This is a genomic window from Streptomyces sp. NPDC001514 (genome assembly GCF_053597075.1).
This window is the reverse complement of the sequence record NZ_JBSFHO010000022.1, coordinates 56,136-141,248: the sequence shown is the minus strand read 5'-3', so window position 1 is coordinate 141,248 and position 85,113 is coordinate 56,136. Positions and strand designations below refer to the sequence as shown.

At 70.1% G+C, this 85,113-nt stretch carries 77 protein-coding genes and 1 pseudogene (1 of these 78 cut by a window edge); 38 read left to right on the top strand and 40 right to left on the bottom strand.

The genetic code is table 11. From position 1 onward, the window contains the following. Window positions 1-350: 350 nt before the first annotated feature. Window positions 351-893, bottom strand: coding sequence for a tetratricopeptide repeat protein (locus tag ACWCXB_RS23370; protein ID WP_450725408.1), 543 nt, complete (start codon window positions 891-893; stop codon window positions 351-353). 922 nt (window positions 894-1,815) lie between these two features. On the opposite strand from ACWCXB_RS23370, the gene ACWCXB_RS23365 reads away from it, so the two are divergent. After that, the gene (locus tag ACWCXB_RS23365) at window positions 1,816-2,022 is read left to right on the top strand and encodes a hypothetical protein (protein WP_450725407.1); all 207 of its coding nucleotides are present in this window, start codon (window positions 1,816-1,818) and stop codon (window positions 2,020-2,022) included. Window positions 2,023-2,680: 658 nt separating this feature from the next. Further along, on the top strand, window positions 2,681-4,900 hold the full coding sequence (locus ACWCXB_RS23360) for an FG-GAP repeat domain-containing protein (protein ID WP_450725406.1): 2,220 nt from the start codon (window positions 2,681-2,683) through the stop codon (window positions 4,898-4,900). Window positions 4,901-5,948: 1,048 nt separating this feature from the next. On the opposite strand, the gene ACWCXB_RS23355 is transcribed toward ACWCXB_RS23360, so the two are convergent. From ACWCXB_RS23355 to ACWCXB_RS23345, 3 genes are all read right to left on the bottom strand, one after another. Then, complete coding sequence (locus ACWCXB_RS23355; protein WP_450725405.1) at window positions 5,949-6,407, bottom strand: aminoglycoside phosphotransferase family protein; 459 nt, start codon at window positions 6,405-6,407, stop codon at window positions 5,949-5,951. A gap of 248 nt (window positions 6,408-6,655) precedes the next feature. Further along, a complete protein-coding gene (locus ACWCXB_RS23350) occupies window positions 6,656-7,318 on the bottom strand; it encodes a response regulator (RefSeq protein ID WP_450725404.1) in 663 nt (220 codons plus the stop codon). After that, window positions 7,315-8,442 carry a sensor histidine kinase gene (locus ACWCXB_RS23345; protein WP_450725403.1) on the bottom strand — a complete coding sequence of 376 codons (1,128 nt, stop codon included), beginning with the start codon at window positions 8,440-8,442 and terminating at the stop codon, window positions 7,315-7,317. The genes ACWCXB_RS23350 and ACWCXB_RS23345 overlap by 4 nt, the downstream gene beginning before the upstream one ends. A gap of 229 nt (window positions 8,443-8,671) precedes the next feature. On the opposite strand from ACWCXB_RS23345, the gene ACWCXB_RS23340 reads away from it, so the two are divergent. Further along, complete coding sequence (locus ACWCXB_RS23340; protein WP_450725402.1) at window positions 8,672-9,124, top strand: DUF6223 family protein; 453 nt, start codon at window positions 8,672-8,674, stop codon at window positions 9,122-9,124. Window positions 9,125-9,309: 185 nt separating this feature from the next. On the opposite strand, the gene ACWCXB_RS23335 is transcribed toward ACWCXB_RS23340, so the two are convergent. Together ACWCXB_RS23335 and ACWCXB_RS23330 are read right to left on the bottom strand one after the other, a co-directional pair. Further along, a complete protein-coding gene (locus ACWCXB_RS23335) occupies window positions 9,310-10,407 on the bottom strand; it encodes a CU044_5270 family protein (protein WP_450725401.1) in 1,098 nt (365 codons plus the stop codon). Continuing rightward, window positions 10,404-11,102 (bottom strand): RNA polymerase sigma factor, encoded by a 699-nt coding sequence (locus ACWCXB_RS23330; protein WP_450725400.1) that lies wholly within the window; start codon window positions 11,100-11,102, stop codon window positions 10,404-10,406. Before ACWCXB_RS23330 ends, ACWCXB_RS23335 begins: the two co-directional genes overlap by 4 nt. A 280-nt stretch (window positions 11,103-11,382) precedes the next feature. On the opposite strand from ACWCXB_RS23330, the gene ACWCXB_RS23325 reads away from it, so the two are divergent. The 13 genes from ACWCXB_RS23325 (at window position 11,383) to ACWCXB_RS23265 (ending at window position 24,977) form a co-directional block, all read left to right on the top strand. Next, window positions 11,383-12,552, top strand: coding sequence for a hypothetical protein (locus ACWCXB_RS23325; protein WP_450725399.1), 1,170 nt, complete (start codon window positions 11,383-11,385; stop codon window positions 12,550-12,552). Between the two features lie 976 nt (window positions 12,553-13,528). Continuing rightward, entirely contained in the window at window positions 13,529-14,428 is a 900-nt protein-coding gene (locus tag ACWCXB_RS23320; protein WP_450725398.1) for a LysR family transcriptional regulator, read from the top strand. 176 nt (window positions 14,429-14,604) lie between these two features. After that, the gene (locus ACWCXB_RS23315) at window positions 14,605-15,069 is read left to right on the top strand and encodes a cobalamin B12-binding domain-containing protein (RefSeq protein WP_450725397.1); all 465 of its coding nucleotides are present in this window, start codon (window positions 14,605-14,607) and stop codon (window positions 15,067-15,069) included. Window positions 15,070-15,071: 2 nt separating this feature from the next. Continuing rightward, complete coding sequence (locus ACWCXB_RS23310) at window positions 15,072-16,412, top strand: methylaspartate mutase (RefSeq protein WP_450725414.1); 1,341 nt, start codon at window positions 15,072-15,074, stop codon at window positions 16,410-16,412. Next, the gene (locus tag ACWCXB_RS23305; protein ID WP_450725396.1) at window positions 16,409-16,567 is read left to right on the top strand and encodes a hypothetical protein; all 159 of its coding nucleotides are present in this window, start codon (window positions 16,409-16,411) and stop codon (window positions 16,565-16,567) included. Before ACWCXB_RS23310 ends, ACWCXB_RS23305 begins: the two co-directional genes overlap by 4 nt. Further along, window positions 16,564-17,499 (top strand): transporter substrate-binding domain-containing protein, encoded by a 936-nt coding sequence (locus ACWCXB_RS23300; protein WP_450725395.1) that lies wholly within the window; start codon window positions 16,564-16,566, stop codon window positions 17,497-17,499. The genes ACWCXB_RS23305 and ACWCXB_RS23300 overlap by 4 nt, the downstream gene beginning before the upstream one ends. Before the next feature lie 39 nt (window positions 17,500-17,538). Next, entirely contained in the window at window positions 17,539-18,537 is a 999-nt protein-coding gene (locus tag ACWCXB_RS23295) for a DMT family transporter (protein ID WP_450725394.1), read from the top strand. Next, window positions 18,534-19,577, top strand: a complete 1,044-nt coding sequence (locus ACWCXB_RS23290; RefSeq protein WP_450725393.1) for an aspartate-semialdehyde dehydrogenase — start codon at window positions 18,534-18,536, stop codon at window positions 19,575-19,577. Before ACWCXB_RS23295 ends, ACWCXB_RS23290 begins: the two co-directional genes overlap by 4 nt. Beyond that, window positions 19,574-20,713 (top strand): amino acid kinase family protein, encoded by a 1,140-nt coding sequence (locus ACWCXB_RS23285; RefSeq protein ID WP_450725392.1) that lies wholly within the window; start codon window positions 19,574-19,576, stop codon window positions 20,711-20,713. The genes ACWCXB_RS23290 and ACWCXB_RS23285 overlap by 4 nt, the downstream gene beginning before the upstream one ends. Before the next feature lie 4 nt (window positions 20,714-20,717). Then, window positions 20,718-21,758 (top strand): TauD/TfdA family dioxygenase, encoded by a 1,041-nt coding sequence (locus tag ACWCXB_RS23280; RefSeq protein ID WP_450725391.1) that lies wholly within the window; start codon window positions 20,718-20,720, stop codon window positions 21,756-21,758. Between the two features lie 293 nt (window positions 21,759-22,051). Next, complete coding sequence (gene leuC / locus ACWCXB_RS23275; RefSeq protein ID WP_450725390.1) at window positions 22,052-23,452, top strand: 3-isopropylmalate dehydratase large subunit; 1,401 nt, start codon at window positions 22,052-22,054, stop codon at window positions 23,450-23,452. Window positions 23,453-23,469: 17 nt separating this feature from the next. Then, entirely contained in the window at window positions 23,470-24,084 is a 615-nt protein-coding gene (gene leuD, locus ACWCXB_RS23270) for a 3-isopropylmalate dehydratase small subunit (protein ID WP_450725389.1), read from the top strand. Continuing rightward, entirely contained in the window at window positions 24,081-24,977 is an 897-nt protein-coding gene (locus ACWCXB_RS23265; RefSeq protein WP_450725388.1) for a LysR family transcriptional regulator, read from the top strand. The genes leuD and ACWCXB_RS23265 overlap by 4 nt, the downstream gene beginning before the upstream one ends. A gap of 22 nt (window positions 24,978-24,999) precedes the next feature. Here ACWCXB_RS23265 and ACWCXB_RS23260 read toward each other — a convergent pair whose 3' ends face one another. Continuing rightward, window positions 25,000-25,407, bottom strand: coding sequence for a cupin domain-containing protein (locus ACWCXB_RS23260; RefSeq protein WP_450725387.1), 408 nt, complete (start codon window positions 25,405-25,407; stop codon window positions 25,000-25,002). Window positions 25,408-25,461: 54 nt separating this feature from the next. Then, window positions 25,462-27,327: an FAD/NAD(P)-binding protein gene (locus ACWCXB_RS23255; protein WP_450725386.1), complete on the bottom strand. Its 1,866-nt coding sequence runs from the start codon at window positions 27,325-27,327 to the stop codon at window positions 25,462-25,464. A 153-nt stretch (window positions 27,328-27,480) separates the two neighbouring features. On the opposite strand from ACWCXB_RS23255, the gene ACWCXB_RS23250 reads away from it, so the two are divergent. Next, on the top strand, window positions 27,481-28,134 hold the full coding sequence (locus ACWCXB_RS23250) for a cysteine hydrolase family protein (protein WP_450725385.1): 654 nt from the start codon (window positions 27,481-27,483) through the stop codon (window positions 28,132-28,134). A 24-nt stretch (window positions 28,135-28,158) separates the two neighbouring features. Then, entirely contained in the window at window positions 28,159-29,337 is a 1,179-nt protein-coding gene (locus tag ACWCXB_RS23245) for a pyridoxal phosphate-dependent aminotransferase (protein WP_450725384.1), read from the top strand. A gap of 102 nt (window positions 29,338-29,439) precedes the next feature. On the opposite strand, the gene ACWCXB_RS23240 is transcribed toward ACWCXB_RS23245, so the two are convergent. Both ACWCXB_RS23240 and ACWCXB_RS23235 read right to left on the bottom strand, forming a co-directional pair. Beyond that, window positions 29,440-30,006: a TetR/AcrR family transcriptional regulator gene (locus tag ACWCXB_RS23240; RefSeq protein ID WP_450725383.1), complete on the bottom strand. Its 567-nt coding sequence runs from the start codon at window positions 30,004-30,006 to the stop codon at window positions 29,440-29,442. Window positions 30,007-30,063: 57 nt separating this feature from the next. Beyond that, window positions 30,064-31,533: a DHA2 family efflux MFS transporter permease subunit gene (locus ACWCXB_RS23235; protein ID WP_450725382.1), complete on the bottom strand. Its 1,470-nt coding sequence runs from the start codon at window positions 31,531-31,533 to the stop codon at window positions 30,064-30,066. A 64-nt stretch (window positions 31,534-31,597) separates the two neighbouring features. On the opposite strand from ACWCXB_RS23235, the gene ACWCXB_RS23230 reads away from it, so the two are divergent. Then, the gene (locus tag ACWCXB_RS23230) at window positions 31,598-32,425 is read left to right on the top strand and encodes an ArsR/SmtB family transcription factor (protein ID WP_450725381.1); all 828 of its coding nucleotides are present in this window, start codon (window positions 31,598-31,600) and stop codon (window positions 32,423-32,425) included. Between the two features lie 49 nt (window positions 32,426-32,474). After that, complete coding sequence (locus ACWCXB_RS23225; RefSeq protein ID WP_450725413.1) at window positions 32,475-33,548, top strand: TauD/TfdA family dioxygenase; 1,074 nt, start codon at window positions 32,475-32,477, stop codon at window positions 33,546-33,548. A gap of 82 nt (window positions 33,549-33,630) precedes the next feature. Here the strand turns inward: ACWCXB_RS23225 and ACWCXB_RS23220 are convergent, their stop codons facing one another. From ACWCXB_RS23220 to ACWCXB_RS23185, 8 genes are all read right to left on the bottom strand, one after another. After that, entirely contained in the window at window positions 33,631-34,368 is a 738-nt protein-coding gene (locus ACWCXB_RS23220; RefSeq protein WP_450725380.1) for a LuxR C-terminal-related transcriptional regulator, read from the bottom strand. Window positions 34,369-34,458: 90 nt separating this feature from the next. Further along, window positions 34,459-35,640 carry a LeuA family protein gene (locus ACWCXB_RS23215; protein WP_450725379.1) on the bottom strand — a complete coding sequence of 394 codons (1,182 nt, stop codon included), beginning with the start codon at window positions 35,638-35,640 and terminating at the stop codon, window positions 34,459-34,461. A gap of 460 nt (window positions 35,641-36,100) precedes the next feature. Then, window positions 36,101-37,126: an enolase C-terminal domain-like protein gene (locus ACWCXB_RS23210; protein WP_450725378.1), complete on the bottom strand. Its 1,026-nt coding sequence runs from the start codon at window positions 37,124-37,126 to the stop codon at window positions 36,101-36,103. A gap of 150 nt (window positions 37,127-37,276) precedes the next feature. After that, window positions 37,277-38,278, bottom strand: coding sequence for a LuxR C-terminal-related transcriptional regulator (locus ACWCXB_RS23205; protein ID WP_450725377.1), 1,002 nt, complete (start codon window positions 38,276-38,278; stop codon window positions 37,277-37,279). A 19-nt stretch (window positions 38,279-38,297) separates the two neighbouring features. After that, a complete protein-coding gene (locus ACWCXB_RS23200; protein ID WP_450725376.1) occupies window positions 38,298-38,897 on the bottom strand; it encodes a TetR family transcriptional regulator in 600 nt (199 codons plus the stop codon). A gap of 152 nt (window positions 38,898-39,049) precedes the next feature. Then, on the bottom strand, window positions 39,050-39,733 hold the full coding sequence (locus ACWCXB_RS23195; protein ID WP_450725375.1) for an HAD family hydrolase: 684 nt from the start codon (window positions 39,731-39,733) through the stop codon (window positions 39,050-39,052). Next, entirely contained in the window at window positions 39,730-40,872 is a 1,143-nt protein-coding gene (locus ACWCXB_RS23190; protein WP_450725374.1) for an acyl-CoA dehydrogenase family protein, read from the bottom strand. Before ACWCXB_RS23190 ends, ACWCXB_RS23195 begins: the two co-directional genes overlap by 4 nt. Then, a complete protein-coding gene (locus tag ACWCXB_RS23185) occupies window positions 40,866-41,849 on the bottom strand; it encodes a ScbA/BarX family gamma-butyrolactone biosynthesis protein (RefSeq protein ID WP_450725373.1) in 984 nt (327 codons plus the stop codon). Before ACWCXB_RS23185 ends, ACWCXB_RS23190 begins: the two co-directional genes overlap by 7 nt. Window positions 41,850-42,029: 180 nt before the next feature. Between ACWCXB_RS23185 and ACWCXB_RS23180 the strand changes: the two genes are divergently transcribed. Continuing rightward, the gene (locus ACWCXB_RS23180) at window positions 42,030-42,695 is read left to right on the top strand and encodes a ScbR family autoregulator-binding transcription factor (RefSeq protein WP_450725372.1); all 666 of its coding nucleotides are present in this window, start codon (window positions 42,030-42,032) and stop codon (window positions 42,693-42,695) included. A gap of 148 nt (window positions 42,696-42,843) precedes the next feature. Here the strand turns inward: ACWCXB_RS23180 and ACWCXB_RS23175 are convergent, their stop codons facing one another. The 4 genes and pseudogenes from ACWCXB_RS23175 to ACWCXB_RS23160 form a co-directional block, all read right to left on the bottom strand. Beyond that, window positions 42,844-45,621, bottom strand: a complete 2,778-nt coding sequence (locus ACWCXB_RS23175) for a phosphotransferase family protein (RefSeq protein ID WP_450725371.1) — start codon at window positions 45,619-45,621, stop codon at window positions 42,844-42,846. Between the two features lie 169 nt (window positions 45,622-45,790). Next, window positions 45,791-46,552, bottom strand: coding sequence for an SMODS-associated NUDIX domain-containing protein (locus tag ACWCXB_RS23170; RefSeq protein ID WP_450725370.1), 762 nt, complete (start codon window positions 46,550-46,552; stop codon window positions 45,791-45,793). 164 nt (window positions 46,553-46,716) lie between these two features. Beyond that, complete coding sequence (locus ACWCXB_RS23165; protein WP_450725369.1) at window positions 46,717-47,418, bottom strand: alpha/beta fold hydrolase; 702 nt, start codon at window positions 47,416-47,418, stop codon at window positions 46,717-46,719. Window positions 47,419-47,527: 109 nt separating this feature from the next. Beyond that, window positions 47,528-47,608 (bottom strand): annotated as a pseudogene (locus ACWCXB_RS23160) (SAM-dependent methyltransferase); the annotation flags it as partial. Window positions 47,609-47,793: 185 nt separating this feature from the next. On the opposite strand from ACWCXB_RS23160, the gene ACWCXB_RS23155 reads away from it, so the two are divergent. Both ACWCXB_RS23155 and ACWCXB_RS23150 read left to right on the top strand, forming a co-directional pair. Beyond that, on the top strand, window positions 47,794-49,647 hold the full coding sequence (locus tag ACWCXB_RS23155) for a prolyl oligopeptidase family serine peptidase (RefSeq protein WP_450725368.1): 1,854 nt from the start codon (window positions 47,794-47,796) through the stop codon (window positions 49,645-49,647). Window positions 49,648-49,673: 26 nt separating this feature from the next. After that, window positions 49,674-50,423 (top strand): SURF1 family protein, encoded by a 750-nt coding sequence (locus tag ACWCXB_RS23150; RefSeq protein WP_450725367.1) that lies wholly within the window; start codon window positions 49,674-49,676, stop codon window positions 50,421-50,423. Between the two features lie 192 nt (window positions 50,424-50,615). On the opposite strand, the gene ACWCXB_RS23145 is transcribed toward ACWCXB_RS23150, so the two are convergent. The 8 genes from ACWCXB_RS23145 to ACWCXB_RS23110 form a co-directional block, all read right to left on the bottom strand. Next, complete coding sequence (locus tag ACWCXB_RS23145) at window positions 50,616-51,803, bottom strand: hypothetical protein (RefSeq protein ID WP_450725366.1); 1,188 nt, start codon at window positions 51,801-51,803, stop codon at window positions 50,616-50,618. Between the two features lie 119 nt (window positions 51,804-51,922). Further along, a complete protein-coding gene (locus ACWCXB_RS23140) occupies window positions 51,923-52,636 on the bottom strand; it encodes a SigE family RNA polymerase sigma factor (protein WP_450725365.1) in 714 nt (237 codons plus the stop codon). A 278-nt stretch (window positions 52,637-52,914) separates the two neighbouring features. Beyond that, window positions 52,915-53,985, bottom strand: coding sequence for an aspartate-semialdehyde dehydrogenase (locus ACWCXB_RS23135; protein WP_450725364.1), 1,071 nt, complete (start codon window positions 53,983-53,985; stop codon window positions 52,915-52,917). Between the two features lie 31 nt (window positions 53,986-54,016). Then, complete coding sequence (locus ACWCXB_RS23130; RefSeq protein WP_450725363.1) at window positions 54,017-55,288, bottom strand: aspartate kinase; 1,272 nt, start codon at window positions 55,286-55,288, stop codon at window positions 54,017-54,019. A 264-nt stretch (window positions 55,289-55,552) separates the two neighbouring features. Further along, entirely contained in the window at window positions 55,553-56,287 is a 735-nt protein-coding gene (locus ACWCXB_RS23125; protein ID WP_450725362.1) for a hypothetical protein, read from the bottom strand. A 216-nt stretch (window positions 56,288-56,503) separates the two neighbouring features. After that, window positions 56,504-57,172: a DUF5063 domain-containing protein gene (locus ACWCXB_RS23120; RefSeq protein ID WP_450725361.1), complete on the bottom strand. Its 669-nt coding sequence runs from the start codon at window positions 57,170-57,172 to the stop codon at window positions 56,504-56,506. After that, window positions 57,165-57,764 (bottom strand): recombination mediator RecR, encoded by a 600-nt coding sequence (gene recR, locus ACWCXB_RS23115; RefSeq protein WP_450725360.1) that lies wholly within the window; start codon window positions 57,762-57,764, stop codon window positions 57,165-57,167. The genes ACWCXB_RS23120 and recR overlap by 8 nt, the downstream gene beginning before the upstream one ends. Window positions 57,765-57,868: 104 nt before the next feature. Beyond that, window positions 57,869-58,219, bottom strand: a complete 351-nt coding sequence (locus ACWCXB_RS23110; RefSeq protein WP_450725359.1) for a YbaB/EbfC family nucleoid-associated protein — start codon at window positions 58,217-58,219, stop codon at window positions 57,869-57,871. A 312-nt stretch (window positions 58,220-58,531) separates the two neighbouring features. Here ACWCXB_RS23110 and ACWCXB_RS23105 point away from each other — a divergent pair, with 312 nt between their 5' ends. After that, a complete protein-coding gene (locus ACWCXB_RS23105) occupies window positions 58,532-59,293 on the top strand; it encodes an SLATT domain-containing protein (RefSeq protein ID WP_450725358.1) in 762 nt (253 codons plus the stop codon). Between the two features lie 83 nt (window positions 59,294-59,376). Here ACWCXB_RS23105 and ACWCXB_RS23100 read toward each other — a convergent pair whose 3' ends face one another. The 3 genes from ACWCXB_RS23100 to ACWCXB_RS23090 all read right to left on the bottom strand — a co-directional run bounded on the left by ACWCXB_RS23100 (window position 59,377) and on the right by ACWCXB_RS23090 (window position 62,395). Next, window positions 59,377-60,027 (bottom strand): hypothetical protein, encoded by a 651-nt coding sequence (locus ACWCXB_RS23100; RefSeq protein WP_450725357.1) that lies wholly within the window; start codon window positions 60,025-60,027, stop codon window positions 59,377-59,379. Window positions 60,028-60,140: 113 nt separating this feature from the next. Beyond that, the gene (locus tag ACWCXB_RS23095) at window positions 60,141-60,821 is read right to left on the bottom strand and encodes a GntR family transcriptional regulator (RefSeq protein ID WP_450725356.1); all 681 of its coding nucleotides are present in this window, start codon (window positions 60,819-60,821) and stop codon (window positions 60,141-60,143) included. 212 nt (window positions 60,822-61,033) lie between these two features. Further along, window positions 61,034-62,395, bottom strand: a complete 1,362-nt coding sequence (locus tag ACWCXB_RS23090; protein ID WP_450725355.1) for an aminotransferase class III-fold pyridoxal phosphate-dependent enzyme — start codon at window positions 62,393-62,395, stop codon at window positions 61,034-61,036. 197 nt (window positions 62,396-62,592) lie between these two features. Here ACWCXB_RS23090 and ACWCXB_RS23085 point away from each other — a divergent pair, with 197 nt between their 5' ends. Further along, the gene (locus tag ACWCXB_RS23085; RefSeq protein ID WP_450725354.1) at window positions 62,593-63,231 is read left to right on the top strand and encodes a DJ-1/PfpI family protein; all 639 of its coding nucleotides are present in this window, start codon (window positions 62,593-62,595) and stop codon (window positions 63,229-63,231) included. Further along, complete coding sequence (locus ACWCXB_RS23080; protein WP_450725353.1) at window positions 63,228-63,686, top strand: MarR family winged helix-turn-helix transcriptional regulator; 459 nt, start codon at window positions 63,228-63,230, stop codon at window positions 63,684-63,686. Before ACWCXB_RS23085 ends, ACWCXB_RS23080 begins: the two co-directional genes overlap by 4 nt. A 32-nt stretch (window positions 63,687-63,718) precedes the next feature. Here the strand turns inward: ACWCXB_RS23080 and ACWCXB_RS23075 are convergent, their stop codons facing one another. The 3 genes from ACWCXB_RS23075 to ACWCXB_RS23065 form a co-directional block, all read right to left on the bottom strand. Next, window positions 63,719-64,849 carry a CapA family protein gene (locus ACWCXB_RS23075; RefSeq protein ID WP_450725352.1) on the bottom strand — a complete coding sequence of 377 codons (1,131 nt, stop codon included), beginning with the start codon at window positions 64,847-64,849 and terminating at the stop codon, window positions 63,719-63,721. A gap of 232 nt (window positions 64,850-65,081) precedes the next feature. After that, entirely contained in the window at window positions 65,082-65,348 is a 267-nt protein-coding gene (locus tag ACWCXB_RS23070; RefSeq protein WP_450725351.1) for a hypothetical protein, read from the bottom strand. A gap of 194 nt (window positions 65,349-65,542) precedes the next feature. Further along, window positions 65,543-65,953, bottom strand: coding sequence for a hypothetical protein (locus tag ACWCXB_RS23065; RefSeq protein WP_450725350.1), 411 nt, complete (start codon window positions 65,951-65,953; stop codon window positions 65,543-65,545). Window positions 65,954-66,108: 155 nt separating this feature from the next. Between ACWCXB_RS23065 and ACWCXB_RS23060 the strand changes: the two genes are divergently transcribed. The 8 genes from ACWCXB_RS23060 to sigJ all read left to right on the top strand — a co-directional run bounded on the left by ACWCXB_RS23060 (window position 66,109) and on the right by sigJ (window position 77,789). Further along, the gene (locus ACWCXB_RS23060; protein ID WP_450725349.1) at window positions 66,109-66,945 is read left to right on the top strand and encodes a helix-turn-helix domain-containing protein; all 837 of its coding nucleotides are present in this window, start codon (window positions 66,109-66,111) and stop codon (window positions 66,943-66,945) included. Beyond that, entirely contained in the window at window positions 66,942-67,178 is a 237-nt protein-coding gene (locus ACWCXB_RS23055) for a DUF397 domain-containing protein (protein ID WP_450725348.1), read from the top strand. Before ACWCXB_RS23060 ends, ACWCXB_RS23055 begins: the two co-directional genes overlap by 4 nt. Window positions 67,179-67,529: 351 nt before the next feature. Then, window positions 67,530-69,179: a hypothetical protein gene (locus tag ACWCXB_RS23050; RefSeq protein ID WP_450725347.1), complete on the top strand. Its 1,650-nt coding sequence runs from the start codon at window positions 67,530-67,532 to the stop codon at window positions 69,177-69,179. A 289-nt stretch (window positions 69,180-69,468) separates the two neighbouring features. Beyond that, window positions 69,469-70,992 (top strand): hypothetical protein, encoded by a 1,524-nt coding sequence (locus tag ACWCXB_RS23045; RefSeq protein WP_450725346.1) that lies wholly within the window; start codon window positions 69,469-69,471, stop codon window positions 70,990-70,992. Window positions 70,993-71,461: 469 nt separating this feature from the next. Continuing rightward, a complete protein-coding gene (locus tag ACWCXB_RS23040; RefSeq protein ID WP_450725345.1) occupies window positions 71,462-73,072 on the top strand; it encodes a hypothetical protein in 1,611 nt (536 codons plus the stop codon). Window positions 73,073-73,331: 259 nt separating this feature from the next. Further along, window positions 73,332-74,858, top strand: coding sequence for a hypothetical protein (locus ACWCXB_RS23035; protein ID WP_450725344.1), 1,527 nt, complete (start codon window positions 73,332-73,334; stop codon window positions 74,856-74,858). A 262-nt stretch (window positions 74,859-75,120) separates the two neighbouring features. Then, window positions 75,121-76,692, top strand: coding sequence for a hypothetical protein (locus ACWCXB_RS23030; protein WP_450725343.1), 1,572 nt, complete (start codon window positions 75,121-75,123; stop codon window positions 76,690-76,692). Window positions 76,693-76,895: 203 nt separating this feature from the next. Next, on the top strand, window positions 76,896-77,789 hold the full coding sequence (gene sigJ / locus ACWCXB_RS23025) for an RNA polymerase sigma factor SigJ (RefSeq protein ID WP_450725342.1): 894 nt from the start codon (window positions 76,896-76,898) through the stop codon (window positions 77,787-77,789). 77 nt (window positions 77,790-77,866) lie between these two features. On the opposite strand, the gene ACWCXB_RS23020 is transcribed toward sigJ, so the two are convergent. The 3 genes from ACWCXB_RS23020 to ACWCXB_RS23010 form a co-directional block, all read right to left on the bottom strand. Next, window positions 77,867-78,277, bottom strand: a complete 411-nt coding sequence (locus ACWCXB_RS23020) for a hypothetical protein (protein WP_450725341.1) — start codon at window positions 78,275-78,277, stop codon at window positions 77,867-77,869. After that, the gene (locus tag ACWCXB_RS23015) at window positions 78,274-78,540 is read right to left on the bottom strand and encodes a hypothetical protein (protein WP_450725340.1); all 267 of its coding nucleotides are present in this window, start codon (window positions 78,538-78,540) and stop codon (window positions 78,274-78,276) included. Before ACWCXB_RS23015 ends, ACWCXB_RS23020 begins: the two co-directional genes overlap by 4 nt. 246 nt (window positions 78,541-78,786) lie before the next feature. After that, on the bottom strand, window positions 78,787-79,239 hold the full coding sequence (locus ACWCXB_RS23010; protein WP_450725339.1) for a hypothetical protein: 453 nt from the start codon (window positions 79,237-79,239) through the stop codon (window positions 78,787-78,789). A gap of 411 nt (window positions 79,240-79,650) precedes the next feature. Between ACWCXB_RS23010 and ACWCXB_RS23005 the strand changes: the two genes are divergently transcribed. From ACWCXB_RS23005 to ACWCXB_RS22995, 3 genes are all read left to right on the top strand, one after another. After that, window positions 79,651-80,382, top strand: a complete 732-nt coding sequence (locus ACWCXB_RS23005; protein WP_450725338.1) for a DUF4097 family beta strand repeat-containing protein — start codon at window positions 79,651-79,653, stop codon at window positions 80,380-80,382. Window positions 80,383-80,462: 80 nt separating this feature from the next. After that, the gene (locus ACWCXB_RS23000; protein ID WP_450725337.1) at window positions 80,463-81,113 is read left to right on the top strand and encodes an HAD family hydrolase; all 651 of its coding nucleotides are present in this window, start codon (window positions 80,463-80,465) and stop codon (window positions 81,111-81,113) included. Between the two features lie 429 nt (window positions 81,114-81,542). Continuing rightward, the gene (locus tag ACWCXB_RS22995; RefSeq protein ID WP_450725336.1) at window positions 81,543-82,637 is read left to right on the top strand and encodes a Kelch repeat-containing protein; all 1,095 of its coding nucleotides are present in this window, start codon (window positions 81,543-81,545) and stop codon (window positions 82,635-82,637) included. Between the two features lie 75 nt (window positions 82,638-82,712). Here the strand turns inward: ACWCXB_RS22995 and ACWCXB_RS22990 are convergent, their stop codons facing one another. Continuing rightward, complete coding sequence (locus ACWCXB_RS22990; protein WP_450725335.1) at window positions 82,713-83,615, bottom strand: glycoside hydrolase family 19 protein; 903 nt, start codon at window positions 83,613-83,615, stop codon at window positions 82,713-82,715. Between the two features lie 197 nt (window positions 83,616-83,812). On the opposite strand from ACWCXB_RS22990, the gene ACWCXB_RS22985 reads away from it, so the two are divergent. Further along, window positions 83,813-85,113, top strand: partial view of a serine/threonine-protein kinase gene (locus ACWCXB_RS22985; RefSeq protein WP_450725412.1) — the 5' portion only. The gene runs 607 nt beyond the window's last position; the window shows 1,301 of its 1,908 coding nt (coding positions 1-1,301); the start codon lies at window positions 83,813-83,815; the stop codon falls past the right edge of the window.

The following is an 85,113-nucleotide window of genomic DNA, read 5'->3' as shown; positions in this document are numbered from 1 at the left end:
GTTGCCCGCCCGGCAGCCACTAGATGTCACGATCCGGCACTCGAACATCCCGAGGAACAACCGCTCTCTCGGAACGCCCTTAGCAAGGGATTAGGCAGCCACCATGGGGCGAGCCTCGAAGATCACGGCCCCGATCGGGCTATTGCGGGCAGGCGAGGAGCCAGCCCGATTCGCGGCCAGCGTAAGGGGCCATGATCTCTCGCCCCATGGTGGCTCCCGCCCAAAGCCGCTACACCGCCCGTTGCGCCCGCGTCGCCGTCCCGACTGCTATCCGCCGAAGCCTCGCCCGTTGTTCGTGGACGTTGCGGACCAAGCAGCATCGGCGGCAAGAGGGCCCGTGACCACCTCCATCACCCTGACGCAGCGTCCCTATCTGCCTGGGCTTTCCGGCGAGCCTCCGCAATATGCGTAGGTCTGAAGGCTGCTGCTTTCCTCCTCGCTGCCTGCGCCTCGGCCGGGCGGTCCAACCCCTCCCACACAAGACCGAGGGTGCCCAGGGAGTCCGCGAAGCCGGGAAGGTAGCGGTGGGCGTCGGCCCTTTGCAACCCACGGAAGAGGTCAACGGCTTCCTGGGCGAGCGGCAGCGCCTCGGCCGGGCGATCGAGCTCCGCCAGCGCAAGGCCAAGGGTGTCCAGGGAGTCGGCGAGCTCCGGGCGGTAGCGGTCGGGGTCGGTCTCGGCCAGGCCACGGTAGAGGCCAACGGCTTCCTGGACAGGTGATAGCGCCTTGGCCCAGCCATCCAGGTCCGCTAGCACAAGACCGAGGGTGTTCAGGGAGTCGGCGAGCTCCGGGCGGTAGCGGTCGGGGTCGGTCTCGGCCAGGCCACGGTGGTGGGCAACGGCTTTCCTGGCCGCCCGCACCCTCCTCGCCGCCACCAGCTCACCGACGATCACCGCACCTCCGGCCCCGACAGCGCCCCAGGGCCACGAGGCCCATCCGCCGGACCCAACTGCGATGCTCGTCCCCACCACCCCTCCTTGGACGGCATCCACGCCCCAGCGACGCCAACGTCTCCGCGCCATGACTTCACCGTTCCCAGTCCTGGCCGGCCAGTGGCCGCACTCCGTCCCCCGTGTGCACGTAGTGACCGGCGGTTCGGTGCTGCAGAGCGGAGCCCGTGCCCGCGGCTGAGCTGCCTTCCAGCAGCGGAGTACACCACCTTGGCCGCTGGCCACCGGCGTCGCCCCTGTGACCAGTGTTGAACAGTGCGGCAGTCCTCAGCAAACCGCCATGCGGGTAGTTCGCCGGAGGGGGTCGATGTGTGCCACAGGCGTGCCATGGCGGGCGTAGCGGGCGACCCCGCCTGGGTGGACGCAGCACTCCGCACGGTGCTCCTTGCTTCACCTGACCTGCTCTTCAGCGATCCAGAGGCGGCGTGGCTCCCGTGATGCCGGCGCGGTCGCGGACCGGAGGCGACTCCAGCCGGACTGTCTGGTGACATCAGTGGCTGACACCAACGGTGGCGAATCGGAGCGTTCTCCGGCGATCACTTCACTGCGGCGATCCGCAGGCACCCGCTGCATCCCTTGGCGTAACAGGGGTCTCGGACCGACCTGATAAGGATGAGGCTCCAATCCCAAGCCCCAACAAGAAGGGGCAGTATGCAGACGGTCGTTCTGGGCCCCTGGGCCGGCCAAAGTCGCTACGCAGACCGCGTGGCCTGGTAAACAGGCTCACGCAGTGCACTGGCCCCGCATGGCGCTCCGGCCGAGCTCAGAAGCTCCTCAAGCTTTTCAGCCCTGGGTACCGCGAGCCCGAAGAGCATGTCATGGTCACCCCACGCTGAATGAACCGAGCAGCCACAGAGGGGGATCCGTGATCGAGCTTGGCGTCATGTTCGGACTCATGGGTGTGACGGCGTTTGCCTTGATCGTCAAGCTGTTGCGGCGCAACCGCACGGAGAACGTCGACGGACTCCTCATCGAGCAAGCGAGCCGGGTACAGGCGCACAACGACCGAGTTACCTACAGCTCCACCGCAGTGCATAACTCTTCACCGACTCGCGACCACTACCGCCCCTAGCTCCGAGACCGTCGGCGTGTCGGTAGGGAACGGCCGATCCGTGCCTCTTCGTGCCCGATCAGCCCGGCGGTGAATCAGGCAGTACAGCAGCTCCGTACCGCAACCTCAGCAACCGTTCCCGGCCGCTACCGTCTCTCCGGTGCCTCGTAGCGGCCGGAGTGGCCATTGCTGCCCGACCCGGCTAGAGCTACGGATCAGAAGGTCGCACCATGGGGCGGCACGGTACCGGTCTCTGGCGGGGCCTTCTCAGTCCAGGTCGTCTTCCGGCCCCACGTGGCGCAGCGTCGTGCGGACTGCTGCAGCGGAATCGCCCGTGATTCCCAAGCTCAGAGCGCGGGTTCGACTCCCGTCACCCGCTCCACGCGAAAGCCCCAGGCCGTCGACCCGGGGCTTCTTTGCTGTCTAGACCGGATCAGGCTTCGCGTGCCCTTCTCCCGCTCGGCGCGGACGCGGGCGTCGATCCCGTCGGCCACCTCAGGCCGGCGCTCCAAGTTCGAGTGCTGCTAGCCCAGCACGGCCCGCTCGGAGACTGCCCGGCGCCCGGCGCGAACCATCGTGTCCTTGCGGTTCACCGAAGTTCCCGTACAACTAAGCGATCCGATCACGGGTCTGATCGGGCACGGCACTTCCGTGTCCGATCTTCTAGTGGGGGTTCACCTTGCAGTTCCGCTCCACCAGCACTCGCCTCGCCACGGCCGTCCTCGTCGTCACGGCCCTCGGCGCCGGCACGCTGGCCACCGCCCCGGCCGCCTTCGCCGCCGCCGCGGGCTCCGACGCGGGCTCGGCAGCCTCGGACTATCAGCCCGCCTCCCTTCCCGTCTTCCCGGGGGACGCCCAGCTCGGGGGCGCGGGCGCCACCGGTTTCCTCACCTACTCCTTCACCCACGACGGGACCCGAGAGCTGCACTGGAGGCCGTACGGGGGCGGGGCCCCTACCCTGCTCGACTACCCCGCCGACGGCGGGTGGGCCACGTCGGGCAGCGACGTGGTCGTCCTCGGCGACGACAACTGGGTCTCCCAGATGCGTTCCCTCACCCTGCGGAACATGGCCGACCCGTCCGCCCCGGGCGTCGACATCGACCTCGGCGCGCTCGGTGCGAACTACGTGGCCGTGCTGAGCCCGACGAGCGTGCTCGCGCAGGTGTCGAAGGACGACGGCACGGCGGAGCTGCACGTCGTGAGCAAGGACGGCGCCACGACGACCAGCCGCAAGGTCTCGGGGCTGCCCGCGGACGCCACCGACTTCATCGGCTCGAAGGTTCAGGACGGCGTCGTCCTCGTCGGGTACGAGACGGGTCCGGCGGAGGCGCGGACCGGCGGCCGGGCCCTGATCGACGTGGCGGAAGGGACGGTGTCCGAGACGTACTCCTCCATCGAGTCGGGGTATGGGTTCAGCGGCCTGCTGTTCTCCGGTTCGCACGTGGCCTGGCTCGACTGGAAGTCCGGCACCGGACTGTTCGTCACGTCCGTCGACCGCAAGACGCGCGAGGAGAAGCGGACTGTCCTGGGCGCCCGCGACGGCGAGTGGTACTACGAGCTCGTGGGCGGCTGGCTGGTGTACGGCGACCCCGAGACGCCCGTCCGGGCCGTCTCCCTGACCAGCGGCGAGACCCGCGAACTCGCCGACAGCGCGTCCGGCTCGGCGGCCGCAGGCGACGGCAGCGTGATGGTGAGGGGCACGCGGGCCGCCGACGGCGACGGGCTGTTCCGGATCGAGGCCGCGGAGGACGGCACCCCGACGGTCACCAAGGTGGCGGAAGCGGGCCAGCCGGTCGGTGTGGAGATCGAGCAGGTCCACATCCCGGAGGTGGCGTACCTCGACCAGACCGGCGGCAAGGTGACGCTGGGCTGGACGCTGTCCCGTCCCAACGCCCGCCTGGACGTCACGCTCACGCACCTCGCCACGGGCAAGGAGTTCCGGACGAGCGTGAACGCCCCGGCCTCCGGCTCCCTCTTCAGCTACACCTGGGACGGCACCATCGGCGGGGTGGACGCGCCGAACGGCAAGTACGGGGTGATGGTCGACGCGACGCCGCTCGACGGCATCGGTGAGCCCGGCTACCAGAATTCCCTCATGACGGTCGCCCGGACGAGCAACCCGCACGACTACACCGACAACGGCTCCACCGACGTCCTTGCCCGGGACGCGTCCGGCGTGCTGTGGCGCGACGACCTGCGGGACCGGCCGGTGAACGGGCAGGTCAAGCCCGCCCAGCGCACCCGGGTCGGCGCGGGCTGGCAGACGTACAAGCAGATCGAGGCCGTCGGCAACCTCGCGGGCAACCAGGCCGGCGACCTGGTCGCCCTCGACGGCTCCGGCGTGCTCTGGCACTACCTCGGCAAGGGCGACGGCACCTTCACGCCCCGCGCCCGCGTCGGCGCCGGCTGGCAGATCTACAACAAGCTCACCGGCGGCTCGGACCTCGACGGCGACGGCCGCACCGACCTCCTCGCCACGGACACCGCTGGCGTGCTGTGGTTCTACAAGGGCACGGGCTCCGCCACCGCCCCCTTCGCCACCCGCGTGCGAGTCGGCGGCGGCTGGGGCATCTACAACCAGCTCACCGCCGTCGGGAACATCGCCGGTACGGCCGCCGGCGACCTGGTCGCCCGCGACAAGGACGGCGTCCTCTGGCTGTACCAGGGCAACGGCCGCCGCAGCTTCTCCACCCGCGTGCGGATCGGCGGCGGCTGGGGAGCCTTCACCCAGCTCGTCGGCGCCGGTGACGTCGACAACGACGGGCGCCCGGACCTGATCGCGTACGGGGCGGGCGGCACATACGTCTACCGCTCGACGGGCTCCACCACCGCCCCCTTGAGCCGTCAGTCGACGTCGCTGTACGCGGGGGAGGGCTCCAAGTTCAACAACATCGCATAAGAAGCAGCACCACCGTGCACCACACCAACCGGCACCACCCCCGGCTCGCCAGCGCCGTCGCGGTCACCCTCGCGGTGACCGCAGGCGCCGGGGCGGAGGAGCCGGGCCCCGCCGTCGTCAGTCCCGTCTCCCTGTTGCTGGGCGGGGGCCGTCCGGCTTTCTGTCGAGGATCTTGAGCTGTTCTTCTACGACGACTGACAGCCCTCTTTCTGCTGGGTCAACGTCGCGTCCAGATGACGAGGTGTCACCACTGACGCAGGGCCGTTGGGCCGTCTCAGTTTCCGTCTCATTCACCGACGTTCGGCACCGTTCAGTTATGGCCGGACGCGTAGTGTCGACGGCCCTCTGGTTCCAGATGAACACAGCTGAACGGCCCCGGACAGGTCTCTGACCAGCGCCAACAGACTTGGAAAGCGTGCGCCCCCAAGCCAACCGCCTTGGCCCGGGACGTGCACCGGTTCGCGCAGAGCACCCCGCTTGGTAGTCGGGCTGTACCTGCGTGTCTAACTGCGTGACAACGCCGACGAACAGCGGCGGACAACCGCGCACACCTGCGGACCATCACAGCAGGTCAGAGGTACACCAGCCCCAGGTCGAGCGCCCGCCCAAGTTGCTTCGGGACGAAGAGGTCGTGGGTTCAAATCCCGCCACCCCGACACAGGTCAGAGGCCCATTCGCGTGATCGCGAATGGACCTCTGTCGTGCTCTGGGGGCCAAACGAAATTGATCAGGCCACCGCGTCGCCCTCGATACTCGGGGGCTCGCGGTCGGGGTCCTTGTGCCGGCCGCCGCGTTCGGCCCACTGCCTTCCGGGGTGGGGCCACGGGCATGCCCTGGGCGGACAGGTCACCACCGCGCCGGTGCCCCGGCGGATGATCCGCAGCAGCCGTCGGCCCTCATAGTCATCGATCTCGCGAACCCACACACCCTCAACCACGGACCAGCAGCCTGGCCGATGCACCCGGCCCGCGCCAGGTCCTCCGTGGGCAAGTCATCGCGTCAGCGCCGGACACGGCGACCTCGTCCACTGCCCGTGTCCGCGTCGGTTTCAGGTACCGGCAGAGACAGCAGCACGGTTCCGCAACCACGCTGCCTCTGTGGTTGTGAGATTCGGGTCGGCCAGCTTGGCGTTGACCGCCTCCTGAACCCGCGGGGTGGGATCAGTGCCGCAGCCGCCCTGGATAGCTCGCAGAAGCAGGCCCCGTCCCAGACGTGCGGCGAGCCCGGGGACATCGGCGCTGCCGACGGTCACCATGGTCATCGCCACATCGGCAGCGGGATCACCAGCGCCCGCATTGCTCCAGTCGATCACCACGGGGCCGCGCCCGGTCAGAATGACGTTGCCCGGATGCAAGTCCAAGTGCAGCACCCGGTCATCACCTGCTTTGCCGAACCGCTTGGGCAGCCATGCCGGTGCCGGCAGCCCATGGAGTCGATCGTGGAGGCCGCCCAGCATTCGACCGAGGTCACGCACCCGCCACGGGCGCTGGGTCAACGCCTCCAGCATCGTCGGTCCGGTCAGCCGCTCAAGTCCATGCCGGGCACTCCGTCTTGGCGACCCGTCGCCTGCCAACAGGGCGAACGTTGCCTGCTCGCGCGCCTTTGTTTCCAAGGTGAGGTCACAGAGCCGGCATCAATGCCGCGGTACCCACCTCCTCGGTCACGGCCGTCCCTGAGCGACCGACCACGCGTGAGATCTCCTCCAGCGGGACTCCACTGTCGAACGGCAGCGACACGAACTGTGGGCCGTCGCTGTCAGCGGTTGCGTGGGACTACCAGGCCGGATTCGTAGGCGAGGACCACGAGTTGAGCACGGTCGCGGGCGTGGAGCTTGGCCATGGCCCGGTTGATGTGGGTCTTTGCGGTCAGTGGGCTGATCACCATGCGGTCGGCGATCTGGTCGTTGGACAGGCCTTGCGCGACCAGGGCGACGGCCTCGCGTTCGCGGTTGGTCAGTTCTTCCAGCCCCGTGTCGGCGCCTGTGCGGAGCGGCTGGGTGACGTACCGGTTGATCAGCTTGCGGGTGATCGACGGTGCGAGCAGGGCGTCACCGCGCGCGGCGACGCGTATGGCGTGGAGGAAGTCTTCCGGCACGATGTCTTTGACGAGGAATCCGGCTGCGCCGGCGCGCAGCGCGTCGAAGACGTATTCGTCGAAGCCGTAGTTGGTCAGGATGACGACGTGCACCCCGGTCAGGGCCGGGTCCGCGGCGATGCGCCGGGTCGCCTCGATGCCGTCGACGACCGGCATCTGGATGTCGATGAGCGCAATGTCGGGCACGTGTTCCTTGGCCAGAGCCAGGCCCTCCTCCCCGTCGGCCGCCTCGGCGACCACCTCGACGTCGTCTTCGAGGTCGAGGAGTGCGCGGAATCCGCTGCGGATCAGCGGCTGGTCGTCGACCAGCAGGACGCGGATCATGAAGTTCGGTCCACGGGGAGTTCGGCTTGGACGGTGAAGCCTCCCTCGCCGCGGGGTTCCGCGCGTAGGCGACCGCCGAGGGCGGTGACTCGTTCGCGCATCCCGAGCAGCCCGACGCCGGGCACCGGGGCGGTGTCCGGTGTGGCCTTGCCGTCGTCATCGATGCGTATGGCGAGGGCGTCCGGGCGGTAGTCGATCCGGACCGATGCCGTGCCGGCGGCGGCATGGCGGGCGATGTTGGTGAGCGATTCCTGAACGATGCGGTAGACGGTCCGGTCCACCGCGGTCGGCACGTCGTGTCGTTGTCCCGCGATTGTCAGCGTCGCGTCCAGGCCGATGGCCCGGGCCCGTTCCACCAGTTCCGGGACGTGGTCGAGCCCATGCGGCGGGGTCGTGTCGTCGTCGCGCAGCGCCTCCAGGGTCGCGCGCAGTTCCCGGGTCGCCTCACGGCCGGCCTGCTGGATCGCCAGCAGGGCCTCCGGCACCTGTTCGCCGCGTCTGCGGGCCACGTGGACGGCGACTTCGGCCTGCACCTTGATGATCGAGATCTGGTGGGTGAGCGAATCGTGCAGCTCCCGCGCGATGCGCAGCCGCTCCTCGTCGGCGCGGCGCCGCGCGGTCTCCTCCCGGGTGCGCTCGGCTTCGTCCGCCCGCCGCTCGGCCTGCCGCAGCGCTTCACCCGCGGCGCCGGCCGCGATCAGCCAGGCCAGCTCGAGGGCGCCTCGGGCCTGCGCGAACGCCTCGCCCGTGTCGTGCAGGCCCGAGGCCAGGGCCGCGAGAGGGAGAGCGGCCAGCATGGCCACGCTCACCGCCACCGTGATGATGCGGTGTCCCGCCCGTACGGCTGCGTACACCGCGAACAGGTACGCGACGGCAGGCACGTCGAAACCGGCCGCCTGGTAACCCACCGCACACAGCCCGGTGACGGCCAGGACGGGAACCGGAGCCCGGCGGCGCGCGGCCGGCGCCAGGCCGCCGGCCGTCAGCAGCACGTATCCGAGCAGGTCGAGGTTCGTGGCGGAGTGCTGCCCGGACAGCCCGGTGACCAGCAGCGTCGCCGCCACGCCGACGGCGATCGCCCAGTCTCCGACACCGGCCCGGACACCGGACCGTCCTGTACTCATGCGCGCACCTTAGCCAGATGCTGCCGCGGGCGAATCCGGCTCGTGGACGAGCGGCTGCCTACCGCGCACGCAGTACCTCCGCGGCGCCTGCGGCATCCGCGGCAGCCGGGTGCGCCATCGGCGGCAGCGCCAAGTGCATCCGTCTGCAGGACGACCGGCGGTGCGCCCGGCGACATGATCAGGCGACATCCGAACCTCGGAAACGAGACGCACGAAAGAGGAGAGGGACATGAGCTCATCAGGAGCCCTGACGTCAGTCCGACGTGTGCTTGCCGTGGCCGGAGCCGCCCTGCTCGGGGTGTTCCTGCTTGCCGCACCGGCGGTCGCGCACGTCTCGGTCCAGCCGGCCGCCGCCAGTGTTTACACCATGAGCGCCGGGCGACTCGGCGCCAGCGTGGCCGCCGTGCTGGGGCTGATCGGCGTGGTCATCGGTGGGCTGGCTCTGGCCCGCCCCGCCGGTCGTTTCGGCACCGACTCCGGGCGACTCGGAGCCATCGTCGCCCTGGCGGCAGGGCTGATCGGCATGGTCATCGGTGGGCTGGTTGTGGCCACCTCCGACGGTGGTATCGGCACCGGCAACGGGCTGGGCGGGGCCATCGTGGCCCTGGTGGTGGGGCTGATCGCCATGGTCCTCGGTGGGCTGGCTCTGGCCCGCTTCCGCCGCACGGTGCTGACCGGCTGACCCGGCTGACCCGGCTGACCCGGCTGACCCGGCCATGGTGCCGGGTAGTGCCCGTGTTGTGGTTCCTGCCCCTCCTGGGCGTGTTCCGGCGGGCGCAAGGGCCGTACGCCTCCAGGGCGGCAAGGCGCTGCGGACCCTGAAAGGGGCCCCGCCCCGCCCCGCCCGGGCGCGGAGCAGGGCCTGCGTCAGCCGGCTTGCGACGGCGTCTGCTTGATGCTGCCGACGACGGCCCGGTTCATGATGGCGCTGGTGTAGGTCACCGTGCCGGGCTTGATCAGGGCGTCCGTTCCGCTGTTCTTCCGCACCTGGACGTTGCGCGCGCCGAGGAAGACATGGGTCTTCCTGTCGAAGATCCACTCCTCGCGCTGACCGCTGGTCTCGTCGAGCCGGGCCACCGCCACCCCTTGCCTGCCCACCGCGTCCACCGCGTCCTGTACGACGACGACACCGGGGATCTTCGCGGCAGCCTTGAACAGAGCCGAGTAGAGCTCCGCAGGCGGGTAGCTCTCGACGAGCAGGTCCCCGATGGTGGTGAACGCCTCCTGGTCGGGGGAGTTGCCGTGGCCCTCGGTCTCCTTGTAGATCTTGGCCAGCAGGGCGTCGGGGTCGGTGGTCAGCTTGGCCAGGTAGTCGTACGACGGACCGTTCAGGTACGCCTCCGGGGTGTTGCCCTGCTCATCGGGGAGGCTCAGGGTCTCGCCCTCGGGGCTGTCGTTGACTGCGGGGTCGATCAGCCAGCCCTTGGTGCCGTCCGGGGACTTCCACATCTGGCGGCGGTGCAGATCGTGACTGGCCAGGGTGGACTTGCCGTCGACGGTCTTCACGAAGGTGTCGGCCGTCCTGGACTCGATGTAGATGTACTGGCCGGGCTTGACGGCCGATTGGGACCCGTCGGCGGCCGCCAGCGAGATCTGGTCGAGCAGCTGGGGCACGCCCTTGGTTGTCGCGGCGCCGATCTGTGTGGTCAGGGCCGGTCCGGTGGCGACGCCGCCGTCCCTGACTCCGCCGCCGCCGGACATCGCAATCCCGGCGACGACCGCTCCCGCCACGGCCGCCGCCATCGCGGGCAGCACGATCGCCGGACGCGGCAGCCGGAACCGCCGTGCCTTCGCGGGGGCTGCCGTCGCCGTGCGCTCTTCCCGCTGCATGTCGTGAATCCGGGCCATCAGACGCTCCTTGTGGAACTGGTGGCGGCCCGTCGGCAGGTCACGCGCCGTCCGGGACAGGAGCTGTGCGCTCTCATCCCACTCGGCCGGGTTCTGCCGGGACGTGTTCGCGTTCATCGGTTTCCTTCCTGCGCGGGCCGGATCGCGTTTGTGTGATCGCCTCTTATCTGTCGGCCGAGGTGGCCGCCTTCCCGTTTCATGCGTACTTTCTTGCCCGCCACTTCGGTTGCGGAGCGAGACAGTTCGGTTGCCGGGCGGACTGTTGCGGCAAAGGGGCGCGCCAATTCGGCCTCGGCCAGCGCACGCAGCTTCTTGCGGGCCCTGGAAAGCCGGGAGGCCACCGTTCCGACCGGAATCCCGAGCGCTTCTGCCGCGGCCTCATAGTCGAGGCCCTCCCCCAGGCAGAGCGCGATTACCTCGCGCTCCGGTCTGCGCAGCGCGGCCAGCGCGGTGAGGGCCGTCGCGAGTCGCCGCCGGTCGTCGACCCGGTCGGCCACCTCGTCGGCGTGGTCGGGCACGGACAGCTCCGCCGCTGCGGCGGCGTTGGCCGCCGCCCGGTACCGTCGGTTGCTCCGGTACTGGTTACGCGCCGTGTTGGTGGCGATGCCCAGCAGCCAGGGCCGCAGGGAGCCGCCCTCGGGGTCGACCTTGTCGCGAAGCCGCCATGCCTCCATGAAGGTCGCGGCCATCACGTCCTCGGCCGTCGACCAGTCGGCGGTCAGCCGGAAGGCATGGTTGTAGACCGCGCGGGCGTAGCTGTCGAAGAGTTCAGCGAACGCGCTCGGTTCCCCGGCCCGTACCCGGGTACGCATATGAGTGCTCACCTCAATGAGCTGTCCGGCACCCCACACCGGCTTCCCGTGACCTGCGTCACAATCGGCCTTGATGCCCCTTCCCCCCGCGGCGTCCACTCCGGCCACCTGTCCACCCGACGAGTTGCGTCGGCCTCTACTCCGCTCCGAACGGCTCCTGACAGATCTGTTTTAATGATCGCCGTTTGAAGACACACCACCAACAGCGGTGGGTGCGCTCCGTGTTCAGTGCCGAGCCCGGGCCGGCCCGGCCTGCTGTGGCATGCACGGGGGAGCCGCTGTGACACGACGAATCGTCAAGGCCGGACTTGTGGCCGGCGCCGCAATGCTGCTGACGGCCTGCGGTGGCGGCGCGGACCCGGCCGCAGGGACCTCCGGGGCCGCCGGAACTGGTGGCGGCAAGGCCGCGTCGGGAGGCGACGCCAAGAAGGCGCCACTGGCCCAATCCGGCTCCCTGACGGTGGCCTTCTGCCACCCGATACCCGAGGGGAGCGGCGACGGACTGGTCCACGGACTCACGCTCCGCTCCTTCTCCGCCAAGGACGGCGCCCTGGTCGCCGAACGTAGCGCCGTCCTGCCGAGCGGCGCGGAGCCGACGGCCGGGTGCGAGGAGGACGGGCCCGGACGTGGGGTCGGGCTGGCCTTCAACAAGGACCTCACCATGGTCGCGGGCATCTCCAGCGCCGGCGCCACGGACCGGGCCGCCGCCTATGACCTGACCACCGGCAAGGAGGTCGCCCCGCCCGACCCGGACGCCTTCGCCAAGCGCCCGAAGAACACCGGGGCCGCCTTCCATCCGGTCACGGGCCGGCTCTGGTACGACGAGCGGCCCAACGACTTCGAGTCGAACGACCCCGTCGCCTCGCGCGACCCGAAGGGCGGCGTGGCGACGGAGGAGCACGTTCCCTTCGACAAGATCCCGGACCTCCTCAACCAGGACGGCCCCACGGCGACCACCGTCCTGGCGACGAGCGGCATCAACGGGCCCGCCACTTCCTCCGGCGGGGTCGTGGCCGTCGGCACGATGGGCGAGGGCGGCCATCTGGCACGGGTCAACCGGGTCAAGGATGAAGGCCGCATCGGCGCGGTGTCCTTCCTCAGCGACATCGGGACGGCGGGCCTGGACGACGCACCGCTCAACTGTGACCCGTCGTTCTGGCGTGACGCCACCACCCTGATCTGCGAGTTCAAGCAGATCACCTTTACCGCCGACTACCGGAAGGTCGTGAAGACCGAGGACCTGATCCCGGAGAACGACCGGGTCAACCTGCCCCCGGTGCCCTCCCCCGACGGCAAGGGATTCGCCTTCCTCTCCCGGGGAGAAGGCGGGCAGTGGGCTCTGTTCCGCGGGCAATTCACCCCCGGCGCCCAGCCGGTGAAGATCGCCGACGTGGACGAGCCCATCGACGGCTCCGACAAGCACCGTACGTCCCTGCTCCGGTGGAACTGACGGGCCCCGCTCGGCGAACACACAAGCGGATCGCCCTTGGCTGAGAACGCTGCAGGACGTTTTCAAGACTCTGGCCCAGATCCGTGATCCTGCTGCGCGGTGCGTGTACGTCCATCGCCCGCGAGCACGCTGGGCTGCTGGTGGACAATCACCATGGCGTACTACGCCGATTGTCCACGGGGCAGCGCGGAGATACGCGTCATGGGCAACGGCGTCGCCTAGGCCGCTCCTGAGCTGATCGCCCGCTAGGTCGAAGCCCACGGCTATGTGCCTCCGGTCGGCTTCGTACATGCGGTGGTGCCGCCGGATGCTTCCCCCTGAACTCGGGACTCAAGGCTGCGTGAGGATCCGGGTTCGGAGAAGCTCGAACGAGGCCCGACCGGACGTGGCCCGTTCGAGCGTTTTCACTCGGTTCACGATCCGGGACCGCCGGTGCCTGCAGCAGTCCGAGCAGCCGGGTCCGGCCTGCGGCCGACCGTAGCCTCCGGCACAGCCGCGCGGCCGGACGGCCGCCCAGTTCGACCGCGACCGGCCGCAGCACCCCGTCAGCCCCCGGACCACGACCCGCTGGTCGCCAACTGCCGCTCGTCCAGGGTCCGCTGGTACAAGCCGTGAACCCGTCCGGCCTGCTTCCGGCAGTCCGGGCACCAGCCCGGCCGGTCGAAGGACACCGCCTCCACCACCACGGCGTCCGCAAGGCGCTCACGCGCACGACTCGGCTCCCTTCCCCGCGCCCGGGCCCGGGCCCGGGCCCGGGCCCAGCATGCCCGCGCGCGGCGCAGCCCTCCCCTGGTGCCGCCCGCAGCGCCGCCGCCGCGCGTGGTGACGTCCGTGCCCGGCGGGCCGGCCCCCGGCACATACCTGTCGTGGGCACTCTGTGCCACCCCGATCCGCTACCCCGCGCCGAAGACGCTCGGCAGGCTCGGTGTCTCGACCACTGAGGATCACCCCCACCGAACCCCACCGGGAGAGACCAATGGACATTCGGCAACTTCGAACCTTCCACCGTGTAGCCGTGCTAGGGAGCTTCACCCGGGCCGCGACCGAGCTCAACTATGCGCAGTCCAGCGTGACCGCCCAGGTCAAAAGCCTGGAAGTCTCCCTCGGCACCGAGCTGTTCGAGCGGGTCGGCGGGAAGGTCAAGCTCACTCCGGCCGGCAGCCGGCTGCTGCCGTACGCCGGGCAGCTGCTGTCCCTCGCGGACGAGGCGCGCGGGGCGGCCTCGCCGGACGGGCAGCCGGAGGGACTGCTGACGATCGGGACCATGGAGAGCATCACCTCCTACCGGATGCCGCCGGTCCTGGAGTACTTCCACCACCGCTACCCGCGCCTCCAGCTCGCCCTGCGGCCCAGCCTGTGCGCGGAGACGCTGCACTCGCTGCGGCAGGGCGTGTTCGACGCAGGCTTCCTGATGGAGGCCGAGACACAGCACTCCGGTGTGCACAGCGAAGTGCTCGGCATCGAACGGCTCGTGGTCGTCGCCCCGCCCGGCCACCGGCTCGCCGACGACTCCAAGGTGCCCACCGACGAACTGCGCCAGGAGTCCGTGCTCGCGCCCGAAGCGGGCTGCGCCTACCGGGAGTTGCTGGAGGCGGAGCTGAACGACGGCTCGGGCGAACCGGTGCCGTTCCTGGAGTTCGGCAACATCGAGGCGATCAAGCGCGGCGTCGGCGCGGGCCTCGGGATCAGCCTGCTGCCACGCATGACGGTCACCGACGAGCTGGCCGCGGGCTCCCTCGTCCCGCTCGCGTGGGAGCCGCCGTTCGAGCTCTACACGCAGCTCGCCTGGCGCAAGGGCACCCAACTCTCGCGGGAGCGCCAGGTGTTCGTGGAGCAGGTCATCGAGTTCCTGAGCCACGAGTACGAGGAGTCCTGAGCCATGGGATTCTCTGCAACTCATGAGCAGGGTGAATCCCGCGTATGAAGAAATTGACCTCATCGATCGGGAAAGCCGATAACGGCCATCGGGAATGCCGAACGATGCTCCTGGACTCCTCCACACGTCGGCACGGAGACTTTTGGAGTCACAGTTACACGACAAGGAGAGTCCTCATGTCCCAGGTCATGCTCCCGGCAAAACGCTTTGTCGTATCGAGCGTGTCTTCCGATGCCCATATGTGGAATCTCGTCTTTCTTCAGCTGCTGCTCGAAGAGCGCGGCGCCCAAGTCACCAATCTGGGAGCCTGCGTGCCCGACGAGCTCATCATCGAAGAGTGCCGCCGCTCGCGGCCCGACGCCCTGGTCATCAGCACTGTCAACGGGCACGGGCACCTCGACGGCCTGCGGCTCATCCGCAGGATCCGCAGCGAGCCGGACCTGGCGGACCTGCGTGTCGTCATAGGCGGAAAGCTCGGCGTGCGCGGTGCCGAAAATATCGTGTTCGCCGAGGAATTGGCGCTCAGCGGGTTCGACGCGGTATTCGAGGCGGACGGCGGGCTCGACAGTTTCCAGCAATTCCTGGGAACTCTGGACAGTGCGGCATGGCCCGCACTCGAAACTGCGGAGGCGGCAGCGTGAACATGCCGGCCCGACGAATACCGGAAGGCGCCGTGGCCGAAGTCGCGCCGCGGGGGCGGTTCTCGCGCTTCGTGCAGCAGTCCCACGCGGGCGGGCGGCTCGTGGTGCAGCCCCGGATGGGCTTCGCCGACCTCGCCACGATGCGGGAGGGGCTGCTCGGGGTGCGGAACGCCAACGCCACCGCGATCGGAACGATCACTCTCGACAGCTACACCCGTGTCAACGACCACGACTCGGCACGGGCCGCGCTGCGCACGGGCGCCGAGCTGAACGGCTTCCCGCTGGTGGCCCACGGACCCGACATCACACGAGAGTTGCTGGACTCGGTCTCCGGACCGGACTTTCCCGTGCAGGTGCGGCACGGCTCCGCCCTGCCCTACCCGCTCTTCGAGGCGATGGTCGCCGCCGGTGTCGACGCCACCGAGGGCGGCCCCATCTCGTACTGCCTGCCCTACAGCAGGGCGCCGATCAGCGAGGCGGTCAAGGCCTGGGCCGAGTGCTGCGAGCTGATCGCGGCGCAGCCCGAGCCGATGCATCTGGAGAGCTTCGGCGGCTGCATGCTCGGGCAGCTGTGCCCGCCGAGCCTGCTGGTGGCGCTGAGCGTGCTCGAGGCGCTGTTCTTCCGCGAGCACGGACTGAGCGACATCTCTCTGAGCTACGCCCAGCAGACCCACCCGGGGCAGGACCTGGAGGCGGTCGCAGCGCTGCGCCGGCTCGCCGGTGAGCGCCTTCCGCAGGCCGACTGGCATGTCGTGCTCTACACCTTCATGGGGGTGTTCCCGCGCACGCCCGTCGGGTCCTTCCGCATCCTCGAGGAGAGCGTGCGGCTCGCGGTGCGCAGCGGCAGCGAGCGGCTGATCGTGAAGACCCCGGCCGAGGCGCACCGCATTCCGACGATCGCCGAGAACGTGGACGCCCTGGAGTTCGCGGCTTCCATCGCGCACGACGAGGCGGGCCGCGTGCCGGACGTCGGGCCGACCGACTCGGGGATCTACGAGGAGGCACGGCTCCTGGTCGACAGCACCCTGGAGCTTGCGCCGACGGTCGGCGAGGCGCTGATCCGCGCCTTCTCGCGCGGCCACCTGGACGTGCCGTACTGCCTGCACCAGGACAACGCCAACAAGTCGCGGGCGTACGTCGACCCGCGCGGCATGCTGCGCTGGGCGGAGCCGGGGCGGATGCCGCTGAGCGTGGACCGGGGCGCCTCGCGCCGTCCGGTCAGCGCGCAAGGGCTGCTCACGATGCTCGGATTCAACGAGCGGCGGTTCGACCGGGAGCAGTTGACCCGCGGTCACCTCAGGAGCCTGCAGTACGCCCCGTCCCGCCCGAGGAGCCTGTCGTGACGGCGCGCGCCATGGCCACGGCGTTCCGATGGCGCCCCGGACACCCTCGGGGCAGCCTGCCCGCCCTGACCGTACGACGCGTCCGCCTGCTGCGGCTTCGCACCCTCAACACCCTGGCCCAGACGGTCCGCCACTACGCGAGGAGCACCCCGTGAACCACCCCACCCTCGATGCCGTACGCGACCGCGGCGCCCTGCGCGCCGTCGTCAGCCGCGGGATCCGTGGGCTGTCGCTGCGGGCCGACGACGGCCGGTGGACCGGGCTCGACACCGACGTCGCCCGGGCCGTGGCCGCCGCCGCCCTCGGGGACGGCGAAGCCGTCGAATGGCTTCCCTCCGACCCCGCCGAGCGGCTGACCCGCCTCGCCTCCGGCGACGCCGAGCTGACCGTCTGCAATCTCAGCTGGACCCTCGGCCGCGAAGCCACGCTTCCCGTGCTGTTCGCGGGGGTCACCTGCTACGACGGCGAGGGCTTCCTCGTCCGCGCGGACAGCGGGATCGCCCGTCCCGAGCAGCTCGACGGGCTGCGCGTCGCCGTGCAGGCGGGCACGACCAGCGCCGGCAACCTCGCTTCCTGGTACGGGAGCCGGGGCCTCGCCGTCGAGCCCGTCGCGTATCCGACGCCGGGCGAGACCCTCGCCGCGTACGCCGCCGGCGAGTGCGTGGCCTACGTCCTCGACCGGGTCGCCCTCGCCGGGGAACGGGCCGCCCTCGCGGACCCCGCGGCCCACCGGATCCTCGACACCGCCATCTCGCGCGAGCCGATGGCCGCTGCCGTGCGCGACGGCGACCCGGCGTGGTTCCGGCTGTGCCGGTGGGTGCTGCAGCTGCTCGTGTCCGCCGAGCACCAGGCCGACGAGGCCGGCGACCGGGAGAAGGCGCTCGCCCAGGCCGCCGAGGCGGCCGGCGCGCACGGGCCCGCCATCGGCCTCGACCACGGCTGGGCCGACCGCGTGCTCGACGCCGTCGGCACCTACGCCGATGTCTACGAGCGCAACCTCGGCCCCGCCACCGGCCTCGCCGTCCCCCGCGGCCTCAACGAGCTGTGGACCCGCGGCGGCCTCCACTACGCCGTGCCGCTCCACTGATCCCTTCCCACACCTCCCCTGCAGAAAGGCACATTCACCATGAGTACCGACACACGAGGACCGGGCCAGGAGAGGAGGGGAGCGATCGAGCTGACCCTCGCGATGGTGCTCTCCGGCACTCTCGGCGTCTTCGTCATCGAGTCCGGCGCTTCGCCCTTCAACGTGGTCTTCTTCCGCTGTCTGTTCGGCGCCGTCACACTCGGCCTCTACTGCCTGGTGCGCGGCCTCTTCAAGAACCACGGCTTCACCGCGAAGAAGCTGGGCCTGGCCGCCCTCGGCGGCGCGTTCATCGTCTTCAACTGGGCGTTCCTCTTCGAGTCGTACGAGGGCACGTCCATCTCCGTGGCCACGGTCGTGTACCACACGCAGCCGTTCTACGTGGTGCTGCTCGGCGCCCTGCTGTTCCGCGACAAGCTCACCGCGACCAAGTTCGGCTGGCTCGGCGTCGCCTTCGTCGGTCTGATCCTGGTCGCCGGGGTCTCCGCGTCCGACGTGACGGGCGGCGGGAACAGCGAGTACCTCACGGGACTCGGCTACGCGCTGCTCGCCGCCGTCTTCTACGCCGTGTCGACCGTGATCACCAAGCGTGTCACGGGAGTCAAGCCGCATCTGGTGGCCCTGGTGCAGCTGGTGCTCGGCGTCTTCCTGCTGCTGCCGTTCACCTCGCTGAGCGAGACGACGAGCCTCGGCGCGGACTGGGGCTGGCTGGTCGGCCTCGGTGTGATTCACACCTGCGTGATGTACGTCCTCATGTACTCCTCGTACCAGAAGCTGCCCACCCCGAAGATCGCGGTGCTCGCCTTCGTGTACCCGGCCGTCGCGATGCTCATGGACTGGGCCGTGTACGGACACAGCGTGACCCTGCTGCAGGCGCTCGGCATTCCGCTGATCGTGGCCGCGAGCCTGGGGGTCAACCTGGGCTGGTCCTTCACCGGGCGGGCCGCCAAGGCCACCGCCGAGACCTCGGCCGCCGGTGGGACCGGGAGGACCGGGGCAGTCGAGTCCAAGATCGAGATCAAGGCCGGAGGCACCCGATGACCCTCGTGACCGACCCCACCGCCCCCCGTATCGCCATCGTCGGCGCCACCGGCGCCGTCGGCAACACCCTCATCGACCTGATCGAGCAGCGCGGACTGCGCTACCGCGACATCAAGCTGGTCGCCTCGGCCCGCTCGGCAGGGACCGAGCTCACCGTCGACGGCGTGTCCTACCCGGTGCACGCCGTGGACGAGTTCGACTTCGGCACCGTCGACCTGGCGTTCTTCTCGGCGGGCACGGAGGCCAGCCAGACGTGGGTGCCAAAGGCCACCGCGGCCGGCGCCGTCGTCATCGACAACACCATCGCGTACCGCATGGACCCGGACACACCGCTGGTCGTTCCGCAGGTCAATGCGCACGAGCTGGACCAGCGCCCGAAGTCCGGCGTGATCGCCAACCCGAACTGCTCGACCATTCCGCTGGTCCGGCTCCTGAAGGGCGTCGAGCAGCGGTGGGGCGTACGGCAGGCCGTCGTCAGCACCTACCAGGCGGCCTCGGGGCTCGGCCACCCCGGCGTCGACGAGCTGAGGGACGCCACGCGGGCGGCCCTCGACCATCCCGAAGAGACGTATCCGAGCAAGGAGTTCACGCCCTCGCTCGCCTTCAACGTGATTCCGAAGATCGACCGGTTCCTGGACACCGGCTTCACGCTCGAAGAGCAGAAGATGCTCCAGGAGTCCCGCAAGATCCTCGGCATCCCGCACCTGGACGTCACCACCACCTGCGTCCGTGTGCCCGTGGTCACCGGTCACTCGGAGGCCGTGTGGATCGAGACCCAGGGCGTCGTCGACCGTGCCGAGCTCGTCGAGGTGCTCGCCTCGCTGCCCGAGGTGACGGTGCACGACCGGGAGTCGCCGCGCGAGTTCCCGACCCCCGCCACGATCGACGACCCCAACCGGGTGCACGTCGGCCGGGTCCGCGTGAACCCGAACAATCCGCGCGCCTTCTGGCTCTGGCTGGTCGCCGACAACCTCACCATCGGCGCCGCGCTCAACGCGATCCAGATCGCCGAGGAGCTCATAGCCCGGGAGACGCTGTGACGGCCTCGCCGCCGGCAGCGCTTCACCGGCCGCCCGCGGTCCTGAAGTTCGGGGGCTCCAGCTTCCGGACGCTGGCCGCGTACGGGCAGCTGGCCGAGGCGCTCTCGCGGCGGATCGAGGAGGAGGACACCCGCCTGGTGGTCGTGGTGAGCGGCCAGCCGGGCGAGACCGAGCAGTTCCGGGAGCGCCTGAGCCAGGTCAACCCGCACCCGGAGGACGAGACCGTCGCGGGCCTGCTGACCCTCGCCGACACGGTGGGCGCGCAGCTGCTCGTCACCGCCCTGCACCGGGCGGGCCGCAGCGCAACCGTGCTCGCCGGGCACCAGCTGGGCCTGACCACGGACTCGGCGTTCATGTGGGCGCGCTTGGAGCACACCGACCCGGAGCCGCTGCGCACCGCGGCACGCGACCACGACGTCGTGGTCGTCCCCGGCGGTCAGGCGGCGGACAAGCAGGGCCGCCCGACCTGGCTCGGCAAGAACAGCTCGGACCTGTCGGCGGTGGCCGTCGCGGCCGCCGTGGGCGCCTCGCGCTGCGAGATCCACTCGGACGTCGACGGCATCTACAGCTCGGATCCACATCTGATCGCGGGGGCGCGCCTGCTCCCCGAGGTGTCGTACAACACCGCCGCGCTGATGTCCCTGTACGGCGCGAAGGTGCTGCACCGAAGGGCGGTCCGGCTCGCCCAGCGCAACAGGATCGAGATCGTGTGCCGCTACAACAGGGCGCCGTTCCCGGCCGGATCGGTGATCGGAACGGCCGGTTCGTCGGTGGCCGCGGTGGTGCTCAACCAGCGCTCGGCGGCCCTGCGGTACGAGACGGACGAGCTCGCCGACCAGGCGTACACCGTCTTCCACGGCGCCAACATCGATGTCGTGCGCCTGACCTCCGGCCCCCTCGTGGCGGTCACCGGAGGCTTCGTGGACCTGCCGGAGTTCCAGCGGCGCAACGGCATCACGCCCGGCGAGTACGCGGGTGTCCCGGTGACCGCCGTGCGCGGCAGCCAGGTGGCGACCCAGCTCGCCGTCGACGAGGAGGACGCGCTGCACCTGACGCAGCGCCTGCACGACTACGTGAACCGTCCCGGCGCGGACGCGGACCCGAACGCGCCACTGCTAGAGATGCAAGGAGTATGAACGCATGACCGCGACCACCGACCACGGCGTCCCGGCCACCGCACCTGTCACCCCGCAGACCTTCAGCGAGATCGCCCTGCCCGACGAGGTACGCGATGCGCTCGGTGAAGAGCTTTCACGTCTGCCCGACCCGAACACCGACATCGACCGCTCGATGACCCGGCTGCTCCAGGTCTTCGCGGCGCTGCCGACCGACCTGCTCCAGCAGATCCTGGACTTCGGCCGCCACATCGACACGCCGGGCGTCAGCCTCGTCAGCAACCTGCCGGTGGACGCCGTCCTGCCGGACACCCCGTCGGACGGCGGGCCGAGCACCGCCAAGACGTCGTTCGTGGCCGAGGGCGTACTGCTCGGACTGAGCGGCCTCCTCGGCGAGCCCATGGGCGTACTCACCGAGAAGGCCGGGCAGCTGGTGCACGACGTCATCCCCGTGGCGGGAGGCTCCAAGACCCAGACGAACCAGGGCTCGGAGGTCTTCCTCAACTTCCACAGCGACATCATGCACGACGTGATCGGCCGCTATGACGTCGCCAACCCCGACTTCCTGGTGCTCAGCTGCCTGCGCGCCGACCACGAGGGCGTCGCCGGCACCCACTACGCCGACGCCCGCGACATCTCGGCCGCGCTCGCCCCGGAGGCCCTGGAGACCCTGCGCAGCCCGCTGTTCCGGCTCAACGCGCCGGGCAGCTACATCCGTGACGTCGCGGGCGGCCAGGAGGTCCTGTCCGAGCCGGTTCCGATGATCAGCGGGCACACCGACTACCCCGAGATCGCCATCTCCGCCAATGGCGTGCGCCCGCTCACCAGCGGGGCGCGCGAGGCCCTGGACACCCTCCAGAAGGTCTGCGGCGAGGTCGCACACAGCGTGCTCCTCCGGCCGGGACAGGCCCTGCTGATCAACAACCGCAAGGGCGTGCACGCCCGCTCCACGTTCACCGCGCGCTATGACGGGCGCGACCGCTGGCTCCAGCGCACCTATGTCCGGCGGAGCCTGTGGAACGTGCGGTACCGCGTGACGGAGGAGAACCGGCGGGTCCACTTCTGACGCCTCCGGCACCTCCGGCACCTCAGCCACCTGTGGTGCCGCCGGCCCTCGTGTCCGGCCCCGGTCGCGTGTGCCGCTGACGGATCCAGCGGCACACGTACGCCCCCGAGCCCCGCGCCCCACCGAGTGACCCTCGGTGCGGCGCGGGGCTTCGCGTCGCACCCCGGCGCGTCGCACCCCGCTCTGGCCTCGACCGGTCATTCCCCTCGCGGCCACGAATCACCCGGTGCCGGCGCCCCTCGTACGCCGGATGATCGTCATCGCAGTGCTACGGGAGCGATTCGAGGGAGACCATGGGTACGACACTGGCGCAGAAGGCATGGGACGCCCATGTCGTGCGGCGCGACAGCGGCGGCGACGATCTGCTGTACGTGGATCTGCAGCTGCTCCACGAGGTGAACACCCCGCAGGCCTTCGACCGGCTGCGCGCGGCGGGGCGCACCGTCCGCAGGCCCGACCTGACCATCGGCACCGAGGACCACAACACCCCGACCCTCGCCCTCGACCGCGTCATCAAGGACCGCGAGGGCCGCAGGCAGGCCGAGCTGATGCGGGCCAACTGCGCTGAATTCGGAATCCCGCTGCACCGGTTCGGCGACCCGGACCAGGGCATCGTGCACGTCATCGCTCCCGAACTCGGCCTCGTACGACCCGGAATGACCGTGGTGTGCTGCGACTCGCACACCACGACCCTCGGCGCGTTCGGCGCCCTCGCGTTCGGCATCGGGGCCAGCCAGGTCGAGCATGTGCTCGCCACCCAGACCCTTCCCTTGCGGCCGATGAAGACCATGGCCGTGAACGTCGAGGGGACCCTGCCGAAGGGCGTCAGCGCCAAGGACCTCGTGCTCGCGCTGATCGCCCGGATCGGCACCGCCGGCGGGCAGGGACACATCATCGAATACCGCGGCGAGGGGGTCCGTGCGCTGTCGATGGAGGCACGCATGACCCTGTGCAACATGTCCGTGGAGGCCGGGTCGCGGGCCGGCATGGTCGCCCCCGACGAGACGACCTTCGCCTATCTCGCCCAGTGCCCGGGCATGCCGGAAGGTGCGGATCGGGACGCCGAGGTCGCGTACTGGCGGAGCCTCGTCAGCGATCCCGACGCCCGCTTCGACAGGGAAGTCACCATCAACGCAAAGGAGTTGAGCCCCTACGTCTCCTGGGGCACCAACCCCGCGCAGAGCGTCCCGCTCGACGGCCGGGTCCCGGCGCCCGCCGACTTCGCGGCGCCCGAGGAGCGCGCCGCGGTCGAACGCGCCCTGGAATACATGGACCTGAAGCCCGGCACCGCCCTGCGGGACGTGTCCGTCGACACCGTGTTCCTCGGGTCCTGCACCAACAGCCGCATCGAGGACCTGCGGGCCGCCGCCGACGTGCTGCGCGGCCGGAAGGTCGCCGACGGTCTGCACATGATGATCGTGCCCGGCTCCGCGCGGGTGCGGCTGCAGGCCGTCGCGGAAGGGCTCGACCGCGTCTTCGCCGACGCGGGAGCCGACTTCCGGGTCGGCGCCGGGTGTTCGATGTGTGCCGCGCTCAACGAGGACCGCCTCCTGCCGGGCCAGCGCGCCGCCTCCACCAACAACCGCAACTTCGAGGGGCGCCAGGGCAAGGGGTCTCGCACCCACATCGTCTCGCCCGCCGTCGCCGCCGCCACGGCGGTCACCGGACGCCTCTCCTCGCCCGCCGATCTGTGAGACGGAGCCCGACCACCATGGACACGTTCACCTTCACCGTGCACACCGGGACCGCCGTCCCGCTGCGGCGCACCGACGTCGACACCGACCAGATCATCCCGGTCCGCTTCTGCGCCAGCACGAGCCGCACCGGCCATGCGGACTCGCTCTTCGCCGACTGGCGCGCCGAGCCCGGCTTCGTCCTCGACCGGCCCGAGCGCAAGGGCGCCAGCGTCCTGATCGCCGGGAACGACTTCGGCACCGGCTCCTCGCGTGAGTACGCCGTGTGGGCGCTGCAGGACTACGGCTTCCGCGTGGTCATCGCGCCCCGCTACGGCGATATCTTCCGCGGCAATTCCCTGATGAACGGCCTGCTCACGGTCGTCGCCCCGGTGGCGGCGGTGGAGCGCCTGTGGGAGCTGACGGAGGCCGACCCGGCTGTCGGGGTCACCGTCGACCTGGAGCGTCAGGAGGTGCGGTGCGCCGACCTCGTACAGCCCTTCACGATCGACGAGGGTGTGCGGCGCCGGCTTCTCGGCGGCCTGGACGTCATCGCCGACACGCTGCGGTTCGAGCGGCAGATCGCGGCGTACGAGGCCACGCGGCGGCCCGCACTGCCGGTGACACGCACCGCCGTACCGGTCGCCCGATGAAGCTCTCCCAGTGCGTCGCCTTCGTCGCCATCGCGGACACCGGCAGCTTCACCAACGCCGCCCGCTCCCTGGGCATCAGCCAGTCCGCGGTCAGCCACGCCATTGCGGGTCTGGAGACGGAGCTCGGGGTGACGCTGATGGTGCGCGACCGCTCCGGCGTCGAGCTGACCGACGCGGGGCGCCGCGCCCTGGAGCACGCGCGCGGCGTGGTGCTGCAGGCCGAGCGCGTCCGGCAGGCGGTGCGCGGGGAGTGCGCGGGGCCCGAGGGCACCTTGCGTATCGGCACCAGCCAGAGCTTCGCGGCGCGGCTGCTGCCTGTGCTGATGTCCGAGCTGCACAAGCGCTACCCGCTGTTGGAGATCGTGCTGCGCGAGGGCAGTGATGCCCAGATCGCCCAGTGGCTGCGCGGCCGTGGCATCGACATCGGCATCGTGATGCTGCCCAAGCGGGGACTCGAAACGGTGCCGCTGCTGCAGGACGAGATGTTCGCCGTCCTGCCGCTCGACCACGAACTGGCCTCCTCGCCGGAACTCCGCGTCGACCAGCTGGCCGCGGTGCCCTTCCTGATGCCGGTCGGCGGCGTCGAGGGGGTGGTGCGCGCCGCCTTTCGCACGGCGGGCCTGGAACCCTCGGTCAGCCACCAGGTGCGGGACATCAACGCCCTCCTCGCGATGGTCGCCGCCGGCCTCGGCGGCACGGTCCTGCCGCGGCTCGCGCTGCCGGTCGCGCTGCCCGACGTACGCGTCGTGCCGCTGTCCCCGGCGATCACGCGTCATCTGGCGATCGGCACCCGCCTGGGCTCCCAGGACTCCCCCGCCGTCACGGCCTTCGTCGACGTGGCGCAGTCACTCGCCCGGCGGAGTGACCTGAAGAGGCTTCCCGTTGCTGTGTGACGAGACCTCGGCGGTCATGGGGTCAGGCCACCGGCCGTGTCGGCGCGTGCCGGACGCCGAGCACGGTGCAGCCGCTCTCGGTGCTGACCTGGTGGATGCTGCCGGGCTCCTCTATGACGAGGTCGCCGGGCAGGTACCGGTCGCCGTTGTCGTTCCTGAGCTCCCCTTCGAGTACCAGGATCAGCTCGTACCCGAGGTGTTCGTGCAGGTCGCCGTGGGCGCCCGGAGCCATGCGCGTGATCATCGCGGCGCCCGACCCGTCGTCGGTGACGTAGAGGCGGTGCAGGTCGACCCCGGCACGCCCGGGCTCCACCCAGCGCTCCCAGTCCAGGGCGTCGAGTCCGGCGGAGCCGAGGATGTCGCGCAGGACGGTGACGTTGCGGACCTGGGGCTCGGTGGTGGTGGCGGCGTTCTGTGCGGCGACGGACATGAGGATTCTCGCTTTCAGGGGTCGAGAGGAAGGGAAGAGGGTCAACGCGGCGGTCTATACCGCCGGTTCGGCCACGAGTGTCTGCACGGGGGCGACCACGTCGGCCGCGATCGCGTCCGCGTTCTGCACGAAGTCCGTCCAGAAGCCGGGCCTGCTGCTGCCGCCCTGCATGAACCAGCGGGTGTGCTCGGTCGGAATGCCGAGGACGTACAGGCCCTCGTCCGCCCGGCCCGCGCGGTCCACCGGATGGAAGGGCGCCTCGGTCACGGCGACGCCGCCGGTGTCGAAGCGGTCCCCGTCGCGGCCGTGGTTGACGTACGACGTCCAGATGCCCTGCTCCCGCAGGCTGTGGGTGAGCGGATGCGGGTCCAGGCGCACATCGGGCGTCGGGATGCGGGCATCGACGATGGTGTCGACGAGGGTCCTGGAGCCGGCCACGTACGGCGAGTGCACGGCGAAGCGGCCCGTCTCGGGGTCCGGGCTGAAGCGGGTGTCGGGCCCGGCGATGCGCAGCAGCCCGCACGAGATCAGCGCGGCGACCTGCTGCAGGCGCACCCGCGGCGGCCCGGCGGCGAGGAAGGAGCTGCGGGGCACGTACCAGCCGAGGAATTCCTCGCGGTGCGAGGTCGGGGTGAGGCCCGCGAAGTCGACGAGGGAGCGGATCACCGCGCGGGAGTCACGGATGACGTCGAGCGCGGCCTTGAGCGGATCGTCGACGTTGCCGGCCTCGGCGTGCGCCAGATCGTCCGCGAGCGCCGCCATGAGCGCCTGCTCGAAGTCCTCCGGGCTGTCGAAGTGCAGCCCCGCGAACGGGCGGGCCTGCCCGTCCAGGTCGACAGGGGGTACGTCATCGAGCCCGTACCCGGCGGCGATGGCGACGACGTCGGGCACCCCGCTCTCCGCAGCGGCGACCACTTCGGCCTCGAAGGCGGTGGAGTGCCCGGGGCCGTACCGGGCCGTCAGCGTCGTGGCGTAATAGACGAGTTCGACCTCGGCCAGCAGCCACGGCAGGGCGTCCTCGGCGAAGGAGATCTCGCCGTGGCGGCTCCGGGACAGGACGCGCTCCGTAGTGAACAGCACATGGTCGTAGCGGTAGTCGTGATGCTTCTGGTTACGGCCGCGGGCCGGCAGTGGCATCGCGCTGCGCGAGCCCGCGACGATGACCGGCTCGGCTCCGCTCGGCCGGTAGACGAGCCCGCCGCCGCCGTCCTGCTCGTAGCGTCCTCCGCGCCCTTCGGTGAGTGCGGCCATCACGTCGTAGAAGGACAGACCGAGCCCGAGTACGCCGACCGGAGAGCCCGCCGGGATCTCGCTCAGCGGCATGTCGGCGGCGGAGTCGCCCGCGACGTAGCGGACGCCTGGGCGCTGGTCGGCGAATGCGGCGAGATGGCGCTGGTTGCCGGTGAGTTCCGGGGTGGCGTGTCCGGTGGTCAGAATGACGCGGTCGGCCGTGAGGTGGGCACCTTCCCTGAGGGTGAGGCGATATCCGTCGCCCGTTCGCTCGAGTTCGTCGACCGTCGCCTTGACGGGTATCAGGCGGACATTTTCGGGGAGGTTTTCTTCGATCGTCCTGAGAATGAACTGCATATAGCGGCCGTGCAGGGCCCGCGGCGCATAGCTGTTGGGTCCCGGGTAATGCGGGTCGACGGAACGCCACCACTGGGCGAGGGACGGGCCCGCGCCGGGTCTGGCCGGGCCTCCGTCCGGCTGCCCCGAGAAGGCGGAGACCTCGTCGGCCACCGTGTTCATCAGGAACCATTCCGGCTGGTCGGTGCGCCAGATACGGCCGCTGCCGATCTGGTGGGAGTCAATGAGGTAGATCTCCGTGTCCTCGTGGACCGGGTGTTCGGCGTAACGCGCTGCCATCCGCTCCAGGATCGAAAGTCCACGGGGGCCACTGCCGATAATTGCCACCTTCATTTACTGCACCTTCCGGGGAACGGGCTTCCGTCTTGCGGCACCTTGAAGATAGGAGCGGCTGTATCTACAGATCAAGACGGGTTCATTGATGCATCACATGAGAGTTACTCATGCAATTCGGCCGACTCGGCCACAGCGAAGGGAAGAAGAGAAATGGGTCAGCTTCAGGGGCGGGATCAGGGGCGGGATCAGGGGCGGGATCAGGGGCAGAGCCGGCGCCCGGCGCTTCTCGTGCTCGACCTCATCAACGAGATCGTGCACCCGGACGGCAAGTACGCGGCGGACGGCTACTACGCGCAGGCACAGGAGCGGCGCGTCATCGAGCGCGCCGCCGACGCGATCGCGCGGGCCCGCGCGGCGGACATCCCCGTGATCTACGTCGTCGTCGGCTTCACGCCCGACTACCCGGAGTGGCCCGCGACGTCACCGGTCTTCGAGAAGGCGAAGGACGACGAGCGGCTGATCCTGGGGACCTGGGCGACGCAGGTGCACGACGCGCTCAAGCCGGAGCCCGGCGAGCCGGTGGTCGCCAAGCACCGCATCAGCCCCTTCCACGGCACGAACCTCGAACTCCTCCTGCGCACCCAGGGAATCGACACCCTCCTGCTGACCGGCGTCTCCACCGAGCTGGTCGTCCTCACCACGGCGCAGGCGGCCCACGACCTGGACTACCGCGTCCAGGTCCTCGAGGACGCGACGCTCGCCGGTGACCAGGAGGTTCACGAGGCGGCACTCAAGGTCCTGTCCCGCATCGCCACGGTCACCACCGTCGCCGGGGCACTGCCCGCCGCGCGGCAAGCCGCCTGACGACGAGGAAGGGAGTTCAAGGCAATGGGCAACCGAGTCGCGTCCCGCTTCACGAGGGTCGAGAAGTCGGCGACGTATGCGGTCTTCGACATGGTGGCGGAGCTGCGCGCACAAGGCGTGGAGGTGCTCGACCTGGGCGGCGGCGAGCCCGACTTCGACACGGCGGAGCACGTCGTGGACGAGGCGGTGAGCGCGCTGCGCACCGGCTTCACCCACTACACGCCGAGTCGAGGCCTCTCCGGCCTGCTTGAGGCGATCGCCGGGAAGCTCGCCAAGGACAACGGCATCGAGGCCGACCCGGCCACCGACATCATCGTCACTCCGTCGGCCAAACACGCCCTGTTCGCCACCCTGTTGACGGTGCTCGACCCCGGCGACGAACTCCTGGTGCCGACGCCGAGCTGGGTCAGCTACTCGTCGATGGCGCGCCTGATCGGCGCACACCCGGTGCAGATCGCCCTGGACGGCGCGGACGGCTTCCGCATCACCAGGGAGCTGCTCGAACGGCATGTGTCACCGCGCACGAAAGCCCTGCTCGTCAACTCGCCGAACAACCCCACCGGACGGGCCCTGTCCACCGATGAGGCTCGCGCGATAAGCCGGTTCGCGACGGAGCACGACGTGCTCCTGATCGCGGACGAGATCTACGAGAAGATCCTCTACGACGGCAACGATCACCTCAGCCTCGGCGCGCTCTCCTGCTGCGCCGACCGCACGATCACGGTGAACGGCTTCTCCAAGGGCTACGCGATGACGGGCTGGCGCCTGGGCTACGCGGCCGGGCCCACCGACATCATGACGCAGATGCTCAAGGTCCAGCAGCACACGGTGGGCTGCACGGGTTCGTTCGTCCAGCGGGGCGGAATCGCCGCGCTCACCGGTCCGCAGGAGCCGGTCGACCGGATGGTCGCGGAGTACGCGGCACGCCGCGCTCTCCTGGTGGACGGCCTCAACACGCTGCCAGGAGTGTCCTGTGCACCCCCGGAAGGGGCGTTCTACGCCTTCGCGGACATCCGCGGCACCGGCTTCGCGGACTCGGCGTCCTTCACCCAGTGGCTCCTGAAGGAGACAGGGGTGGCCATGATGCCGGGCTCGGCGTTCGGTCCGGGCGGCGAAGGCTACGTACGGCTGTCGTTCGCCACGTCGCCTCAGGTGCTCCAGGCCGCTCTTGAGCGGATGGGGCGGGCACTGGCGCGGGGCTGACGGCCTCTCGGCGCGTACGCCGCGTTGCCGCGCGGCCGCTCCAGGGCTCCCGGGACCGCCCGGGGGCCCTGGGCCTGTCCGGTCGATCAGGCCGGGCTCGACCTAAGCGTCGTATTCGTGCCCCAGCAGCTGCAGCGCCCCTCGCACCGCAGCGTCGAACGGCTCCGGCGACTCCGCGGCCCTGGCGATGACGTACCCGCCCTGCACCACCGCCGCGATCATCGCGCCCACGCACTGCGCGTCGAGCCCTGCGTCGATCTCACCCGCCGCCTGGCCCTCGGCGACCAGCTCCGCGAGGCGGCCGCGCAGCCAGGCGAAGAGCTCGTCCAGTGGGGCGCGCAGACGGTCGTCGGAGATGACGTCGGCGTCCATCGACAGGCGCCCGATGGGACAGCCGCGGAGCACGTCGCGCTCCCGCAGCAGATACGCCGCGATGCGCTGGGACGCCGAGCCCGGGCCCGAGAAGTGGGCCTCGGCCGTTTCCCTCAGCTCCTGGGCGCTACGTTCCATCGCCGCGAGGGCGAGGCCCGCCTTGCCCTCGAAGTGGTGGTACATGCTGCCCACTCCGGCGCCGGAGCGCTGCTGTATCGCCTTGGGGCTGGTGCCGACGTAGCCCCGCTCCCAGAGCAGTTCCCGGGTGCTTTCGATCAGACGTTCTGCGGTCCCCATGGCGGCACTCTATCCACTCGTCCTGGGACTTGATCAAGGATTCCGTCCGGTACCTGATCAGGCGTTCCGCCGGGTGCGGCGCCGCACCGACAGGGCCAGGAGGGTGCCGGTGGCGAAGGCCGCCGCCGCGATCCCCGCCGACAGGCGCAGGCCCGAGGTGAAATCGGCCACCGAGGCGACGAAGGTGCCGAACAGGGCCACGCCGACGGCGCTGCCGACCTGCCGGGAGACGTTGAAGACGGCCGAGGCGATGCCCGCGCCCGAGGCGGGGGCGGCCTCGATGATGGCGGCGGTGGCGGCGAGAGCCGTCATGGTCTGGCCGAGGCCGGTGGCGATCAGGGCGAACAGCAGGACCGGGTACGGGGTGTCGGGCCCGGCGAGCAGCCAGCCGAGGAAGCCCGCGGTGCCGAGGGCGAGACCGGCGGCCATCGGGACGTACGGGCCGGTGCGGGCGGCGACACGGCTGAACAGGGGGGCGGCGATCAGACCCATGCAGACGGAGGGCAGCAGCGCGAGACCGGTGGCCAGGACGGTGTAGCCGCGCTCCTGCTGGAAGTAGAGCGTGGTCAGGAAGAGCATGCCGTAGTAGCCGAGGCTGATCAGTAGGCCGATCGCGGCGGTCGAGGTGAAGGCGCCGGAGCGGAAGAGGGACGGTGGCAGCAGCGGCGCGCGCTCGGTGCGGCCGGTGGCCTCCCTGGCTTCGAGGGTGCGCTCCACCAGGGCGAAGGCGGCCAGGGCGGCGACGCCGATGCCGAATGCCGAGAGGACGAGCGGGGACGTCCAGCCGTGCGAGCCCGCCTCGTTGAGACCGCCGGCGAGGGCGACGAGGCCGACGATGCCGAGGACCTGGCCGACCGGGTCCATCTTGCGGGCGGCGGGCTTCCGCGCGGAGGCCGGGATGTGCCGGAGCGTGAGGAGGACGGCGAGCGCGCCGACCGGCAGGTTCAGCCAGAACACGGAGCGCCAGTCGAGCCCGGAGACGAGCAGTCCGCCCACCGCGGGCCCGGCGCCGAAGGCGACCGAGGCGACGGCGCCCCAGATGGCGATCGCCCTGGCCCGCACCGCGCGGTCCGGGTAGGTCGCCTGGAGCAGCGCGAGCGAGGCGGGCACGAGGAACGCGGCGCCCGCGCCCTGCGCGAGCCGTCCCGCCACCAGCATCCCGGAGGTCCCGGCGAAACCGCAGGCCAGCGAGGCGGCGGTGAAGACGCCGAGCCCGGCCAGGAACATCCGGCGGTGCCCGAGCCGGTCGGCGAGGCCGCCGCCGAGCAGCAGCAGTCCCGCGAAGACGGTGCTGTACCCGTCGACGATCCACTGCAGCGCCGAGGCCCCTGTGTGCAGGGAGTCACTGATGTCGGGGACGGCGACATTGACGACGGTGACGTCCAGCATCACCAGGAAGTAGCCGAGGCTGAGGGCGATCAGCGGGGGCAGGGAGAGGGCGGGCTTCACGCCTGACGTGGACTTCGGGGCGGTGACGGGCTGTGGGTCCGCCTGGGCGGCACTGGGGGTGATCTCGGTCGCTGTCATGGGAAGAGCATCGGAGCCGGATACTTCGTCGCATGACGAAGTGTCGTTGTCATACGCTCTGATCATGCCGAACGCCAGCCGCCCCACGGCGAAATCGACTCGCCACAGCACCCGGTCCTCGGCCTCGGAGCACCACGGAGAGCCGCTCAAGCGTCAGACCGACATCGCGCGTGCCGCGGCCCTGATCGCCGACCCGTCGCGCGCCCGCATCCTCAAATGCCTCGCCGACGGCCGCACCCTGCCGGCCGCCGCGCTCGCGGGAGAGGCGGGGGTCAGTGCCGCCACGGCAAGTGTGCACCTCGCCAAGCTGGTCGAGGGAGAGCTCGTCACGGTCGAGCAGCAGGGCAGGCACCGCTACTACCAGCTCTCCGGGCCGGACGTGAGCGCCGCCCTGGAGGCCCTCGCCCTGATCGCCCCGCCGCTGGCGATCACGTCCCTCAAGGAGAGCAACAGGACCAACGCCCTGCACCGTTCCCGGACCTGCTACGACCATCTGGCCGGACAGCTCGGCGTCGCCCTCATGCGCGCGCTCCTCGATCGCTCCGTGCTGACCGGGCACGACGGTATCCACCGCCCCAAGGAGGCGGTGCGGGACCGGCCTTCGTCGTACGGGCGCGACATCTCGTACGAACTCACCGACACGGGACGGGAGAAGCTCGCCGAACTCGGCGTCGACCCCGACCGTCTGCCGCCCCGCCGCCCCGCGATCCGGTACTGCGTCGACTGGAGCGAGCACCAGCACCACCTCGCCGGCGGCCTCGGCGCCGCGCTCACTGCACGGCTGTTCGAGCTCGAGTGGGTACGGTGGGGGGCGAGCCCGCGCGTGGTGCACCTGACGGACGCGGGGGCTCAGGGTCTGGAGCGCTCGCTCGGCCTGGTGCTCGCGGGATAGCTCGCGCCGCCTCCACCTTCGGCGGAGCCGGAGCTCGCCTTTGGGGTACGTGGACGAGGGCCGGCTCCTCCAACAGCCGATGTACGGGGATGCCTCGACGGTGATGCTCGTGGCCATGGAACCCACCTACGTACTCTCCGACCCCGAGCGCGACCAGCTCACCGCAGTTCTCGACTCCGTGGCCAAGAGCCCGTACGAGGACTACGAGGCCTTCTCGCGGGCCGTCGGCGACCTGATCGCGCGCGGCGAGGTGCCCGCCTTCTTCACCGACGTCTGCACGCGCATCCGCGACGACCGCAGGACCGGCGCGTCCGACGCGCATGCGCTGCGCAACTGCCCGCTGGACGCGGAGATCCCGCTCCTGGACCTGGACGACCCGGTCGCGGACAAGCACGCGAAGAAGAAGACCTTCGTCGGCGAGGCGTTCCTGGAGCTCTTCGCTCAGCTGGTCGAGACGCCGCTCCTTTCCTACGCGACCCGCTTCAACGGCGACTTCTTCACGGACGTCGTCGCGATCAACCGCTACAGCGGAATGCAGACCGGCTTCAGCGACAGCGAGCTGGTGTACCACAACGACCGCACGGCCCACCCCGTGCGCGCCGACTTCATCTCGCTGCTCGGTATGCACTGCCCCGAGGGCGACTTCATCTACACGGGCTTCGTGGACGGGCGCGACCTGCTCGCGCACCTCAGCGCGGATGAGCAGCTCCAGCTCAGGGAAGCGCAGTTCATCACGCCCTTCGACGTCTTCTCGCGCGACAACAACAAGGACCTGACGGTCTCCGAGGTCCACCCGATCCTGGAGAACCACCACAGCTTCCGCTACCTGGACACCTGCACGACGACCGCGCCGGGCGCCCCCGAGTCCGCGAAGGACGCGCTGCTCGCCCTCAAGAACGCCCTGGTCCGCGCGGACAAGACCCGCCACCGCATCCGGACCGGCGACCTGTTCACCTTCGCCAACCAGGACGGCCTGCACAGCCGCGACAAGATGGAGATCAACGACGCGTCCCGCGCCCGCCGGCGCTGGCTCCTGAAGACGTACGCGTTCCGCGACGCGGCCGCCGCCGAACGGCACGCCGACCGCTGGCTGAACGGGGTACGGGGCCGCGTGGGCGACTGACCCCGTCCGACCCGCACCCCTGAAGGACCGCCGGCCGACGGAGGCACCCCGGCCCCGGGCCTCCGTCGGCCGAACCGTTCCCTCACGACCACGGCGGGCGGTCCTCGTCAAGCGCCCGGCGCATCAGCAGGACCGCCTCCAGACGGTTGCGGACCGACAGCTTGGTGAGGGAGTGGGAGACGTGGCTCTTGACCGTCGCCGGGGTGACCTTGAGGCGGCGGGCCGTCTCGTTCGTGGACAGGCCCTCCGCCAGGAGCGTGAGGACCTCGCGCTCCCGCTCCGTGAGGGAGCGCAGAAGCAGGCCGACCGAGCGGTCGCTGCGCTCCCGCGCAGGCACGGCGGCCGTGCGCGAGGAGGCCGGCCAGAGGCCGAGAAGCTCCGGTGACAGCACCACGTAGCCGGTCGCCGCCGCCCGCACCGCGGCCGCGAGACGGCCGATCTCGGGGTCCTTGACCAGGGCGCCCGCGCACCCCGCGGACAGTGCGGCGCCGAGCGACTCGGGGTTCCACCCGGTGTCGAGCAGCAGCACTCGCACCCCCTTGTGCACCAACTCCGCGGCGGCCGACGCCGGCCCCGCCCGCCCGGCGCCCGACCGCCCGGCGCCCGCGAGGACGACGACATCGACCCCGCTCAGCGGCCAGTGGTGCAACGGCAGGCCGCTGTCCACGGTGCCGAGCACCTTGATCCGGTCCGCCCCGTCGAGCGCCCGCGCGAGGACGTGCCGGGACACCGGGTCGGCGTCGGCCAGCAGGACGTACACGTCGGAGCGTTCGGTCCCGTACAGCAGAACCAGCCCGTCCTCGGCGCCTTGTACGGTCATCTCCACTCGTCATCTCCACTCCGTTCGCGCCGTGCACAGCATGCGGACGGGCCGGGGCCGACGGGTGCCGGCCCCGGCCCGAGGCGCGCATCAGGCGGCAGCCGCCGGCTGGCGCCGGTCCAGCAGCTCCTCGGCAAGGCGGTACTTCAGGACGGAGATGTCCTCGCAGTCCCCGCCCTCCCGCTCGGCGATGTGCACCCGGTACAGCTCGGTCAGCTCCTCGTCGCTCACCGCGATCCGCAGCTCGTCGAGGATGTGCCGCAGCACGGCCCGCCCCGAGTGCCGCCCGATCAGGAGCGAGCGCTCGCGCCCGAAGCGGGCGGGCTCCACGTATTCGTACGTCGCCGGGTTGCGCAGCATCCCCTGCTGGTGGATCCCGGCGGCCGTTCCGAAGGCGTACGTCCCGAAGATCGCCTTGTTGCGGGGCTCCTCCAGGCCGATCACACCGCGCAGCGCCGTGTACGCCTCGTACATCGCGGACACGTCGATGTCGGTGTGCAGACCGAGGATGTCGCCCTTGTAGGTGAGCAGCGCGGCCAGCTCCTCCAACGGCGTGTTGCCCGCGCGCTCGCCGATGCCGCCGAGCGTCGCCTGCACCTCGTCGGCCCCGGCCTCGAGTCCCGCCACGGCGTTGGCCAGCGACAGCCCGAAGTCGTCGTGGCAGTGCGTGGAGATGCGGATGCCCTCGGGCAGCCAGGAGCGGAACTTCGCGATGAGCGCCCCGTACTCCTGCGGCAGATTGCACCCGGAGGTGTCCGCCACCGCGAAGCAGGTGGCGCCCGCCTCGACCGCGCCGAGCGCGATGGCGCGCAGCAGCTCGTCCTCGCCCCGGCTGGCGTCCTCGATGCCCACGGACACCGCATCGACGCCGAGCGAGCGCGCGTACGCGACCGAGTCGGCGACCTCGTCGACGGCCTGTTGGCGGCTGATGCCCCGCTTGTGCCGCAGGTGCATGTCGCTGCCGGTGGCCATGATCTGCACCTGGTGCCGCTCGACGCCGCCCGCGTCGACGGCGGTCTCCACATCGGCCCGTACGGCCCTGCAGAACGTGGTGAACCACGCCGAGGTCAGGCTCCGGGAAATCAACCGGGTCGCCTCGAACTCACTGGGCGACGAGGCGGGAAAACCCGCCTCGATGTAGTCGGCGCCGAGCGACTCTATTCGCAGGGCGATTTCGCGTTTCTGTCGCGGATTCATCGCGTTTCCGGGCGCCTGCTCGCCATCACGGAGCGTGGTGTCGAAAATGGAAACCCTGCGCGAATCGGCTGTCATTGACATCGCATCCTCTTCGTGGGTCTTTGCTGCTGACGCAGCTCAACACCGGGGACACTAGGACGCGTCGAGGCGGATGAGCGGCCGTCCGTACTGGCCGGTCAGGGCCATGACCCCGATGGGTCGACTTTTACGCCGAAGCCCTTCTTCATTTACTGGTGCGTCGGCCGGTGGCCGGTCAAGGCCACGGCAGCGTTGGGTCACCTCCACTGGTTGCCGAGAGGTGGAGGTGGAATGCGAGAGTTATCTCGAAGCGCTGACCGGCGTAATCCACGGCGGTCACCGAAGGGCCGGAACCAGCCATGACTTTCCGCCGCCAAGCCCTGAGCCACGGAAGAGGGAATACCCATCATGCGCAAAGTCCATCCGCACACCAGCAGCCTCGCCGCCGCGTCGGACGACGTGATCCGGGGCGCGGTCACGGCCACGTCGGACGACGACCTGATCTGGGGCTGAGATGTCAGCCCCAGACTGACGGCGTGGGCGGGGTCACCACCCCGTCCACGCACTCCAGTCCATGGACGGGCTCCTGAGGAGCACGCAGCCACCCCGAGAGATTCACGTAGTCCGCGCGCGGCGCCGCGTGCAGCACCGCCGCCACGGACCGCGCGGTCGCCGGAGGCGAGCCGAGCAGCACGGACAGCCCCCGCTGGCCCGCCTGTTCCATGATGCCCAGGGCAGCCGTGAGTCCGCCCACGGCGTCCAGGCTGAGGTTGATCCCGTCGTACCGGGACACCAGGCGCCCGACGTCGCCGCCCTCCCCGTACGCCAGATCAGCGATGATCGGGAACGGTCGGCGCAGCGTCGCGAGGGCGCCCGACTCCGCTTCGGGCAGGGGCTGTTCGAGCAGCCGTACTCCGTGGGAGTGCAGGACCGGCAGCATCGTGCGCAGCCGGTCCACGTCCCAGGCCCCGCCGACGTCGGCCATCAGCCAGGCGTCGGGCCGGTAGCGGCGCACCGCGTCGAGCCGTGCCAGATCGTCCTCGACGGCACCCGCGCCGAGCTTCAGCTTGAGGGAGGCGAAGCGGTTACTGCTCCGCAACTCCTGCTCCAGAGCAGTCTGTTCGAGCAGCGGCACGGTGCGGATGACCGGCACCGGCTGTGGACGGGGCACCCCGAGCAGCTCCCACGCGCGCTGCCCGCTGCGCTTGGCGAGCAGGTCCCACAGGGCGGCGTCGAGGGCGCTCCGCACCGGCCCCGGAGGAAGCAGCCCCGGCAGCTCGACCGGGCTGATCATCCGGTGCAACGCGCCTCGTACACCGTCGAGTTGTCTGTACACCGCGGCGGGCTCGTGCTCGTCGACGTACGGCAGGAGCGTCGCCTCTCCCCGCCCCGCACTGCCCGCGTTGCGCAGGGTCACGCGCAGCACGGCCCATGCGCGCGAACCCGCGGGGGGTGCGGAGCCGGGCGCCTGCGCGGGCAGGACGGCGCACTGGACCCGCAGCGGTGTCCCCGTCAGGGACCTGAGGAGTGCGGGGTCGAACACGAGGGCTCCTGACTCACTTCCGATCTGCGGGAGCACCATCCTGACGAGCGGCATCCGCACACCACCAGGCTTCGGGGGCGGCACCCCGCGGCGTGGCCGCTTGCGGACATCTCCACCCGGTGGAGACCAAGGCAACCGCCAGTTGATCTGTTAGTCAAGCAGCCCCATCTCCGCGGCCGCGATGCCCGCCTGGAACCGGCTCTCGACCCCGAGCCGCGCCATCAGGTCCGACATGACACGCCTCAACGTCCTCACCGATACGCCGAGTTCACGGGCGATCGCCTCGTCCTTGCGCCCCGTGGACATCAGCCGCAGCACCCACAGCTGCTGCGAGCTGAGCCCGGGCTCCTGGCCGCTCCCGGTCGACTCCAGGGGCGCGGCCGACGCCCAGCACATCTCGAAGACCTTCACCAGCAAGGCGGTGACGGCCTCTCCGCGCAGCACCATCATGGCGTTGGCGGAGGCGGTGTGCAGCGCCGGCACCAGGGCCTGCACCCGGTCGACGAGGATGAAACGGAACGGCACGATGTTCGCGATCCGCACCTGCGCGCCCGCGCCCCGCAGCTCCTGGAGGTGGGCCATCGAATGGACGATCCGGGTCATCGGCCGCAGGTGGATGCTGCGCATCGACACTCCGCGCTCGAGTACGCGCAGATCGCGCCGCAGTCCTTGCGCGAGCGCTTCCGCCGGCATCACGGGTCCGGGATGCATGCTGAGGATCTCCGAGGTCGCGATGTCGGCAGTGTCTCCGAGCACCCGCGCGATCTTCTCCGGATCGCTGACGACTTCCCCGCTCAGCCCGCTGCTGCGCGCGGTGTGCAGCGGCAGGAACACCTGGCGCATCGCGTCGATCTGCTCGCGGGTACGCCGGATCTGCTCGGTCAGCCGCGCGGCCGCCTCCTCCTCGGCGGCGAGCAGCCGCAGCAGCGCCGCCTCCGGGGCCGTCGCCTTCGCCGTCGGCTCGCCGTCCGCCGGGGAGCCGTCCGACGACTCGATGAGCAGGCCGAGCCCGAGCAGTTCCTGCCGGGCGCGCTCGACCTCGTCGACGGTGCCACCGAGCTGCTCGCAGGCACTGCGCACGGTCCAGTCGCTGCGGGACGATGCGTACCCGAAGAGCCTCAGAGCCTGAGGTCCGATGGCCGGTGTGCTCATGCCGTCCACTGCCTTTCCCCTACGGATCGGTGGGGTGGTGAGTCGGCGACGGGGGGCCGCCCGAGTCGCCCGAGTCGCCCGGGCCGAGCAGCTCCCACAGCCCGTTCAGCCGGGTGCGGCTTCCGGTGCCGGGTTCCCTGCCTGACTGCGCCCCCGCGAAGACCGCGGCGGTCACCAGGGCCGCGAAGGTGCCGGGCGGGAACGCCAGGACCAGCCCGCCCTCTTCCTGCGCGCGCCGGACGAGGTCGATGATGTGCGCGGAGACCGCCGAGGGCAGGTCCCGCTCCGAGGACCCTCGATATCCGTCCGAGGCGAGCCGGACGGCGGCACGGAAGACGGTGTCGTCGTCCATCAGGCGCGCCAGCTGCCCGGCGAGCTCCCGCAGTTCGCGGCCCGGCCCGAGCGACTCGGCGGCCAGCTCCGTCCGCAGACTCTCCCAGGCCAGCATGCCCTCGTCCGCCACGGCGGCGGCCAGGTCCTCCTTCGAGGCGAAGTGGCCGTACAGCGCGCCCTTGGTCATGCCGATGTTCTCGACCACCGCCTTCAGGCGAGCGCCGGAGTAACCGCGCGCGGCGAACTCGTCGGCGGCGGCCTGCAGCAGCAGGCGTCGGGTCCGCACGGACCGTTCCTGGCTCACCGGAGGTGTCTCGCATCCGTCCCACGTCTCCCGTCGACCGAGTACTCCATGACAACAAAATACCATCCCGAAGGTATTTTTTAAGCGGTGTGTGCGGTCCCTCCCGGCCACGCGCCGACAGGGACCGCTGCGCCTCAACTCATGCTTTTCACCCCGGCGTTACGAGGACGGGGACCCGTCCGCGCCGCCAGGAAACGCCAGCCCCGCGCCGCCCCCCGCTCGGCCAGGACCGGGTCGTCACCGACGACCACGGGATGACCCACCAGGGACAGCATCGGCAGATCGCTGCTGTGGTCCGCGTACGCGAAACAGTCCTCCGCCCGCACACCCAGGCGCGCCATGAGAGCGGCCACGGCCGTCTCCTTGGCAGCCCCGATCATCGGCCGCCGCACCTCGCCCGTGAGCATCCCTGCGGCGTCCGTGAGCTGCTCGGTCGCCAGCACATGGCGCGCCCCGAGGTCCTCGGCGACCGGCTGGACCAGGACCGACCCGGAACCGGTGACGAGGGCGACCTCGTGGCCGGAACCGCTGTGCCGCTGAAGGGCGTTCAGCGGCTCGGGCAGATAGGCGTCCACCCCGTGCCGGTACTGCGCGTACCACCGCCCGGCAGCCTCTTCGAGGCGTACCAGGGGAACGCCGGCGAACCGCCGGAAGTACGCGCGATTGAGCGTCTCCCGGTCCGCGCCTGCGGTGCGGGGCGGATCGGTCGGGCTGCCCTCGCCGGCGGTCAGGGCGGACCAGAACCACCAGAAGCTGAGCATGCTCTTCCCGGCGAGCAGGGTCTCGTCCACGTCGAAGAAGGCGATACGCCGGGTCACTTGGCTCCTTCCGCGGTCGCGGCCCGCGCGGTGAGCAGGGCGCCCGCGTAACTCGACGCCGCCGCATCGAAGTTGAGCGTGGCATGGCTGCGCGCCGCCGTGATGTCGCGCCAGCCGCGCTGCAGGGCGTCGCCCTCGTCGAGGGCGTGGAGCCCCGCGGTCTGGAAGAGCTGGTCGGCCGCGGTGGCGCAGAACTCGACGGCCGCGGCCACGTCACGCTGGTTCTCGGCGACGAGGACCGGCGTGACCGGAGCATGATCGGCCCGCTGCGCGGCCCGCTCGAGGAGCAGCCGCGCGGACTGGATGTGCGCCGACGAACGGGCCAGCACCCGCTGCTGCACCGGCTGTTGGGACGCCGTGCTGCCGTCGGGGCGCACCCGCCCGGACTGCTGCAGCCACCAGGTGCGCAGCGCCCCCTCGGCGGCGCCCAGGATGGGAGCCGCGAAGATCAGGGCCGCCACCAGGGGGAACGGGACGGTGTGGCAGCGAGCCGCGTGCGTCTGGACACGGCCCAGGTCGCGCACGGTGAAGGTGAGGTGGTCGGGGACGAAGACGTCGGCTTCGACACTGTTGCTGCCGGTGCCGCGCAGGCCCACGGGGCGCCAGGTGTCGAGTACCTTCACGTCCGTGCGTCGCACCGCGAAGATCCGGTGGTCCCGGTGGACATGCGCGGTTCCCGAGGAATCGTCCACCGCCGGCGCCCAGGAGGCGAGCAGCACCCAGTCCGCCTGGTCGATCCCGCTGGCCGTGGTCCACTTCCCGGTGAGCCGCCAGCCGGAGCCCGCACGTTCGGCGCTGCCCTGCGGCGGTACGACGGAGGCGGCCACGCACACATCGGGGGTGCTCCCCCACAGCTCTTGCTGCCCGGCCTCGGGAAGATAGGAGGCGAGCCGCCCGTGCGCCGCGTACAGGGCAGCGCACCACGCGGTGGACGCGCAGGTCTCGGCCAGCGTGGAGACCGCATCCAGGAGGGCGGTGAACGTTCCGGCACAGCCGCCCCATCGCTCGGGCACGAAGTGCCGCGCGAAGCCGTCCGCCACCAGCGAGTCGGCGAGCCGGTCGGTGAGCCTGCACCCTTCGTCGAGGAGCGCCCGGTCGTCGCGGGCGATGCGCAGCGTCTGTTCCAGATCACTCAGCACGTGGCAGCACCTGCCCGCCGGGCCAGCATGCCGAGCGGGGACGTGGTGCGGCCGGTCACCTGCGCCGAAGCGAGGGTGCGAGCGCCCTGGCGGGCGGTGAGCAGGAAGGCATCGGGGCCGGTGGACTCCGCGGTGACGGTGACGGGGAGGTCGGGTTCGCCGAACGCGACGAACGACGTCCGCATGGAGTGGACCGCCCAGCCGCCGGGGGCGTCCTGGCTCGCGCGGACGAGCGCGCCCTGCCGGAAGGCCTCGACGAGCACCATGCCCGGCACATGGTCACAGGCGTGATCGAAGAGGGAGGCGTGCCCGGTGTCCAGGCGCACCCTCCAACCACCGTTCACATCCGGGGAGTTGGTGAGCAGCACGGCATCGCTCCGGTCCCGCCCGACGTCGGATGCGAGCAGCGGCTGCCCCACGGGATCCTCCGCCGTACGGTCTGCGTGCACGGCATCCGAGACACCACGGCCTCGTACGACGGCGTACTGCCGGGGCGCGAGCGCGTCCCAGCGCATGGCGGCCCGACCCACCGGGCGGCCGCCGACGAGGATGTCCGCGTCGGACGACATCCGGAAGCGGCGCGAGTTGCCCTGCTCACGGCACAGGGTGATGTCGAAGACCACGTCGGCACCGTCGCCGCTGTCGCGGACCGGCGCGTCGAGGTGGAAGTCGAAGCTGTGCAGGACGAAGGCGTGGTCCATCGGGACGTCGTGGAAACGGTGCGAGAGATAGATCCCCGCCTGCCGCATCGTCTCGACGACCACCAGGGAGTCCCTGCTTCCGTCGGCGGCGCGCTGGTACAGGAGGTGGTCGTGCGGCCAGCGGACCCAGACGGCGAAGCGGTCGCCGGCCAGCGGCCCTGCGGCGGACAGTAACACCTCGCGGTCCGCCGTCTTGTGAACCAGAGTGCGTGGAACATGAGCTCCGGCAGAGTGTCCGGCAAGCAGAGAGCCGGGCAATATGTCGGTTTCGGACATGAGCATTTCCCCCATCTATGAAAAGGACATGCCATGACGCCGGTGACCACAAGTGACGCCTGGCCACTGACTGTTCAGCGGGTCGAAAATATACCTGCGGGAAGGTATATTGCAATGGCCATCCGGCGCATGGATGGCAAGGGGGCATCCGAGGGGTAACCCGAGAAGGCGAGAACCAGCGTGGACCAGAAGAAGAGCCGGGCGGCGTTCCCGGTGACGGAGCGCAGGACGGCAGGCGATGGCCGGCAGGGGCGCGGCCCTGAGCTGCAACAGGAGCGGGCCGTGCGCACCCGTACCCAGATCCTGGACGCCGCGGCCGAACTCTTCGACAGACACGGGTTCGCGGGGACCTCCGTCAAGGACGTCGCCGACCGCGTGGGCATGACCAAGGGCGCGGTCTACTTCCACTACCCCACCAAGGAAGCGCTCACCATCGCGGTCGTCGAGGCCCACTACGGCCGCTGGCCGGTGCTCCTGGAAGCCGTACAGGCCAAGGGACTCGGCCCGATGGACACCCTGGTGGAGCTGCTCGACCGGACCGCGGTGGCCTTCCGCGACGACCCGGTCGTCCAGGGCGGCGCGCGACTGCAGATGGAACAGCCACTGGCCGAGGGCGCGTTGCCCGAACCCTACGTCGGCTGGATGAACCTCCTCGAACAGCTCCTGACGGAGGCCGAGGAGGCGGGCGAGCTGCGCGCGGGCATCTCCCCTGCAGCGGCAGCCCACATGCTGGTCGCGACCTTCTTCGGCACCCAGCACATCTGCGCACGGCTCGGACGGCGCGCGGATCTGGTGCGGCGATGGGAAGAGGCGCGGGACTTGATCGTGTACGCGCTGCGCGCCTGATCCGCACCGGTACAGGTGCCGGCACAGGCGTCGGCACCGGCAAGGCACCTGCCTGAGCGACGGGGCCGTCGCCGTCCTTCGCCGTCCGCCGCCTGCCACCCGCCCTGCCCCCGCCCGCCCGAACGGCGGTGGGGGCAGGGCCGGCGTGTCACTTCGACTGGTCGGCCGTGGTGACGAGCGCGTCGGCGATGTCGGCGGCGAGGAGGAAGGGGAGGTAGCGGTTGCCCGGGGTTTCGTGGTCGCGGTAGCGGGCGAACGGCAGCAGGGAGGCGAGCAGGGCCCACTGGTATTCGAGGTCTCCGAAGGGCCAGTTCTGCTGCTCGCAGCCCTTGAGGATGGTGCGCAGCTTGGTGACGCCGGTCAGGACGCGCCGTACCTCCGGATCGGTGTCCTCCGGGATCTCCGCCGCCCACAGGGCCTCGCCGTGCAGTGCTCCGCCGAACCAGGCGCGGATCTGCTGGAGCTGCTCGGCGTTCCAGGGGAACGTCCGGGACCACAGGGCGGATTCGAGACGGGCGAAGTCCTTGCAGATGTGCCCGTGGTGGGTGGTCTCGAAGTCGATGACGTACAGCGCCGGGCGCTGGCCTTCGGGGCCGCTGGCCAGGACGTTCTCGCCGTGCAGGTCGCCGTGGGAGACGCAGGTCAGGTAGGACCGTGTCGTCAGGCCGTGCTGCCGGTCGTACAGCAGCCAGTCGAAGAGCGCCTCCGTGTCCGCGTCCGGCTTGCTCACGTCCGCGATGTGCGCCACCAGCCACAGAGGATTCGTGGCACCGTGATCGCGTTCCGTGACGAGCGAGCTGCGCCCGAGGGCGGAGTCCTGGAGCAGGGGCCCCAGGTAGCGGTGGTGCCAGGGCAGTCCGCCCTCGATTCCGAAGGTGTCGCCGACCTCGGGCAGTCCGAAGTGGGCCAGTTCGGACTCGGCGTCCTTGCCGGGTGCGTAGCTGGTCCGCTCGAAGCTGGCGGGGCGGAGCGCGGGGTACTCGCCGCGCAGGTCGCCGATGGTCCGGCGCGCGTCGCTCAGCCAGGGGCCGAGCGCGTCGAGGAAGAGCTCCTCGATGACGTTCTTCAGCACGTCGCTCTCGGCCTTGCGCAACCAGCCGCGCAGCGTCTTCGGCTCGTCCCGGTCACGGAAGACGTAGGAAGTGAGAATGCCCTGGTAGCGGCTTCCGTTGCTGCTGTTGGCGATGGTCGTGGTGCCGACCACGCACTTGCTCGACCGGTAGAGGGGGTGCAGGAGCTCGCCGAAGGTGTCGAAGTTCTCCTTCTCCCGCTGGACCTTGGCCGCTTCGTCGATCTTGAGTACACCGACGGGGCCGAAGTTGTTGAACGTCAGGAAGGTCGGCACCGGCCGGCCGGCGAACAGGGCGCCCTGCACCATCGTGCCGGGCGAGCGGGGGGCGAGCTCGGCGGCGACTCCCTGCAGCAGACGGTTGGACAGCTGGACGGACGAGTCCTGATCACGCATGGAGAGCGAGCTGGACGCGGTCGCGACGCCAGGCTCCCAGGCGTTCTTGACGACCCGAACCGTACGGGTGGTGGCGAGCATGTCCATCGCCGACTTCCGCCAGAAGTCGCGGGCCTTCGCCTTCGTCTCCTCGCTGCCGGGGCCTGCGGGGGCGCCGGGCGCGCTGCGGTACAGGGCGTCCAGCATGCGTTCCAGCCGGTCGGCCTTCCACCCGGAGAGGATCAGCAGGCTGAAGGCGACGCTGCTCCGGTACTCCGGCTTGCCGACCCACTGGTTGAGCAGATGTGTCGCCCAGTGTTCGGGGTGGACATGGCGGTTGGGGTAATTCGGGTCCTGAACCCGCTCGTGGAACTTGCTGGATGCCGGGTCCGCGGGATCGGGCCCGCCGACGTGGAGCTGGATACCGACGGCATGCCGCAGCCAGCCGTACACCTGGGGCGCACGCTTCATCTCGGTGTCCTGAAGCCCGCCGAGAGTGAGCAGCGCGGCCCCTTCGGTGACGGACAGGAGCAGCTCACGCTGATCGTTCCGGTCCCGGCTCTCGATATGGATGACCTGGAGGTAGCCGAGGATGTCGGCGACGATCTGGTAGCCGTTGGAGGGCCAGTGCCGACTCAGGGAGTGATTCCAGAGCGCGCTCGTCAGCCAGTGCGTCCGGACCCTCTTCAGCTCGGCGACCGTCCCGCCCCTGGCGTACTGGACGGTCTCCCTCTGGGACACGTACCGGGCGTCCTTGGCGCGTTGGTGCAGAACCTGGAGGTCCTCGATCGGGACCGTCACATCGGCAAGGTGCTCCGCGAGTACGCCCAGGTCCTCGTCGATGACGGGTTTCAGTCGCTCTGCCGAGGCAGGGGCATTTTTCGTGAGGAGTTCGATGATCTGCGCACCGAGGCCGTCGATCAGCCCCTTGACGGGGGTCTCTCCCTGCCCGCCGGTCTGCCAGTCGTCGAGCAGCCGCTCCCAGTTCGGCGCCACGTACAGCTGTACGTCCACGACCTCGGCCTCGTCGAGCGGGGGCTGGACCGGTGTCGCGGCCGGCCCCTGGGACTGGACGGGCACCTGCGCCCGGATCTCGACCACCTCCGGGGCGGCGGTGTCCTGGACCGGGGCGGGGCCGAGCGTGGCGAGGTGCTTGCGGCAGAAGTCGATCGAACCGTTGTAGCGCTCGCCCGTGTTGCCGGACTCGTATAACTGCACGGCCAGTTCGAACAGCGTACGGGCCCGGTTGCCGTCCGTCCTGAGGTAGAACGCGGACGCGAGGTCGGAGGCGGCGTTGCCGATGCGGAAGATGGGCCCCACGAAGTTGCCCGCCGCGAGTTCCGCCTCGGCCCTCTCCAGGCCGGTGCGCGCCTTGGGGATGCGCTGTTCCAGTCCGGGGTCGTCCCGGAACGCCTCCTGCAGGGCCGACTTCGTGATGGCGAGTGCCTGTTGGAACTCTTCGGCGGTCACGGCAGCGGTCATCGACGCTTCCCTTCGGGCAGCATGCGTTATAGGCGGAGTTGCGGCACTTCATGCGATTTGCCGGGATTGCTATTCCAGCAGAACGCCGATAGCGGCGCCACACGTTCGGCCGAAGCTGATGAGGAAACGGGAAAGCGGGGACGACGTTCGTTCGTTCGCCGTGTCGCCGTCAGCGCACAGGTTCGATGTCCTCACGCAGTCGCCGGTCGCCGGTGAGAAAGGCGGACTGCGGGAGGACCACGTTCAGCTCCGCGCGCCCCCGGGTGATCTCGCGGCGGCTCGCGCCGATGACCTGCGGCTCGGTGGGGTCGCCCGCCAGGGTCAGCAGGGCCGTTCGCAGCTCGGTGGCGTCGGGTTTGTCGAGCACGAGGTCGTACACCTCGAAGAAGCGGACCTGCCGGTACGACTCCCCGGCTACCTTCATCGGCCCGTCGATGACCCTGCGCACGGGTGTGAAGCCGACCTCCCGGGCCAGGGGGGCGAGCTCGTCGTGGCCGACCTCACCCAGCTCCTCGAGGAGCTCGCGGCGCAGGCATTCCGTCGCCGCCTCGCGGTCCACTCCGCGATACAGCCAGCGGGCGAAGCCGAGGACCCGCGCGGCGGGCAGGAAGCCCCGCAGGTCGAGTCGCATCGCGTCGCTGGAACGGCTCTCGGGTTCGAAGCCGAGCCGCTCGAGTGTGGGGCGCGCGGAGTCGTGGTACTTCACCACTCCGCCGGGCGGGCCGAACGCCCCCGGGCGGGTGACGGAGCCGAACAGGACGTAGTGGTCCTCGTCATGGAGGCGCAGCAGCACGGCGACGGAGACACGCGTACGGCTCCAGGGCACGAGAAGGACGCGGAGGAGGCTCAGGTGCCGCCTGTTCTGCCAGAGCGTCCGGCCGATGAACGTGAGCAGAGCCACGACGATGCCACCGACGATCTTCTCGACCACTGGGCCGCCCCCTCCATCGCGCACGCGCCCCGCCCTCGATTCCCTCAATGTACGTGCTCATCGGGCGACTTGGAGTACTGATCACATGATCGGGCGTACCGCTCCGACGGATTGGGGCAGTGGAGGCGGATGAGGCGGGGCGGGCCGGCCGTCGGCGCCTGAGCTCAGGATTCCACCACCGATCCGTGCAGGATCCGGGCCAGTTCGCGTGGCTGGGAGAACATCGGCCAGTGGCCGGTGTCCATCTCGACCAGCCGCCAGCGTTCGCTGGTCAGCAGCTTGGCCACGTCGTCGGACGGCTCGGGGCCGTCGAGCAGGCACTTGATGTACGTCGCCGGGAGCTCGCCGAGCGGGCGGGGCAGTACGGCCGGATCGGTGAGTGCGGCGCCCGGGTGGGGGGTCGCGCCGGACACGATGCGGGCGATCTGGTCGTCGGTGAGGCCCTGGCCTTCGCAGTCGGGCGCGGTCAGCGGCGCCCAGAAGCCGCCGTTCTCGGCGATCGAGGTCTCCAGTGCCGACGGGCCCTGCCACCAGGCGGAGGCGAACGACTCGCCGTCGGCCGGGACGTTGGAGTCGACGAAGACCACGTGGGCCAGCCGGTCGCCGATGCGCTCGGCGGCCTGGCCGATCGGGATGCCCGAGTAGCTGTGGCCGACGAGGACGACGTCACGGAGATCGTGGCGCTCCACCTCGTCGACGATGTCCTGGACGTGCGTCTGCCGGCCGACCGGCAGACCCTGCTTGTCGGCGAGGCCTGTCAGTGTCATCGGGTGGGTGCCGTGCCCGGCCGCACGGAGCTCCGGCACCACGTCGTCCCACGCCCACGATCCGAGCCACGCGCCCGGTACCAATACGAATTCCGCCATGGTGGCAACGTAGCGCGGCGGTCCGACAACCCGCCCGGCTTCGGGCTCGATCGTCCGACCGCGCCAGGCAGCGGGCAGCGGATCAGGTGGTGGACCACCGGCCGGCGTGCCGCGGACCGGCCGTGGCCACGGCCGGGACGACCTCGCCGATCGGGTGCTGCCACTCGACGCCGCGGTTGTGGACGGTCGGGCGGCGAGGGAGCGGGCGGCGTCGACGGCCGGTTCGGAGAAGTCGAGGCCGCCGACGGAGGAGGCGCCGCGGCGGACCGCGAGAGCGTGTCCCGGCCGGGGCCGGGGAGTACATGTCGCGGAGGTTGTCCACAGGCTGCGGACGACGCGAACGGATTGTTGGCGGCGCAGCGCAGAATGGGGGGCATGACTGAGACCACCGAGTCCGCCACGGACTCCACCTCGGGCTCCGCGGCGGACTTCGCCGCGGGCATGCCCGCCTGGGAGCAGCGCTTCCGGGCACCCCGCGTCTCGCTGCCCGACTGGGCGGAGGACGCCCCGGACCGTTCGCTCTTCGTGTCGAACGCGACGGGGACGTACGAGCTGTACGCATGGGACCGCGCGACCGGCGAGCAGCGCCAGGTGACCGACCGGGCGAACGGGACGACGGACGGCGTGCTCACCCCCGACGGCGAGTGGATCTGGTGGTTCTCGGACCGGGACGGGGACGAGTTCGGGGTCTGGATGCGCCAGCCCTTCGGCGGCGGCACCGACGAGCCCGCGGCGCCCGGGCTGGATGCCTCGTACGGGGCGGGGCTGGCGCTCGGGCGGGACGGCACGGCGGTGGTGGGCCGCTCGACGGACGAGGACGGGACGACGATCCATGTCGTGCGGCCGGGGGCGGACCCGGTCGAGATCTACCGGCACCGGGAGTCGGCCGGCGTCGGTGACCTCTCGCACGACGGCGCGCTGATCGCGATCGAGCACACGGAGCACGGCGACGCGATGCACTCGGCGCTCCGCGTCGTCCGGCTCGACGGGGCGACGGTGGCCGAGCTGGACGACACCAAGGGCGGCTCGGTCGAGCTGGGCCTGGAAGTCCTCGGCTTCGCCCCTGTGGACGGGGACACCCGGCTGCTGGTGGGCCACCAGCGACGCGGCCGCTGGGAGCCCATGCTGTGGGACGTGGCGTCGGGCGAGGAGACCGACCTGGCGATCGACCTGCCCGGCGATGTGAGCGCCGAGTGGTATCCGGACGGCTCGGCCCTGCTGATCGCGCACAGCTTCGAGGCACGGAGCGAGCTGTGGCGCTTCGACCCGGTGATGCGTGAGCTGACCCGGGTGGAGACCCCGGCCGGGACTGTCTCGGGCGCTTCGGCCCGGCCGGACGGGACCGTGGAGTATCTGTGGTCGTCCGCCGCGCACCCGCCGAAGGTCCGCTCCACGGCGGGACGGGAGGTGCTGGACCCTCCGGGGATGGCGGCGCCCGGATCCGTGGGCGTGGAGGACGCGTGGGTGGACGGGCCCGGGGGGCGTGTCCACGCGCTGGTGCAGCGCCCGGAGGGCGAGGGCCCGTTCCCGACGGTCTTCGAGATCCACGGCGGCCCGACCTGGCACGACAGCGACGCCTTCGCGGCCGGTCCCGCGGCCTGGGTCGACCACGGCTATGCGGTGGTTCGGGTCAACTACCGGGGCTCGACGGGGTACGGGCGGGAGTGGACGGACGCGCTCAAGCACCGGGTCGGGCTGATCGAGCTGGAGGACATCGCGGCGGTCCGCGAGTGGGCCGTGGCCTCCGGGCTCGCCGACCCGGCCAAGCTGGTCCTGGCGGGCGGCTCATGGGGCGGCTATCTGACCCTGCTGGGGCTCGGCACCCAGCCGGACGCGTGGGCGCTCGGCCTGGCCGCGGTGCCGGTCGCGGACTACGTCACGGCGTACCACGACGAGATGGAGGCCCTGAAGGCGATGGACCGCACCCTGCTGGGCGGCACGCCGGAGGAGGTGCCCGAGCGGTACGCGGCGTCGTCGCCGCTGACGTACGTGGACGCGGTGAAGGCGCCGGTCTACATCTCGGCCGGGGTCAACGACCCGCGCTGCCCGATCCGTCAGGTGGAGAACTATGTGGACCGGCTCGCGGCCCGTGGCGCGGTCCACGAGGTGTACCGGTACGACGCGGGGCACGGCTCGCTCGTGGTGGAGGAGCGGATCAAGCAGGTGCGGCTGGAGCTGGCCTTCGCCGAGAGGCATCTGAAGGGAGGGGGAGCCCCGGAGGAGGAGTAAAGGGGGGCGTTCCGTACCGTGGAGGGGTGTACCGGTTCCTGCTGACTCCCCGCTGGTGGGGGATCAACGTCTTCGTCGTGCTGAGCATCCCCTTCTGCGTCTTCATGGGGACCTGGCAGCTCGGCCGGTTCGAGGACCGCGTCGCCACCCACCGGGCCGCCGAGGAGCGGCCCGACCCAGGCAGGCAGGCCGCCGCACCGCTCGAGGAGCTGCTGCCCGTCGACAAGGAGACGTCGGGCCGGCAGGCATCGGCGAGCGGGCGGTACGGGGAGCAGTTCCTCGTGCCGGACCGCCGGCTGGACGGGAAGCGCGGTTCGTACGTGCTGACGCTGCTGCGCACCGACAGCGGCAAGGTGCTGCCCGTCGTCCGGGGCTGGCTGCCCGCCGGGGCGACGGCGCCCGCCGCGCCCGCCGGTGAGGTGACGGTGACCGGTGCCCTGCAGGCGTCGGAGACGTCGAGCACCGACGGGGTGAACACGGCGGGCGGGCTGCCGCGCGGCCAGGTGGGCATGATCAGTGCGGCGTCGCTGGTCAATCTGGTGCCGGACGACGTGTACGACGCGTGGATCACGCTCACCACCGCGTCGGACGGTATGAGGCCGGTGCCGGCCGCAGCGCCGCAGGGCAGCACGCTCGATCTGAAGGCCTTCCAGAACCTCGGCTACACGCTGGAGTGGTTCGCCTTCGCGGGGTTCGTGCTGTTCATGTGGTTCCGCTTCGTACGGCGCGAGGCGGAGGCGGCGAAGGACGAGGCGCTCGGCCTCGACCCGGCGTAACCCGTAACGCGCATACAGGGCAGCTGTCCCGGTCACGAACAGCGGAGCAAGCCGCGTCGTCCGCGGCCCGCTCCGGGCTCCTCCCCACCCAGGACGCGCTGCCGGCGGGCCCCACCCATGACGGGCCGCTGAGCCCTTCCCCGGGTCCAGGAGTCCCGGGTCCAGGAGTCCCGGTTTCAGGAGTCCCCGGGTCTAGGACGGGTTCAGAACGCTCGTGCGGTAGATCGTGCCCGCGCACGCGTTGGGGATGGTCGCCGCGGCGCCCGGGGCGCCGGCCTCCGGGGTGTGCGAGACCTCGATGCTGCCGTCCGCCGTGCCGCCGTCCGCCGTGACGAGCTGGGTCTCGGTGGTGGTCGATCCCGTGCCGTCGGTCGTGCCCGACGAACCGCCGGACGTGGGCGACGGGTCGGGCGACGGTCCGGTCGCGGGACAGGTCTCCGACGGAACGAACGCGAACTTCACCTCGTACGACGTCGACGGCTCCAGGAGCACCGCGCCGGCCTGGGCGCTCGGGTCGGGCAGGCCGGTCGCGGCGTCGCCCTTCGCGTGCTCGACCACGCTGATCTTCGCGGGATCGGCGGCGCCCTGCGCCCGGACGGCGACCGAACCGGGGCCGGTGACGGCGCAGGCGGTGCCGGACACGTTGGAGATGCGGAACGTGCCGTACACCTTGCCCTCGGAGTCCGGCGCGCCGACCTCCGTCCCGTCCACGCCGAGCTGACCGGCCTCGCAGGTGGGCGTCGTGGCGGGGATGCTCTCGGCGGGATCTGCCGGGCCGCCGGGCGTTGCGTCCGACGCTTCGCTGCCCGGCGTCTCGGGCTTCTGCGACTCCTCGGAATCGCCCGGGGTGCCGGGCTCCTGGCCGGAGGGGCTGTCGCCCCCCGTCCCGCCCCCGTCCTCCGCCTCGGTGCCCGTGCCGCCCTGGGCCTGTTCACCGTGTCCCGCATTGACGGAGCTGCCGTCGAAGACACCTCCGGTGCTTGCGACGTGGACGAAGGCGGGGACGGCGGTGCCGAGCAGGATCACCGATGCGGCCATGCCGACGAGGGCCTGGCGCTTACGGGCGCGCCGCGCGGGCACGGCCTTGCGGAGGTGGTCCAGGGCGCCCTCGGACGGTGCGAGGTCCTCGACGGCGTTGTGCAGCAGCCGCCGCAGGGCCAGCTCGTCGCCGCCGAGCGCGTCCGCGAGCGCGTCGCCGCTCAGCGGGTCGCCGCCCAGCACGTCGCCGCCGAGCCCGCGGTCATGCCTGTCGTGGCCGTCATGGCCGTCGTGGCCGTCGTGGCCGTCGTGGCCCTCACGCACGCCACGTTCATCCCGCTTGCCGCGTTCATCCCGGTTGTCGTGCTTGCCGTGAAACCCGTCCAGCGGCCCGTTGTTCACAATTCCGTTCCCAGTCCGGTCGTTCAACGGCCCGTCCGGCCCGTACAGCTCAGTTTCGTACTCACGATCGTGCCTGGGCTCGCGATCCGGCCCAAGTTCGTGTCCGTGCTCATGCCTGTTCATGCCGAAGCCCCCATGGCAACGCGCAGCGCCGCAATGCCGCGCGAGCCGTACGCCTTCACCGAGCCCAGCGAGATGCCCAGCGTCTCGGCGACCTGAGCCTCCGTCATGTCCGCGAAGTACCGCAGGACCAGGACCTCTCGCTGGCGTCGCTGGAGCCCGCGCATCGCCTTGATCAGCGCGTCGCGCTCCAGCTGGTCGTATGCGCCCTCTTCGGCGCTCGCCATGTCGGGCATCGGCTTGGAGAGCAGCTTCAGCCCGAGGATCCGGCGGCGCAGCGCGGAGCGCGACAGATTGACGACGGTCTGGCGGAGGTACGCCAGGGTCTTCTCCGGGTCCCGGACACGGCTGCGCGCCGAGTGGACACGGATGAAGGCCTCCTGGACGACGTCCTCGCAGGACGCGGTGTCGTCGAGCAGCAGAGCCGCGAGACCGAGCAGCGACCGGTAGTGGGCGCGGTAGGTCTCGGTGAGGTGGTCGACGGTCGTACCCGCGGCCGTCGCGTCGTCAGCGCCTTGGCGCTGGGACGGAATGCGGGTGTTACGCGCGGACGGCATGGGGGCGATCACCGGCATGCCGCCGGGCGTGCGGGGCCGCCGGAGCGGTCGCACCGCAGCGCCGCGCACCGGTGCCACGCCGACGGCGCGCACCGGAAGTCCGGCCGCACCGATGCGGACCGGGACCACCGCTGTGATGTCGAGTACCTCTGCCACGCCTGTTGGACACGTTTCCCCCCGTCAGGGTTGTACGCGTGCGCCACGGCTTTTGACCGCGCACCGTATGCCCTCATGCGTACCCGCTCTTCCCCAATGCCCCATTTATCGCGGCACCGTGAAGGGGCGACCGCAAAGACGCCTCCCGCCCGACCGCTGGTTGCAGGATGGCGGGAAATCATCGTCGAACATGCCATCACCCCAGTTCAAGTGGTACATGCAAGCGACTTGACCACAGGGTGTTCACAGATCCTACAAAGATCTACGAAGTCCGGCGCTCAGAATTCCGCGACGACCCCGGCAAGGGCCCCGGCGATGGCTTCGGCGATCTGGGCGGTGTTCAGCGCGGCACCCTTGCGGAGATTGTCGCCGCACACGAAGAGCTCGAGCGACCGGGGGTCGTCCATGGACCGCCGGACCCGCCCCACCCATGTCGGATCGGTCCCCACCACATCGGCGGGCGTGGGGAATTCGCCCGCGGCCGGATCGTCGAAAAGCACCACGCCCGGCGAGGTCGCGAGGATCTCGTGGGCCCGCTCGACGCTCACCTCGTGCTCGAAGCGGGCGTGCACCGACACCGAGTGCGTTGTGACCACCGGCACACGCACACAGGTCGCGGAGACCCGGAGTCCGGGCAGAGCGAGGACCTTGCGGGTCTCGGCCCGGATCGCGAGCTCCTCGGAGGACCAGCCGTCCTGGCCGAGCGCCCCGGCCCACGGGACCACGTTGAGCGCCATCGGGGCGGGGAAGGGGCCCGTGCCGTCGCCGACGGCACGGCGTACGTCACCGGGGGTCGTGCCCAGTTCCGTATCCGCGACCAGCGCGAGCTGCGCGCGCAGCGCGTCGACGCCGTCGAGCCCGGCCACGCTGACGGCCTGGTACGCGGAGACGACCAGTTCGTCCAGGCCGAACTCGGCGTGGAGCGCGCCGATCGCGACGATCATGGCGAGCGTGGTGCAGCCAGGGCTCGCGACGATGCCGCGCGGACGGACCCGCACGGCATGCGGATTGATCTCGGGCACGACGAGCGGAACATCCGGGTCAAGCCGGAAAGCCGCCGAATTGTCCACCACGACCGCGCCCTTGGCGGCGGCGATCGGTGCCCACTGGGCGGCCACGTCGGCCGGCACCAGGAACAGCGCGACGTCGATGCCCGTCAGCGCCTCCTCGGAGAGCGCGACGACCTCGGTCTCCTCGCCGCGCACGGCCAGCTTGCGGCCGGCCGAGCGCGACGAGGCGACGAGGCGTATCTCGCCCCAGACGTCGGCGTGCTGCGACAGGATCTGGAGCATCACCGCGCCGACCGCCCCGGTCGCGCCGACGACCGCGAGCGCCGGCTTGCCGTTCATCGTGCGCCCGCCGGGGTCCGGCGCTCCGCCGTCACCGGCCGGTGCCTCCGTAGACGACGGCCTCGTCGGAGTCACTGTCCAGGCCGAAGGCGGTGTGGACGGCCTGGACGGCCTCCTTGACGTCGTCCGCGCGCGTGACGACCGAGATGCGGATCTCGGAGGTGGAGATCAGCTCGATGTTCACGCCGGCGTCCGAGAGCGCCTCGAAGAACGAGGCCGTCACGCCCGGGTTGGTCTTCATGCCCGCGCCGACCAGGGAAATCTTGGCGATCTGGTCGTCGTAGCGGAGCGACTCGAAGCCGATGGCGGTCTTGGTCTTCTCCAGCGCGTCGATCGCCTTCCGCCCCTCGGTCTTCGGGAGCGTGAAGGAGATGTCGGTGAGGCCCGTGGACGCGGCGGATACGTTCTGCACCACCATGTCGATGTTGATGTCGTTGTCCGCGATGGTGCGGAAGATCGCGGCGGCCTCGCCCGGCTTGTCCGGCACGCCGACGACGGTGATCTTCGCCTCGGAGGTGTCGTGGGCGACACCGGAGATGATGGCCTGCTCCACCTTGCGGTCCCCTTGCGGTTCGTTGCTGACCCAGGTGCCCCGCAGCCCCGAGAAGGACGAGCGGACGTGGATCGGGATGTTGTAACGGCGTGCGTACTCGACGCAGCGGTGCAGCAGCACCTTGGAGCCGGAGCTCGCGAGCTCCAGCATGTCCTCGAAGGAGATCCAGTCGATCTTGCGGGCCTTCTTCACGACCCGCGGGTCGGCGGTGAAGACACCGTCCACATCGGTGTAGATCTCACAGACCTCGGCGTCCAGCGCGGCGGCCAGCGCGACGGCGGTGGTGTCGGAGCCGCCGCGGCCGAGGGTGGTGATGTCCTTCTTGTCCTGGGACACGCCCTGGAAGCCGGCGACGATGGCGATGTTGCCCTCGTCCAGCGCCGTCCGGATCCGGCCCGGCGTGACATCGATGATGCGCGCTTTGTTGTGGACCGAGTCGGTGATGACGCCTGCCTGGCTGCCGGTGAACGACTGGGCCTCGTGGCCCAGGTTTTTGATCGCCATCGCCAGCAGGGCCATGGAGATCCGCTCTCCGGCGGTCAGCAGCATGTCGAACTCCCGCCCGGCAGGGATCGGGGATACCTGCTCGGCGAGATCGATCAGCTCGTCCGTCGTGTCGCCCATCGCCGAGACCACGACGACCACCTGGTGGCCGTTCTTCTTGGCATCGACGATTCGCTTGGCGACGCGCTTGATGCCTTCGGCATCGGCAACGGAGGAACCTCCGTACTTCTGCACGACAAGGCCCACGTGCGCTCCTCGCTCGGTCTTCGCCGCAGTTGTTTTCTGCGGTCGGCTCAGTTTAACGAGCGGGCCGGGAACGCCCTCGGTGTATCGCATCGTGAGATGTCCCGCTCACGACGTGATCATCCGCCCGGGTGGCGGCCCGCACGGGGCGGGGCGCTCCTGGCCGCTCGGGCTGGTGCCTGCCCGGGGTCGGTGCGGGTACGCGGAATGTGGCGTCCCTCACGCCGCGGCCGTAACGGTCGCGGATCGCGACGGCGGAGCCTCGGTTCAGCCCTTCGCGCCGACCATCAGGGACGTACGGGCCGGGAAAGCGGTCTCGAACGACGCGTCCTGCGGGGCGGCCGTGTCCACCAGCTTGATCATGAGCGGCGTGGAGCCGGTCGGCCCCTTGGCGACGGCGCGCAGGCGGAAGCGTTCGACGCGGGCGGCGTCGCGGGCGAGCGGGGTGCCGGCGGGGGTGAGCCAGTGGGGCTGGACGTCGTTGGCGACGCGGAGTTCGACGGGGGTCCAGCGGCCGGTGGCGGGGTTGCGGCGTTCGAGGACGAACCCGTTCTGCGCAGGGGCCGGGCCTTCGCCCGTGCTCTCCATGATCTCCATCTGGAAGTCCACGGCGATCTCGCTGTAGGCGCGGGTGTTGCCGTTGTGGACGTGGACCGTGAACTCCTTGGCGGCGCCGCCCCGTACGAGGTCGATGCGGCCGCCGGCGGTGGAGGCGTACATGCCGACGACCGTCGGCCGAGCGGGAGTTGACGGCTTACCGGCGGGCTTGGAGGCCGTGGCCGTCGACGACGGCCCGGCCGGTGCGGAGGTTTCCGTGGCCGGCGTCGTCGACGCCGGTGACGGCGGCAGGGACGCCGGGAGCGGCAGCGCGGAAGTCGTGGCCGCGGACGGCGAGGCGGTGGCCTTCGACGGGGCCGCGTCGTCCGTCGTCGGGCCGCAGGCCGTCAGCAGTGCCGCCGCCAGGAAGACGACGGCGGCGGTGGGCAGGGGCGTACGTCTCACGTGGTCCGCTCCCGCAGGCCCGTAGGGTCGAAGGGCCGTCAACGTAGCAGTGCGGCAGGCAGGACAGGACCACGCGGAGATCTCACTTCCGCTACAGCCGCGCCGACGCGCGCTCGACGAGGGGACAGCGCGCGGTCGACGCACGGTCGACGTGCGTCCGACGCGATGTCGGCGCGCGCTCGACACGAGGTCGGCACGCGCTCGACGCGCGCGGGGTCAGTGCACCGGCCTGGCCCGTCCGAGCCCCAGCGGCCCCGCGATCTCCTCCGCCATCACGCGCCCCGCCTCCTCCGCGAGGTCGTCCTCCGGAAGGTCCTCGTCCGTGTCCAGGCCGTCCAGCTCCTGGAGGGGCTGGTCGAGACGGACGTGGGAGACGAGGGACTGGAGGGCGCGCAGCGTCGCGGACGCGGTGGGGCCCCAGTTGGAGAAGTAGGAGAACTGCCACCACCACAGCGCCTCCGTGGTGCGACCGGCCCGGTAGTGGGCCAGGCCGTGGCCGAGGTCGGTGACGATGTCCGCGAGGTTGTCGGAGATCCGGCACGGGACCGGTGCCTTGCGGGGCTCGTACGGGTCGAAGACCTCCGAGAAGACGTCGACCGGGTCGAGCAGGGCCGCGAACCGCTCGCGCAGCTCGTCGACCTCCAGGTCCGGGCCCGTGTCCACCTCGTACCGCTCCTCGGGGACGATGTCCTCGTGTGCGCCCAGCCGGCCGCCCGCGAGCAGCAGCTGGGAGACCTCCAGGAGCAGGAAGGGCACCGCGCTGTCGGGCTCGTCGCCCCTCGCCACTTCCGTGGTGGCCACGATGAAGCTCTCGATCGAGTCGGCGATCTGGACCGCGAAGTCGTCCGGGTCCTGCTTGGCGGAGTGGAGCGTTGCGTCAGACATCGAGAAGTCGTCTCCCCTCGAAGGCACGCCCGAGCGTGACCTCGTCGGCGTATTCCAGATCGCCGCCAACGGGAAGTCCGCTGGCGAGGCGCGTCACCTTCAGCCCCATGGGCTTGATCATGCGCGCCAGGTACGTGGCGGTGGCCTCGCCCTCGAGATTGGGGTCGGTCGCCAGGATCAGCTCGGTGACCGCACCGTCCGCGAGCCGCGCGAGCAGTTCGCGGATCCGCAGGTCGTCCGGGCCGACACCTTCGATCGGGCTGATCGCGCCGCCCAGGACGTGGTACCGGCCGCGGAACTCACGCGTCCGCTCGACCGCCACGACGTCCTTGGGCTCCTCGACCACGCAGATGACCGCCGGGTCGCGGCGCGTGTCCCGGCAGATGTTGCACTGCTCCTGCTGCGCGACGTTGCCGCACACGGCGCAGAAGCGGACCTTGTCCTTCACCTCGAGGAGGGCGTGGGCGAGGCGGCGGACATCGGTCGGTTCGGCCTGGAGGATGTGGAAGGCGATCCGCTGCGCGCTCTTGGGACCGACGCCGGGCAGCCTGCCCAGTTCGTCGATGAGGTCCTGAACCACGCCTTCGTACAACGGAACGCCTTTCTGGGATTGCTTCGCTGGTTACGGTAGTAGCTGCCGGTGCGCCTTCGATAGGGCAGACCCGAGATGGGGCGGACCCGTCGGAGAGCGGACGGTCAGAAGGGCAGACCCGGGATCCCGCTGCCGCCGGCACCGCCCAGGCCCTGGGCGAGCGGGCCGAGCTTCTCCTGCTGCAGCTGCTGCGCGTTCTCGTTCGCGGCCTGGACGGCGGCGACGACGAGATCGGCGAGGGTCTCGGTGTCCTCCGGGTCCACCGCCTTGGGGTCGATGACGAGTGCGCGCAGCTCTCCCGAGCCGGTGACGGTCGCCTTGACGAGACCGCCGCCCGCCTGGCCGTCGACCTCGGTCGCCGCCAGCTCCTCCTGCGCCCGGGCGAGGTCCTGCTGCATCTTCTGGGCCTGCTGAAGCAACTGCTGCATATTGGGCTGACCACCACCGGGAATCACGGTCACTCCTGGCATTTCGACGACGAATGTTCGGTAAACCGAGCCTACGTGGTCATGGGGCGCCTCGCCCCGCCCACTCGGCACCAACTCTTTCGAGTGAGAGCGACCGCCTTCCCCCTACCTGAGAGGGACCCTCTTGCGGGCGGAAATACCGGGATTTCGCCTCCGCGGCCCACCATTCGGCGGTAGGAAGACCCTGCGCACCAGAACCCACGCGCGCATCGCACGTCACGCAGGGTTAGCAGGGTTACGTACGTAGTCACGCACGGCAGTCACGCACAGCAGTCGCGTAGAGCGCAGAGGAGTGCCCCGGTGAGTCAGCCGGAGATGCAGCCTGGGGGGTCGGCCCGGGAAGAGAGCGGGGTCTCTCGGAACGGGGACGCCCCGGACCGGGACGCGACACAGGGCGACCTGACAGGACGGCCGTTCCCGCTCGGGGACTGGGGCGAGCCGGCGGAGCGCCTCGACGAGCTGTACCGCTGGGTCGAGACGAACGCGCTGCGGACGGCGGAGTGGTACCTCTCCGATCGCGCCCGCAAGCGCCGCTGGGCCCGCGCGCTGCGCGTCGGTACGGCCGTGGGGGGCGTCGCGGGCGCCGCGCTGCCGCTCCTCGACCTGACGGACGTGCTGTCGGGCGCCGCGGGCTGGGGCTATCTCTCGCTGCTGCTGGGCGCGGCCTGCCTCGCCTGCGACCGGTACTTCGGGCTGACGTCCGGCTGGATCAGGGGCGTCGCCACGGCCCAGGCGGTGCAGCGCCGCCTCCAGGCCCTCCAGTTCGACTGGGCGTCGGAGAGCGTCCGCGAGGTGCTCGGCCCGACCGAGGGGACGGCGAGCGAGGCGGCCGAGCGTTGCCTCGGGGTGCTGCGGCGCTTCTCGGAGGACATCACCGAGCTCGTACGGGCTGAGACGGCGGACTGGATGGTCGAGTTCCGGTCGGGCCCGGCGCCCCTGGTCATGCAGTCGCTGGCGTCGCCGCCGGCCCGCCCGGAGACGGGCCACCCCGCAGGCCGCTTCCCCTTCCCCCCGCCGACCCGCCCCAACATGCCCCGCCAGCGCCCCCCGGAGCCGCGCTAGGCCGGCAAGATCGGCCGGACAGGGCCTGGTCGCCTGCGGCGGACGGGCCCGCACGGAGCCCGTCCACCTCTGCGGTGCAGCGGTCAGCTGAAGATGACCATGGAGCCCTGGCCAAGGCTGCGGGTCGCCGCAGCGTGCAGACCCAGCCAGACATGGCGCTCGCGGGCGAACGGGCTCTCGTCGTACGGGATCGGGCCCGCCGGCTCCTCCAGGGAGGTGGGGCGGACGGGAGGAGCCGGTGCGGACGGGGGGTTGGCGGGATCGATGCCGATCACGGGGGCCACGAACTCGAGTTCGCGCAGGAGGCCCTGGGAGGAGCCCAACGGACCGCCGCCCGCGAGGAGTTCCTCGTTCGAGAGAGGGGCCTGGAAGTCGACGGGCACGTACGCGCCCGCGTGGTCGTAGTGCCAGACCAGATGCGACTGCTGGGCCGTCGACTCGAACATCTCCAGCAGCTGCTCGTAGTCGCCGCCCAGTTCGTCGACCGGCGTCACCGGCAGGCGGCAGAGCTGGAGCAGATACGCCCGGCGCAGGAAGTGCAGGGCGTCGTAGTCGAAGCCCGCGACGGGCGCGACATCGCCGGACAGGCCCGGCATGTAGGCGAAGACGGGAATGGTGGGCAGACCGGCCTCGGTGAGGGCCTTGTCGTACGACGCGATCTCTTCGGCGAACGGATTGTCGGGGCTGTGGCACAGCACATCGACGAGGGGGACCAGCCACAGGTCACAGGCCAAGACGGGCTCGCTCTCCATCGGAGTCGTGCAGGTTTGTGCGATGGTCGGGACAGCGTAGTGCCACCCGGACGACCCGCACAGTCAGCAGTCGGGAGCGAGGCCCGCGCCCGCGGTCACGCAGCCCGCCGCTCCAGCCGGTCCGCCCACCGCAGGGCGTGCTCGTGGTGCGCCACGATCACGGCGCGCGCCGTGACGCCGTCGCCGAGGGTGATCGCGGCCACGAGCTCCTCGTGGCCGCTCCACAGCCAGGTCTTGAGATCGGGCTCGGCGCGCAGATGCGGCACGGCGAACGCCCAGGACTGCATGCGCAGCCGGTGCAGGAACTCGGCGATGTAGGGGTTCGTGACGAGGGACCCGAGCTCCCGCCAGAACCGCAGGTCGTAGCCGATCAGGACGTCCAGCTCACCGCAGCGGGCGGCCCGCGACGCCTCCTCGGCCCGGCGGCGTACGGACACCAGGGCCGGGCCGTGCGCCGGGGTGGCGCGCGGGGCGCCGTCGGTGCGGAAGATGCCGTCCACGATCAGCGAGCGGGCCTCGACCATCCCCCGGTAGTCCTCCACCGAGAAACAGTGGACCTGGAAGCCGCGGTGCTGGTTGGAGTCGAGCAGCCCCTGCGCCGTGAGATCGACGAGCGCCTCCCTGACGGGGGTCGCGGACACCCCGTACGTGGCGGCGATCTCCTTCACCGTGAATTCCTGGCCGGGCCGCAGACGCCCCGCGAGGACCTCGTCACGCAGCGCGTCGGCGATCTGCTGCCGCAGGGTGTTGCGGGTCACAGTTCCGCTCGCGGGCATGATGTGGCCCCCTCCGTCCGGTTCCGGACACCTTAAGCCAGTAGGAGGGGGCATTTGACGGCCTGTGGATGAGGTCTATGCCACTTGCTCGTCAGGGCTCACACCGCGCGCCCGTCGCGGCTCACGCCACGTGCTCGCCGGGGCCCACGCCACGTGCTCGTCGCGGTTTGCGCCCCGTACTCGCCGGGGCCCACGCCACGGCTCATCGGGGCCTACGCCACGTGCTCGTCGGCCACGGCCAGCGCCGCGTCGAGGGCCGCGAGACCCTCCTTGGCCTCGGCCTCCGTGACATTGCAGGCGGGCACGGCATGGGTGCGGTTCATGTTGATGAAGGGCCAGAGGCCGTTCTTCTTGCACGCCGCGCCGAAGGCCGCCATCGGGGCGTTCGCCTCGCCCACCGCGTTGTACGGGACGAGCGGCTCGCGCGTCTCCTCGTTCCGCACGAGGTCGAGGGCCCAGAAGGCGCCCAGGCCGCGCACCTCGCCGACCGACGGGTGGCGCTCGGCGAGCTCGCGCAGTCCGGGGCCGAGGACGGTCTCGCCGATGTGGGCGGCGTGCTCGACGACCTTCTCGTCCTCCATCACCCGGATCGTGGCGATGGCGGCGGCGCAGGCCAGCGGGTGGCCGGAGTACGTGAGCCCGCCCGGGTACGGCCGCTTGTCGAAGGTCGCCGCTATCTCGGCCGAGATGGCGACGCCGCCGAGCGGCACGTACCCCGAGTTGACGCCCTTCGCGAAGGTCATCAGGTCGGGCACGACGTCGAAGTGTTCGGCGGCGAACCACTTGCCGGTGCGCCCGAAGCCCGCCATGACCTCGTCGAGGACGAAGACGATGCCGTACCGGTCGCAGATCTCGCGGACGCCCGCGAGGTAGCCGGGCGGCGGGGTCATGATGCCGGCGGTGCCGGGGACGGTCTCCAGGATGATCGCGGCGATGGTCGCGGGACCCTCGAACGCGATCGTGTCCTCCAGGTGCTGGAGGGCCCGCGCGCACTCCTCGGCCTCGGTCGTGGCGTAGAAGGGCGAGCGGTAGAGGAAGGGCGCCCAGAAGTGGACGACGCCGGCGGACGCGGTGTCGGAGGCCCAGCGGCGCGGGTCGCCGGTCAGGTTGATCGCGGTGGAGGTGGCGCCGTGGTACGAGCGGTAGGCGGAGAGCACCTTCGTACGGCCCGTGTGCAGCCGGGCCATGCGGACGGCGTTCTCGACGGCCTCGGCGCCGCCGTTGGTGAAGAAGATCTTGTCGAGGTCGCCGGGGGTGCGCTCGGCGATGAGGCGTGCGGCCTCGGAGCGTACGTCGATGGCGAACGCGGGCGCGAAGGTGGCGAGGCGGCCGGCCTGCTCCTGGATCGCGGCGACGACCTTCGGGTGCTGGTAGCCGATGTTGGTGTAGACGAGGCCGCTGGTGAAGTCGAGGTAGCGGTTTCCGTCGTAGTCCCAGAAGTACGAACCCTCGGCGCCGGCGACGGCGAGCGGGTCGATCAGGCCTTGGGCGGACCATGAGTGGAAGACGTGCGCACGGTCGGCGGCCTTGACTGCCGCGCCGGTCTGCGGATCGGGTTCGACATGAGGGGTCATGCCGAACAGGTTAAGGACGCGCAGGTGGGGGCCGACATGGCCACCTTGTATGGCCTCGGCCACTTTGGTCGGCAAGGTGTCGGGGGCTCTCGGGCGCTCATGAGGCCGGGAGGTGCCGGGGCTTGATTGACAACATGCTGTCTTCATGACAGCCTTCTGTCATCCGGCAATGAGACGCAAGGGCTCAGGAGGCCACCATGAATGCCGCCGTGAACGCCGTCATGACCGCCGCCGTGAACGCCACCCGCAGGACCGTCCATCTCGCCGTCTACGACACCTTCGCCGACTGGGAGACGGGGCACGCCACCGCCTGGCTCGCCCGCAGCGGGTTCACCGTCCGCACGGTCGGTCCGGTGGCCGGGGAGCTCGTGACCACCGTCGGCGGCCTGCGCATCCAGCCCGATCTCGCACTCGACGACCTGAAGCCCGAGGACAGCGCGCTGCTGATCCTGACCGGCGCCGACCTATGGGACAGCGGTGACGACCTCGCACCGTTCGCGCGCAAGGCCCGGGAGTTCCTGGAGGCCGGAGTTCCCGTCGCCGCGATCTGCGGTGCGACGGCCGGGCTGGCGCGCGAGGGGCTGCTCGACGACCGGAAGCACACGAGCGCGGTCTCGTTCTATCTCGCGGCCACCGGCTACAAGGGCGGTGAGCACTACGTCGACACGGACGCCGTCACCGACGGGGACCTGATCACGGCCGGGCCGACCGAGCCCGTCGCCTTCGCGCGCGAGGTCCTCGGCAAGCTGGCCGCGTTCGAGGGCGGCAAGCTGGACGCCTGGTACCGGCTGTTCCACGACTCGGACCCGGCCGCCTACGAAGAGCTCAACTCATGAGCCGCGCGCAACGGCGGCAGCAGGACATGCTCAGCGCCACCGCACTCGCCGTCTTCCGGCTGAACGGCCAGTTCCTCTCCGTCGCCGAGGAGCTGGCCCGCCCGGCCGGGCTGACCGCCGCCTGGTGGCAGGTCCTGGGCGCGGTGCTGAGCGAGCCCCTGCCCGTCGCCGGGATCGCCCGCGCGATGGGCATCACCCGGCAGAGCGTGCAGCGGATCGCGGATCTGCTGGTCGACAGGGGCCTCGCCGAGTACGTACCGAACCCGGCCCACCGCCGCGCCAAGCTCCTCCGCCCCACCGCCGACGGCCGGGCCGCGATCGAGAAGATCGACCCCGGCCACGCGAACCTCGCCGCCCGCCTCGCGGAGCAGCTCGGCGAGGACGGATTCGCGGAGACGGTACGGGTGCTGGAGCGGCTCGGCGCGGCGATGGAGTCGCTGCCGGGCCCGGACTGACGGCTGACAGTCATCGGGCGGGCGACGAGCGCTCAGTTCCGCCTCGGCCAGCGCAGCGTCAGATATCCGTCCCCGCCCAGCTCCGGCTCCACCTGCGTCCCGAACGCCCGCCCCGCCCTGCTCAGCACCTCGCACAGCCAGCCCGCGTCCGCCGCCGACGCATGCTCCAGCCTCATCTGCCTCGCCTGCATCGGCGCGATCCGCATCGCCTCCAGCTCGCCCGTGGCCGCGTCCAGCATGGGGAAGTACATGAGCCGCAGGTCGTCGCGGTAGCGCTCGTAGCCCGAGATGCCCTCGTAGTCGTCGATGAGGTCGCCGCAGCCGTAGAGGATGAGCTTGCCCCGGTACACCTGGATGGGGCGCGGGTGGTGCGAGGAGTGTCCGTGGACGATGTCCACACCGCCGTCGACGAGCCGCCGCGCGAAGGTGATCTGGCTCTGCGAGACGTCGTACCCCCAGTTCGACCCCCAGTGGATCGAGACGACCGCCAGGTCACCGTCCCTCCGCACCGCCGCCAGCCTCCGTACGAGGGCGTCGGCGCTGCGGGCCGACAGATCGGGCACGAAGTCCACTCCGGGCCGCCCCTCCCCCGCCGCCCAGCGCGACGGGACCCCGGCGGACGCCATCCCGCACGACAGCACCAGGACCCGCCCCTGCCCCTCCCGCGTGGCCACCGCCACCGGCCGCCGTGCCTCCTCCTCATCCCGCCCCGCCCCCGCCGGGCCGAGCCCGGCGGCGCGCAGCACCTCCAGGGTCTCCTCCAGGCCGCGTCGCCCGAAGTCGAGCACATGGTTGTTCGCCAGCGCGCAGACGTCGGGGTGCGCGGCGGTCAGGCACGGCAGGTTGTCGGGGTGCATCCGGTACGTCACGGCCTTGCCGGGCGCGAAGTCGCCGCTCGTCGTGACGCTGCTCTCCAGGTCGATGACGCGCACGTCGGGCGCGACCGCATCGAGCACGTCCAGGGCGGCACCCCAGGGCCAGGCGAAATCCACAGGCTGGGGAATCTTCCCGTTCGCGGCCTCCGCGAGGGCCACGTAGTCCCGGGCGTCGCGGATGTACCCCTCCCGCAGCTCGGGGTCACCGGGGTGCGGGAGGATCTGGTCGACGCCCCGTCCCGGCATCACGTCGCCGCTGAGGAACAGCGTTACGAGGGCCTGGCCCATGCCGGTCATTTTCTCACCACTGAGCGTTTTGCCCCCTGTGCCCGACGGGGGGCACCGCCATTTGCCGCCCTGGCAAAAAACTTTGTCGAGCCGGTGAGCACGGGCGCAGGGTCGTCCACGTACGAGTCCGGACGGGTCCGACGCACGAGGGAGACCGATCGATGACCGACGCCTCACCGCAGAGCACGGTCCGCCGCGTCGCCCACTGACCGCGCCCCCTGGGGAGCAACGGTCAGGTGACGGTGACACGCAGGACGTAGGGCCGACCGGTGCTGATCGCTTCCGCCTGCTCGCGCAGATCGGCGTGCGTGAACCCCAGCAGGGCCTCGTCGGCCGCCCGGCGCAGCAGCGGCAGGATCTCGGCCACCGGCCGGCCGCGGTACGTCTCGGCGAGCCGCGCGAACGCCTGCTGGTAAGGAACTCCGTACGCATCCGACGTACCCGCACTGTCGGCCAGCAGCCGGTCCAGGTGCTGCCTGCCCACACTGATCTCACCCATGACGGCTCCCGCGCCCGTAGGGGACCCGGCCGGTCCAGGCCCTCACCCACGACGCTACGAGGAGGGTCTGACATCGAGGGCCCCCTCCCGTCCCCCTATTCCAGGAAGCTCCGGCGAAGCGCCGCGAGAACCGTCAGGACGAGCGCCGGGACGGTCCACCACGCTCCTAGCACGCGCCTGGTAACTAGCGTGCCTCACGCACGCAGCAGTTCGATCGCTGCCGACCGCAGCAGCAACGGATGGACGAAGCGGTGAGCGTCCTCGGGCGGAAAGCGCCAGGCGAGCGGCCAGGTGCGCCCGCTGAGAGCCGGTACGGGTACGTAGCTGACCTGCCCTGCGATGGAGTTGAACCGCGTCACTCCGCGCGGCCAGCAGCGACGGGCCGTGCTGCCCGCCGGGAGCAGGAAGTAGACACCACGGCGGCCGTTCGCCTCGGTGACGATCGGTCCGGGGTCGCCGCCCGTCATGCGCTCCATGAGGTCGGCGAGCCGGCGGCCGTCGTCGCCGTCGACGCGTACGGCGTCGAATTGCACGCCGGCCTTTCTCAGCTGGAATCCGGAGCGGGGGATCCAGTCGAGGTTCACGTGGCGACTTTGCGCATTCATAAGTCCAGTCTGGCCGCCTGAAGTTAGCGTTTTCCATGACGTGGCCGGGGCGTCGCATGTCGGTTGACCTGCATCAACGCGCCTTGATCCAGGTTGAATTCGGCGGGGACGGGTTGTGACCGGTTGAGACCGGTTGAGTCGAAACGGTGATCGCGATGGCGCGAGCGGAAAACAAGGAAACGGCGGGTCCGGCGACGCGGCTGGTGGCGGATATCGCGCGCAAGATGCGCGTACGGAAGGGCCTGACGCAGGATCAGCTGGGCAAGCAGATCGGCTTCACGGCGGCGGCGGTGAGCGCGATGGAGACGTGCGCGCAGCCGGCGAGCGACGAGATGCTCGTGAAGCTGGAGGAGGCGCTCGGGGACGGGATGGGGATCTTCGACCAGGCGCGGGAGTACGTACGGCTGGACAAGTACCCGCCGCAGTTCAAGAACTACGCGCTGCTGGAGCAGAAGGCGCTGGCGCTGCATCTGTACGCGACGCTCGTCGTGCACGGTCTCTTCCAGACGGAGGCGTACGCCCGGGCGCTGATCGGCGGCGGGTATCCGCCGCTGCCGGAGCATCGGGTGGAGGAGTTGGTCGAAGCGCGGATGGCACGCAAGGCGCTGTTCGAACGGGAGCCGGTGGCGCTGATCGAGGTGGTGCTGGAGGAGTCCGTGTTACGACGGACGATCGGCAGCGACGAGGTCATGCGAGACCAGATGCGGCACCTTGCGGAGTGTGCGCGGCGGCGTAACGTGACGGTTCAGGTGCTGCCGCTGAACGCCGGGCTCAGTGGCGAATACGCGGGCGATCGCGGCGCGATGGAGCTGGTGGAGACCCCGGAGCACGACCGCTGGGCCTTCCTGGAGATCCAGGGCGAGAGCCTGCTGATCAAGGACCCCGCAAAGGTGAGTACGTTGACCCAGCGGTATGCGAGGATCCGAGCACAGGCCCTGGATCCCCGTGAATCGCTGGGCCTCATCGAGCAGTTGGCAGGAGAGCAGAGATGAGCAACAGCCTGCGCTGGTTCAAGTCCAGCTACAGCGACAGCGGCGGCGGCAGCTGCGTCGAAGTGGCCTTCGACTGGCGCAAGTCGTCGTACAGCAGCGACAGCGGGGGCGATTGCGTCGAGGTCGCCACCTGCCCCCACACCATCCACATCCGCGACTCCAAGGTCGCCGACGGCCCCACCTTCGCCGTCACCCCCACCGCCTGGACGACCTTCCTCGCCTGGTCGGAGTAACTCCGTCCGCACGGGGCGCGGTCGTCAACCAGGCCCCGTACCCCTCGCATCCTCCGCGCCGCTGACCTGCCACCTGGCGCCAGGTCAGCGGCGCCGTGCGGTCCGATCCTTCCCCGAGCTCTTCGAGCAGGGGAGGCGGACGCCCCATGCCCGCCAGTGCGCGCAGCAGACCGCGGGCCTTCTCCTCGCCAGGGCCTCCCCGAGTACGCCCTGAAGCCCCGCCCAACCGACACTCCCACCATGCACAGATTGTCCTATTTACGGCTTTTCATGTGATTCCATGTGACTCACTTTCGCCCCTTCCGGACCAGGGGCGTGACGGCTTGTCACACAGAAAGAGAGCAACATCGGATGGCTGAATCACAAGGCACGGGCACGCCGCACCGTCCGAGGACCGCGGCACTGAGCCGTCACTGGAAGATCGCCGTTCTCGCCGCGGCCGGCCTCGCCACCGTCGCAGGCACCACGACCATCGCGGCAGTCACGGACCACGCGACGGCCGACGCGAAGCCCACCTCCACCGTCACAGAGAGCAAGGCCAGAGCGAACCCCGCCGCCGCGGGCCCGGTCCGCGGCGGCGAAGGCGTGGGCGACAGCGAGGACGGCGACTACTGGGCCGAGCACGCCGGTAACCCCGACCGGAAAGACAGCGGCAAGGAGGAAGAGGACTACTCCGGCTCCCAGAGCAAGGAGAAGGACTCTGAGGATCACGACAAGGAGAAGAGCTCTGGCTCCCAGGGCAGGGAGAAGAGCTCCGAAGATCACGACAAGGCGAAGCGCTCCGGTGGCCAGGACGGCCACGACGAGGAGGCCGGCGAGGAAGGGGAGGATGGCGGCCAGGAGAGCGACGAGGGCGACGACAAGACCAAGCAGGTGGAGTGCGACCCCAACGACCTGATCCTGGCAATCACCGAGGCGAACGAAAACAGCGGCGGAAAGATCCAGCTGGCGGAGAACTGCACCTACACCCTCACCGCCAACCAGGACGGCAACGGCCTGCCCAAAATCATCCAGCCGATCACCATCGACGGCAACGGCGCAACCATCGCCCGCGCCGCCAACGCCGAACACTTCCGCATCTTCCAAGTCGGCGCCGGCGGCGACCTGAAACTCAGCCACCTCACCCTCACCCGCGGCAAGACAGCCGAAGGCGAAGATGGTGGCGCCATCGACGTGGACCCCGCGGGACGCCTCGACCTCGACTCCGTCACCCTCGAGAACAACACCGTCGACGACGCCAATAACGATGACGGCGGCGCCATCTACAACCAAGGCATCAGCACCATCCGCAACAGCACCCTCAACAAGAACTCCGCCGAAGACGGCTCCGCCGTCTACAACGCGGGCGGCAAGCTCGAGATCACCAGCTCCGAGATCACCAACAACACCTCCGACCTCAGCGACGGCTTCGGCGCGATCACCAACTCGAACGGGTCCGTAAAGATCAGCAAGAGCCTGCTCAGCTACAACTCCGCCAACAACGGCGGCGCGCTCTTCCAAACCGGCGGTACGGCGGAGGTCGAGTCGAGCACGCTCACCCACAACACCGCCCGCAGCTTCGGGGGCGCCATCTACCACTCCAGTGGCTCGCTCTACGTACGCAAGAGCACCATCAGCTACAACGTTGCAGGCTCCGGGGGAGGCCTCACCCTAGCGGATTCCGCGGTGATCGAGGACAGCAAGATCCACAACAACACCGCCAACGGCAGCGACGGCGGCGGCATCCTCGTCAGCCTGGCCGACGGCGACGAGGTCGCGATCCGCGGCACGAAGATCAGCGGCAACCGGGCTACCGCTCAGGGCAGCACCGGCGGCGGCATCTGGACCGGCACCGGCGACCTCGTCACCCTCACCGACACCAAGGTGAAGGACAACACCTCCCACTCGCCCGCCGGCGGCATCCAGAACAACGGCACGGTCACCACCCACGGCAAGGTCGAAATCATCGACAACCAGCCCACCAACTGCGGCGGCAACAACGTCCCCAGCTGCTTCGGCTGACACACCCACACCCCGGGCAGCCCTCACCAGCAGCCCACAGCACATTCCACCCGCCCGCCCCCGGCACCCTCCGGGGGCGGGCACACGCATCCCCTCGGGACATGCCGCGTACGCGCGTACGTCACGGCGCGAGGACCCGCGGTATCCGCTGAACGCCGTCACCCACCGACACTCCCACCACCCACTGATTGTCCCATTTACGGCTTTTAATGTGATTACATGTGTCCACTTTCGTCCCTTCCGGACAAGGGACGTGACGGCTTGTCACACAGAAAGAGAGCAACATCGGATGGCTGAATCACAAAGCGCGGGCACGCCGCACCGTCCGAGGACCGCGGCACTGAGCCGTCACTGGAAGATCGCCGTTCTCGCCGCGGCCGGCATCGCCACCGTCGCAGGCACCACGACCATCGCGGCGGTCACGGACAACGGAATGGCCGACGCGAAGCCCGCCTCCACCGGCTCGGCCCGCGGCGACGGAGACATGGGCGACAGCGAGGACGGCGACTACTGGGCCGACCACGCCGGCAACCCCGACCGGAAGGACAACGGCAAAGAAGAAGAGAAGGGCTCCGAGGGTCACGACAAGGCGAAGAGCTCGGGCGGTCGTGACAGCCATGATGGGGAGGACGGCGGCGAGGAGCACGACGGGGGCGACGACAAGACCAAGCAGGTGGAGTGCGACCCCAACGACCTGATCGCGGCAATCACCGAGGCGAACGAAAACAGCGGCGGAAAGATCCAGCTGGCGGAGAACTGCACCTACACCCTCACCGCCAACCAGGACGGCAACGGCCTGCCCAAAATCATCCAGCCGATCACCATCGACGGCAACGGCGCAACGATCGCCCGCGCCGCCAACGCCAACCAGTTCCGCATCTTCCAAGTCGGCGCCGGCGGCGACCTCAAGCTCAGCCACCTCACCCTCACCCGAGGCAAGACAGCCGCGGCCCAAACGGGCGGCGGCATCCACGTGGGCCCCGCGGGACGGCTCGACCTCGACTCCGTCACCCTCGAGAACAACACCGTCGACAACCTCGGTGACGATGTCGGCGGCGCCATCTACAACGAAGGCATCAGCACCATCCGCAACAGCACCCTCAACAAGAACTCCGCCGAAGACGGCTCCGCCGTCTACAACGCGGGCGGCAAGCTCGAGATCACCAGCTCCGAGATCACCAACAACACCTCCGACCCCGACGACGGCTTCGGCGCGATCACCAACGACAGCGGGTCCGTAAAGATCAGCAAGAGCCTGCTCAGCTACAACTCCGCCAACCGCGGCGGCGCGCTCCGCCAAATCGGATTCGGCACGGCGGAGGTCGAGTCGAGCACCCTCACCCACAACTACGCCACCGGCAACGGGGGCGGTATCTCCAACCTCGAAGGCTCACTCTACGTACGCAAGAGCACCATCAGCTACAACATTGCAGGCTTCGGGGCAGGCCTCGCCCTCTTTGATTCCGCGGTGATCGAGGACAGCAAGATCCACAACAACAACGCCAACGACAGCGACGGCGGCGGCATCTCCACCTCCCTGGGCGACGGCGACGAGGTAGCGATCCGCGGCACGAAGATCAGCGGCAACCGGGCCACCGCTGACGGCAGCACCGGCGGCGGCATCTTCATCTTCGAGGACGACGTCATCACCCTCACCAATACCAAGGTGAAGGACAACACCTCCGACGAGCCCGCCGGCGGCATCCAGAACTTCGGCACGGTCACCACCCACGGCAAGGTCGAAATCATCGACAACGTCCCCACCAACTGCGAAGGCGGCGGCGGCAACAACGTCCCCAGCTGCTTCGGCTGACACACCCTCGGGCAGCCCAAACCAGCAGCCCACAGCACATTCCACCCGCCCGCCCCCGGCACCCTCCGGGGGCGGGCACACGCATCTCCTCGGGACATGCCGCGTACGCGCGTACGTCACGGCGCGAGGACCCGCCGAATCCGCTGAACGTGCACGTACCCCACCCGATCGTCAGCAACAGCAACGCCGACCCGGAGCGCGAGGCCCTCATCACCGACTCCGTCGAGCCGGCCCCGAACGCGCCCCCGCCCGGCCGCGCCGCACCCGCCGGAGCCAGCCGACTGCGAACCTCCGAGGATCGATCCGACTTGGCGTGCTCGACGGATCGGGACATCAATCACCGCCCCGACACTCCCATTGCATACTGATTATCCCATTTACGGCTTTTCATGTGATTCCCTGTGACCACTTTCGCCCCTTCCGGACAAGGGGCGTGACGGCTTGTCACACAGAAAGAGAGCAACGTCGGATGTCTGGATCACAGGGCACGGGCACGCCGCACCGTTCGAAGACCGCGGCACTGAGCCGTCATTGGAGGGCGGCGGTTCTCGCCGCGGCCGGCCTCGCCACCGTCGCGGGCACCACGACCATCGTGGCGGTCACGGACAACGCGACGGCCGAGGCGAAGCCCGCCTCCACCGTCACGGAGAGCGGCAAGGCCAGGGCGAACCTCGCCGGCTCGGTCCGCGACGGCGGAGACGTCGGCGACAGCGAGGACAGCGACTACTGGGCCGACCACGCCGGTAACCCCGACCGGAAGGACAACGGCAAAGAAGAAGAGGACCACTCCGGCTCCCAGAGCAAGGAGAAGGACTCCGAGGATCACGACAAGGAAAAGGGCTCCGAGGACCACGGCAAGGGGAAGAGCTCCGGTGGCCAGGACGGCCATGACGGGGAGGACGGCGGCGAGGAGAGCGACGGGGGTGACGACAAGACCAAGCAGGTGGAGTGCGACCCCAACGACCTGATCCTGGCAATCACCGAGGCGAACGAAAACAGCGGTGGGCACATCCAGCTGGCGGAGAAGTGCACCTACACCCTCACCGCCAACCAGGACGGCAACGGCCTGCCCAGGATCATCCAGCCGATCACCATCGACGGCAATGGCGCGACCATCGCCCGCGCCGCCAACGCCGAACACTTCCGCATCTTCCAAGTCGGCGCCGGCGGCGACCTGAAGCTCAGCCACCTCACCCTCACCCGCGGCAGTACAGCCTTCAACGAAACGGGCGGCGGCATCCACGTGGACCCCGCGGGACGCCTCGACCTCGACTCCGTCACCCTCGAGAACAACACCGTCGACAACCCCAATGGCGATGACGGCGGCGCCGTCTACAACGAAGGCATCAGCACCATCCGCAACAGCACCCTCGACAAGAACTCCGCCGATGACGGTTCCGCCGCCTACAACAACGCCGGCAAGCTCGAGATCACCAGCTCCGAGATCACCAACAACACCTCCGACCCCAGCGACGGCCTCGGCGCGATCAGCAACGTGGTCGGGTCCGTAAAGATCAGGAAGAGCCTGCTCAGCTACAACTCCGTCGTCCTCGGCGGCGCGCTCTTCCAAACCGGCGGCACGGCGGAGGTCGAGTCGACCACCCTCACCCACAACACCGCCCGCAACAGCGGGGGCGCCATCTTCCACGCCAGTGGCTCGCTCTACGTACACAAGAGCACCGCCAGCTACAACATTGCAGGCTTCGGGGCAGGCCTCGCCCTCTTTGATTCCGCGGTGATCGAGGACAGCAAGATCCACAACAACACCGCCAACACTGGCGACGGCGGCGGCATCTCCACCTCCCTGGGCGACGGCGACGAGGCAGCGATCCGCGGCACGAAGATCACCGGCAACCGGGCCACCGCTGACGGCAGCACCGGCGGCGGCATCTCCATCGGCGAGGACAACGTCATCACCCTCACCGACACCAAGGTGAAGGACAACACCTCCGACGAGCCCGCCGGCGGCATCCAGAACTTCGGCACGGTCACCACCCACGGCAAGGTCGAAATCATCGACAACGTCCCCACCAACTGCGAAGGCGGCGGCGGCAACAACGTCCCCAGCTGCTTCGGCTGACACACCCTCGGGCAGCCCAAACCAGCAGCCCACAGCACATTCCACCCGCCCGCCCCCGGCACCATCCGGGGGCGGGCACACGCATGGGCGAACAGCGCCTGCACGGCGTCATGGCTGCGGACAACTCCCCGCCCATCGACACTCCCACTGCACACCATTTATCCCATTTTCGGCTTTTCATGTGATTCCCTGTGACCACTTTCGCCCCTTCCGGACAAGGGGCATGACGGCTTGTCACACAGAAGGAGAGCAACGTCGTATGTCTGGATCACAGGGCACGGGCACGCCGCACCGTCCGAAGACCGCGGCGCTGAGCCGTCATTGGAAGATCGCCGTTCTCGCCGCGGCCGGCCTCGCCACCGTCGCGGGCACCACGACCATCGTGGCGGTCACCGACCACGGGACGACCGAGGCGAAGCCCACCTCCACCATCACGGAGAGCAGCAAGGCCAGAGCGAACCCCGCCGGCGCCGGCTCGGCACGCAGCGGCGGAGACGTGGGCGACAGCTCCGAGGACCACGACAAGGAGAAGGGCTCCGGCTCCCAGCACAAGGAGAAGGACTCCGAGGACCACGACAAGGGGAAGAGCTCCGGTGGCCAGGACGGCCATGACGGGGAGGACGGCGGCGAGGAGAGCGACGGGGGTGACGACAAGACCAAGCAGGTGGAGTGCGACCCCAACGACCTGATCGCGGCGATCACCGAGGCGAACGAGAACAGCGGCGGAAAGATCCAGCTGGCGGAGGAGTGCACCTACACCCTGACCGCCAACCAGGACGGCAACGGCCTGCCCAAGATCATCCAGCCGATCACCATCGACGGCAACGGCGCAACGATCGCCCGCGCCGCCAACGCCGAACACTTCCGCATCTTCCAAGTCGGCGCCGGCGGCGACCTCAAGCTCAGCCACCTCACCCTCACCCGAGGCAAGACAGCCGCGGACCAAACAGGCGGCGCCATCCACGTGGACCCCGCAGGACGCCTCGACCTCGACTCCGTCACCCTCGAGAACAACACCGTCGACAACCCCAACATCGACGACGGCGGCGCCATCTACAACGAAGGTGTCAGCACCATCCGCAACAGCACCCTCAACAAGAACTCCGCCTCGGACGGTTCCGCCGTCTACAACAACGCCGGCAAGCTCGACATCACCAGCTCCAAGATCACCAACAACACCTCCGGCAACGGCGGCGCCGTCTACAACCAGGACGGGTCCGTAAGGATCAGCAAGAGCCTGCTCAGCTACAACTCCGCCTTCTCCGCCGGCGCGCTCTTCCAAGTCGGCGGTACGGCGGAGGTCGAGTCGAGCACGCTCACCCACAACACTTCCACCGGCAGCGGGGGCGGCATCATCCACAACAGCGGCTCGCTCTACGTACGCAAGAGCACCGTCAGCTACAACACTGCGGCCATCGGGGGAGGCCTCTCCGTCGTGGATTCCGCGGTGATCGAGGACAGCAAGATCCACAACAACACTGCCAACGACGGCGGCGGCGGCATCTTCATCTCCCTGGACGGCGACGAGGAGGTAGCGATCCGCGGCACGAAGATCACCGGCAACCGGGCTACCACTGACGGCAGCACCGGCGGCGGCATCTTCATCAGCACCGGCGACATCGTCACCCTCACCGACACCAAGGTGAAGGACAACACCTCCCACTCGCCCGCCGGCGGCATCGACAACAACGGCACGGTCACCACCCACGGCAAGGTCGAAATCATCGACAACGTCCCCACCAACTGCGAAGGCAGCGGCACCCCCGTCCCCAGCTGCTTCGGCTGACCCCACCCGGGCAGCCCTCACCAGCAGCCCACAGCACACTCCACCCGCCCGCCCCCGGCACCCTCCGGGGGCGGGCACACGCATGGGGCGAACAGCGCCTGCACGGCGTCACGGCTGCGGACAACTCCCCCGCCCAACCGACACTCCCACCATGCAGGAATTGTCCTATTTACGGCTTTTCATGTGATTCCATGTGACCCACTTTCGCCCCTCCCTTACCAGGGGCGTGACGGCTTGTCACACAGAAAGAGAGCAACATCGGATGGCTGAATCACAAGGCACGGGCACGCCGCACCGTCCGAGGACCGCGGCACTGAGCCGTCACTGGAAGATCGCCGTTCTCGCCGCGGCCGGCCTCGCCACCGTCGCGGGCACCACGACCATCGCGGCAGTCACGGACAACGCGACGGCCGAGGCGAAGCCCACCTCCACAGTCACGGAGAGCAGCAAGGCCAGAGCGAACCCCGCCGACGCGGGCTCGGCACGCAGCGACGGAGACATGGGCGACAGCGAGGACGGCGACTACTGGGCCGACCACGCCGGTAACCCCGACCGGAAGGACAACGGCAAGGAAGAAGAGGACCACTCCGACTCCGAGGACCACGACAAGGCGAAGCGCTCCGGTAGCCAGGACGGCTACGACGAGGAGGACGGGGAGGAGGGGGAGGACGGCGGCCAGGAGAGCGACGAGGGCGACGACAAGACCAAGCAGGTGGAGTGCGACCCCAACGACCTGATCCTGGCGATCACCGAGGCGAACGAGAACAGCGGCGGAAAGATCCAGCTGGCGGAGAACTGCACCTACACCCTCACCGCCAACCAGGACGGCAACGGCCTGCCCAAAATCATCCAGCCGATCACCATCGACGGCAACGGCGCAACCATCGCCCGCGCCGCCAACGCCAACCAGTTCCGCATCTTCCAAGTCGGCGCCGGCGGCGACCTGAAGCTCAGCCACCTCACCCTCACCCGCGGCAAGGCAGCCCCTAACGAAGATGGTGGCGCCATCGACGTGGACCCCGCAGGACGGCTCGACCTCGACTCCGTCACCCTCGAGAACAACACCGTCGACGATACGGCGAATAACGACGAAGGCGGCGCCATCTACAACGAAGGTGTCAGCACCATCCGCAACAGCACCCTCGACAAGAACTCCGCCGCGGACGGTGCCGCCGTCTACAACCTGGGCGGAAAGCTCGAGATCACCAGCTCCGAGATCACCAACAACATCTCCGACCCCGGCAACGGCTTCGGCGCGATCACCAACGACGACGGCTCCGTAAAGATCAGCAAGAGCCTGCTCAGCTACAACTCCGCCGGCAGCGGCGGCGCGCTGTACCAGGACGGCGGCACAGCGGAGGTCGAGTCGAGCACGCTCACCCACAACCACGCCACCGGCATCGGAGGCGGTATCAACCACGACGCCGGCTCGCTCTACGTACGCAACAGCACCGTCAGCTACAACGTTGCAGACTTCGGGGGAGGCCTCGCCCTCCTGGATTCCGCGGTGATCGAGGACAGCAAGATCCACAGCAACACCGCCAACACTGGCGACGGCGGCGGCATCTTCACCAACCTGGGCGGCGCCGAGGAGGTCGCGATCCGTGACACGAAGATCACTGGCAACCAGGCTGACAACGGCACCGGCGGCGGCATCTTCAACGGCGGCGGCCTCGTCATCCTCACCGACACCAAGGTGAAGGACAACTCCTCCGACCTGCCCGCCGGCGGCATCCAGAACAACGGCACGGTCACCACCCACGGCAAGGTCGAAATCATCGACAACCAGCCCACCAACTGCGGCGGCAACAACGTCCCCAGCTGCTTCGGCTGACACACCCACACCCCGGGCAGCCCTCACCAGCAGCCCACAGCACATTCCACCCGCCCGCCCCCGGCACCGTCCGGGGGCGGGCACACGCATCTTCTCGGTCGACGGGGTGCTTGATACGAACTTCCGTGATCTCGCCTCGACGTCACGTGTGATCGGTTTGGATCGTCAATGCACTGACGGATCGCGAGACGGAGATGTGACCGATGGACGAGACCGAACTTCTGGCGGAGCGCTTCGAGGCCCATCGCACGCATCTGCGGTCGGTCGCGTACCGGATGCTCGGCTCACTCAGCGAGGCCGACGACGCCGTCCAGGAGGCATGGCTGCGTCTCAGCCGTTCGGACACGAGCGAAGTGGCGAACCTGGGCGGCTGGCTGACGACGGTCGTGGGGCGCGTATGCCTGGACATGCTGCGAGCGCGTACGTCACGGCGTGAGGATCCGCTGGACCCGCTGAACGTGCACGTACCCGACCCGATCGTCAGCAACATCAGCGGCGCCGACCCGGAGCAGGAGGCGCTCATCAGCGACTCCGTCGGGCTGGCGATGCTGGTGGTGCTGGACACGCTGTCGCCTGCCGAGCGGCTCGCCTTCGTCCTGCACGACATGTTCGCCGTGTCCTTCGACGAGATCGCGCCCATCGTGGGGCGTACGCCGACGGCGGCCCGGCAGCTCGCGAGCCGGGCGCGGCGGCGGGTCCAGGGGGCGGGTCCGGCGCCCGACGCCGATCAGGCCCGGCAGCGGGAGGTCGTGGACGCGTTCATCGCCGCCTCACGCGGAGGGGACTTCGAGGCTCTGGTCTCGCTGCTCGACCCCGACGTCGTTCTGCGCGTGGACGGCGGCGTCCTGGCGCTCGGCGCGTCGAAGGTGGTGCGCGGCGCGGAGACGGTGGCCGGTCAGGCGCTCATGTACCAGCGGTTCTCGCCGTTCGCACGGGTCGCTCTCATCAACGGCGTACCCGGCATCGTCTCGCTGCCCGGGGGCAAGGCGGTCGCGGTCATGGCCTTCACCGTCTCCGGGGGCAAGGTCGTCCAACTCGACATCCTGGCCGACCCGGAGCGCATGCGGAGCCTGGACCTGTCGGTCCTGGACGACTGATGCGCGTGCGCCGATGGTGCGGGGCCCGGGCGCAATCCGGGCCCCGCACCGTCCACGCCACGGCGGCGGCTACTCCTCTACTCCTCGATGGCGATCGCCCGGACCCCGGTGCCCTTGTACCGCGCGGGCTCACGCGTCAGCACAGGACGGCCTCGGGGCCACTCCACGGAGGGTTGTGCGAGGTACAGCGCGTGGGCGCCGCTCCAGTCGGAGCCCTGGGTACGGAGACGCTTGCCCACCGCGGCCGCCCCGGCGAAGTCCAGCTCCGTAATGTCCACGGAGGGGAGCGAGCCGACGTGCTCGGCCACGCCCGCGCGATCGCTCTCGGCGACCGCCAGGCACACTGCGGGAATGTAGATCCGCAAGGTCGGGTCGTTCTCCGCCTCCACGACGAGTGTGGAGGTCATCTGATTCCCCGCGCCGAGCGCGAGGGCGGCGGTGTCGTCGAAGACGACGGCGCGCGGCAGCGGGTAGTCGCCCTTCTTCACTGCACCTCCCCGATGCGCCCGGACACGATGTCGGCCCACAGCTTCTCGCCGGCCCTGGCGTCCTCTTCGGTGTACGGCCTGCCGAGGAAGTGCTCCTCGACGTACGCCTTGGTCTCCTCGCGGCGCTGCGCCAGCTCTTCCTTCGTGGGCGTGGCCCCGGCCAGCTGCGCCACGAGATCGCGCATGGTGATGCCGCGATCCCGGGCGAGCTCCTGGAGGCGGTCGCGGACGGCGGGGTCGACCTTGATCGTGGTGTCAGCCATGACGAAAGTATACCGGCGGTATACCGTCTCAGGGCGTTCGAGTACGACAGTCATCGGCACTCCGTTTCTCTTGAAGGACCTGGCCCGATCCGGGCCAGGCGTCTGCGAACACGACGTCAGGCCGGGCAGGGCGGCACCCCGCGCAGCAGGGCCCGTGCCGCCACCCCACCTCGTAGCGCGGCCGCCACGAACCCGCCCACCGCACGGTCCTGCTCGGCGTCCGGAGCGGGTGCACAGCTCCGACACTCACCGCCTGCCGCGACGGGAGCCCGGCACTCCTCGCACTCCGCCGGCGCGGGCGGCGGTGGGGGCGGCGGGGCGGGCAGTTTGCGGGTCAGCCGGTCGGCGAGCAGCGTTTCGGTCAACTTCCTCCGCCCCGGCCCCTTCCCGCTCTTCGAACACGTCGTAAGGCGCGTCGTACACCTCGTAGACGGTGGCGAGCGTGCCCGTCTCGGGGTTCTTCCTCAGCACACGGCGCAGATACCGGGATTCCTCCAGCTCACGGAGCGCCGCGGAGATCCGGTCCCGCCCCTCCGCGCGCTTGCTGGCGAGGCTGCGGATCGACGCCTTCGCACCGTCCGGCAGGCTGAGGAGGTACATCAGTACGCCTGACGCGCACCACGAGATGCTGTCGTCGCGCAGCAGCGCGTTGGCGAACGTGGTGAAGGAACGCGTATGGGTAGTACGGTGAATGCGCATCGGGAGTTGTGGCTCCTGGTGTCGAGCCCCCGGGTGTTGGCGCACCGCGGGGGCATTCTTGTGTGCCCGTGTCGGCGGTGACCGTACACCCACACAAAGTCACCTGCGCAAGTGCCAACAGCATTGGCCAGAGCCGTAGTTCGGAGAGCCGGAGCCCGGCAATCAGGCCGGGTCCGACCTGCGGTTCTGCCTGAATCGGCACCGCCGGAGGCCAGGCCGTCCACCCACGTACCCGGAGCACAGATCACCCGTCCGAGCGATCGTCACTTCTGCTTGTACCGGCGGGGCGTTTGCCCCGTGGTCGCGTTTCCGCCCCAGGCGACAGCTTCGCTGAGCGTTGGGCCGAGTCGGCTCTGGAGTAGCGTTTTCTTCATGCCGACACAGGCGACTTTCCGGAAATGGGGGACATTCATGCGTCAGCCGCTTCGCTGCCTCGGGATCTTCGCGGTGGTCGGAATCGCCGCCGGCGGACTGGCCGCGTGCGGTTCGGTGCAGGAGGAGACCTTCAAGGACGACGGCACGCTGTCCGGAAAGGTCACCTCGGTGCGGCTCGAGAACGGGTCGGGCGGTGTCACCGTGAACGGCACGGAGGGTGACGGCACGCTGTCGATCCACCGCGAGATCGAGTACCGGGACGACAAGCCCCAGGGCGCCACCCACCGGATCGAGAACGGGGTCCTGGTCCTCGGCGGCTGCGGCAGCCGCTGCTCGGTGAAATACACCGTCGACGTACCCGCCGGAGTACCGGTGAGCGGCAAGGTGTCGAGCGGCGAGGTCCACCTCGCCAAGGTGGGCCCGGTAAAGGTCACCACCAGCTCCGGCCGCATCGAGATGAACGGCGTCTCCGGCTCGGTCGAGGTACAGACCTCCAACGGCCGCATCACCGGCCGGGACCTCGGCGGCAAGCGGATCCAGGCCCAGACCTCCAACGGGGCGATCGACCTCACCCCCGCCACCCCCCAGAGTGTGAAGGCCATGACGTCCAACGGGGACATCACCCTGACCGTGCCCCCGGCCACCTACCGGGTGACAGCGGTGTCGGGCAGCGGCGAAATGAACATCGACGTGCCCAACGACCCGTCCGGTGAGTACGAGCTCGACCTCATCACCAGCAACGGGGACATCACCGTCAACAGGTCCTGACCAGTCATCAGAGACCAGGGACGATGAGAATACCGATCGAGCGTCAGACGCCTGACCGAGCAAGTCCCTAAGCTACGGGGATGATCAAGCCGATTGAGCTCGTGATATTCGACTGCGACGGGGTGCTGGTCGACAGTGAACGCATCGCGGCACGCGTCCAGGTCGCCTTGGGAGCGGAGCTGGGCTGGCCGCTCACCGAGGACGAAGTCATCGACCGGTTCATCGGGCGCTCCAGCGCCTCCATCGCCGAGCAAGTCTCTGCCAGGCTCGGCCATGGGACGGCCGCAGTCTGGTGGGAGCGGTTCGAACAGCTCCACCGTGAGGCAGTGGATGCCGGGTTGTCCCCCGTCGAGGGACTGCCCGAGGCACTCGACGCGATCAGCCTGCCGACCTGTGTCGCCTCCAGCGGCTCCCACGAGAAGATGCGCCACACCCTGGGCCGCACCGGCCTCTACGAACGCTTCGCGGGCCGCATCTACAGTGCCACCGAAGTCGCCCGCGGCAAGCCGGCCCCGGACCTGTTCCTGCACGCCGCACAGCAAATGGGTGTCGACCCGGCAGCGTGTGTGGTGGTCGAGGACAGCAGGCCCGGCGTCCAGGCCGCCCGCGCCGCCGGCATGCGGGCCTTCGGCTATGCCGGCGGACTAACTCCGGCCGAGCGACTCGAAGGCGCCGGCACCGTCGTATTCCACGACATGCGCAAACTGCCCAATCTCATTGCCGAACAGTGACCGCCACTTACGCGCGCAGCACCACCGTCCACGGGAATTGACAATTCCTCGTGGGCCATACGCCCCTGGCTGAGAGCTTGATGCGCCGGACAGAACCTGGCCGGGGCTTTTCTTCCCAGGCATCTCGGGACGCTCTCGGGACCCCTGCGGTCTCCTGGTCAGTGGTCAACGATTTCTGCTGACGCGCTCCGGCACATGTGACGCGGTCGACGATCCAAGGCCGACCCGGCGAACGAGTTCAGCCGTTTGCCGCCGTCGAGAGTGCAAGCCCGGCACCTGACGACGCCTCAGTATCGACGTAAGTCCGATTTGCGGCGCAAGTGCACAGCTCGCCGAGGCATCGCCAGGAAGGCAGGAACGTACGTGAAACTCGCCCCCAGGCAGGAAAGAGGTTCCCGAACCGGAGCGATCCGCCGGTGGCTCTACGCCATGCTGCTGGCGCCCCTGCTGGCCCTGGCACCCACGCTCGCGAACGCTCAGGGCGCGTGGCTGACGGTGTCCCACCTGAACACCGCCCGCTCCGGCCTGGCCGCGACGACCGCGCCCTGCCCCAGGGACGTTGCGGGGCCGGCGGAGACCTGCGTGTACGCCTTCGGCGGCTCCGACGCTGCCGGCGTGGTCAACACGGTAGAGGCCTACAGCCCGGTCACGAACCTGTGGGTGACCCTGCCCTCGCTGCCCACCGCCCGCACCGGCCTGGCGGGGGCGACCGCGCCCTGCCCCAACGGCGTCGCCGGGCTGCGGGGGACCTGCGTGTACGCCATCGGTGGCGACGACGGCGCCGGGCCTGCGGACCAACTGAGCACGGTGGAGGCCTACAGCCCCGCCACGAACCAGTGGGTGACCTTGCCGTCGATGAACTCGACCCGGGCCTTTCTGGCAGCGGCGACCGCGCCCTGCCCCAACGGCGTCGCCGGACTGCGGGGGACCTGCGTGTACGCCATCGGCGGCTCCAACCGCGGCGCCGGTAGCACGCATCTGAGCACGGTGGAGGCGTACAGCCCGGCCACGAACCAGTGGGTGACCCTGCCCTCGCTGCCCACCGCCCGCACCAGTCTGGCCGCGGCCGCCGCGCCCTGCCCGCAGGTGGTCATGGAACGGAACGAGACCTGCGTGTACGCCTACGGCGGCTTCCCCGGCGGCGGAGCACGCGATGATCTCCACCGCGCGATGGAGGCCTACGTGCCCACGGCCAATGTCTGGGTGTCGCTGCCCCTGATGCCCACCGAACGCTCCGGACTGGCGGGGGCGGCCGCACCGTGCCCCAAGGCCGCGAAGCAGGTCTGTGTGTACGCGTTCGGCGGTGTCCGTGCCGGCGAAGCCCTGCGGACGGTGGAGGCTTACAGCCCCACGGCCAATGTCTGGGCGACCCTGCCTTCGATGCCCACCGCCCGTACCGACCTGGCAGGGGCTGCCGCGGCGTGCCCCGACAACCTGAACCGGACGTGCGTCTACGCCGTCGGCGGTCGTAACGGCGCTGACCCTCCCCTGGACACGGTGGAGGCCTTCGACATCGAAGAGTGAACCGCCCGGGTCCCGAAACCGAGCGGGGGCGGTACGGCCGCCGCCGTACCGCCCCCGCCCGCGTCCGATGTGTGCTCAGCAGTACAGGTTGCCGCCCGTCGGCACACCCAGGATCTGTGTGAAGCGCGTGTAGCTGTCGACGCGGCTCTGGACCTGCGCCGGGTTCCTGCCGTCGCACTCCAGGGAGCCGTTGATGGAGCGGATGGTCTGGCCGAAGCCCGCCTGGTTGACCATGGCGTTGTGGCCGGTCATCGTGCCCGGGCCGTTCTGCGTGTTCCAGTACCAGAGGCCGGTCTTCCAGGCGACGGCCGACTCGCGCTCGACGCGCCAGGGGTTGCCCAGCAGGTCGATGCCGAGGGCGTCACCCGCGGCCTTGTAGTTGAAGTTCCAGCTGAGCTGGATCGGGCCGCGGCCGTAGTACGCGGCCTGGCCGGCCGGGCAGCCGTAGGGCTGGCTCGCGTCGCAGTAGTGGGGGTAGTTGGCGGTGTTCTGCTCGACGATGTGGACCAGGCCGCCCGTCTCGTGCGAGACATTGGCGAGGAAGGCCGCGGCCTCCTGCTTCTTGACCGTGTCGCTTCCGGTGTTCGCGAAGGCGGGGTAGGCGCTCATCGCCGCGGTCAGTCCGCTGTACGTGTAGAACGCGTTCCGGTTCGGGAACATCTGGTTGAACTGCGCCTCGCTGACGACGAAGCCGGACGGGGACGGGCCCGGGCCGGGATCGCCGCCGCCGGTTCCGCACGTGCCCTGGTCGGCCCAGACGCCCCATTCGCCGGTCGTGCCGGGCGTCTCGCCCTGGGTCCACCACTTGGCCTGCCAGTTGTGGCCGTCGTGGGAGGCGATCATGCCGCCCGTGTACACGGCGGAGGAGTTCCAGGCAGCGGCACAGTCGGCCGCCGCAGCCGTCGAGCCGGGCAGGAAGACCGCGAATCCGAGGATCGCCGCGAAGGCGGCGAACAAGCTCACTATGCGTCGTGACAACGTTATCTGCCTTTCCCTGTGGGGGGTTCGGAGCCATGAGGGTGCAAAGCGTGTTGCCGTGGCACGTGTTGAGCACTGAACCGGGAATGGTCTGGACCTGTCAAGGGTCTAGACCATGATTGTCGCGGCAGCGGGGCGCGGTCGCCTCGGGCTTCCGGGCCGAGGACGGCCACCGCCCGGTGTGCGAGGATCCCGCCGTGGACCCGCTGACGCCCGAAGACCCCACCCGCATCGGCCCGTTCCGGCTTCTCGGCCGGCTCGGCACCGGTGGCATGGGCCGCGTGTACCTCGCCCGGTCCGAGGGCGGACGCACGGTCGCCGTGAAGGTCGTGCACCCGCAGCTCGCCGCGGAGGAGGAGTTCCGGCTGCGCTTCGCACGTGAGGTCGACGCGCTGGAACGGGTCGGCGGCACCGGCACCACGCCCGTGATCGCCTCCGACACGGCCGCGGACTCGCCGTGGGTCGCGGTCGCGTACGTACCCGGGCCGGCGCTGCGGACCGTCGTGGACGACCAGGGGCCGCTGCCCCCGGACTCGGTACGCACCCTCGCCGCCGGGCTGGGGCGGGCCCTGGAGCACATCCATGCCGCCGGGCTCGTCCACCGCGATCTGAAACCGTCCAACATCCTGCTGGCCGTGGAGGGTCCGCGGATCATCGACTTCGGGATCGCCCGCGCCGTGGACACCGTCACCGACGGCGGGCTCACCAGCACGGGCGCGGTCGTCGGCTCACCCGGCTTCATGTCGCCGGAGCAGGTACGGGGCGAGAAGGTCACCGCCGCCTCCGACGTCTTCTGCGTGGGCGCGGTGCTCGCGTACGCGGCCACGGGACGGCAGCCGTTCGGGGCGACCGAGAGCGGTGTCCACGCCGTCATGTTCCGGATCGCGCACGACGAGCCGGACCTGGACGGGCTGCCGGAGGAGCTCGCCCCGCTCGTACGGGCCTGCCTCGACAAGGACCCGGCCCGCCGCCCCTCGGCGGCGCAGCTGGCGCAGGCCGCGCCCGCCGCCGGGGGCGCCTGGCTGCCACCCGCACTGCTGGCCCGGCTGGGCGAGCACGCGGCCAGGCTGCTCGACGCGGACACCCCGACACCGGACCTCCCGACGCCGGGCACCCGGGCACCGGGCACCCGGGCACCGGACCCCCCGACATCGGGCACCCAGGCCGACGGATCGCATCGGCGACGCCGGTGGCGCACCGTCCTCGCGGCCGGCTGTGCGGTGGCAGTGCTCGCGGGCGGCGGCGCCCTGGCCACGGCGTACTGGCCGGACCGGGCCCCCGAGTCGTACGAGAAGACGCCCGGCGGCACCACCGGGACGGGTGATGCCGAAGGCGGCGAGACCGAGCGCGGTGAGGCCGGTGATGTGCCGGACGTCTTCATCGGCGCCTGGGAAGGCGTACTGAAGGGCACCGAGGACAACCCCAAGTCGACCGGTCGCATCGAGATCGGCCAAGGCAGGAAGGGCCGCAAGACCGCCGTGTACGTCCAGGTCACCGG

Coding starts and splice junctions, on each gene's coding strand:
- ACWCXB_RS23355 (WP_450725405.1), bottom strand. CDS start 6,407: ATGCTGGAGGCGTTGACCCAGCGCCCGTGGCGGGTGCGTGACCTCGGT.
- ACWCXB_RS23350 (WP_450725404.1), bottom strand. CDS start 7,318: ATGATCCGCGTCCTGCTGGTCGACGACCAGCCGCTGATCCGCAGCGGA.
- ACWCXB_RS23345 (WP_450725403.1), bottom strand. CDS start 8,442: ATGAGTACAGGACGGTCCGGTGTCCGGGCCGGTGTCGGAGACTGGGCG.
- ACWCXB_RS23340 (WP_450725402.1), top strand. CDS start 8,672: ATGAGCTCATCAGGAGCCCTGACGTCAGTCCGACGTGTGCTTGCCGTG.
- ACWCXB_RS23335 (WP_450725401.1), bottom strand. CDS start 10,407: ATGAACGCGAACACGTCCCGGCAGAACCCGGCCGAGTGGGATGAGAGC.
- ACWCXB_RS23330 (WP_450725400.1), bottom strand. CDS start 11,102: ATGCGTACCCGGGTACGGGCCGGGGAACCGAGCGCGTTCGCTGAACTC.
- ACWCXB_RS23320 (WP_450725398.1), top strand. CDS start 13,529: ATGGACATTCGGCAACTTCGAACCTTCCACCGTGTAGCCGTGCTAGGG.
- ACWCXB_RS23315 (WP_450725397.1), top strand. CDS start 14,605: ATGTCCCAGGTCATGCTCCCGGCAAAACGCTTTGTCGTATCGAGCGTG.
- ACWCXB_RS23310 (WP_450725414.1), top strand. CDS start 15,072: ATGCCGGCCCGACGAATACCGGAAGGCGCCGTGGCCGAAGTCGCGCCG.
- ACWCXB_RS23295 (WP_450725394.1), top strand. CDS start 17,539: ATGAGTACCGACACACGAGGACCGGGCCAGGAGAGGAGGGGAGCGATC.
- ACWCXB_RS23290 (WP_450725393.1), top strand. CDS start 18,534: ATGACCCTCGTGACCGACCCCACCGCCCCCCGTATCGCCATCGTCGGC.
- ACWCXB_RS23280 (WP_450725391.1), top strand. CDS start 20,718: ATGACCGCGACCACCGACCACGGCGTCCCGGCCACCGCACCTGTCACC.
- leuC (WP_450725390.1), top strand. CDS start 22,052: ATGGGTACGACACTGGCGCAGAAGGCATGGGACGCCCATGTCGTGCGG.
- leuD (WP_450725389.1), top strand. CDS start 23,470: ATGGACACGTTCACCTTCACCGTGCACACCGGGACCGCCGTCCCGCTG.
- ACWCXB_RS23265 (WP_450725388.1), top strand. CDS start 24,081: ATGAAGCTCTCCCAGTGCGTCGCCTTCGTCGCCATCGCGGACACCGGC.
- ACWCXB_RS23260 (WP_450725387.1), bottom strand. CDS start 25,407: ATGTCCGTCGCCGCACAGAACGCCGCCACCACCACCGAGCCCCAGGTC.
- ACWCXB_RS23255 (WP_450725386.1), bottom strand. CDS start 27,327: ATGAAGGTGGCAATTATCGGCAGTGGCCCCCGTGGACTTTCGATCCTG.
- ACWCXB_RS23250 (WP_450725385.1), top strand. CDS start 27,481: ATGGGTCAGCTTCAGGGGCGGGATCAGGGGCGGGATCAGGGGCGGGAT.
- ACWCXB_RS23245 (WP_450725384.1), top strand. CDS start 28,159: ATGGGCAACCGAGTCGCGTCCCGCTTCACGAGGGTCGAGAAGTCGGCG.
- ACWCXB_RS23240 (WP_450725383.1), bottom strand. CDS start 30,006: ATGGGGACCGCAGAACGTCTGATCGAAAGCACCCGGGAACTGCTCTGG.
- ACWCXB_RS23235 (WP_450725382.1), bottom strand. CDS start 31,533: ATGACAGCGACCGAGATCACCCCCAGTGCCGCCCAGGCGGACCCACAG.
- ACWCXB_RS23230 (WP_450725381.1), top strand. CDS start 31,598: ATGCCGAACGCCAGCCGCCCCACGGCGAAATCGACTCGCCACAGCACC.
- ACWCXB_RS23220 (WP_450725380.1), bottom strand. CDS start 34,368: ATGACCGTACAAGGCGCCGAGGACGGGCTGGTTCTGCTGTACGGGACC.
- ACWCXB_RS23215 (WP_450725379.1), bottom strand. CDS start 35,640: ATGACAGCCGATTCGCGCAGGGTTTCCATTTTCGACACCACGCTCCGT.
- ACWCXB_RS23205 (WP_450725377.1), bottom strand. CDS start 38,278: ATGAGCACACCGGCCATCGGACCTCAGGCTCTGAGGCTCTTCGGGTAC.
- ACWCXB_RS23185 (WP_450725373.1), bottom strand. CDS start 41,849: ATGTCCGAAACCGACATATTGCCCGGCTCTCTGCTTGCCGGACACTCT.
- ACWCXB_RS23175 (WP_450725371.1), bottom strand. CDS start 45,621: ATGACCGCTGCCGTGACCGCCGAAGAGTTCCAACAGGCACTCGCCATC.
- ACWCXB_RS23165 (WP_450725369.1), bottom strand. CDS start 47,418: ATGGCGGAATTCGTATTGGTACCGGGCGCGTGGCTCGGATCGTGGGCG.
- ACWCXB_RS23155 (WP_450725368.1), top strand. CDS start 47,794: ATGACTGAGACCACCGAGTCCGCCACGGACTCCACCTCGGGCTCCGCG.
- ACWCXB_RS23135 (WP_450725364.1), bottom strand. CDS start 53,985: ATGAACGGCAAGCCGGCGCTCGCGGTCGTCGGCGCGACCGGGGCGGTC.
- ACWCXB_RS23120 (WP_450725361.1), bottom strand. CDS start 57,172: ATGTCTGACGCAACGCTCCACTCCGCCAAGCAGGACCCGGACGACTTC.
- ACWCXB_RS23095 (WP_450725356.1), bottom strand. CDS start 60,821: ATGCCCGCGAGCGGAACTGTGACCCGCAACACCCTGCGGCAGCAGATC.
- ACWCXB_RS23090 (WP_450725355.1), bottom strand. CDS start 62,395: ATGACCCCTCATGTCGAACCCGATCCGCAGACCGGCGCGGCAGTCAAG.
- ACWCXB_RS23085 (WP_450725354.1), top strand. CDS start 62,593: ATGAATGCCGCCGTGAACGCCGTCATGACCGCCGCCGTGAACGCCACC.
- ACWCXB_RS23080 (WP_450725353.1), top strand. CDS start 63,228: ATGAGCCGCGCGCAACGGCGGCAGCAGGACATGCTCAGCGCCACCGCA.
- ACWCXB_RS23075 (WP_450725352.1), bottom strand. CDS start 64,849: ATGGGCCAGGCCCTCGTAACGCTGTTCCTCAGCGGCGACGTGATGCCG.
- ACWCXB_RS23070 (WP_450725351.1), bottom strand. CDS start 65,348: ATGGGTGAGATCAGTGTGGGCAGGCAGCACCTGGACCGGCTGCTGGCC.
- ACWCXB_RS23065 (WP_450725350.1), bottom strand. CDS start 65,953: ATGAATGCGCAAAGTCGCCACGTGAACCTCGACTGGATCCCCCGCTCC.
- ACWCXB_RS23060 (WP_450725349.1), top strand. CDS start 66,109: ATGGCGCGAGCGGAAAACAAGGAAACGGCGGGTCCGGCGACGCGGCTG.
- ACWCXB_RS23055 (WP_450725348.1), top strand. CDS start 66,942: ATGAGCAACAGCCTGCGCTGGTTCAAGTCCAGCTACAGCGACAGCGGC.
- ACWCXB_RS23050 (WP_450725347.1), top strand. CDS start 67,530: ATGGCTGAATCACAAGGCACGGGCACGCCGCACCGTCCGAGGACCGCG.
- ACWCXB_RS23045 (WP_450725346.1), top strand. CDS start 69,469: ATGGCTGAATCACAAAGCGCGGGCACGCCGCACCGTCCGAGGACCGCG.
- ACWCXB_RS23040 (WP_450725345.1), top strand. CDS start 71,462: ATGTCTGGATCACAGGGCACGGGCACGCCGCACCGTTCGAAGACCGCG.
- ACWCXB_RS23035 (WP_450725344.1), top strand. CDS start 73,332: ATGTCTGGATCACAGGGCACGGGCACGCCGCACCGTCCGAAGACCGCG.
- ACWCXB_RS23030 (WP_450725343.1), top strand. CDS start 75,121: ATGGCTGAATCACAAGGCACGGGCACGCCGCACCGTCCGAGGACCGCG.
- sigJ (WP_450725342.1), top strand. CDS start 76,896: ATGGACGAGACCGAACTTCTGGCGGAGCGCTTCGAGGCCCATCGCACG.
- ACWCXB_RS23015 (WP_450725340.1), bottom strand. CDS start 78,540: ATGGCTGACACCACGATCAAGGTCGACCCCGCCGTCCGCGACCGCCTC.
- ACWCXB_RS23010 (WP_450725339.1), bottom strand. CDS start 79,239: ATGCGCATTCACCGTACTACCCATACGCGTTCCTTCACCACGTTCGCC.
- ACWCXB_RS23005 (WP_450725338.1), top strand. CDS start 79,651: ATGCGTCAGCCGCTTCGCTGCCTCGGGATCTTCGCGGTGGTCGGAATC.
- ACWCXB_RS23000 (WP_450725337.1), top strand. CDS start 80,463: ATGATCAAGCCGATTGAGCTCGTGATATTCGACTGCGACGGGGTGCTG.
- ACWCXB_RS22995 (WP_450725336.1), top strand. CDS start 81,543: ATGCTGCTGGCGCCCCTGCTGGCCCTGGCACCCACGCTCGCGAACGCT.